This window comes from Actinomadura violacea, assembly GCF_017573465.1.
In the GTDB taxonomy this organism is placed as follows: Bacteria; Actinomycetota; Actinomycetes; order Streptosporangiales; family Streptosporangiaceae; genus Spirillospora; species Spirillospora violacea.
Map to the genome: position 1 here is coordinate 1 of NZ_JAGEPF010000035.1, position 111,198 is coordinate 111,198.

The 111,198-nt window shown below is 71.1% G+C and carries 109 protein-coding genes and 3 pseudogenes (1 of these 112 only partly in view); 69 read left to right on the top strand and 43 right to left on the bottom strand.

What is annotated here, in order from left to right; all coding sequences use genetic code 11:
• Positions 1–1,093 precede the first annotated feature (1,093 nt).
• Entirely contained in the window at positions 1,094–1,846 is a 753-nt protein-coding gene (locus tag J4709_RS43120; RefSeq protein WP_208250878.1) for a hypothetical protein, read from the top strand.
• On the opposite strand, the gene J4709_RS43125 is transcribed toward J4709_RS43120, so the two are convergent.
• The 6 genes from J4709_RS43125 to J4709_RS43150 all read right to left on the bottom strand — a co-directional run bounded on the left by J4709_RS43125 (position 1,847) and on the right by J4709_RS43150 (position 8,996).
• On the bottom strand, positions 1,847–2,725 hold the full coding sequence (locus tag J4709_RS43125; protein WP_208250879.1) for a hypothetical protein: 879 nt from the start codon (positions 2,723–2,725) through the stop codon (positions 1,847–1,849).
• A 168-nt stretch (positions 2,726–2,893) separates the two neighbouring features.
• Positions 2,894–4,909 (bottom strand): sporulation protein, encoded by a 2,016-nt coding sequence (locus J4709_RS55185; RefSeq protein WP_208250880.1) that lies wholly within the window; start codon positions 4,907–4,909, stop codon positions 2,894–2,896.
• A 135-nt stretch (positions 4,910–5,044) separates the two neighbouring features.
• Positions 5,045–6,439, bottom strand: a complete 1,395-nt coding sequence (locus tag J4709_RS43135; protein WP_307802049.1) for a M16 family metallopeptidase — start codon at positions 6,437–6,439, stop codon at positions 5,045–5,047.
• Entirely contained in the window at positions 6,436–7,695 is a 1,260-nt protein-coding gene (locus J4709_RS43140) for a M16 family metallopeptidase (protein WP_208250881.1), read from the bottom strand. Before J4709_RS43140 ends, J4709_RS43135 begins: the two co-directional genes overlap by 4 nt.
• Positions 7,696–7,947: 252 nt before the next feature.
• On the bottom strand, positions 7,948–8,301 hold the full coding sequence (locus J4709_RS43145) for an STAS domain-containing protein (RefSeq protein ID WP_208250882.1): 354 nt from the start codon (positions 8,299–8,301) through the stop codon (positions 7,948–7,950).
• Between the two features lie 77 nt (positions 8,302–8,378).
• Positions 8,379–8,996, bottom strand: coding sequence for an ATP-binding protein (locus J4709_RS43150; protein WP_232384929.1), 618 nt, complete (start codon positions 8,994–8,996; stop codon positions 8,379–8,381).
• Between the two features lie 224 nt (positions 8,997–9,220).
• On the opposite strand from J4709_RS43150, the gene J4709_RS43155 reads away from it, so the two are divergent.
• Both J4709_RS43155 and J4709_RS43160 read left to right on the top strand, forming a co-directional pair.
• Positions 9,221–10,087, top strand: coding sequence for a Sco1979 family transcriptional regulator (locus tag J4709_RS43155; protein WP_173096572.1), 867 nt, complete (start codon positions 9,221–9,223; stop codon positions 10,085–10,087).
• Positions 10,084–10,338, top strand: coding sequence for a DUF397 domain-containing protein (locus J4709_RS43160; protein WP_372442232.1), 255 nt, complete (start codon positions 10,084–10,086; stop codon positions 10,336–10,338). Before J4709_RS43155 ends, J4709_RS43160 begins: the two co-directional genes overlap by 4 nt.
• A 175-nt stretch (positions 10,339–10,513) precedes the next feature.
• Here J4709_RS43160 and J4709_RS43165 read toward each other — a convergent pair whose 3' ends face one another.
• Both J4709_RS43165 and J4709_RS43170 read right to left on the bottom strand, forming a co-directional pair.
• Positions 10,514–12,334 (bottom strand): serine/threonine protein kinase, encoded by a 1,821-nt coding sequence (locus J4709_RS43165; RefSeq protein WP_307802050.1) that lies wholly within the window; start codon positions 12,332–12,334, stop codon positions 10,514–10,516.
• A gap of 170 nt (positions 12,335–12,504) precedes the next feature.
• Positions 12,505–12,690: a hypothetical protein gene (locus J4709_RS43170; protein WP_208250883.1), complete on the bottom strand. Its 186-nt coding sequence runs from the start codon at positions 12,688–12,690 to the stop codon at positions 12,505–12,507.
• Between the two features lie 274 nt (positions 12,691–12,964).
• Between J4709_RS43170 and J4709_RS43175 the strand changes: the two genes are divergently transcribed.
• Both J4709_RS43175 and J4709_RS43180 read left to right on the top strand, forming a co-directional pair.
• Positions 12,965–13,363, top strand: a complete 399-nt coding sequence (locus tag J4709_RS43175; RefSeq protein ID WP_208250884.1) for an HAAS signaling domain-containing protein — start codon at positions 12,965–12,967, stop codon at positions 13,361–13,363.
• A gap of 116 nt (positions 13,364–13,479) precedes the next feature.
• Positions 13,480–14,883, top strand: a complete 1,404-nt coding sequence (locus tag J4709_RS43180) for a S8 family serine peptidase (RefSeq protein ID WP_208250885.1) — start codon at positions 13,480–13,482, stop codon at positions 14,881–14,883.
• Positions 14,884–14,892: 9 nt separating this feature from the next.
• On the opposite strand, the gene eccCa is transcribed toward J4709_RS43180, so the two are convergent.
• The gene (gene eccCa, locus J4709_RS43185) at positions 14,893–18,876 is read right to left on the bottom strand and encodes a type VII secretion protein EccCa (protein ID WP_208250886.1); all 3,984 of its coding nucleotides are present in this window, start codon (positions 18,874–18,876) and stop codon (positions 14,893–14,895) included.
• Positions 18,877–19,034: 158 nt separating this feature from the next.
• Here eccCa and eccD point away from each other — a divergent pair, with 158 nt between their 5' ends.
• From eccD to J4709_RS43210, 5 genes are all read left to right on the top strand, one after another.
• Entirely contained in the window at positions 19,035–20,426 is a 1,392-nt protein-coding gene (eccD, locus tag J4709_RS43190; RefSeq protein WP_208250887.1) for a type VII secretion integral membrane protein EccD, read from the top strand.
• Positions 20,426–21,787, top strand: a complete 1,362-nt coding sequence (eccB, locus tag J4709_RS43195) for a type VII secretion protein EccB (protein ID WP_208250888.1) — start codon at positions 20,426–20,428, stop codon at positions 21,785–21,787. The genes eccD and eccB overlap by 1 nt, the downstream gene beginning before the upstream one ends.
• A gap of 230 nt (positions 21,788–22,017) precedes the next feature.
• Complete coding sequence (locus tag J4709_RS43200; RefSeq protein ID WP_208250889.1) at positions 22,018–22,332, top strand: WXG100 family type VII secretion target; 315 nt, start codon at positions 22,018–22,020, stop codon at positions 22,330–22,332.
• A gap of 67 nt (positions 22,333–22,399) precedes the next feature.
• Positions 22,400–22,696 carry a WXG100 family type VII secretion target gene (locus J4709_RS43205; protein WP_208250890.1) on the top strand — a complete coding sequence of 99 codons (297 nt, stop codon included), beginning with the start codon at positions 22,400–22,402 and terminating at the stop codon, positions 22,694–22,696.
• Between the two features lie 324 nt (positions 22,697–23,020).
• Positions 23,021–23,500 carry a hypothetical protein gene (locus J4709_RS43210; RefSeq protein WP_208250891.1) on the top strand — a complete coding sequence of 160 codons (480 nt, stop codon included), beginning with the start codon at positions 23,021–23,023 and terminating at the stop codon, positions 23,498–23,500.
• A gap of 233 nt (positions 23,501–23,733) precedes the next feature.
• Here J4709_RS43210 and J4709_RS43215 read toward each other — a convergent pair whose 3' ends face one another.
• The 4 genes from J4709_RS43215 to J4709_RS43230 all read right to left on the bottom strand — a co-directional run bounded on the left by J4709_RS43215 (position 23,734) and on the right by J4709_RS43230 (position 31,764).
• Positions 23,734–24,684 (bottom strand): DUF6177 family protein, encoded by a 951-nt coding sequence (locus tag J4709_RS43215; protein ID WP_232384930.1) that lies wholly within the window; start codon positions 24,682–24,684, stop codon positions 23,734–23,736.
• On the bottom strand, positions 24,681–24,983 hold the full coding sequence (locus J4709_RS43220) for a hypothetical protein (protein ID WP_208250892.1): 303 nt from the start codon (positions 24,981–24,983) through the stop codon (positions 24,681–24,683). The genes J4709_RS43215 and J4709_RS43220 overlap by 4 nt, the downstream gene beginning before the upstream one ends.
• Positions 24,980–25,828: a MinD/ParA family ATP-binding protein gene (locus tag J4709_RS43225; protein ID WP_208250893.1), complete on the bottom strand. Its 849-nt coding sequence runs from the start codon at positions 25,826–25,828 to the stop codon at positions 24,980–24,982. The genes J4709_RS43220 and J4709_RS43225 overlap by 4 nt, the downstream gene beginning before the upstream one ends.
• A gap of 2,474 nt (positions 25,829–28,302) precedes the next feature.
• The gene (locus J4709_RS43230) at positions 28,303–31,764 is read right to left on the bottom strand and encodes an AAA family ATPase (protein ID WP_208250894.1); all 3,462 of its coding nucleotides are present in this window, start codon (positions 31,762–31,764) and stop codon (positions 28,303–28,305) included.
• A gap of 313 nt (positions 31,765–32,077) precedes the next feature.
• Between J4709_RS43230 and J4709_RS43235 the strand changes: the two genes are divergently transcribed.
• Positions 32,078–35,449 (top strand): pyruvate carboxylase, encoded by a 3,372-nt coding sequence (locus J4709_RS43235; RefSeq protein ID WP_208250895.1) that lies wholly within the window; start codon positions 32,078–32,080, stop codon positions 35,447–35,449.
• Between the two features lie 51 nt (positions 35,450–35,500).
• Here the strand turns inward: J4709_RS43235 and J4709_RS43240 are convergent, their stop codons facing one another.
• Positions 35,501–36,130 (bottom strand): TetR/AcrR family transcriptional regulator, encoded by a 630-nt coding sequence (locus tag J4709_RS43240; protein ID WP_232384931.1) that lies wholly within the window; start codon positions 36,128–36,130, stop codon positions 35,501–35,503.
• Between the two features lie 98 nt (positions 36,131–36,228).
• On the opposite strand from J4709_RS43240, the gene J4709_RS43245 reads away from it, so the two are divergent.
• Positions 36,229–37,290, top strand: a complete 1,062-nt coding sequence (locus tag J4709_RS43245; RefSeq protein WP_372442233.1) for an RNA polymerase sigma factor — start codon at positions 36,229–36,231, stop codon at positions 37,288–37,290.
• 3 nt (positions 37,291–37,293) lie between these two features.
• Here the strand turns inward: J4709_RS43245 and J4709_RS43250 are convergent, their stop codons facing one another.
• Positions 37,294–37,839 carry a MarR family winged helix-turn-helix transcriptional regulator gene (locus tag J4709_RS43250; RefSeq protein WP_208250897.1) on the bottom strand — a complete coding sequence of 182 codons (546 nt, stop codon included), beginning with the start codon at positions 37,837–37,839 and terminating at the stop codon, positions 37,294–37,296.
• Between the two features lie 47 nt (positions 37,840–37,886).
• On the opposite strand from J4709_RS43250, the gene J4709_RS43255 reads away from it, so the two are divergent.
• Complete coding sequence (locus J4709_RS43255; RefSeq protein ID WP_208250898.1) at positions 37,887–38,612, top strand: SDR family oxidoreductase; 726 nt, start codon at positions 37,887–37,889, stop codon at positions 38,610–38,612.
• A gap of 21 nt (positions 38,613–38,633) precedes the next feature.
• On the opposite strand, the gene J4709_RS43260 is transcribed toward J4709_RS43255, so the two are convergent.
• On the bottom strand, positions 38,634–39,578 hold the full coding sequence (locus J4709_RS43260) for a threonine/serine dehydratase (RefSeq protein ID WP_232384932.1): 945 nt from the start codon (positions 39,576–39,578) through the stop codon (positions 38,634–38,636).
• A 205-nt stretch (positions 39,579–39,783) separates the two neighbouring features.
• Between J4709_RS43260 and J4709_RS43265 the strand changes: the two genes are divergently transcribed.
• Positions 39,784–40,365 carry a TetR/AcrR family transcriptional regulator gene (locus J4709_RS43265; RefSeq protein ID WP_208250900.1) on the top strand — a complete coding sequence of 194 codons (582 nt, stop codon included), beginning with the start codon at positions 39,784–39,786 and terminating at the stop codon, positions 40,363–40,365.
• 142 nt (positions 40,366–40,507) lie between these two features.
• Positions 40,508–41,677 (top strand): FAD-dependent monooxygenase, encoded by a 1,170-nt coding sequence (locus J4709_RS43270; RefSeq protein ID WP_208250901.1) that lies wholly within the window; start codon positions 40,508–40,510, stop codon positions 41,675–41,677.
• On the opposite strand, the gene J4709_RS43275 is transcribed toward J4709_RS43270, so the two are convergent.
• Together J4709_RS43275 and J4709_RS43280 are read right to left on the bottom strand one after the other, a co-directional pair.
• A complete protein-coding gene (locus tag J4709_RS43275; protein WP_208251053.1) occupies positions 41,671–42,915 on the bottom strand; it encodes an RNA polymerase sigma factor in 1,245 nt (414 codons plus the stop codon). The genes J4709_RS43270 and J4709_RS43275 overlap by 7 nt on opposite strands.
• Positions 42,916–43,088: 173 nt before the next feature.
• Positions 43,089–43,439, bottom strand: coding sequence for a YciI family protein (locus J4709_RS43280; protein ID WP_208250902.1), 351 nt, complete (start codon positions 43,437–43,439; stop codon positions 43,089–43,091).
• A gap of 273 nt (positions 43,440–43,712) precedes the next feature.
• Here J4709_RS43280 and J4709_RS43285 point away from each other — a divergent pair, with 273 nt between their 5' ends.
• Positions 43,713–44,630: a Sco1979 family transcriptional regulator gene (locus J4709_RS43285; protein ID WP_307802051.1), complete on the top strand. Its 918-nt coding sequence runs from the start codon at positions 43,713–43,715 to the stop codon at positions 44,628–44,630.
• 21 nt (positions 44,631–44,651) lie between these two features.
• Here J4709_RS43285 and J4709_RS43290 read toward each other — a convergent pair whose 3' ends face one another.
• Positions 44,652–45,404, bottom strand: coding sequence for an ABC transporter permease (locus J4709_RS43290; protein WP_208250903.1), 753 nt, complete (start codon positions 45,402–45,404; stop codon positions 44,652–44,654).
• Between the two features lie 14 nt (positions 45,405–45,418).
• Entirely contained in the window at positions 45,419–46,204 is a 786-nt protein-coding gene (locus J4709_RS43295; RefSeq protein ID WP_208250904.1) for an ABC transporter ATP-binding protein, read from the bottom strand.
• 73 nt (positions 46,205–46,277) lie between these two features.
• On the opposite strand from J4709_RS43295, the gene J4709_RS43300 reads away from it, so the two are divergent.
• On the top strand, positions 46,278–46,907 hold the full coding sequence (locus J4709_RS43300) for a TetR/AcrR family transcriptional regulator (protein WP_208250905.1): 630 nt from the start codon (positions 46,278–46,280) through the stop codon (positions 46,905–46,907).
• Here J4709_RS43300 and J4709_RS43305 read toward each other — a convergent pair.
• Positions 46,901–47,083 carry a hypothetical protein gene (locus J4709_RS43305; RefSeq protein ID WP_208250906.1) on the bottom strand — a complete coding sequence of 61 codons (183 nt, stop codon included), beginning with the start codon at positions 47,081–47,083 and terminating at the stop codon, positions 46,901–46,903. The two genes, J4709_RS43300 and J4709_RS43305, sit on opposite strands and share 7 nt — an antisense overlap.
• A gap of 224 nt (positions 47,084–47,307) precedes the next feature.
• On the opposite strand from J4709_RS43305, the gene J4709_RS43310 reads away from it, so the two are divergent.
• The 8 genes from J4709_RS43310 (at position 47,308) to J4709_RS43345 (ending at position 59,021) form a co-directional block, all read left to right on the top strand.
• Positions 47,308–48,573, top strand: a complete 1,266-nt coding sequence (locus J4709_RS43310; protein ID WP_208250907.1) for an alpha/beta fold hydrolase — start codon at positions 47,308–47,310, stop codon at positions 48,571–48,573.
• A 217-nt stretch (positions 48,574–48,790) separates the two neighbouring features.
• A complete protein-coding gene (locus J4709_RS43315) occupies positions 48,791–52,126 on the top strand; it encodes an ABC transporter permease (protein ID WP_208250908.1) in 3,336 nt (1,111 codons plus the stop codon).
• The gene (locus J4709_RS43320; RefSeq protein ID WP_208250909.1) at positions 52,123–54,774 is read left to right on the top strand and encodes an FtsX-like permease family protein; all 2,652 of its coding nucleotides are present in this window, start codon (positions 52,123–52,125) and stop codon (positions 54,772–54,774) included. Before J4709_RS43315 ends, J4709_RS43320 begins: the two co-directional genes overlap by 4 nt.
• 58 nt (positions 54,775–54,832) lie before the next feature.
• Positions 54,833–55,768 carry an ABC transporter ATP-binding protein gene (locus J4709_RS43325; protein ID WP_307802052.1) on the top strand — a complete coding sequence of 312 codons (936 nt, stop codon included), beginning with the start codon at positions 54,833–54,835 and terminating at the stop codon, positions 55,766–55,768.
• A complete protein-coding gene (locus J4709_RS43330) occupies positions 55,765–56,487 on the top strand; it encodes an ABC transporter ATP-binding protein (protein ID WP_232384933.1) in 723 nt (240 codons plus the stop codon). The genes J4709_RS43325 and J4709_RS43330 overlap by 4 nt, the downstream gene beginning before the upstream one ends.
• 96 nt (positions 56,488–56,583) lie before the next feature.
• Positions 56,584–57,795: a Tm-1-like ATP-binding domain-containing protein gene (locus tag J4709_RS43335; protein WP_208250910.1), complete on the top strand. Its 1,212-nt coding sequence runs from the start codon at positions 56,584–56,586 to the stop codon at positions 57,793–57,795.
• Entirely contained in the window at positions 57,792–58,613 is an 822-nt protein-coding gene (locus J4709_RS43340; protein ID WP_208250911.1) for a phosphoenolpyruvate hydrolase family protein, read from the top strand. The genes J4709_RS43335 and J4709_RS43340 overlap by 4 nt, the downstream gene beginning before the upstream one ends.
• Positions 58,614–59,021: a cupin domain-containing protein gene (locus tag J4709_RS43345; RefSeq protein WP_208250912.1), complete on the top strand. Its 408-nt coding sequence runs from the start codon at positions 58,614–58,616 to the stop codon at positions 59,019–59,021. It abuts the gene before it with no gap.
• 15 nt (positions 59,022–59,036) lie between these two features.
• Here the strand turns inward: J4709_RS43345 and J4709_RS43350 are convergent, their stop codons facing one another.
• Both J4709_RS43350 and J4709_RS43355 read right to left on the bottom strand, forming a co-directional pair.
• Entirely contained in the window at positions 59,037–59,687 is a 651-nt protein-coding gene (locus J4709_RS43350; RefSeq protein WP_208250913.1) for a hypothetical protein, read from the bottom strand.
• A 133-nt stretch (positions 59,688–59,820) separates the two neighbouring features.
• On the bottom strand, positions 59,821–60,201 hold the full coding sequence (locus J4709_RS43355; RefSeq protein ID WP_208250914.1) for a YchJ family protein: 381 nt from the start codon (positions 60,199–60,201) through the stop codon (positions 59,821–59,823).
• Positions 60,202–60,276: 75 nt separating this feature from the next.
• On the opposite strand from J4709_RS43355, the gene J4709_RS43360 reads away from it, so the two are divergent.
• On the top strand, positions 60,277–60,492 hold the full coding sequence (locus tag J4709_RS43360) for a hypothetical protein (protein WP_232384934.1): 216 nt from the start codon (positions 60,277–60,279) through the stop codon (positions 60,490–60,492).
• A 67-nt stretch (positions 60,493–60,559) separates the two neighbouring features.
• Here J4709_RS43360 and J4709_RS43365 read toward each other — a convergent pair whose 3' ends face one another.
• Positions 60,560–62,080, bottom strand: a complete 1,521-nt coding sequence (locus J4709_RS43365; RefSeq protein WP_208250916.1) for an alpha/beta hydrolase domain-containing protein — start codon at positions 62,078–62,080, stop codon at positions 60,560–60,562.
• 193 nt (positions 62,081–62,273) lie between these two features.
• On the opposite strand from J4709_RS43365, the gene J4709_RS43370 reads away from it, so the two are divergent.
• Both J4709_RS43370 and J4709_RS43375 read left to right on the top strand, forming a co-directional pair.
• Positions 62,274–62,933 (top strand): cutinase family protein, encoded by a 660-nt coding sequence (locus tag J4709_RS43370; RefSeq protein ID WP_208250917.1) that lies wholly within the window; start codon positions 62,274–62,276, stop codon positions 62,931–62,933.
• Between the two features lie 87 nt (positions 62,934–63,020).
• On the top strand, positions 63,021–63,803 hold the full coding sequence (locus J4709_RS43375; RefSeq protein WP_208250918.1) for an OBAP family protein: 783 nt from the start codon (positions 63,021–63,023) through the stop codon (positions 63,801–63,803).
• A gap of 888 nt (positions 63,804–64,691) precedes the next feature.
• Here J4709_RS43375 and J4709_RS43380 read toward each other — a convergent pair.
• The 3 genes from J4709_RS43380 to J4709_RS43390 form a co-directional block, all read right to left on the bottom strand.
• Entirely contained in the window at positions 64,692–66,197 is a 1,506-nt protein-coding gene (locus J4709_RS43380) for a serine/threonine-protein kinase (protein ID WP_208250919.1), read from the bottom strand.
• Between the two features lie 147 nt (positions 66,198–66,344).
• Complete coding sequence (locus J4709_RS43385; protein ID WP_208250920.1) at positions 66,345–66,704, bottom strand: hypothetical protein; 360 nt, start codon at positions 66,702–66,704, stop codon at positions 66,345–66,347.
• 315 nt (positions 66,705–67,019) lie between these two features.
• Positions 67,020–68,624 (bottom strand): amidohydrolase family protein, encoded by a 1,605-nt coding sequence (locus J4709_RS43390; RefSeq protein ID WP_208250921.1) that lies wholly within the window; start codon positions 68,622–68,624, stop codon positions 67,020–67,022.
• An 83-nt stretch (positions 68,625–68,707) separates the two neighbouring features.
• On the opposite strand from J4709_RS43390, the gene J4709_RS43395 reads away from it, so the two are divergent.
• Entirely contained in the window at positions 68,708–69,169 is a 462-nt protein-coding gene (locus tag J4709_RS43395; RefSeq protein WP_208250922.1) for a MarR family winged helix-turn-helix transcriptional regulator, read from the top strand.
• 512 nt (positions 69,170–69,681) lie between these two features.
• Here J4709_RS43395 and J4709_RS43400 read toward each other — a convergent pair.
• From J4709_RS43400 to J4709_RS43430, 7 genes are all read right to left on the bottom strand, one after another.
• Positions 69,682–69,972, bottom strand: coding sequence for a hypothetical protein (locus tag J4709_RS43400; protein WP_208250923.1), 291 nt, complete (start codon positions 69,970–69,972; stop codon positions 69,682–69,684).
• The gene (locus J4709_RS56280; RefSeq protein WP_372442234.1) at positions 69,969–70,658 is read right to left on the bottom strand and encodes a Gfo/Idh/MocA family oxidoreductase; all 690 of its coding nucleotides are present in this window, start codon (positions 70,656–70,658) and stop codon (positions 69,969–69,971) included. Before J4709_RS56280 ends, J4709_RS43400 begins: the two co-directional genes overlap by 4 nt.
• Before the next feature lie 132 nt (positions 70,659–70,790).
• Positions 70,791–71,420: an NAD(P)H-dependent oxidoreductase gene (locus tag J4709_RS43410; RefSeq protein ID WP_208250925.1), complete on the bottom strand. Its 630-nt coding sequence runs from the start codon at positions 71,418–71,420 to the stop codon at positions 70,791–70,793.
• Complete coding sequence (locus J4709_RS43415; RefSeq protein WP_208250926.1) at positions 71,417–72,478, bottom strand: LLM class flavin-dependent oxidoreductase; 1,062 nt, start codon at positions 72,476–72,478, stop codon at positions 71,417–71,419. Before J4709_RS43415 ends, J4709_RS43410 begins: the two co-directional genes overlap by 4 nt.
• A 278-nt stretch (positions 72,479–72,756) precedes the next feature.
• The gene (locus J4709_RS43420) at positions 72,757–73,404 is read right to left on the bottom strand and encodes an FMN-dependent NADH-azoreductase (RefSeq protein WP_208250927.1); all 648 of its coding nucleotides are present in this window, start codon (positions 73,402–73,404) and stop codon (positions 72,757–72,759) included.
• A gap of 83 nt (positions 73,405–73,487) precedes the next feature.
• Entirely contained in the window at positions 73,488–73,802 is a 315-nt protein-coding gene (locus J4709_RS43425; protein WP_208250928.1) for an SDR family NAD(P)-dependent oxidoreductase, read from the bottom strand.
• Positions 73,803–74,205: 403 nt separating this feature from the next.
• Positions 74,206–74,904, bottom strand: coding sequence for an alpha/beta hydrolase (locus J4709_RS43430; protein WP_208250929.1), 699 nt, complete (start codon positions 74,902–74,904; stop codon positions 74,206–74,208).
• 77 nt (positions 74,905–74,981) lie between these two features.
• Between J4709_RS43430 and J4709_RS43435 the strand changes: the two genes are divergently transcribed.
• Positions 74,982–75,560, top strand: coding sequence for a TetR/AcrR family transcriptional regulator (locus tag J4709_RS43435; protein WP_208250930.1), 579 nt, complete (start codon positions 74,982–74,984; stop codon positions 75,558–75,560).
• Between the two features lie 174 nt (positions 75,561–75,734).
• Here J4709_RS43435 and J4709_RS43440 read toward each other — a convergent pair whose 3' ends face one another.
• A complete protein-coding gene (locus J4709_RS43440; protein ID WP_208250931.1) occupies positions 75,735–76,193 on the bottom strand; it encodes a MarR family winged helix-turn-helix transcriptional regulator in 459 nt (152 codons plus the stop codon).
• A 602-nt stretch (positions 76,194–76,795) separates the two neighbouring features.
• On the opposite strand from J4709_RS43440, the pseudogene J4709_RS43445 reads away from it, so the two are divergent.
• From J4709_RS43445 to J4709_RS43460, 5 genes and pseudogenes are all read left to right on the top strand, one after another.
• Positions 76,796–77,280: pseudogene (locus J4709_RS43445) on the top strand (ABC transporter ATP-binding protein); the annotation flags it as partial.
• A 62-nt stretch (positions 77,281–77,342) separates the two neighbouring features.
• Positions 77,343–77,777, top strand: a complete 435-nt coding sequence (locus J4709_RS56285; protein ID WP_372442235.1) for a recombinase family protein — start codon at positions 77,343–77,345, stop codon at positions 77,775–77,777.
• Positions 77,684–78,010 (top strand): annotated as a pseudogene (locus J4709_RS56290) (recombinase family protein); the annotation flags it as partial. The gene J4709_RS56285 and the pseudogene J4709_RS56290, both read left to right, overlap by 94 nt.
• Positions 78,011–78,131: 121 nt before the next feature.
• Complete coding sequence (locus J4709_RS43455; RefSeq protein ID WP_232384936.1) at positions 78,132–78,788, top strand: hypothetical protein; 657 nt, start codon at positions 78,132–78,134, stop codon at positions 78,786–78,788.
• 305 nt (positions 78,789–79,093) lie between these two features.
• Entirely contained in the window at positions 79,094–79,783 is a 690-nt protein-coding gene (locus J4709_RS43460) for a helix-turn-helix transcriptional regulator (protein WP_208250934.1), read from the top strand.
• 32 nt (positions 79,784–79,815) lie between these two features.
• On the opposite strand, the gene J4709_RS43465 is transcribed toward J4709_RS43460, so the two are convergent.
• The 4 genes from J4709_RS43465 to J4709_RS43480 form a co-directional block, all read right to left on the bottom strand.
• Complete coding sequence (locus J4709_RS43465; RefSeq protein ID WP_208250935.1) at positions 79,816–80,448, bottom strand: phosphatase PAP2 family protein; 633 nt, start codon at positions 80,446–80,448, stop codon at positions 79,816–79,818.
• The gene (locus tag J4709_RS43470; protein WP_208250936.1) at positions 80,445–81,581 is read right to left on the bottom strand and encodes an MAB_1171c family putative transporter; all 1,137 of its coding nucleotides are present in this window, start codon (positions 81,579–81,581) and stop codon (positions 80,445–80,447) included. The genes J4709_RS43465 and J4709_RS43470 overlap by 4 nt, the downstream gene beginning before the upstream one ends.
• Positions 81,578–82,159, bottom strand: a complete 582-nt coding sequence (locus J4709_RS43475; protein WP_208250937.1) for a hypothetical protein — start codon at positions 82,157–82,159, stop codon at positions 81,578–81,580. The genes J4709_RS43470 and J4709_RS43475 overlap by 4 nt, the downstream gene beginning before the upstream one ends.
• A gap of 119 nt (positions 82,160–82,278) precedes the next feature.
• Positions 82,279–82,698 (bottom strand): XRE family transcriptional regulator, encoded by a 420-nt coding sequence (locus tag J4709_RS43480; protein ID WP_208250938.1) that lies wholly within the window; start codon positions 82,696–82,698, stop codon positions 82,279–82,281.
• A 260-nt stretch (positions 82,699–82,958) separates the two neighbouring features.
• On the opposite strand from J4709_RS43480, the gene J4709_RS43485 reads away from it, so the two are divergent.
• The gene (locus tag J4709_RS43485; RefSeq protein ID WP_208250940.1) at positions 82,959–83,474 is read left to right on the top strand and encodes a hypothetical protein; all 516 of its coding nucleotides are present in this window, start codon (positions 82,959–82,961) and stop codon (positions 83,472–83,474) included.
• Between the two features lie 82 nt (positions 83,475–83,556).
• On the top strand, positions 83,557–84,201 hold the full coding sequence (locus J4709_RS43490) for a hypothetical protein (protein ID WP_208250942.1): 645 nt from the start codon (positions 83,557–83,559) through the stop codon (positions 84,199–84,201).
• Between the two features lies 1 nt (position 84,202).
• Here the strand turns inward: J4709_RS43490 and J4709_RS43495 are convergent, their stop codons facing one another.
• Positions 84,203–84,709: a helix-turn-helix domain-containing protein gene (locus J4709_RS43495; protein WP_208250950.1), complete on the bottom strand. Its 507-nt coding sequence runs from the start codon at positions 84,707–84,709 to the stop codon at positions 84,203–84,205.
• Positions 84,710–84,945: 236 nt separating this feature from the next.
• Here J4709_RS43495 and J4709_RS43500 point away from each other — a divergent pair, with 236 nt between their 5' ends.
• Positions 84,946–85,224: a helix-turn-helix domain-containing protein gene (locus J4709_RS43500; protein ID WP_208250951.1), complete on the top strand. Its 279-nt coding sequence runs from the start codon at positions 84,946–84,948 to the stop codon at positions 85,222–85,224.
• 26 nt (positions 85,225–85,250) lie between these two features.
• Here J4709_RS43500 and J4709_RS43505 read toward each other — a convergent pair whose 3' ends face one another.
• A complete protein-coding gene (locus tag J4709_RS43505) occupies positions 85,251–85,544 on the bottom strand; it encodes a helix-turn-helix domain-containing protein (RefSeq protein WP_208250952.1) in 294 nt (97 codons plus the stop codon).
• A 119-nt stretch (positions 85,545–85,663) separates the two neighbouring features.
• Here J4709_RS43505 and J4709_RS43510 point away from each other — a divergent pair, with 119 nt between their 5' ends.
• The 19 genes and pseudogenes from J4709_RS43510 to J4709_RS54125 all read left to right on the top strand — a co-directional run bounded on the left by J4709_RS43510 (position 85,664) and on the right by J4709_RS54125 (position 98,461).
• The gene (locus J4709_RS43510; RefSeq protein WP_208250953.1) at positions 85,664–86,140 is read left to right on the top strand and encodes a hypothetical protein; all 477 of its coding nucleotides are present in this window, start codon (positions 85,664–85,666) and stop codon (positions 86,138–86,140) included.
• A 71-nt stretch (positions 86,141–86,211) separates the two neighbouring features.
• The gene (locus J4709_RS43515) at positions 86,212–87,474 is read left to right on the top strand and encodes a hypothetical protein (RefSeq protein WP_208250955.1); all 1,263 of its coding nucleotides are present in this window, start codon (positions 86,212–86,214) and stop codon (positions 87,472–87,474) included.
• Positions 87,471–87,950, top strand: coding sequence for a hypothetical protein (locus J4709_RS43520; protein WP_208250957.1), 480 nt, complete (start codon positions 87,471–87,473; stop codon positions 87,948–87,950). The genes J4709_RS43515 and J4709_RS43520 overlap by 4 nt, the downstream gene beginning before the upstream one ends.
• 74 nt (positions 87,951–88,024) lie before the next feature.
• On the top strand, positions 88,025–88,432 hold the full coding sequence (locus J4709_RS43525) for a hypothetical protein (RefSeq protein ID WP_208250959.1): 408 nt from the start codon (positions 88,025–88,027) through the stop codon (positions 88,430–88,432).
• Positions 88,429–88,893, top strand: a complete 465-nt coding sequence (locus J4709_RS43530) for a hypothetical protein (RefSeq protein WP_208250961.1) — start codon at positions 88,429–88,431, stop codon at positions 88,891–88,893. Before J4709_RS43525 ends, J4709_RS43530 begins: the two co-directional genes overlap by 4 nt.
• Entirely contained in the window at positions 88,890–89,255 is a 366-nt protein-coding gene (locus J4709_RS43535; RefSeq protein ID WP_208250963.1) for a hypothetical protein, read from the top strand. The genes J4709_RS43530 and J4709_RS43535 overlap by 4 nt, the downstream gene beginning before the upstream one ends.
• A complete protein-coding gene (locus tag J4709_RS43540; RefSeq protein WP_208250965.1) occupies positions 89,252–89,512 on the top strand; it encodes a hypothetical protein in 261 nt (86 codons plus the stop codon). Before J4709_RS43535 ends, J4709_RS43540 begins: the two co-directional genes overlap by 4 nt.
• Positions 89,509–89,829, top strand: a complete 321-nt coding sequence (locus J4709_RS43545) for a WhiB family transcriptional regulator (protein ID WP_208250967.1) — start codon at positions 89,509–89,511, stop codon at positions 89,827–89,829. The genes J4709_RS43540 and J4709_RS43545 overlap by 4 nt, the downstream gene beginning before the upstream one ends.
• Entirely contained in the window at positions 89,829–90,932 is a 1,104-nt protein-coding gene (locus J4709_RS43550) for a hypothetical protein (RefSeq protein ID WP_208250969.1), read from the top strand. Before J4709_RS43545 ends, J4709_RS43550 begins: the two co-directional genes overlap by 1 nt.
• Before the next feature lie 110 nt (positions 90,933–91,042).
• Entirely contained in the window at positions 91,043–91,372 is a 330-nt protein-coding gene (locus tag J4709_RS43555; protein ID WP_208250971.1) for a hypothetical protein, read from the top strand.
• Positions 91,359–91,595: a hypothetical protein gene (locus tag J4709_RS43560; RefSeq protein WP_208250973.1), complete on the top strand. Its 237-nt coding sequence runs from the start codon at positions 91,359–91,361 to the stop codon at positions 91,593–91,595. The genes J4709_RS43555 and J4709_RS43560 overlap by 14 nt, the downstream gene beginning before the upstream one ends.
• Before the next feature lie 60 nt (positions 91,596–91,655).
• Positions 91,656–92,267: a hypothetical protein gene (locus J4709_RS43565; protein WP_208250974.1), complete on the top strand. Its 612-nt coding sequence runs from the start codon at positions 91,656–91,658 to the stop codon at positions 92,265–92,267.
• 53 nt (positions 92,268–92,320) lie between these two features.
• Complete coding sequence (locus tag J4709_RS43570; protein ID WP_208250976.1) at positions 92,321–93,001, top strand: hypothetical protein; 681 nt, start codon at positions 92,321–92,323, stop codon at positions 92,999–93,001.
• Between the two features lie 79 nt (positions 93,002–93,080).
• On the top strand, positions 93,081–93,821 hold the full coding sequence (locus J4709_RS43575) for a hypothetical protein (protein ID WP_208250978.1): 741 nt from the start codon (positions 93,081–93,083) through the stop codon (positions 93,819–93,821).
• Entirely contained in the window at positions 93,818–94,603 is a 786-nt protein-coding gene (locus tag J4709_RS43580; RefSeq protein ID WP_208250981.1) for a hypothetical protein, read from the top strand. Before J4709_RS43575 ends, J4709_RS43580 begins: the two co-directional genes overlap by 4 nt.
• Positions 94,604–95,619: 1,016 nt before the next feature.
• Positions 95,620–95,844, top strand: a complete 225-nt coding sequence (locus tag J4709_RS43585; RefSeq protein ID WP_208250982.1) for a hypothetical protein — start codon at positions 95,620–95,622, stop codon at positions 95,842–95,844.
• A gap of 482 nt (positions 95,845–96,326) precedes the next feature.
• Positions 96,327–96,509: pseudogene (locus tag J4709_RS56295) on the top strand (helix-turn-helix domain-containing protein); the annotation flags it as partial.
• A 30-nt stretch (positions 96,510–96,539) separates the two neighbouring features.
• A complete protein-coding gene (locus J4709_RS43590) occupies positions 96,540–97,598 on the top strand; it encodes a hypothetical protein (RefSeq protein ID WP_232384937.1) in 1,059 nt (352 codons plus the stop codon).
• Between the two features lie 116 nt (positions 97,599–97,714).
• Positions 97,715–98,461 carry a DUF6879 family protein gene (locus tag J4709_RS54125; RefSeq protein WP_232384938.1) on the top strand — a complete coding sequence of 249 codons (747 nt, stop codon included), beginning with the start codon at positions 97,715–97,717 and terminating at the stop codon, positions 98,459–98,461.
• A 25-nt stretch (positions 98,462–98,486) separates the two neighbouring features.
• Here J4709_RS54125 and J4709_RS43600 read toward each other — a convergent pair whose 3' ends face one another.
• On the bottom strand, positions 98,487–99,428 hold the full coding sequence (locus tag J4709_RS43600) for a helix-turn-helix domain-containing protein (RefSeq protein ID WP_307802053.1): 942 nt from the start codon (positions 99,426–99,428) through the stop codon (positions 98,487–98,489).
• Between the two features lie 186 nt (positions 99,429–99,614).
• Between J4709_RS43600 and J4709_RS43605 the strand changes: the two genes are divergently transcribed.
• From J4709_RS43605 to J4709_RS43645, 10 genes are all read left to right on the top strand, one after another.
• Entirely contained in the window at positions 99,615–99,995 is a 381-nt protein-coding gene (locus tag J4709_RS43605) for an ATP-binding protein (RefSeq protein ID WP_208250988.1), read from the top strand.
• Entirely contained in the window at positions 99,988–100,167 is a 180-nt protein-coding gene (locus J4709_RS43610) for a hypothetical protein (RefSeq protein ID WP_208250990.1), read from the top strand. The genes J4709_RS43605 and J4709_RS43610 overlap by 8 nt, the downstream gene beginning before the upstream one ends.
• 227 nt (positions 100,168–100,394) lie before the next feature.
• On the top strand, positions 100,395–101,510 hold the full coding sequence (locus J4709_RS43615; protein WP_208250999.1) for a radical SAM protein: 1,116 nt from the start codon (positions 100,395–100,397) through the stop codon (positions 101,508–101,510).
• Positions 101,507–101,641, top strand: a complete 135-nt coding sequence (locus J4709_RS55190) for a hypothetical protein (RefSeq protein ID WP_269757611.1) — start codon at positions 101,507–101,509, stop codon at positions 101,639–101,641. Before J4709_RS43615 ends, J4709_RS55190 begins: the two co-directional genes overlap by 4 nt.
• Positions 101,642–101,709: 68 nt before the next feature.
• Positions 101,710–102,468, top strand: coding sequence for a hypothetical protein (locus tag J4709_RS43620; protein ID WP_208251001.1), 759 nt, complete (start codon positions 101,710–101,712; stop codon positions 102,466–102,468).
• A gap of 46 nt (positions 102,469–102,514) precedes the next feature.
• Positions 102,515–102,970, top strand: a complete 456-nt coding sequence (locus tag J4709_RS43625) for a hypothetical protein (protein WP_208251003.1) — start codon at positions 102,515–102,517, stop codon at positions 102,968–102,970.
• 268 nt (positions 102,971–103,238) lie between these two features.
• A complete protein-coding gene (locus J4709_RS43630; RefSeq protein ID WP_208251010.1) occupies positions 103,239–104,813 on the top strand; it encodes a type I restriction-modification system subunit M in 1,575 nt (524 codons plus the stop codon).
• A 52-nt stretch (positions 104,814–104,865) separates the two neighbouring features.
• The gene (locus J4709_RS55960) at positions 104,866–106,005 is read left to right on the top strand and encodes a restriction endonuclease subunit S (RefSeq protein WP_307802054.1); all 1,140 of its coding nucleotides are present in this window, start codon (positions 104,866–104,868) and stop codon (positions 106,003–106,005) included.
• 3 nt (positions 106,006–106,008) lie between these two features.
• On the top strand, positions 106,009–109,083 hold the full coding sequence (locus tag J4709_RS43640; protein WP_208251011.1) for a type I restriction endonuclease subunit R: 3,075 nt from the start codon (positions 106,009–106,011) through the stop codon (positions 109,081–109,083).
• Positions 109,084–109,275: 192 nt separating this feature from the next.
• Positions 109,276–109,656 (top strand): NUDIX hydrolase, encoded by a 381-nt coding sequence (locus tag J4709_RS43645; RefSeq protein ID WP_208251012.1) that lies wholly within the window; start codon positions 109,276–109,278, stop codon positions 109,654–109,656.
• Positions 109,657–109,721: 65 nt separating this feature from the next.
• Here the strand turns inward: J4709_RS43645 and J4709_RS43650 are convergent, their stop codons facing one another.
• Positions 109,722–110,207, bottom strand: a complete 486-nt coding sequence (locus tag J4709_RS43650; protein ID WP_208251013.1) for a GNAT family N-acetyltransferase — start codon at positions 110,205–110,207, stop codon at positions 109,722–109,724.
• A gap of 198 nt (positions 110,208–110,405) precedes the next feature.
• Here J4709_RS43650 and J4709_RS43655 point away from each other — a divergent pair, with 198 nt between their 5' ends.
• Complete coding sequence (locus J4709_RS43655) at positions 110,406–110,681, top strand: hypothetical protein (protein WP_208251014.1); 276 nt, start codon at positions 110,406–110,408, stop codon at positions 110,679–110,681.
• Between the two features lie 330 nt (positions 110,682–111,011).
• A protein-coding gene (locus tag J4709_RS43660) for a hypothetical protein (RefSeq protein WP_208251016.1) crosses the window boundary here: on the top strand, positions 111,012–111,198 show its 5' portion. It continues 80 nt past the right edge of the window; the window shows 187 of its 267 coding nt (coding positions 1–187); its start codon is at positions 111,012–111,014; its stop codon lies beyond the right edge, outside the window.

Genomic DNA, 111,198 nt, shown 5'->3' on the forward strand with positions numbered 1-111,198 from the left:
CGCTTGGACGCCCCACCCCGCCGTCCCCCCACCCGGCCCTGCCCCCGCAGACCAGTCGCCGGCTGCTCCACCACCTCCGCCGGGTGCTGCACCGTGGACGCCCCACCCCCCGGTAGCCCCCTCCACCGACCACCCGGCCCCGCGCCCGGAGAGCGGGCCCGCAGGTCCACCGCCCGAGCCCCCGGCGGGTTCGACGCCGCCGTCATGGACGCGCCAAGACCCGATCGCCCGACCGGCCGCCACACCGTCAGGCCCAGCGAGCCGCCCACTCGGTGAGCCCGCAGGCCCCCCGGCGGAGCCGCCTGCCGAGCCCGCGACAGGACCGTCATCGCGCGAGCCCGCAGAGCCGCCCACCGGTCCCACACCATGGACACCTCACGACCCGATCCCGCGACCTGCGCCCGGCTCCTCCGCAACCCCGCCGCTCCCCGGCCCTGCGGGACGGACGTCCGGTGCCCCAGCAGAGCCGTCGACCGGCCCGGCACCCTGGACGCCCCACGACCCGCGCTCCCGAACAGCGCCCCCTTCTACCGACCAACCGACGGCACGTCCCGCGGGCAGCTCACCTCATGGGCCCCCTGCGACAGAATGGGCCGCGCACGCGCCGGGGGAGTCGTCCTCCGAGGCGGAGGGCTCCGGGGAGCCCTATCCGCCGTACAGGGCGACCGAGGTGCCTTCATCCGAGGGAACCCCAGGCTGGGTGCCGCATACTCCATCGGACGGGCCGTCTGGCGGCCGTCCGGAGACGCCGCAGTGGGCGCCGCACGGGACGGGCGTCCCGGTGCCGGAGGACGAAGTCCCCGGCGCGGCGACGGACGACGAACCCGAGCGATGGGTCGTCCGGAAACCGGGCGGTCTGCAGGCGGGAGCACCGGAAGGCCCCGCGGCGACGCGGGCTGCCGGCAGGCATGAACGCCCCGGCGGCGACACGGACGAACCCTTCCTGCCAGGGAAGGGGCTGTCCGCCGAACCACCGCCCTCCCTGACGAAACCGGACGCGACAAGGCCCGAACCCGCTCGCCGGCAGCCGCCTACCGCCGCGCTGGCGCCGCGGCCCGTGCCCGCAGCAGAGCCGATCCCGGAACCGGGGCCCATGACCGATCCCGGACGCCGCAGGGCGCTCGCCGACGCGTTCATGGTCGAGTTCGTCGGGAGCACCACATGGCGGGCGATGCTCGCCGTCCTGGAGGGCGCCTTCCCCGGGCTGGGCATGGCGGCGGCGCTGTCGGGGCGCGCCGACGAGATCCGCGGCATGACCGACGGCCTCGACCGCACCGCGTCATCGAAGCTGGGCCTGCCCACGTGGCTCGACGACGCGGGCATGGTCTTCGACCTCAGCGCCCATCTGAACGCGCGGAACGCCCCGCGGACGCCGATGCGGGCACGCCCCGCGCAGCCGCGGGCGTCCAGGCCGTACGCGGGGGCGTTCGTGATCGACACCCTCGACCCGCTGCGCTACCACCGCGCGGTCGGCGGCCCGAGGGCGCCCCGCGACCTGCCGGACGACGCGGCGCTGACGACCACGTCCGGCATGGGGGAGGACGATGACAGCGGCGTCGTCATCGTCGCGAACCTCACCTCGGCGGGCGTGCGGGTCCTCGATTCGCTGACCCTCTGGCGTTATGCGGGACGCGTCGTCACGAACACGCTGCACGAGCCGTCGCGGCCGCGGACGCGGGCCCGCGCCCGGCGCGCGCTGCGCGCGCTGCGGCGCGTCGTGGTCATCGACCCCGATCTCGGCGTCGGGCTGTGCCTGCAGACCGACCCCGGGCACGCGCCCCGCTGCCTGCTCGCGTTCGGCGTCGACCGGACGGACGACGCCCCGCCGCGGTTCGTCCGGCCCTGATCACTCGTCCGGCAGGAGCCGGGACAGGTCGGCCCGCCGATCCTCGGGGAGCTCGCGGAGAAGGCCTGCGAGCTCCCACGGCTCGGCGGGCGCCTGGTCCGGCAGGACGCCGCAGAGCAGCGTGCTCGGCGTCCGGACGACGGTGAACCGGCCGAACCGCGCGATACCGCCGCCCCGCAGGTGCGCCAGCTCGCTGACGAGGGCGCTCAACGCACTCGGGCCGTCCGCACCGGCCAGGCTTGTGACCTGCGCCAACAGGTCTTCGGCCACCGCGTCGGGCCGGCGCCCGGACAGGTGGTAGACCGTCCCGAGGTACGAGCCGTCGGCCGCCTGCGGGGACCGCTGGTCGCGGACGCGGACGCGCAGCCCCCACTCGGCGGCGCACCGCTCGTACGCGTCGGCGAGCAGCGCCTCCGCCTCCCCTTCCTCGCTGAGCAGGATCCCGGGGACGACGCCCTCCTCACGGTCGACGCGTTCGAGCATCTCCCGGTGCAGCTCCCGCACGTCCTGCTCCACCGTGTCGAGGGAGCGGGCGAGCGCGTGCTGCGCCTCCCGGTCGAGGCCGAGCCCGGCCAGCTCCCCGGCGAGGTCGGCGGTCTCCTTCTCCAGCCGGTCGACCCGCCCGGAGAAGGCCTCCAGCCGGTCGAAGACCTCCGCGGACGCACCGTCGGGCAGCGGCTGCGGGATCGGGATCCCGGACGGCTCCGCCGCCGCCGCGACCTCCGTCCTGAGCGCCTCGTGCCGTTTGACGAGCTCGGACAGTTGGGCGCGCAGTTCGCGCACGTCCGCCTGTGCTTGCGGGAGCCGCTTGTCGGAGGCCAGGTAGAGCTCGCGTCCGGCGATCGCAAGGCAGAGCAGGACCAGGATCACGGTGGTCATGTGACTCCTCGGGAGGCGGGCTGCCCTCTCGACCCTAACCATCCGGAACCCGATTGGCCGAGCCCGCACGACAACCAGTCCCAAACGCCCGCCATGTCCGGGTGCGGGCCGCGTGCGGCGGGCAGGGGCGGCGCGGCCGGGTGCGGCGGGTGGCAGGGGTGGGGGAGGTCAGCCGAAGAGGCCGCCCAGTAGGCCGCCCAGGACGTCCGCGGCGACGTCGCCTGCGATGTCACCGGCCACGTCGCCCATGGCATCCAGGGCCATGCCTCCGGCGACGCCCGCGACCACCGCGCCGCCGACCAGGCCGGCGGTGGCGATACCGGGCCCATAGTGGTGGTGACCGTGGTGCCCATGATGGCCGTGGTGAATGTGGACGGGGGGCGCATACGGCAGGGGGCCGGGTGGTGCGAGTGGTGGCTCGCCGGGGCCGTAGTGCATGGGACCGCCTGGCGCCGGCGGGGGCGGACCCGCCGGAGCGGGCGGCGGGCCTGGCGGGGCACCGTGTCCGGGTGCGGGGGTCGCATGCGGCGGGTAGGGGGCGGGGCCGCCGGGTGCGGCGGCGTGCTGGCCGGGGGCGCTCGGTGGCATTCCGGGGCTTGGCGCGTTGCCGGGTGGTGGGAAGCCGGGAGTGGCGCCGTGGGGTGCCGGGCCCGACGGGAAGCCGGGCGATTGGCCATGGTTCGCGGCTCCGGGGGGAGGCGGCGGGAACGGGCTGCCCTGGCCTGCCGGAGGTGCGCCTTGCGGCGGATGCCCAGGGCCGCCCGGCGGCGAATACGCGGGGCCGCCCGGCGGCGAATACGCGGGGCCGCCCGGCGGCGAATACGCGGGGCCGCCCGGCGGCGAATACGCGGGGCCGCCCGGCGGCGAATACGCGGGGCCGCCCGGCGGCGAATACGCGGGGCCGCCCGGCGGCGAATACGCGGGCGTCGCGCCGTGGCCTCCCATGCCGGAACCGGGTGGCGATGCGAAGCCCTGACCAGGAGGCGGAGGCGGGAACCCTTGCCCGGCCGGGGCGGGGCTCGGGGAGCCAGGTGGGTACGCGGGCGCTGCGCCATGGGCGCCCGGGGCCGGCGCGCCGGGTGGGTACGGATGCGCTCCGCCGTGGCCGCCTGGGGCCGGCGGGGCGCCGGGCGTGGGCCGTCCGAACTGGCCGGGCGGAGGTGGCGGGAAGCCGGGCCCTGACGGCCCTGGGGCGCCCGAGCCCGGGTAGCCCGCGCCGGGAGCGCCCGGCGGTGGGAAGGGCGAGGCGGCGGCCGCGTGGCCCGGGTTCTGTGGACTACCGGGAGCGGGCGCGGGGGGTGGGAACTGTGCGTTGCCGTAGGCGTTGCCCGGGGACGCCGGACCGGGCGCGGGCTGTCCGGGCGAGGGCGGCGGCGGTGGGAAGGCCGCCTGACCGCCGTAGCCGGCGCCACCGGGTGGCGGCGGGCTCGCGTGGGCGGCCCGCGGGAGCGCGGCGGCCTCCTCGAGCCACTTGCCGATCCTGGCGTTCCAGTCCGTCTCGGCGGCTTCGGCGTGCCCGACCTTGAACACGCCGAACGCCTCGTCGGACGGGGCGGTACGGTCCTCGGCGCGCAGGACGAAGGCCACCTCCCGCGGGCTGGCGACGAAGGTCAGCCCGACCTGCTCGAGCCGGCCGTGGAAGGCGGACGGCGGCGCGAGGTGGATCTCCTGGTGGAACGGCAGGTGCCGGGCGACGCCGCGCAGTTCGGATTCCTCGAACGTGACGTGCCTGATCTGGAAGCCGAGCTTCGCGATGGCGGCCAGCACCCACTGCTGGGATTCCAGCGGCTCCACCGAGATGGGGTCGATGTCGCCGGGGTCGGGCTGTCCGGCCACGTCCACCTCGGTGCACAGCCCGATGGTGAAGCCGGGCAGTTCCCGTCCGAGGACGGTGGTGAACGGCAGCTCGTACGGCAGCGGGATGGAGAACGACAGGTCGCGCTGCCGCGCGGGGTCCAGCGTGAAGCGGCGGGTCAGCGCGCCGCGATAGACCTCCGGCCCGGCCGTCTCACCATGGCCGTCGCGCATCCGCGGCATCAGCGCCAGCGTGACGTGCCGTACCTCGAGGGGACGGTCCCCGCCGCGCACGTGGACCTTGCCCGCCACCACGCCGCCCGGCTTGCAGTTCGGCTCGGCGAGGATCGTGTCGACGGACGGTCCGCCTGCCATCTGCCCGTAGGACACCGGCCGTTCCCTTCTCCCGACGCGCGGGGGGTGCACCCCCCGCGAATGTCAGACGGACTCCACCATGCCATCGGTTCGCCTACCCCCGCGGTCCGTGCCCGAGGGCCGCCGGACGGGGCGAGGGCGGGCAGGCGGTCACTCCTCCTTCGACGTGACGGTGACGGGGGCGTAGCCGAGCTTCTCCAGCGGTTCGCGGATCTGCGCGGCATCGCCCACGGCGATGATGGTGAGCGCCTCGGGGTCGATGTGCTTGTTGTAGGCGCGGGCCACACCGTCCGGGGTGGACGCCCGTACGGCCGCCAGGTAGTTGCTGGGGTAGTCGGCTCCGAGCCCGCTGGCGGACGCGTCGGCGAGTTCGGCGGCGACGGCGCGGGACGTCTCGTACTCGGCGGGCGCCCGGTCCGCCAGGGCGCGGACGGACGAACCGTGCTCCTCGGCGTCGATGCCCCGGGAGATGATGCTGCGCAGTTCGGTCAGGGCGTCCGCGACCGCGTCGGCGGTGACCTCGGTGTGCACGGCGCCCTGGGTGATGAACAGCCCGCAGTGCCGCATGCGCAGCAGTCCCGCGCGCACACCGTAGGTGTAGCCCTTCTCCTCGCGCAGTACCGCGTTGAGCCGGGACGTCAGGCCGCCGCCCAGCACGTGGGAGGCGACCACCAGGGACGGCCAGTCGTGGTGGGAGCGGTCCGGCACGCCGTGCCCGAGGGCGAGGTAGGTCTGGACGGAGCCGGGACGGTCCACGACGACGATCCTGGCGGCGGACTCGGGCATGATCCGGTCGGCGGTCGGGAGCGGCCCGCCGGTGCCGGCCCAGCCTTCCAGAGCGGCGGTGAGGGCCGCGTCGGCCTCGGTGCCCGACAGGTCGCCCGCCACGACGGCGGTGGCCTCTGCGGGCACCACCGAGCCGTAGAAGGCGCGGATGTCGGAGCCCTGGAGCGTGCCGACCGAGGTGCGGGTGCCTCCGGTCGGCCGGGACGCGCGGGCCTCGGCGGGGAACATCACCGCGCGCAGCTCGCGCATGGCGCGGGTGCCGGGGTCGGCGTCCTCCTGGGCGATCTCCTCGAGCCGCTCGCGGACGAGGCGGCGCACGTCGGCGTCGTCCAGCGCGGGACGGCGCACGACCGAGGAGAACAGTTCGAGGGCCGGGCCGAGCCGGGTCACCGGGACGTCCAGCGCGATCCGCAGCGCGGTCAGGTCGGCGGAGGCGTAGAGGCTGGCGCCGAGCCGCTCGAACGCGGCGGTGAGCGCGGTGCCGCCGCCGGGCTCGGTGCCCTCCAGCAGCGCGTGGGCGGTGAGCGTGGCGACGCCGTCCAGGCCGCCGGGCTCGCGGCCGGCGCCCGAGTGCAGGACGAGCCGGACCGCGGCGAGGCTGCGGCCGGGCAGGTCGACCCGCAGGGTGCCGGGCCCGGCGGGGACCCGGCCCGCGGTGCCGGCCGGGAACGCCCACGGCGGGACCGGCCCGGGCACCGGGCGGGGCTGGAGCGCGAGGCCCGCGGTACCGGGAGGCAGGTCGGGGCTGGGACCGGTCACGACGGCGTACCTCCGTAGGTCAGGGCGGTGCGGCCGCCCGGGGCGAGCCAGCGGCCCGCCATCTCCTTGATCGCGTCCGCGGTGACGGCCGCGGCCCGCCCGGGGGCGGTGAAGACCCGGGCGGGGTCGTCGAACTGGGTGGCGTTCTGGGAGAGCGCGTTGGCCAGCCCGGTGACCGTCTCGGTCTGCTCCAGGAAGCCGCGCTCGGCCTGCGCCGTGGCGCGGGCGGTCTCGTCGGCGTCGGGGCCGTCGGCGGCGAACCGGCTGAGCTCCTCGTCCAGCACGGCGGCGATCTTGTCCGGTTCCGGCCCGATGGCGTCCACGATCGCGAGCGACTGGCCGGAGGCCAGCCGGGTCACCCCGGCCCAGACCTCCGTGGCGATCTGGTCGCGGCGGACCATCCGGTCGTAGAGCCGCGAGCCGGAGCCGCCACCGAGGATCTCCACCGCGAGCTCGGCCGCCTCGATGTCGTCGCCGCCGTCGGAGGGCAGCGTGAACATGGCGAAGTACGCGGGGGAAGGGACGTCCTCGTCGAGGGTTTCGCCGCTCACGCCCGCGAGGGGTGCGAGGTCGCCGGGCCGCGGGAGCGGCTTCTGCGGGCCGGCGGGGATGCCGCCGAAGTATCGCTCGACCGCCGCGATGGTCTTCTCCGCGTCGACGTCCCCGACGACGGACAGGACGGCGTTGCCCGGCGCGTACCAGGTCCCGAAGAAGTCGGCGCAGTCTTCGAGGGTGGTGGCGTCCAGGTCCTCCATGGACCCGATCGGGGTGTGCGCGTAGGGGTGCCCTTGGGGGAAGGTGAGGGCGCACAGCCGCTCGAACGCGGTGCCGTAGGGCTGGTTGTCGTAGCGCTGGCGGCGCTCGTTCTTCACCACGTCGCGCTGGTTGTCGAGGTTGGCCTGCGTGAGCGCGGCGGGCAGCGTGCCCATCCGGTCGGCCTCCAGCCACAGGGCCAGTTCCAGGTGGCTGATGGGGACGGTCTCGTAGTAGTTGGTGCGTTCGAACGAGGTGCTGGCGTTGAACGCGGCGCCGGCGCTCTCCAGCAGCGCGGCGTGCTCGCCTTCGGCGACGTTGGCCGAGCCCTGGAACATCAGGTGCTCGAAGAGGTGGGCGAGCCCGGTGCGGCCGGCCCGCTCGTGCCGCGAGCCGACGCCGTACCAGATGTTCACGGCTGCCAGCGGTACGACATGGTCCTCGCAGACCACCACGCGCAGGCCATTGCCGAGCGTGTGCTCATGCAGCGGCTGTTCTGCCACGGAGCGCTCCCGTCCGTTCGATGATCGGCTGGCGGACAGCACCGCGCGCGTCGGTGGGCCGTGCCCAGGCGGCGGGCTTGATCTCTGACTCACCGTACCGGTTGAGCCCGGGCCCGGCGCCTTCGCGGCGAACTGTGGATAACTCCGCCGCGGAGCACCCCTGAAACCGGGAGGAAGACCCTCAAGCCGGTCGGGAAAAGCGGTGGTCAGCGCCCCCTGCGCGGTGAACCGGGAGCGGACGGGGTGCGGCGGTCAGGACGCGGGGGCCTCGTGGGCCGCGATGGCGTCCTCCAGCGACCGGTGCAGCACGAAGATCTTGGTGAGCTGCGTGACGTGGAAGACGCGCCGGACCCGGTCGTTCACCCCCATGAACGACATGGAGCCGTCGCGCGCGCGGAGCCGGTGATAGATGCCGACCAGGACGCCGAGGCCGGTGGAGTCCAGGAAGGTGACCTCGCCCAGGTCGATCACCAGGTGCAGTCCGCCGCTGTCGATGATGCCGAGCAGCTCCTCGCGCAGCCGGGGGCTGGTGAAGACGTCGATCTCACCACTGATCTTCACGACGGTGAGGCCTTGTTCGACGCGGTGCTCGACGGCGAAGTCCACCGGTGCTCCTTCTCTGCCGCTCGTCGGGGGACAGTCCCCTATACCCAGTGGGGCGGGGCGTTATCCCTCGGGCTCGCTCACGGGGAACGGAACAGCGCCCATACGACCTTCCCGTGGGAGAGCGTGCGCCACCCCCACCGGACGCTGAACGATTCGACCAGATGTAGCCCGCGGCCTGTCTCGGCTATGTAGTCGGGTTCCTTGCGGCGCGGTGCGGACTGGCTCGCGTCCATGATTCCGCAGAGCAGCCAGGGCTTCTTGTGCACGAGGCGCAGCCGGATCGCGGACGGGGCCGACCCCAGCGGGTCGGCCGGGTCGTCGTACACGCCCTCGCGGTGCACGTCGTCGCCCGGCCGTCCGCACACCGCCCTGCCGCTGTGCCGCAGCGCGTTGGTGACGAGTTCGGAGACCACCAGGCCCACGTCGTCGGACAGTTCCGCCAGGTCCCAGTCGGTAAGCCGGGAGAGAGCGAAGTGCCGGGCCTCGGTGACCGACTCCGGGTCGGGCCGGACCACGAAGGACACCGTCGGCCCCGCGAGCTCCGTAAGCGCGGTCACGGCCGCGTCCAGGCGCTCGGGAAGGTCGCACGACTCGGGTACAGGCGTCGAGTGCACGACCTGGTCCCGTGGGACCGCCGGCCCCACGAGGGGGCCGAGCTCCCACCGCGTGTCGTCGTGCGCATGGCGTGACGTCATTCCCCGGACCCCGCAGAGTGATCTCGTTGTGCAGCCGTGGCTCGGAAGTCTCGTGCGTTATCCTGCGCATCGTAGCGTGCGAATGCAAGGCCCAATGCACGTGCATCCGGGTTGTGGGGGTGCGGGGCGACCGGGTTGCACGCGGGTGATCGGAGGTAACCGCAGGACACGGAGGCCAGTGGCACACTAGGTTCGCTGTCCGCCGAATAGCCGGGAGGTTGGGCGTGACTCCAGAGACGCCGGGAAGCGGGTCGACGGTCCGTCGGATCCTGCTCGGGTCGCAACTGCGCCGTCTGCGCGAGCAGAAGGGCGTGACCCGTCAGGACGCCGGCTACGTCATCCGCGCGTCGGAGTCGAAGATCAGCCGCCTGGAGCTCGGGCGCGTCAGCTTCAAAGAACGCGACGTGGACGACCTGCTGACGCTGTACGGCGTCGGCGACAAGGCCGAGCGCGAGGCGCTGATACAGCTGGCGCGGGAGGCCAACACCCCCGGTTGGTGGCACCGGTACAACGACGTTCTGCCCGGCTGGTTCCAGACCTATGTGGGCCTGGAGGAGTCGGCGGCGTTGATCCGCACGTATGAGCTGCAGTTCGTCCCGGGACTGCTGCAGTCGGAGGGGTATGCGCGTGCGGTCATACGCCTGGGCAACGCCGGAGCCGCCGAACACGAGATCGACCAGCGCGTGGAACTGCGCCTGCAACGGCAGGAACGGCTCACCGGCCCGGACGCCCCGCGTCTGTGGGCGGTCATAGACGAGGGGGCGCTGCGGCGCCCCATCGGGGGCCCGGAGGTGATGCGGGGCCAGTTCGAGCACCTCATCGAGATGTCGAAGCTGCCCAACGTCACCATCCAGATCATGCCGTTCAGGTTCGGCGGCCACGCCGCCGAGGGAGGGGCGTTCACGATCCTGCGCTTTCCCGAGCAGGACCTGCCGGACGTGGTTTACGTCGAGAACCTCACCGGCGCCATGTACCTGGACAAGCGCGACGACGTCGACACCTATCTGCAGGCGATGGAACGCCTGTGCGTCGACAGTGCGACCCCGGAACGCACCGTCGAGCTTCTTGGTGATTTTCTCAGAGAGACATGATGCTCCAGACCGACTACGACAACGGGATGCCCGCGACCAAGCTCCACGGGGCACGGTGGCTGAAGTCCCGTCGAAGCAACTCCCAGGGGAACTGTGTAGAGATCGCCGAGCTGCCCGGTGGGCAGGTCGCGATGCGCAACTCCCGCCACCCCGAGGGCCCGGCCCTCATCTACACCCGCCCGGAGATCGAGGCACTCATCCTCGGTGCCAAGGACGGCGACTTCGACCATCTCATCGCCTCCCGCAACTGACACTCCTGGAAAACCGCCAAACAACGCCGCCCGGCGCTCAGCGACCGCGTGGCACGTCGAAACCGCGGCGGGTCGGCTACGGTGCACCGCACGTCGACCCGTCCGCCCAGGCGAAAAGCGAACGCATCAGAGGCCACCCCGGCGCGAGGGTGGCCTTTCGTCTGTGACGCCGGCGTCAGCCGCAGTTGCCGTAGGGGGCCGTGGCGCCGTTCCCTCCGAACCGGACGCACACGCCCGGAGCCTTCACGTACACAGGCCCCGCGTACCACGCGAACGAGCCGCTGTCGCCCGTGCGGCTGCCGCCCTTGGCCTGCAGCCACACCGACACCGCGGAGGCCTTGCCCACGTTCTTGGTCTTCATCGTGACGGCGCAGTTCTTCTTCGTGCTGTTGCTGTACAGCAGATAGGCGACGCCCCCAGAACCGGCAACGGAGCGCTGCACGTTGTAGCCACTGCCGCATGCCTGCTGCGGCGTGTACTTGTTGGGCGGCTCATTGACGGGCGTGGTTCCGCCGCCACCGCCGCCGGTGCCCTTGGTGGGCGATGTACCGCCGCCCGGTTGCTGCTGCTTGTCGCCCGGCTTCTTGTTAGGGCCGGCGGGGTCCTGGCCCTTCCCCTGCCCCTGCGGCTTGCCCTGGCCGGGCTGCTTCGGTTTCCCCGGGCCGTTGGCCGATCCGGTGTCGCCGCCTGCGCCGGCCGAGCCGTTCCCGGCGCCGGGGCCCTTGTCGGAGGCCTCCACACCCTTGTTGCTGTGGTCGCCCCCACTCGAACTCGTAGCGGCCCATACCGCGCCGCCGCCCACCACGACCGCGGCCACCGCGATCGCGGCCGCGATCGGCACGAGACGTCCGCGCTTCCCGCCGCCCGTCGGCTGCGTGTAGGACGGTCCAGGAGGGCCTGGAGGAGCCGGCGGGAGCCCGTACTGAGCGTCGCCCGACTGCAGCGTCATCTCGCCGTACGAGGGCGGCTGCGGCGCGGTCCTGTTCTGCGGCCCGGCCGGGTCGGTGACATGGTCGGGTGGCAGGAACGCCCCTGCCATCACCGAGGGCGGAGCGTTCGGGTCCGTCGATCCGGCATGGCCCGGCGTCGCGTTCTCCACGGGAAGGCCGGGGAACGCGGGCAGGGGCGGCACGGGAGCGCCCGCCTGGGACGTGCCACTGGCCGCCCCTACGAGAAGTTCCTGCGCCTCCCGGGCGGTGGGACGCTGCGAGGGCTCCTTGGCCAGGCACGCCAGCACCAGGTCGCGCATCGGCCCCGACAGGTCGCCGAGGTACGGCTCGCTGGTGAGGATCCGGTTCATGACGGTCGCCATCTCGTCATTGCCGAAAGCGGGGCGTCCGGTGGCGGCGAACACCATGGTCGTGCCCCAGGCGAACATGTCCGAGGCCGGTCCCACCTCGCCGCCGCTGAAATGCTCGGGCGCCATGTAGGCGGGCGTACCGACGTTCTGCGTCTCGCCGGCGGCGCCCAGCGCGCGCGCCACCCCGAAGTCGATGACACGGGGACCGTCCGGCCCCATCATCACGTTGTGCGGCTTGAAGTCGCGATGCACGATCCCGGCCTGGTGGATCGCCGTGAGCGCCGTCAGCGTGCTGATGGCGAGACGCTCGAGCGCGCCGCCGGTACGGGGGCCCTCCTCGCGCACCACATAGGCCAGGGACAAGCCCGGGACGTACTCGCTGACGATGTACGGCTGGTCGCCCGCCACATCGGCGTCCAGGACCTGCGCGGTACAGAACCGGGCCACGCGCTTGGCGACCTCCAGCTCCCGCACGAACCGCGCCCGCGCGGACTCGTCCCCCGTGAGCCCGCCGTGCAGTAGCTTGATCGCGACGTGCTCCGAGAGGCGGGCGGAGGCGTCCGCGCCAGCGCGCCGGCCCAGGAAGACCGCGCCCTGCCCGCCCTCTCCCAAGCGGCCCAGGATCTCGTATCCGCCCAGCTCGGTCGGGTCGCCCGACCGCAGCGGATGGGCGTCCGGCATCGTCCTGTCCGTCACACCACTCGCTCCCCGTTACTTCCGTTTCGTCCCGTAAGCCTATGGCCACACGAGGGTATGCGGTTCGCGAAACGGTTGATCTAGCTATTTCTCCTGGTATGCCGAAGCCCTCGCGGGGGAGCGCGAGGGCTTCGGATGCGGCGGCCGGATGTGGCCGCGCGGACCGTGGGTCAGGCCGGGTCCGGCGCGCGCCGCTCGGGCGGCGGCTGCTCGTCCCGGCCCGCGGAGCGGCCCGGCGGGCCCTCCGGGGCGTGGTGTCGTTCCAGGCGCGCCGCGACCGCGAGCGCGCGCAGCGACGTGGACTTGACCTGCTTGTGCCCGTGGTTCACACGGGGCCGAAGGATGCTGCTGGGCATGGCCCGCCTCCAAGGGGGTCGTCGTGGACGTGTGGCGTACGTGCTACCCCGCCGGCCGGGGTTCGCACGCTAGTTGCAACCGCAAGATCCTTCTGGCTATTCCGAGTGATCGTTCCGTTTAGCGACGGATGTCCCGGTGCACGGGGCCCTGAAGGCCGGTTCTCGCCCTGCCGATGTCGTCCTCGGGAGCGGCTAGTTTGTGTCCCCGTCCGCTGAGCTGCGGGGCTCTGGCGGACGCTCGCCCGTTCCGTCCGTGCTCGCAAGGAGGGACCCGATGACCACCCCCTATCTCGACGACCTCGCGGAACGGCTGCGCGACGGCGGCGTCCCTGAGGACGAGGTATCGGGGACGGTGGACGACCTTGCGGCGCACATAGCGGAGACAGGTGCGGCCCCCGAAGAGGAGTTCGGTCCCGTAGAGGAGTTCGCCGCCGGGTTGGTCGCCGAACGCCGCGCAGCGACCTATGCGCCCGCCAAGCGGTTCTTCAAGAGCAAGCGCTTCTACACCTTCGTCTCCTGCTACGCCGCCTTCGTCATCGTGGTCTGCGGCGGGTGGATCGCCTTCGGGCCGGCAGGCTCGCGCACCGGCTTCCTAGTGGGCTTCCTCCTGGGCGCGGTGATCGCGGCGGTCCTGATGACCGTCCGGCTGAGGCAAGAGCACCGGCGCGGCTGACGCAAGGGCGTCGTCGGCGTGCTTCTTGACAGGCTTCGTACAGGCGTGATGCCGACCGCGTAAGGATTCCTCTACAGTCGTTCGCCGAGCCACCCATGCCCCCGGGGGAGAAGGCGATGCGCGCGATCGGACTCGTTGCGGCCGGTGTCTTATTGGCGTCCTCGTACCCGGCCTTGCCGTCGGCCGCCGCCCCTGCCGCCGCGGCCGCACGTCCCATGGCGGAGCCTTCACCGAAGACCTCGCCGTCCAAGACCTCGCCGTCCAAGAAGCCGTCGTCGAAGCCCACGGCGAAGCCGTCCACCAAGCCTTCCGCCAAGACCTCCCCCAAGCCGTCGACTACCGCGCCGCCACCGCCGTCACAGGCGCCGGTGACATGCGACCTGCCCCGCGGCTACCGCGGCACGATCAAGGAGTCGTGGGCTCAGAAACGACTCGCCTTCCAGCGCGTGTGGGGCCTCACCCAAGGACAGGGCGTAAAGGTGGCCGTCGTTGACAGCGGTGTGGACACCGGCCATCCGATGCTGGACGGCCGCGTCGCCGACTACACCGACCTCACCGGGACGGGCAAGAAGGACTGCGCCGGCCACGGCACCGGCGTTGCAGCGCTGATAGCCGGACGCGACCTGAACTCCCAGGGTGTTCCGCTCGCCGGTGTGGCGCCCGCGGCCCGGCTCGTCATCGTCAAGCAGCAGAACGCCGACCGCGACGAGCACGGCGGCGAACGCCTTCCCACGGCGATCCGTTGGGCGGCGGACGCCGGCGTTCAAGTCATCAACGTGTCCATAGCGGCCGCTCCGTCCTCGGCCCTGGAGCAGGCGGTCCGCTACGCGCAGGACCACGATGCGGTGGTCGTCGCCGCCGCGGGCAATGCCACGAAGGACGATGGGGAGGACGGCCCCGCATACCCGGCGAGCTATCCGGGCGTCATCTCCGTCGCGTCGCTCGGCGAGGACGGTCACCGCATCGAGTCGTCAGGGCTGCAGTCCCGGGTGGACGTCGGCGCGCCCGGCAAGGACCTCACCATTCCCTGGCCCGGTGGCGGCTACAACCCGCAGGCCGAAGGGACCAGCTTCGCCGCCGCGTACGTATCAGGTGTCGTGGCGCTGGTGCGTGCGAGCCACCCCGGTCTGCATCAGGACCAGGTCGTCCGGCGCGTTCTGTCGACCGCCGATGGCAACGTCGGTGACGGAACAGGCCGCGGCATGGTGAACCCGACGCAGGCCGTCACCGCGATAGTGCCCGGAGAGGATGCGCCTGGAGCGGCGACCACACAGCCCTCACTGCGCCCGGCGAAACTGGCGGCGCCGGCGCACCCGGACGGCCATACCACCGACGTGGCGGTGGGCGTCGCGGCCGGCGCCGTAGGGCTCGCCGCACTGGCTGCACTGTGCGGCATCGTCGTTCCCATGGGAAAGCGCCGCGGATGGCGCCCGGGCAAGGTCGTCCTAGGCGGCCGGGAGGACGACGAGGAGCCGATCGTCACCGGCACCGAGGGCGGCACCATCGGCGCCCACCACTGAGCAGCCCCGTCAGTCGTCCAGCGCGGTCTGCACCAGTCGCGCACCCTTCCGCCTGTCGGTGAGGGTGCCGCGCCCCACCGGCAGCGGTGTCGGACGCACCTCGCCGAAGAGAGCGCCCTCCTCTTTACTGCCGGACATGATGAGCGCCGGTGCGGCCAAGTCCTTCAACTGCTGGATGACCGGGTCGTACAAGGCGCGGCCCATACCGCCCATGGTCCGGGACAGGACGAGGTGGAGGCCGATGTCGCGCGCCTGGGGGAGAAGGTCGAGCAGCGGTAGCAGCGGGTTGTTGCCCGTGGCGACGAGGTCGTAGTCGTCGACGACGACGAACACGTCGGACCCCTTCCACCAGGACCGCTTACGCAGCTGCTCGGGTGTGAGGTCGGCCGGCGGGAGGCGGTCGTTGAGGGCGTCCACCAGATCGGTCACCAGTTCCGTCGCGGCGGACGCCGACGCGGCATAGCCGACCCGGTGGTCGGTGTCGGCCGTGTCGAGGAGCGCGCGCCGGTAGTCGATGAAGATCAGCCTCGCCTCGTCCGGGCCGTGCCCCGCGACGATGCCCTCGGTGATCAGCTTCAGCAGGTTCGACTTGCCGCACTCGGTGTCGCCGACGACCACGAAATGCGGGTCGGCGGCGAAGTCCAGCAGGACGGGCGACAGGGCGTCCTCGTCGATCCCGATGGGGACCCGCCATTTCGGCGTCTCAGCGTCCCCGAGAGCCTCCCGCAGGGCCGGCGCCGGGAGCAGGTCGGGCAGGAGCCGCACGGGCGGCGCCTGGGGGCCCTGCCAGGCTCCCGCGACCACCTCGACCATCTTCGCCACGCCGTCTCCGAGGTCGGCGGCGTCACCGCTCCCGTCCAGCCGCGGCAGCGCGGCCAGGAAGTGCAGGCGGTCGCGGGTGAGACCGCGGCCAGGCCGCCCCTCGGGAACGTTCTCGGCGAGCCGCCGGTCGATCTCCGACTCGTAGGAGTCGCCCAGCCGCAGCTCCAGGCGCGTGCCGAACACGTCCCGGATCCCCATCCGGAACTCCGACCACTTGCCCGCCGTCGCCACCACGTGCACGCCGAAGCCGAGCCCCCGCGCGGCCATGTCGGTGATGACCTCCTCCAGGTGCTCGTACTCCTGTCGGAGGGTCATCCACCCGTCCACTACGAGGAAGACGTCTCCGAACCCGTCACCGGGGATCTGACCGGCCGCCCGTAGACGCCGGTACGTCGCGATGGTGTCGATGCCGCGTTCGGCGAACTCGCGCTCGCGCCGCTCAAGGAGCGTGGACACCTCCGCCACCGTCCTGCGGACGCGGTCGGCGTTGAGCCGGTTGCTCACACCGCCCACATGCGGCAGCCCTGAAAGCCCGCCGAGCGTGCCGCCACCGAAGTCCAGGCAGTAGAACTGCACCTCCTCCGGAGTGTGCAGCAGCGAAAGCGACGTGATGAGCGAACGCAGCATCGTCGACTTGCCCGTCTGCGGGGCGCCCGCGATGCCGACGTGCCCCGCCGCCGCCGACAGGTCCACCCAGAACGGGACGCGCTGCTGGTCGAAGGGCCGGTCGACGATCCCCACCACGGCGGCGAGACGGCCGCGCCCCTCCCATCCGGCCGCCGTGAGGCCGTGCTCGCGCGTGGGCGACAGCGGAGGAAGCAGCTCATCGACCGTAGGCGGAACGTCCAGCGGCGGCAGCCAGATGCGGTGCGCCTCAGGACCGTGCCCTGCGAGCTGGTCGATGACGGCCTTGAAAAGGGTCTCGCCCGTCTCCTGCCCGGCATCGGGCTCCTCGGGCGCGTGCCGCTGCGGCGTCTGCGACGGAACGTAGGCCGTGCTGTAGGGGATGATCTGCCGCGGCGTCCCGGTTCCGGCAGCGGCGGCCTGTGTCCGTTCCTCCTCCTCGACCGGGCCCGACACATATGCCGCCTTGAACCGGACCATGTCGCTGACGTCGACCTTGAGGAACCCGTTGCCGGGCTGGGACGGCAGCTCGTACGCGTCCGGAACGCCCAGGACCACCCGCGACTCCATCGCCGAGAACGTCCGGAGCCCGATCCGGTACGACAGGTGCGAATCGAGCCCGCGCAGCTTGCCCTCCTCCAGCCGCTGCGAAGCGAGAAGCAGGTGCACTCCCAGCGAACGCCCCAGGCGCCCGATCATCACGAACAGCTCCGCGAACTCCGGCTTGGCGGCCAGCAGCTCGGAGAACTCGTCCAGCACCACGAACAGCGTCGGCATGGGAGCCAGCTGGGCACCCTGCTCGCGCGCGCGCTCGTAGTCGCGTAGTGAGGCGTAGTTGCCCGCTGACCGCAGCAGCTCCTGACGCCGGATCATCTCGCCCTGGAGGGCGTCGTACATGCGGTCGACGAGCGGCAGCTCCTCCTCCAGGTTCGTGATGACCGCGGACACGTGCTGCAGGCGCTCCAGCCCCAGGAACGTCGCGCCGCCCTTGAAGTCGACGAGGACGAAGTTGAGCGTCTCCGAGGAGTGCGTGACAGCCAAGGCCAGGACCAGCGTCCGCAACAGCTCGGACTTGCCCGAACCGGTCGCGCCGATCAGCAGCCCGTGCGGACCCATGCCGCCCTGCGCGGACTCCTTGATGTCGAGCTCCACCGTACGGCCGTCGGAGTCCACGCCTATCGGCACGCGTAGCCGGTTGCGCTGCGCCCGAGGCTGCCAGGTGGACCGGACGTCGATGCCGTAGGGGCCCGCCAGACCGAGCAACGACGTCAACGTGAGGTTGCTCGCGAGCGCGTTCTGCTCCGGCTCGTCCGCGGCGCCCGCCCGCAACGGCGCGAGACGAAGCGCAAGACCCTCCGCCTGTACGGGCGTGAACGAGTCGGCCTTGCCCAGCGGACTGGACACGTCCTTGCCGGTGTGGTCGCGCTCCATCATCTGCATGCCGTCATCGGTGACGTGGAGACGCAGCATGGTCGCGTCCGACGTCGGTGCCACGGAACCGCTCAGGTCGATGACGCACACGCCCTTGATGCCGTCAGCACCCATCTGGGAGTCGGTCGGCACGATGCCGTCGTCCACCACCACCACGTGGAACGGAAGGTCCTGGGTGTCGACCCCGGGGGAGAAGCGAGGACGGTCCTTCAGGTCGTCCTCGAGCAGAGCCTCCAGGTCCGTCAGGGAGTGCCCCGTGAGGCGCACCGGTCCTGCAGCGTCGTGCTCGGTCGGATGAAGGCAGTGCGGCAGCCACTTCGCCCACTGCCACTGCCGCATACGGTCCGGCGACGCGCAGATGGTGAGCCGCACATCGTCCGGCGTATGGAAGGTGACGAGTTGCGCCACAAGAGCCCGTGCCATGGCCCGCGCCGCGATCGGGTCTCCCGTCACCATGATCCGAGCGAACGCCGGCAACGAGACCGCCACCGGCAGATCGGGGACCGTCGCATGGGCGCGCATGAAGCGCCGTAGCGCGCCGGCGCACATCGGCTCCAGATCCTCGATCGGCTTGGTCTCCGGCGTGACGAGCTCCAGCGCGAGCCTCTGCCGCCCCCGCCCGACACGTACCTGGCCGAAGTCCTCGTCCGACGGACGCCGCTCCCACAACCGGTGGCTCATCGCCAGGGACCACAGTGTCCGGGGGCTAGGGCCGCTCCACTCCAGAGCCTCCCGCTGCTGCTTCGCGGCCTTCCGCACGCGCGCGCGCATCTGGTCCAGGTAACGGTAGTAGTCGCGGCGCGCGCCGTTCAGCCGCTGCTTCCGCTCGCCCGCGCCCTGGCCCATGTGCCCGAAGCCCATGCCGACCATCGACAGGACGAACAGGCCGGACGCCACCCACATGATCGGGTTGCCGCCTCCGGCGCCGCCCGCGCCGCCCATGAACATCAGCCCCATGGCGCCGCCGCTGGCGGCCATGGGCAGGTACATCAGCGCGTTCGCGAACCCCTGGCTGATCGTCTCCGGGATCTCCGGGGGAGGTTCCAGCACGATCTCGCCCTCGGGCAGCCGCGGAGGCGGCCGCCTTTCCGGCCGCCGCACCACCACGATTCCCACGGCCGTTTCCCTTCGCGTCGCCATGACCCGGAGTCAATTTCGGGTCATCCTAGTGATCCCCCGGCGGTCCGCGCCCTGCCGCGAAGCCATTCTCCGGGTGGCGGAAAACGGTCCCGGCTGATAGTGAATGTGCGGTCATCGCTACGATCGGAGGTCGCGTGAATACCTCGACGGGCGCCGACCTGTGCCGCGTGGTCGTCGTCGCCCCGCACCGCAGGCTGGACCTCTCGCTGCCCGGAGACATTCCCCTTTCCCACATGCTTCCGACGTTGCTGCAGGTCGCGGGCCACAATTTGGCCGACGCGGGGCTCGCGCACTCCGGCTGGGTGCTGCAGCGGCTCGACGAGGCGCCGCTCGACGAGTCGCGCTCGCTGTCCGCCCTCGGCGTCAGCGACGGCGAGATCCTCTACTTCCGGCCCGAGCTGTCCCAGTTCCCCGAGGTCGCCTTCGACGACGTCGCCGACGTCGTCGCCACGGGCGTGAACGAGCACGCCGACCGGTGGCGCCCCGAGACCACGCGGCGCTTCGGCCTACTCGCAGGCGCGGCCACCCTCGGCTTGGGCGCCGTGGGCATCGCCCTTACGGGGCCGCCCTGGGGGCTGCTGACGGCCGCGTCCGCCGGCGTCGCCATCGTGCTCCTGCTGGCGGGAATCGTCCTGTCGCGCGCGCTCGGCGATTCTGGGGCCGGAGCCGTCCTCGGCTACAGCGCGCTCCCGTACGCGTTCCTGGGCGGCCTCCTGGCGCCGGCCAGGTCCGTGCCCCTCCTGCACCTCGGAACGCCGCACCTCGCGGCAGCCTTCGCCGCGGTCACCCTCGCCGCCGTCGTCTCCGCGTTCGCCATCCACGACGGTCTGCCGACGTTCCTGGGCGTCGCGTTCGTCGCCCTGCTCGGACTGGTGTCGGCCGCACTCGTCCAGGGCGTCGGGCTGTCCCCGTCCGGAACGGCCACCTTCGACGCCTCCCTGTGCCTCGCCGTCACGGCCCTCATCCCGTCCCTGGCGTTCCGCCTGGCGCGGCTGCCGCTGCCCCCCGTTCCAGAGAACGCCGAAGAACTCCGCAGCGCCCAGACCTTCGACGGGCCGACCCTCCTGCGCCGCACACGCGAGGCCGACCGTTTCGCGACCGGACTGGTCGCCGCCGTAGGACTGGCGGGGCTCGGCGCACAGCTGTCCCTGCTCACCACGCACGGATGGCTGCCCGTGACGATGAGCATCTGCCTCTCCCTGGTGCTCCTCCTGCGCGCGCGTGTCTTCCACGGCCGTTCACAACGCCTCTGGATGCTGCTCTCAGGCCTTGTAGGGCTCGCCATCCTCGCCGTGCACCAAGCCGTCACGGCCACCCCGGCCATGACGCTGCTGACCGTCGTCCTCCCCGCCGTACTGGCCGTAGCGGTCATGACCGCCATGGCCCTCAGGCTCCCCGCCCGTAAGCCCTCGCCCTTCTGGGGCCGGGCCGGCGACATCGTCGACATCATGCTCGTCATCAGCCTGCTGCCGCTCGCGTTCGGCCTGCTCAACCTGTACTCCTGGCTGCGAGGACTGGCCGGCTGATGCAGACCCGCAAGGACCTGTACCAGGCGCACCGCCTGATGACCCAGCGCGTCGCCCTGGCGCTCCTCCAGGGCAGTCCGAGCGCCGCGGAGTCCCCGCTGCGCCGCACCGGCGTCGGGACGATCTGCGGCGTCATGGTGGCCGTCCTGGTCGCGGCCGGCTTCGGCATCACCGGCCTCATCTTCAAGGGCGGCGCCCGCAACCTCGAACGCCCCGGCGTGCTCATCATCGAGAAGGAGACGGGCGCCACCTACGCCTACAGTCGGCAGGACCGCAAGCTGGTCCCGTTCCTCAACTACGCCTCCGCCCGGCTCGCCATGCCGACGTCGGAGATCCAGCGCAAGACGGTCTCGTCCAAGTCCCTGGCGAAGTACCCGCGGGACCCGCTCACCGGCATCCAGGGCGCGCCCGAATCGCTTCCCGAGACGGGGAAACCCAGCCACACGGCATGGTCCTTGTGCGCCCGCACCTCAGCGTCTTCGGGCGGTTCCACGGTCTCCCTAGTGGGCGGCCCCGACATAGGCGGGCGCCCCCTAGCCGACGCTCAAGGCGTGGTCGTCAGGGGAGGTACGCAGGACTGGCTCATCTGGCGCAACAGCCGCATGCGCATCACCCCGAAGGCCGCCCGCGGCCTCAGCGCCGAACAGCCCGTCGCAGTGGACGAACGCTGGCTGAACGGCCTGCCCCAAGGACCCGACTACGCCGCCCCCTCCATCCCCCAGCAAGGACACGAGTTCCCCGGGCCCGGCAACACCTCGGCACCCGCGGGACAGATCTTCCATGTCGCCGCCATAGCCGGGACCCCGGAACGCTGGTACGTGCAGCTCCCCGACGGGCTCGCCAGCATCTCCGCCACGCAGGCCCGCCTCCTGCTCGACTCCCTGGCGGCCGGACCACCGCGCGACATCACTCCCGCAGAGGCCACGTCGAAGCCGTCCCAGAGCAACCTCTACGACCACGCCCTACCGGACTCGCCGCCGCACATCGTCGCCTACGACTCCCACCAGCCCCTGTGCACCGTCTACCGCAAGGCGTCCCGGCTCTCGGCGGACGCCCGCTTCACCATCGGCGGCAACCTCCCCGCGCCGTCCGGGCAGACGTCCTCCGGCCTCGACCAGGTCGTCCTCCCCGGGGGCGGGACGTTCGCGGGCACCCTCTCCGGCCCAGGCCAGCCGGTGCAGACGTTCTCCCTTCTCACCGACCAGGGCCTGCGCTATCCGATCCCCACCGCCGACGACATCGCCAAACTCGGCTACAGCACGAAGGACGCCACCCCAATTCCGGCAAACCTATTGCAACTGTTCAAAGAGGGTCCCACGCTGACATCTTCGGCCGCCGGGCGGCCGGTTCCGGCCAAATAACGCCGGAACCGTTCGAGGGCTTGACTGCTTTGCCTGTTCAGCCCTGGATGCCACGCCGTTCATAGTTATCCACAGGTGTCATTCCTGATGGACAGGCGGTTTCGCTGCTCTCTACGCTTCGTCTTGCTCGTTGTCACGGGGTGTGTCGTCGAACGGTCCGGGATTCTCTGCCGGTACCCGCGGGCGCCCGTCTCGTGATGCCCGCGCAGTCGAGGTGAAGGAGAACGGCGATGAGCAACCGGTCATCGGTGAACCGGCAGCACATGCAGCAGGCGGCCGGGAACGTCCAGGACGCCCACGGCCAGATCGGCCAGATCAAGAACCAGCTCAACACCCACCACGCCGAACTGCAGAGCGCGTGGAAGGGCGAGTCGTCGGCGGCGTTCACCCAGGTCTACAACCTGTTCGAGACCGAGTTCGCCAAGGTCCTGAAGGACCTGGACCTCATCCAGGAAAAGCTCGTGCACACCAAGGCCAAGTACCAGACCGCCGAGCAGAACAAGACCGCCCGCGTCAACACCCTCAAGGGCCTGGTCAACGGCTGACCCCACCCCCCACACAACACCCACAACGGCACGGCACGGCAGCACACGGCACGGGAGGCCCTCCGAGATGAGCACCGACTTCACCTACGTCGACTTCGGCGGCATGCAGAACGCGCAGGGCAACTTCACCAGCGCGCTCAAGAGCTACCAGTCGGTCCTGGACACCCTGGACAGCCAGGTCCGCGCCCACCTGGCCGAATGGGACGGCGACGCCCGCAACGCCTACGAGCAGAAGTCCCGCGAGTGGAAACTCGCCGCCCAGCGCATGGCCACCGCCGTGTCCAGCATGAGCAAGGTCATCGGCGAATCCCACGACATCCACCTGGGCGCCGAACGCCAGAACACCGCCATGTGGGGCTCCTGAACCACACCTGACGACCATCGCCCTTGCCTCCCCAAGACCCCTCGCCTGACCTCCACCGGTTCCCGCACCTGGGCGCCACAGCCCCCGTCACACCGTCTCCAAGCGGGCTGGACCTGATCATCTGCGGTCTGCATACCGCCGCCGAGCCCAGGCCCGGTGGCGGCCACACCAGAGCCCAGTCGGTGGAAGTCCACCGCCGGCAGTTGCTACAGGTCGCCGCAGCGATGAACGGCGACCTTTCGGGCTGCAGCGCACTCTGACGGCCTGGAAGGTGGAGGTCAGCGAGGTCCACCATTGGGAGGCTGCGCAGCGGACGGGCCCGAGGTGGATGACGGGGGCGGACAGGCGTTCCACCAGGGAATCCGGCCCGGAACGCTGGGGCACGGGAACCTTGCGCAGTACGACTACGCCACGCTCGCCGGCTACATCGAGCAGGCCTGGCCGGACGGGCTCGGCGGCGTGGCGGAGGCCCACGCCATGGTTCAGAAGGCGTTCAGCGAGGCCGAAGGCAACCTCGGTAAGCACATCCAGCGCCTCAACATGATCTGGAAGGGCGGTGCCCAGGAACCCGGCAGCGCTGACATGCGCTTGCTCACGAAGGCGACCCGAAGCGGCGCCACGCCCAGCGGCCAGTTCTCCAGCTTGATACACAGCGGCTACACCGCGATGGTGGTCTCCCAGCAGAGGATGCCGTCCACGTCCGCCTCGCTCGGCACCGTCGCGGGCACGAACCCACCGAGGCCACCAAGCTGGCCGCCGACAAGGCGGCCCAAAAGCACCCGGCCAAAGCCAACACCGCCCTGACCGCCACCTTCGACCAGATCCCAGCCTCCTTCACCCTCGATGTCTCGCTTGGCGGTCGCCAAGAAGTCCCCTTCGGCGGCGGGCCTGCGACGGGCGGTCCGCCCGTCAATGCCTCACCGGTGGGTGACGCACGTCCACCAAGGGATCGGTGTCGTCGTGCAGTTGATCGGGCCACCGGATCAGAAGGCGATGCAGAGGCTCATCGACGAGAGCCGGGCTTGCACCTGAAGGGTTCAGGTGGTGCGGCGGAGGTGGGTTAGGAGGTCCTGGTGGCGTTGCCAGTATTCGGGTGAGTAGCCGTCGCCCAGCTGGTACCAGGTGACGGGGGCGTCCGGGGGGCCGAGGCGCTTGCGGGAGAAGCCCGGCGGGCCGGTGTAGGCGCCGGCGGAGGCAAGGCCGATGGGAGCCGACGAGCCCGTCCAGCGCGGTTCGGTCGTGAGGTCGGCGCGACCGGGGACGAGCTGGGCGAGAAGGGCGGTCAGCGGGTGGTCCGCTGACAGGAGGTCGATGAAGGAAGGGAGCTGGGGGATCGGAGGATCCTCGTCGTAGGTGTAGCCGATGGTGAGGGTCGTTTGCTCGGCTGTGCCGGAGCCCGGGGGTACGAGCGGCGAGAAGTGCGAGGTGGCTATTGCCGGGCGGGTGCCCGTGCCTATGGCGATGAGTTGCGTCGACGACGTGTTCGTTACGTGGGTTGTCAGTTTGTCGGTGTGCCAGGGGTGTTGCAGGGGTTCGGTGCGGCCCCAGCCCTTGGGGGGTTCGCCGGTCAGGAGGCGCATCAGTTTCTCTGCGTGTGCGCCAAGGACGGCTGAGGGGCCGTGGCGGGCCTGGAAGGTCAGGACGAGCTGGTTCCCGATCGGAGCGGTCGGAGGCGTTGTGTAGGTCGAGGCATAGTCGCGCGCCTCGGGGAGCGGGACGAAAGCGTTGCCGTTCCAGTGCATGGGACGTCCGGTAAGGCCCTCGTAGTAGCCGTTGTCCGCGTGGACCAGCCACTGCGCTTTGGATGCGCGGAGCGGAAGGGTCACGCGGCTTGTGGCAGACGTGACGAGCTGGAGCGTGCGGTTCGTCCCTTCGCATTCGGTGAGGGCTTCGGAGATGGCGGGAGAGAGGGGGACGACAGGGCGGTCGTTCAGCATGACCATGGCGTGGGCGGTGAGGACGTCGGCGCCGCCTGCGGTTTGCGTCATTGAGCCGTCCATATCGTGCCGTTGATGGTTTCGGCGCAGCGTTGGGCCAGGTGGTGGGCTTCGGGTGAGTCCGTGGCGATGTGGATCTCCGTCCACCACACGGGGGCGGCGGAATCGATTCCGAGAAGGCGTTCCGCTTCGCCGGGGACGGAAACGAGGACCGGTTCCCGGACGCGCAGGAGGAGGCGGTCCTCGGCGTCGAAGACGTAATCCCTCGCTGCGCGGAGCGGCGGGGATGCCAGGGCCTGGAGGTCCAAGGACGGCTTGTCGGTGGTGAGGACTATCAGTTCGCGGCTCATGATGCGCTCAGGGAACGGGTGAAGACGTCCGCCGCGATCCGGGTCGCGGCGGCGTGGGTGGGCATGCTGACGCGTTCGGGGGCGATGGCGATGCCGGCGGCGAGGTGCCGGTCGAAGGGGAGGAGGGTGACGGGGAGCGTGCCGCTGCTGAGGAGGCGAGCGGCCCGGTCCAGGTCGGCGTCCGGGTTCGGTGTGTGCGCGACCAGGACGATGACCGTGCGTTGGAGTAGCGGGCCGAGGCCGTTCCAGGCCATCCAGTTGAGGGCGGCGCGCGCGCTGAGGGCACCGTCGGGCGTGCCGGGCGTGACGAACACCTGCGCGTGGGCGCCATGCAGGATTCCGCGCTGCAGCTCGGAGACGAGCCCTCCGCCGCAGTCGATGACGGTGGTGGAGAAATAGCGTCCGAGGCGGCCGGTGCCGTACTGGAAGGTCGCGTGGTCGAGATCGTCCGCGACGGCGCCGCTGGGGGCGGCGGGCAGGACGAAGAGACCCTCGGGAGTACGGCCGAGGTGCGCGGCGGTCTCGTCCCAGGTGTTGGGGCGGGCGGCGGCGAGCTCTCGGAGCGAACTCGGGGCGTTGACGCCGATCCGCAGCGCCAGGGAACCGAGGCCAGGGTCGGCGTCGATCGCGAGGACGCGGTCCGGACGGTACTGCCGGAGGACCCCCGCGATGAGCGCGGCGATCGTCGACTTGCCGGCGCCGCCCCGGATGCTCGTCACCGCGATCCGGCGGCTGGACGGGACCGGGACGCCGATCTGCGCCGTGAGCTGCGCCAGTTCGCGGACCTGGCCGGCGGCGGACGCGCCCATCGCGCGGCGGACACCGCGTCCCAGCCGGCGGGACATCGGATCACCGTGCGGGTTGCGCCGGACGAGGTCCTGAGGAGCCGGCACGCCCCCGGGCGGCGTGGCGAGCCGGTTGGGCGAACCGGTTGCCGCGGGCGGACTGGCCGGTGGCGGCGCGGGGGCATTGTGCATCGGCGCGCCCGAGGCCGGGTCGGTCGGTGGAGGGCCGGCGGTCGTTGACGGCTGGTCGGATGGCGAAGCGATCGTCCAACCGGGCGTAGCGGGAGGTGTCGCATCCCCGGCGTCTGCGGGCATGACCGGTGCGCTCGGGGCTGCCGGGGGCGTAGCGGGGCCGGTGTGCGGAGAGGCGGTCGTCCAGTTCGGCGCTGTCGGCGGCACTGACGGACTGGCGTCTTGGGAGGTGCTTGTCTCCCCTTCGGCTGTGAGGGCTGCCGGAGGGTTCGCCTCTGCGGACGCGGTCGGCGAGGCTGGGGCTGCGGAGTCGGTATGTGCGGCGGGGACCGTCCAGCCTGGGGCTGCCGGGGGTGCCGGCGGTTCGGCGTCGGGCGAGGCGATCGTCCAGCCTGCGGACGCAGTGGTCGGCGGAGGGCCCGCGTCTGCGGGGGTGGGTGTCGAGGCTGGGAGTGCGGGGGGCGTTGATGGGCTCGTGTGTGCGGCGGGGATCGTCCGGTCTGGGGCTGCCGGGGGTGGTGACGGTTCGGCGTCTGGCGGGTTGATCGTCCATCCGGGCGTAGTGGGAGGTACCGGATCCCCGGCGTCCGCGGGCGTGATTGGTGCGCTCGGGGCTGCTGGGGGCGTCGCAGGGCCGGTGGGCGGAGAGGCGGTCGTCGAGCTTGGGGCTGGCAGCGGTACGGGCGGTTCGGCGTTTGGCGGGGTGATCGTCCGGCCTTCCGACGCAGAGGTTGACGGAGGGGGTGTCTCTGCGGGCTTGGGGGGCAAGGCAGGGGCCGCGGGGGGCGTTGATGGGCTCGTGTCTGCGGCGGGGATCGTCTGGCCTGGGGTTGCCGGGGGTGGTGACGGTTCGGCGTCTGGGGAGGCGATTGTCCAGCCTGCGGATGCAGTGGTCGGCGGAGGGGCTGCGTCTGCGGGGGTGGGTGTCGAGGCTGGGGCCGTAGGGGGTGTTGAAGGGCTTGTGTGTGTCGAGGGCGGTGTCGAGGCGGGGGGCTGCGCGGGCGTTGATGGTCCGGGATCGGGGGAGCTGATCGTCCGGCTTGCGGATGCAGTGGTCGGCGAAGGGCCTGCGTCCGCTTGCGTGGTTGCCGAGGGCGGGGGCGTTGAAGTGTTCTCGTGTGTGGAGGGGAGCGTTCGGCCGGGGAGGGCTGATGGTCCGGCTTCTGCGGAGGCGAGCGCCTGGCCTTCGGACGCGGAAGACGGCGAAGAAGCGGTGTCTGCGGGGCCGGTCGTCGAGGCTGGAGGCGCCGACGGCCCGGTTTCCGCGGTAGTGGCCGGTGCTTCCTCGGTTCCGTGGGGTGCCGGAGTGTGAGCGTCAGCGGGGAGCGTCGGAGCCTCTGGTGGTGCGGGGTGCTCAGCGGTCGGTGACGGCTCCGTTGGTGGAGTGATGTCGGCGGGGGCGCTGGCTGGTGACGTCTGTGTCGGGGGTGTGGCGGCCGTGGGTGATGCGGGGGTGGAGGGCTCTCCGGGGGGTGTAGGCAGCGTCGCCGGGGTGGCCGAGGTTGCGGCTTCTTGCGCGGGTGTGGTGGACGGTGCGGCCTCTTCAGGAGGTGTGGAGCTCGTCGTCTTGGAGGGCTCGGTTGAGGCTGACGGCTCGGTGTCGGCGGTCGTCGCGGTGTTGGGGGCTGCGGGTGGTGGGGCGTCTGCTGTTTCGGTGGGCGGGATCGTCCGACCCGTGGTGGAGATGGCGTCCGTTGACGGGATGGGGGAGGAGGCAGCGGGAGGCTCGTCCGTGGGGTCGAGGGACGCTGCGTCCGGCACCCTCGGTGCGTCTGGGTGTGTTGGCTTTGGCGGGGTGTGGCGTGACGGTTTTCCGTTGGGTGTTTCGGTGCCGGCGGGCTGGGGCTCGGCGAGTCCGTCGGGGTGGGGGTGCGGTGTTGGGGGTTCTGGCGTGGCGGACGGGAGGGTGGCCGTCCGGGTCGTCGCCTGGCCGGGGCGTGCGGGCAGCGGCTGGGCGAGTGTGGAGCGGGAGAAGGGCGCTGTGGGGGTGCGCGTGCCTGCGGGCGGGGTCGGGTGGCGGCTTGGGGGCGCGGAGCCGGACGCCGGAAGCGCGGGGGCCTCCCAAGACGGGTCGTGCGGCGCGGCGGTGCCTGGGGTGGTGTTCTCGCTGGGCTGCTTGCCCGCGGTGGGTGCCGATCTCGGGGCTTGCGCTGGGCGTGGGTCAGGGGGGACCAGGCCGGTTTCGAGTGCGCCGAGGTCGCGCAGCACCGTGTGCTGCCAGTCTCGATCGGACACCGAGCCCCTTCCAGCTCCGCATTGATTGGGCGAGACGAGTCTAGACAGGCACAGGCGGGAGATTCCGACCAATTGTGTGTTGCGGCGTCAGACGATATGTGGACGGGTCAGAGGTACAGACCTGTGGTGCGGTCCGGGGAGGCGGGGGCGGTGGTGCGGACGTCCTCGGCGCGCAGGGTGATGATTTCGGTGCCGGACGGTGCGCCGGCGGAGGTGAGGCGTTCGGACTGGGCGGCGACGGCGGCGTCCAGCAGGTTGCGCATGTAGCGGCCGTTGCCGAAGGACGGGCCGCGCGGGGTGTCGCGGAGGACGGCGCGCAGCCGGGACGGGACGTCGGGGGCGAGGGTGAGGCCTTCGGCGGCGGCGAGGTGCTCGAAGATGGCGGCGAGTTCGTCGTCGGTGTAGTCGGGGAACGCGATGCGCTTGGGGAAGCGGGACGCGAGGCCGGAGTTCGCGGTGAGGAAGGCGTCCATTTCGCGGGCGTAGCCGGCGGCGATGACGACGAGGTCGCCGCGGTACTCCTCCATGAGCTGGACGAGGGTGGCGACGGCCTCCTGCCCGTAGGCGTCGCCGGCGAGGGAGTAGGCCTCGTCGACGAACAGGACGCCGCCGAGGGCCTGTTCGACGGCGGCGCGGACGCGGGGTGCGGTCTGGCCGAGGTAGGGGCCGATGAGGTCGGCGCGGGACACCTCGACGAGGTGGCCGGACGACAGCAGCCCGAGGTGGCCGTAGACGGAGGCGATGAGGCGGGCGACGGTGGTCTTGGCGGTGCCGGGGTTGCCGGTGAAGACCATGTGCCGGGTGGGGACGGTGACCTGCTTGCCGGCGGCGCGGCGCAGTTCGGCGCCGCGGGCCTCGGCGGCGAGGCGGTGCACCTCCTCCTTCACCGCGGAGAGGCCGATGAGGGCGTCGAGGTCGGCGAGCGGGTCGGTGGCGGGGACGAGGCGTCCGGCGCCGCTGAGGCTGTCGGGGATGTCGCCGGGCAGCAGCGCGGCGAGGTCGTCGGGGCCGGGGCGGCGGAGCGCGGTGACGCGGCGGGCCTGCAGGGCGGTGGCGCGTTCGCACAGGTTGCGCATGACGCGGGCGTTGCCGAAGGAGCGGCCGCGCGGGGCCCGGCGGAGCAGTTCGGCGATCTTGTCGAGGGCGGCGGGGGCGGGCGCGAGGCCGGCGGCGGACGCCTGGCCGGTGAAGATCTCGACGAGTTCGGCGTCGGTGAAGTCGGGGAACCGGACGGTGGTGGGGAAGCGGGACGCGAGGCCGGGGTCGGAGGTGACGAAGCGCTGCATCTCGCGTTCGTAGCCGGCGACGATGACGACGAGGTCGTCGCGGTGGTCCTCCATCACCTTGATGAGTTCGGCGATGGCCTCCTGGCCGTAGTCGTCGGACATGCCGGTCTCGGTGAGGGCGTAGGCCTCGTCGATGAACAGGACGCCGCCGACGGCGCTCTGCGCGACGCCGCGGGTCTTGACGGCGGTCTCGCCGACGTAGCGTCCGACGAGGGTGGAGCGGGACGCCTCGACGAGGTGGCCGGACGTGAGCAGCCCGAGGTCCTTGAAGATGCGGGCGATGAGGCGGGCGACGACGGTCTTGCCGGTGCCGGGGTCGCCGGTGAAGACCATGTGCCGGGCGGGCGCGGCGGGCGAGGGGAGGCCGGCCTCGCGGCGCAGCTTGGCGGCCTTGGCGCCGGCGACGAGCAGTTCGATCTCCGCCTTGACGGTGCGGAGGCCGGTGAGGGCGGCGAGTTCGGCCATGGGGTCGGACGGGGTGCCGGCGGTGTCGAAGGTGGCGGGGACGTCGGCGCGCTTGACGACGAGCTCTTCGCCGGCGGGCGTGTTGGCACGGACGTTCTCGACGACGATGTCGGCGAGGCGCTGGGCGAGGCGGGCGTTGCGGAGGTTGCGGATGGGCGGGGTCCGGACGAGGAGCTGCCCGGCGGCGGTGAGGGCGCGCTTGTGGGCGCGGGCGCCGCGCTGCTGGAGGGCGCGGTTGAACAGCTCGGCGTAGCCGTCGGCGTCGAACGGGTGGGTGCGGACGACCTGGAACCGCAGGGAGAGGCCGGGGTTGACCTCGCGGATGCGTTCGTCGCCGCCGGGTTCGCAGAGGGCGACGACGTGCAGGTCGTCGTGGACGTCGAGGGCGCGGTGGAGTTCCTCGACGATGGCCTCGCCGCTGCGGCCGTCGCGGGACATGTCGTCGAGGCCGTCGATGACCATGAGGCGGTTGCCGGCGGCGTCGCGGGCCTCGGTGTAGAGCTGGGTGGTGGCGGAGGAGACCTCCTTGCCGGCGAAGAAGTCGTCGGCGAGCCAGAGCGGCGGGTCGACGATCCGGTGCTCGCGCAGGAGGCGGGCGATCTCCTGGGCGGCGTCGCGCTTGCCGGTGCCGTCGGGGCCGACGAGCATCAGCCGGACGGGCCCGCCGGTCTCGGCGATCGTCTCGAGGGCGGCGACGACGTCGGGCTGGCCGACGAGCCCGGAGCCGACCTCGGCGCGGCGGGTGCGGCGGGTGCGGGACGGGGCGGTGCCGACGCTGGCGGCGAGGGGGTTGGCGACGCGGCGGCGCGGGGTGAACAGCCGGCGGACGTCGGCGCCGAACTCGCCGACGGGGATCCATTCGGGGTCGGGGATGCGGGGCTCGTTGGGCAGGCCCTGGACGCAGCCGGTGAAGCGCATCGCCATGTCGAGCCAGCCGCGGCAGGCGTCGATGGCGCCGGCGCCGAGGGCGCGGCCGAGCCATCCCCATTCGCCGAGGTACCAGGGGTTGGGTTCGAACGTGCCGCGGTCGCGGGCGAAGCGTTCGAGGAGCTCGCCGTAGCGGTCCTCGGTGAGGACGACGGACAGTTCGGCGGGGACCTGCTTGAGCCCGCCCTGGAGGAGGAGGTGGACGAGCAGGTCGTCGGCGGTCTCGTCGTGCGGGGCGACCTCGCGCAGGTGCTCGTGGACGGGCAGCAGCCCGGCGCAGACCCATTCGAGGTAGCCGATGGGTCCGGCGAGTTCGGGCAGGACGGTGACGATGTCGTCGCTGGCGTGGGCGAGCCAGAGGGCGCGCTGTTCGGGGAGCGGCGTCTGGATCCGCAGGGCGGGCGGCGGGTCGTCGTACAGCTTGATGAGGGCCTGGCGGCGCCGCTCGATCGGTTCGAGCCCTTCGAGGACGTCGAGGGACTCGCGGGCGAGCGCGAGGGCGAGGTCCTGGTCGCCGCAGTCCTCGAGCCATTCGAGGGGCTGGAAGGAGCCGCGGCTGACGCCCCAGCCGCCGGCGTCGCGGGGCTCGTTGTGGTAGCGGTTGAAGAACTGGTACTGCAGCCGGGAGTGGGTGCCGGCGTTGACGGCTCCGGCGCCGAGCAGGAAGTCGAGGGTGAGGAGCAGTTCCGCGACGACGAGCGGGGCGGGCGCGGTGAGCAGGGAGTGGTCGTCGGTGGTGGCGTCCTTGCAGCGCGGATCGGCGGCGAGCTTGTCGATGCGGGCGCGGATCTCGTCGTAGAGGCCGTCGGGGACGCGCCAGGGCCCGTAGGCGTACACGTCGAGGACGGGCTCGTCGGAGACGAGAAGTTCGAGATGTTCCGGCAGCCGCACCGTGTTCCCCCTACAAGCACACGAAACCCGACCGAACAGCCTAGAGCGTCCCGCGCGCCCCCGGTCGCGAAAGACGCCAGGCGGAGCCATCGCCGAACGGAACAAACGGGCATTTTTCTCGCTGAACGCGATCTATCACTTTGTTCACAAGGGGACGGGGTATCCGGGACGGCGCCCGGCCGGTCAACTGGGTAGGTATCCGAAGATTCGGTTCGCCCGCCGGACCGGCCCTTGCTCCTGCGACGCTCAGCGCCGAGCCCGGGAGGCCGTCGGGTGCGGGCGGCCGCGCCCGAGCCGTCTCCTGGGAGAACACGTGATCACAAAGCTGCTCGTCGCGAACCGCGGCGAGATCGCCGTACGCGCGTTCCGCGCCGCCTACGAACTCGGCATCGCCAGCGTCGCCGTCTACGCGCACGAGGACCGGCTGTCGCTGCACCGGCAGAAGGCCGGCGAGGCGTACGAGATCGGCGAGCACGGCCACCCCGTCCGCGCCTACCTGGACGTGGACGGCATCGTCGAGACGGCGCTGCGGGTCGGCGCCGACGCCGTCTACCCCGGCTACGGGTTCCTGTCGGAGAGCCCGGAGCTGGCGGAGGCGTGCGAGCGCAACGGCATCACGTTCGTCGGCCCGCCGTCGCGGGTGCTGAGCCTGGCCGGCAACAAGATCGAGGCGGTCGCGGCGGCGCGCCGGGCGGGCCTGCCGGTGCTGCGGTCGGCGACGCCGGAGCCCGGCCGGGAGCTGGAGGCGGCCGACGAGGTCGGCTTCCCGCTGTTCGTGAAGGCCGCGGCGGGCGGCGGCGGGCGCGGGCTGCGCCGCGTCGACGCCCGCGCGGACCTGGAGGCCGCCGTGGACACGGCGCGCCGCGAGGCCGAGAGCGCGTTCGGCGACCCGACGGTCTTCCTGGAGCAGGCGGTGGACCGGCCGCGCCACATCGAGGTGCAGGTCCTCGCGGACGGCGCGGGCCACACCGTCCACCTGCGCGAACGCGACTGCTCGGTGCAGCGGCGGCACCAGAAGGTCGTGGAGATCGCGCCGGCGCCGCACCTGGACGCGGCCCTCGCGGAGCGGCTCTGCGAGGACGCGGTGAAGTTCGCCCGCGAGATCGGCTACGTGAACGCGGGGACCGTCGAGTTCCTCGTCAACGACCGCGGCGAGCACGTCTTCATCGAGATGAACCCGCGCATCCAGGTCGAGCACACCGTGACCGAGGAGGTCACGGGCGTCGACCTGGTGCAGAGCCAGCTGCGCATCGCGGGCGGCGAGACCCTCGACGACCTGGGCATCTCCCAGCAGGACGTGGTGGTCGGCGGGTTCGCGGTGCAGTGCCGGATCACGACCGAGGACCCGGCGAACGGGTTCCGCCCCGACACCGGCAAGATCTCGGCGTACCGGTCGCCGGGCGGCGCCGGGGTCCGCCTCGACACCGGCACGGCGCACGGCGGCGCGATCGTGTCCCCGCACTTCGACTCGCTGCTGGTGAAGCTCACCTGCCGGGGCCGGACGTTCGAGGAGGCCGTGCGGCGCGCGCGCAGGGCGGTCGCCGAGTTCCGCATCCGCGGCGTCGCGACGAACATCCCGTTCCTGCAGGCGCTGCTGGACGAGCCGGACTTCCGCGCAGGCGGCGTCAGCACGTCCTACATCGCCGACCACCCGCAGCTGTTGACGGCGCGGTCGAGCGGCGACCGCGCGACGCGGCTCGTCCGGTACCTGGCGGACGTCACCGTCAACAAGCCGCACGGTGACGCGCCGACGGACCTGGACCCGGCGACGAAGCTCCCGCCGCTCCAGCACGACGCCCCGTTCCCTGAGGGCTCACGTGACCGGCTACTGGCGCTCGGCGCGCGCGCGTTCGCCGAGCAGCTGCGTGCACAGAACGCGTTGGCCGTCACCGACACCACGTTCCGGGACGCGCACCAGTCGCTGCTGGCGACACGGGTACGCACGCACGACCTCGTCGCCGCGGCGCCCTACCTCGGACGCATGACCCCGCAGCTCCTCTCGATAGAGGCGTGGGGCGGCGCAACGTACGACGTCGCGCTGCGCTTCCTGGGCGAGTCCCCTTGGGACAGGCTCGCGGCCATCCGGGAGGCCGCACCGAACCTGTGCATCCAGATGCTTCTACGCGGACGCAACACCGTCGGCTACACGCCGTACCCGGACTCGGTCGCGCGCGCGTTCGTGAAGGAGGCCGCCAGTACGGGCGTCGACATCTTCCGCGTGTTCGACGCGCTGAACGATGTCGAGCGCATGCGTCCCGCGATCGACGCGGTGCTCCAGACGCACGCCCTTGTCGAAGGCACGCTCTGCTACACGGGCGACCTGTCGTCCCCGGACGAGCGCATCTACACGCTCGACTACTACCTGCGCCTCGCCGAGGAGCTGGTGGAGGCGGGTGTCCACATCCTGTGCATCAAGGACATGGCCGGTCTCCTCCGGGCTCCCGCCGCGCGCACACTGGTGACCGCTCTGCGCGAGCGTTTCGACCTGCCCGTCCACCTCCACACCCACGACACCGCAGGCGGGCAGCTCGGCACCTACATCGCGGCCATCGAAGCCGGTGTGGACGCCGTGGACGGCGCCGCCGCACCGCTCTCCGGCACGACCAGCCAGCCGCCCCTGCAGGCGATCGTCGCCGCGACCGACTTCACGGGACGCGCCACCGGGATCCACCTCGACGCGCTCACCGTGATGGAGCCCTACTGGGAGGCGGTGCGCAAGCTCTACGCGCCGTTCGAGATGGGCCTGCCGTCCCCGACCGGACGCGTGTACCAGCACGAGATCCCCGGCGGGCAGCTGTCGAACCTGCGGCAGCAGGCCGTCGCGCTCGGCCTCGGCGACCGGTTCGAGGAGATCGAGCGCTGCTATGCCGCCGCCGACCGCATCCTCGGCCGGCTCGTCAAGGTCACCCCGTCCAGCAAGGTCGTCGGCGACCTCGCCCTGCACCTCGTCGCCGCGGGCGCCGACCCCGACGACTTCGCCGAGAACCCCGACCGCTACGACATCCCGGACAGTGTCATCGGGTTCCTCAACGGCGAGCTCGGTGACCCGCCCGGCGGCTGGCCCGAGCCCTTCCGCACCAAGGCGCTGGAGGGACGCCAGTACACGCCCGCCCGTGCCGAACTGGACGGCGCCGAGGAGAAGGCACTCGCCGGAGCCGAGGTGCGCGAGACCTTGGACCGCCTTCTGTTCCCGGGCCCGGCGAAGGACTACCGCGAGGCCCGCGCCGCCTACGGGGACCTGTCCGTCCTGCCGACCGGCGCGTTCCTCTACGGGCTGCGCACCGGGCACGAGGTCGCGTTCGACCTCGAACCGGGCGTGCGCGTGCTCGCCGGCCTCGAAGCGGTCGGCGACATCGACGAGGCGGGCGTCCGGCAGGTCATCTGCACGGTGAACGGCCAGCTGCGGACGCTCTCGGTCCGCGACAAGTCCGTCGCGTCGGACGCGCCGCCGGTGGAGCGCGCCGACCCGGCCGAACCCGGCCACGTCGGCGCGCCGTTCGACGGCTCGGTCACGCTGCGCGTCGCGAAGGGCGACCGGGTCGCGGCGGGCGACACGGTCGCGACGATCGAGGCGATGAAGATGGAGGCCGCGATCACCGCCCCGGTGGCGGGCACCGTCGCGCGCCTCGCCGTCCCCGAGGCCACCCCCGTCCAGGCCGGCGACCTCCTCCTCGTCATCGGCTGACACCCTCCCAGCAGCGCCGCCGCCCCACCCGGGGCGGCGGCGCTGTTCGGTTCAGGGCCCTGGGCGGACGGCGTACGAGCCCAGGGACGGTTCGAGGAGGTCGAAGGCGTCCTTGGCGGAGGCGGCGAGGGCCGCGGCGATCTCGTCGCGGTCCTCACCGGCGATGGTGCGGCGCAGCGTCTCCTCGAACAGGACGCGGTGCGCGCCGATCAGCTGGGCCACGGCGACGCGGACGACGACGTCGTCCGGGCTCGTGCCGCTCTCCCCGGCGAGGACGGCGGCGAGCGCGTGCTCGCGCTCCTCGTGGAACTCGCGGAGCCGTGCGACGAGCGCCGGGCTCTCGCTGATCATGCGTGCGAAGTCCGGGCCGGAGAAGCCGATGACCGCGTCCTGCCGGTCGACGGCCTCAAGGAACGCGCGGCGCAGCGCGGCCAGCGCGGACTCGCCCGGCGCGCGCGCGGCGACCGTGCGCGCGGGCTGCGCGACGAACTCCTCGTGCAGGTCGAGGGCCAGGTCCTCCTTGCGCGGGAAGTAGTTGGTGACCGTCATCTTCGCGACCTGCGCCGCGGCGGCGACGTCGGCGATGGTCACGCGGTCGAAGCCGTGCCGCAGGAACAGGCGCGTCGCCTGGTGCGAGATGGCCTGCCGCGTCTGCTGTTTCTTCAGCTCCCGCAAACCCATGCGGCCCATCCTCTCATAGGTCGACCTAAATTTATAGTTGACACAGTTCTAGGTCCGACCTAAGTTTATGTCGCCGGGCTGCCGGGTACCGAGTCCGGGTGACCCGTTCCCTCCCGGCCGGACGAGCAAAGGACACCGCCCTGAACGCCAGCACCCCCCGCGCCGCGACCTCCGAGCCCGCCCGCGCCGCGTCCGCGCGCGCCGGCTCCGCCCGGGGCGCCTCCTTGCGCGGCGCGTCCACGACCCGCGACCTCGTCGACCCGATGAAGGACTACCTCTCCCGCATCGGCCGGACCCCGCTGCTCACCGCCGAGCAGGAGGTGGAGCTGGCCAAGCGCATCGAGGCCGGGCTGTTCGCGCGCGAACGCCTGGAGACCCTCGGCGCCGCCCTGTCCCCGCAGGACCGCGACGACCTGGCCTGGATCGCCGCCGACGGGCGCCGCGCGAAGGAGCACATGGTCGAGGCCAACCTGCGCCTGGTCGTGTCGCTGGCCAAGCGCTACATGGGCCACGGCCTGCCGCTCAACGACCTCGTCCAGGAGGGCAACCTCGGGCTGATCCGCGCCGTGGAGAAGTTCGAGTACCGGCGCGGCCTGAAGTTCTCCACCTACGCCGTCTGGTGGATCAAGCAGGCGATCAGCCGGGCGCTCGCCGACCAGTCCCGCACGATCCGCATCCCCGTGCACGTGGTCGAGGTGCTCAACCGGATGACCCGGCTCCGCCGCCGGATGATGCAGGACCTCGGCCGCGAGCCCACCTCGCAGGAGCTGGCCGTCGAGCTGGACGTCACGCCGGAGAAGGTCGAGTGGCTGCGCCGCCAGGCCCGCGAGCCGCTGTCCCTGCAGACCCCGCTCGGCGAGGACGGCGACGGCGAGCTCGGCGACGTCATCGAGGACCCGGACGGCGGCGACCCGGCGGACGTCGTCGCGTCCTCGATGCTGCGCGGCAAGCTCGACGCCGTGCTGGAGACGCTCACCGAGCGCGAGGCCGGTGTCATCTCGATGCGCTTCGGGCTCGCGGGGGGCGAGCCGAAGACGCTCGAGGAGGTCGGTAAGGTCTACGGGGTGACGCGCGAGCGCATCCGGCAGATCGAGTCCAAGGGCATGCACAAGCTGCGCCACCCGTCCCGCCGCGAGACCCTCGCGGACCTGCTCGGCTGACCCTCATCCGTCGCCCACCTGGCCGGGCTTGCCGTCGGCGTCGAGCCGCTCGGCGAGCCCGTCCAGGAGGTGGCGCAGCAGCTCGGTGAGCCGCCCGCGCTCGCCGGCGTCGAGGTGGCCGAGGAGCGAGTCCTCATAGGCGAGCAGCTCGCCGACGCTGTCCTCGATCAGCCGGTGCCCCGAGGCGCTCAGCCGCACCGACGACGTCCGGCCCCGCGGCCCGCGCTCGGTCTCCACCAGCCCCGCCTGCTCGGCCCGGGTCACCCGCTGCGTGATCGCCCCGGCCGTCAGCATGGACGCCGCGCGCAGCTCGGCGGGCGTCATCGCGTACGGCGCCCCGTGCCGCCGCAGCGTGGACAGCAGGTCGAGCGTCGCCATGTCGATGCCGAGCCGGGCCAGCGTGCGGCGCCGCTCGTCGCCGAGCAGCTTCGCCGCCCGCCAGATCCGCGTGATGATCCCGATGGACGCGACCGGCGTGCCCGGGCGCTCGCGCGCCCACGCCTCGGCGATCGCGTCGACCGGGTCCGGCTGTTTGCGTTCGTCCTCCACGGCGCCTAGCTTAGGACGAAGTTTAGACCTAAACAACGGAGGCTCCCATGACGCGCAACGCAGTGGTGACCGGCGGCGGGACCGGCATCGGCCGGGCCATCGCGGCGGCCCTCGCCGCGGACGGCCTGGACGTGGTGATCACCGGCCGACGGGCGGAGGTGCTCGCCGAGACCGCCGCCGCGCTCGGCCCCCGCGTCCGGCCGGTCGTCCTCGACGTGACCGACCCGGACCGGATCGAGGCCGCCCTCCCCGACCTGCCCGCGACCGTGGACGTGCTGGTCAACAACGCCGGCGGCAACACCGACACCGGACGTCCCGCGCCGGACGGCCTCGCCGCCGTCCGGGCCGCCTGGCTAGCCAACCTGGAGACCAACCTGGTCGGCGCCGTCCTGGTCACGACCGCGCTGGAGCCGCGGCTCGCCCGCGACGGCCGCGTGATCAGCATCGGCTCCATCGCCGGCGGGCGCGGCGGCGGGTCGTACGGGGCGGCGAAGGCCGGGATGCGGGTCTGGAACGCCGAGCTGGCCGTCCGGCTGGGGGAGCGCGGCATCACCGCGAACGTGATCGCGCCCGGCCTCATCGAGGACACCGAGTTCTTCGGCGACCAGCTGACCGACGAGCGGCGCGCCATGCTGGTCGGGCAGACCGCCACCAAGCGCGCCGGAACCCCCGAGGACGCGGCGGCGCTCGCGTCGTTCCTCGCCTCGCCGGGCGCCGGCCACCTCACCGGCCAGGTCGTCCATCTCAACGGCGGCGCCTACATCGGCGCCTGACCGGACCGCCGGCCGGCCGGTTCAGGTGACGAGGTCGGACGGGTCGGTGTTGGCGCCGCACAGCACGACGACGACGCGCTCGCCGGGCGCGGGACGGTACGCGCCGGTGCGGAGGGCCGCGAGGGCGGCGGCGGTGCCGTGCTCGACGACCTGCCGGTACTCCTCCCACGCGAACCGCCGCGCCTCGATGATCGCCTCGTCGGAGACCAGCGCCGGGACGACCCCGGTCCGGGCGGCGACGGCGTAGGCGATGTCACCGAGGCGGGTCGCGCCGAGGGAGTCGGCGGCGACGCCGGAGACCGGGACGTCGACCGGGCGGCCGGCGGCCAGCGCGCGTTCGAGGGTCGGGATGCCCTCCGGTTCGACGCCGACGACCCGGGCGCGGCCTTCGAGGGCGGCGGCGACGCCCGCCATCAGGCCGCCGCCGCCGACCGCGAGCAGGACGGTGTCGACCTCGCCGCCGGTCTGCTCCAGGATCTCCAGGCCGAGGGTGCCCTGGCCCGCGCAGACCTCGGGCTGGTCATAGGCGTGGCAGGGCAGGGCGCCGGTGTCGGCGGCGCGCTTGGCGGCGGCCTCCTGCGCCTCGGCGTAGCGGGTGCCGACCTGGACGACGGCAGCGCCGAGCGCGCGCAGCCGCTCGACCTTCACCGCGGGGGCGGTCTCGGGGACGAACACCTCGGCGGGCACGCCCACCTCGGTGGCGGCGTAGGCGAACGCGAGGCCCGCGTTGCCGCCGGACGCCGCGACGACGCCCGCGGCGGGGAGCCGCCCGGCGGCCCGCGCGGCGAGGATGTGGTTGAACGCGCCGCGCGCCTTGAACGACCCGGTGTGCTGGGCCTGCTCCAGCTTCAGCCACATCCGCCCGGCGGGGGCGAGGGGGCCGGGATCCACCGCGAGCAGCGGCGTCTCGCGGACGCGGCCGGCGACGCGTCCGGCGGCGGCCTGGACTTCCGGAAGCGCGATCAAGGGGGGCTCCTCTCGGCGGGCGCGGCGCCCGCATCCTTCATCAGTACCATCCCGGCCGGACGCTCCTGGCAGATGGCGCGTTCCCGGGGTGCGCGGTGCCGTGTCAGGCCGGGTCCGGTCACTAGCCGTGCTAACTAGCCGGGCGTCAAGTAAGTTGCCGCGATACGGTGGAGACCAGGCAGGACGGCCGGAGGAGAGGCACACCGTGGGCAAGCCGCAGACGCGTCGCAAGGACACCAGGGAGCGCATCCTGGACGTCGCGCTGGAGCTCTTCCTCGAACACGGCTACGACCAGACCTCGCTCCGCGAGATCGCCGAGCGGCTCGACGTGACCAAGGCCGCGCTCTACTACCACTTCCGCACCAAGGAGGACATCCTCGACGCCCTGGTGGGCAGCATCGGCGAACCGGTCGACGAGCTGATCGCCTGGGGGCGCGCGCAGCCGCCCACCCTGGACACCCGGCGCGAGCTGCTGCGCCGGCTGAACGAGGCGCTGGAGAAGGGCGCCCCCGTGTTCCAGTTCCTGCAGGAGAACCAGGCGGCGCTGCGCGGCCGGACGTCGCCGGAGACCTTCCGCAACCGCATGCGCGACCTCGCCGCCCTGATGACCGACCCGGAGGCGAGCGTTCTCGACCAGATCCGCTCCGTCAGCGCCCTCTTCACCGTCTACTTCGGCACCTTCGCGGTGGCGTCCATAGACGGGACGCTGGAGGAGAAGCGCGTCGCCCTGCTGCAGGTCGCCCGCGAGCAGATCGACGCCGCGCACGCCGCCTGCACGAGCCCGTGACCCGCTGACCGGGCCGCACCGCACACCGCACCGGCCGCGCCGTGACCGGCCCGTCAGCGAACCGTGCGGGCACGGTCAGCGGGCGAGGCCACTCTCCTGAGTGTCGCGGGAAACACCTCCCGCCCCGGCAGGGGAGTCACTCATGAAGAACACCAAGGTCCTCATCTCCGGCGCCAGCGTCGCCGGCCCCGCCCTCGCCTACTGGCTGGAGCGCTACGGGTTCGAGGTCACGATCGTCGAGGTCACCGACGGGCTGCGGGCCGGCGGGCAGGCGATCGACGTGCGCGGCCCCGCGCTGGAGGTCGCCGAGCGGATGGGCGTGCTGGAGCGGATCCGCGAGCAGCGCGTCCAGATGCGCGGGATGTCGATGGTCGACACCGAGGGCAACGAGCTGTACCGCAGCGAGGAGCGCACCATCACCGCGGGCGACTTCGACAGCCCCGACATCGAGATCCTTCGCGACGACCTGTCGCGCATCATCGCCGACGCGGCCGGCGACGGCGTCGAGTACCTGTTCGGCGACTCGATCGCCGCGCTGGAAGAGGACGGCGACGGCGTGCGGGTCACCTTCCGCAGCGGCACCGTCCGGACGTTCGACCTGGTCGTCGGCGCGGACGGCGCGCACTCCAACACGCGGCGGCTCGTGTTCGGGCCGGAGGAGCGGTTCATCTCGCACCTCGGCACCTACCTCGGCGTGTGGACCGCCCCGAACTTCCTCGGCCTGGACCGCTGGCAGGTCTTCCACCAGATGCCGGGCAGCGCGTGGGGCGGCGGCGTGATGAGCGTCCGCGACAACGAGGAGGTCCGCGTCTACCTGGGCTTCGAGGCCGCGGAGCCGCTCGCCTACGACTACCGCGACTCCGCCGCGCAGAAGAAGATCCTCGCGGACGCGCTGGCGGGCGGCGGCTGGGAGCTGCCGCGGCTGCTGGAGACGATGTGGGACGCGCCGGACTTCCACTTCGACTCGATGGCGCAGATCAAGATGGACTCCTGGTCGAAGGGCCGGGTCGTGCTGCTCGGCGACGCCGGGTACTGCGGGTCGCCGCTGTCGGGGCAGGGCACCAGCATGGCGATCGTCGGCGCGTACGTCCTCGCGGGCGAGCTGAAGAAGGCGGGCGGCGACCACCGCGAGGCGTTCGCGGGCTACGAGCGGGAGCTGCGCGGGTACGTCGCGGCGAACCAGGAGCTGGCGCTGACGAACAAGGCGCGGGTGGACGCCCAGCGCGACGCGGAGATGGGCAAGGAGACCGAGCTCGTCGACTTCCAGGACTTCGGCGAGATCGTCAACGCGTTCACCGTCCGGGACTACTGAGCGCCGCGCAGGGCGGCGGCCCGGTCGAGCAGGACGCGGCGTTCGGGCGCGTTGCGGGTGAGCCCCGCGGCGCGCTCGAACTCCTCGCCCGCCTCGGCGTTCCGGCCGAGCCGGGCGAGCAGGTCGCCGCGGACGGACGGCAGCAGGTGGTAGCCGCGCAGGGACGGCTCGCCGGCGAGGGCGTCGACGAGCCGCAGGCCCGCCTCGGGGCCGTCCGCCATCCCGACGGCGACGGCCCGGTTCAGCTCGACGACCGGGGACGGTGCGACCTGCGCGAGGTGTCCGTACAGCGCGGCGATCTGCGCCCAGTCGGTGTCCCCGGCGGTGGCGGCCTGCGCGTGCGAGGCGGCGATCGCGGCCTGCAGGACGTAGGGGCCGGGCGGTTCGCCGATCTCGCGGGCGCGCAGCAGCGCGGCGAACCCGCGGTGGACGAGCAGCCGGTCCCAGCGGCCGCGGTCCTGCTCGTGCAGCGGGACGGGCTCGCCGGACGGCCCGGTACGGGCGCGGGTGCGGGACGCCTGGATCTCCATCAGCGCGACGAGCCCGTGCACCTCCGGTTCGCCGGGCGCGAGGTGGGCGAGGATCCGGCCGAGGCGCAGCGCCTCCTGGCACAGGTCGGTGCGGACCCAGTCGTCGCCGCCGGTGGCCGCGTACCCCTCGTTGAAGATCAGGTAGACGACCTCCAGGACCGACGACAGCCGGGCGGTCCGGTCGGGGCCCTCCGGCACCTCGAACGGGACGCCGGCCTCCGACAGCGTCCGCTTGGCCCGGACGATCCGCTGCGCGACGGTCGGCTCGGAGGTGAGGAACGCGCGGGCGATCTCCTCGGTGGTGAGGCCGCCGAGCATCCGCAGCGTCAGCGCGACCCTGGCCTGCGTGGACAGCACCGGGTGGCAGGCGGTGAAGACGAGCCGCAGGACGTCGTCCTCGATGTGCTCGTCGTCGACGGCGAGGTCGAACTCGGGCGGCGCGTCCGACGCCTCGGGCTCCAGGCCGTGCCCGATCTCCTCGAGCTTGGTCTCCAGGCGCTGCTGCCGGCGGATCCGGTCGATGGCGCGGCGCTTGCCGACGGCCATGAGCCAGGCGCCCGGGTTGTCGGGGACGCCGGACTCCGGCCACTGTTCGAGCGCGGCGACCAGCGCGTCCTGCGCGAGCTCCTCGGCGAGGCCGACGTCGCGGACCAGCCGGGCGAGGCCGGCGATGATGCGGGCGGACTCCAGCCGCCAGACCGCGTCGATGCTCGCGTGCACGCCGGGTGCCCGGCCCGCGGCGGAGGCGGCCGGATCAGGGGCGCCGGGGGCGTCCGGGGCGGCGGAAGGCGTCACGGTGCCGATGACAGCACCCGCGCCGCCCGCCGCGCAACCCGGACGCCGCCGCCCCGCAGGTCACCGGCCGTTCCGGCGGGCCGGGATCACGCGCCGGGGGCGTCGTCCGGGCCGAACACCTGCTGGATGGTGCCCTCGCCGTCGCCGACGATCTGGAAGAAGCGCTTGGACAGCTCGATCGCCTCCTCCCGGCTCCGCACCTCGACCAGCGCGAAGCCGACGACGGCCTCCTTGGCCTCGGCGAACGGGCCGTCGGTGAGGGTGACCTTGCCGCCGGACGCCTTGATGCGGGTGCCGCCGGGCTCCAGGCCGCCGGTCGCCAGCAGCACGCCGGCCGCGGACATCTCCGCGATGAACGCGCCCATCTCCGCCATCATCGCCTCGTCCGGCGGGGTCTGCTGGTCGCCGTCGTCCGTGGTCATCATCATGAAGCGCATCGGTGTCTCCGTCCGTCCCGAGCGCCGGGTCCCTCCCGGCCCTCACTGACGCGTCGAGCGGGGGCGGGCCCGATCGACATCCGCCGCGACTTTTTTCGGGATTTTCTTTCCGGCTCGTATCCTGCCAGGTCAGCGCCGTTACGGCCGCGAGACGCCGGATGAATCGCCTGAGAATCCCACTAAACGGTTCGTCTCGGTGCATTGGGCAACGGGCCCGCGGACGGGTAGCTTCTCTGCCGAAGGCACGTCGCCGTGCGCCGGAGGAGGCGTCCCGTGGGAGACCCGAGACCCGGTCCGGACGCGCCCCCCGGACCGGTGGAGACCGGCGCGTCCGGCGCGGCCGCGTCCGGGCCGACCGTGCTGCGGATGGTCGTCGGCGCGCAGCTACGCCGGCTGCGCGAGGCCGCCGAGATCTCCACCGAGGCCGCCGGGTACGAGATCCGCGGCTCGCACTCCAAGATCAGCCGGCTGGAGCTCGGCCGCGTCGGGTTCAAGGAGCGCGACGTCGCCGACCTGCTCACCCTCTACGGCGTGGACGACCCGGTCCGCCGCGAGGCGCTGCTGGAGCTGGCCGAGCAGGCGAACAGGCCGGGCTGGTGGCAGCCGTACGCCGACGTGGTGCCGAGCTGGTTCGAGCCGTATCTCGGCCTTGAGCAGGGCGCGGTGCTGGTCCGCGTGTTCGAGGTGCAGAGCGTTCCGGACCTGCTGCAGACCGCGGACTACGCCCGCGCGCTGATCGCCGCGCGGCACCCCGGCGCGGGCGCCGAGGAGATCGACCGCCGCGTCGAGCTGCGGATGCGCCGCCGCCTCGTGCTGGAGCGGCCCGAGCCGGTGCGGCTGTGGGCCGTGCTGGACGAGGCCGCGCTGCGCCGCGTCGTCGGCGGCCCCGAGGTGATGCGCGGGCAGCTGCGGCACCTGATCGAGATCTCGCGGCTGCCGAACGTCACCGTCCAGGTGCTGCCGTTCGCCGCCGGCGGGCACGCCGCCGAGAGCGGCCCGGTGACCCTGCTCCGCTTCGCCGAGCCGGAACTGCCGGACGTCGTCTACCTGGAGCAGCTCACCGGCGCCCTGTACCCGGACCGGGCGTCCGACGTCACCCGGTACCGGGACGCGCTGAACCGGCTGGGCGTGCAGGCCGAGCCGCCCGCGCGCACCTCCGGCTTCATCGCGGACCTCCTCGCCGCCCTCTGACGCTCAGCCGCCCTCTGACGCTCAGCCGCCCCGCCGGAACAACCACGCCCCGCCCGTCAGCGACACCGCCGCGAACACGGCCGTCACGGCGGCGCCGATCGCGAACGTCCCGCTGGTGTAGTGGCCGAGGTACGCCTGCCGGACGGCGTCCACCGTGTACCGGAACGGGACGAACCGGGACGCGCCGTCCAGCCAGCCCGGCGCCAGCGTCATCGGCAGCAGCAGCCCGGACAGCAGCATCAGCGGCATCCCCGCGGTGTTCGCGATCGCGGCGAACTCCGGCGGCGTCCGCACGTTCATCGCCAGCCCGTACGACAGCGCCGACAGCGCGGCCGACAGCACCGCGACGAACACGAACCCGGCCAGCACGCCCGCGACCGGCGCCCGCAGCCCGAACGCCAGCCCGAGCAGCACCAGCAGCGCCGCCTGGACCGCGAGCTGCACCACGTCCCGCAGCGTCCGGCCGAGCAGCAGCGCCGCCGGCCGGACCGGCGTCACCCGCATCCGGTCGATGACCCCCTGGCCGCGCTCCACGATGATGCCGAGCCCGACGTAGGACCCGCCGAGGATCGCCAGCTGGACGATCACGCCCGGCACGAACGCCTGCCAGGACGAGCCGTCCACGCCCAGGCTCAGCCGGGTGAGCAGCGGCCCGAACAGGGCGAGGAAGAGCAGCGGCTGCAGCATGCCGAAGAACAGGTTCGTCTTGGACCGCGTCGTCGCCCGCATGCAGCGGCCGAAGATGACGCCGGTGTCGGCGAGGAGTTCGCGCATGAGGATCCTCCGGATCAGATGGCGACGGGCGCGTGCTCGTCCCGGGCGCCGTGGCCCGTGATGGCGAGGAACGCGTCCTGCAGCGGGGCGGCGGGGTCGCCCGCGTAGCGGGCCTTGAGGTCGGCGGGGGAGCCCTCGGCGGCGACCGTCCCCGCGTCCACGACGACGATGCGGTCGGCGAGCGCGTCGGCCTCGTCGAGGTAGTGGGTGGTGAGGAAGACGGTCGTGCCCTGCTCGTCGCGGATCCGGCGGACGAGGTCCCACAGCTCGGCGCGGCTGCCGGGGTCCAGGCCGGTCGTCGGCTCGTCCAGGAACAGCACCGCGGGCCGGTTGACGAGCCCGAGCGCGATCTCCAGCCGCCGCCGCTGCCCACCCGACAGCGCACCGGTCGGCCGCTCCATCAGCTCGACGAGCGCCAGTTCCCCGGCGAGCCGCTCCGCCCGCTCCCGGGACTCGGCGCGGCCCAGCCGGTGCAGCCGCCCCTGCGTGACCAGCTCCTCCCGCACCGAGCACGCCGGATCGAGCCCGCCCGCCTGCGCGACGTACCCGATCGCCCGCCGCACCCCGGCGGGATCACGCCGCAGATCGCAGCCCGCCACCTCGGCCGCACCGCCGGACGGCGGCAGCAGCGTCGTGAGCATCCGCAGCGTGGTCGTCTTCCCCGCGCCGTTCGGCCCGAGGAACCCCAGGATCTCGCCCGCCGCGACGGACAGGTCTATGCCGCGCACCGCGTGCACCGGCCCGGACTTCAGCTCGAACGTCCTGGCCAGGCCGCGAGCGCTGATGACGGTCGTGGACATGCCGCCGATGAAACCACAACGAACTCCAAATTTGCAATCGACTCCAAATTTGATGGCCGCTACAGTGTTCGCCATGGCGGAGGGACTCCGGGAGCGCAAGAAGCGGGAGACGCGGCGGCGGATCGCGGACGCGGCCGTCGCGCTGTTCGTCGAGCGCGGCTTCGACCACGTGACGATCGCCGAGGTCGCCGCCGCAGCGGACGTCTCGGTCAACACCGTCTACAACTACTTCGACACCAAGGAGGACCTCGTCCTCCCGCTGCACCACGGCGACCGGCTCGCCGGGATCGTCCGGGAACGCGACCCCGGCGAGTCCGCGGCGGGCGCCGTCCTGCGCCGCCTCCGCGAGGAGGTCGGCCGCCGCGACCCGTCACTCGGCCTCACCTCCGGCTTCGCCGGCTTCTACGCGATGATGCGCGCCGCCCCCACCCTCGTCGCCCGCCTCGACGAGATCGCCGTGCGGATGACCGCGTCCCTCACCGACCTGCTGGCCGCCGAGACCGGCGCCGCCCCCGGCGACCCCGTCCCCGCCCTGGTCGCCGGCCAGATCGGCTGGCTGCACGCGCACGTCCTGACCGAGGTCGGCAAGCGCACCGACGCCCGCGAGGATCCGGAGCGGACGGCGGAAGCCCTCCTCGGCCTGCTCGACGCCATAGAGGAGCTGCTAGGCCCCCGGATCCTCGACTATGCCCGCCGTCACTGAGAAGACCGACGGGGGCGGAAGTCCAGGAGGAGGGCCGGGCCTATAAGGGCGGCGACCTCCTCGTAGGCGTCGCCGTGGTCGGTGAGGATCCAGCCGGGCCAGAGGGCGGGGAGGCGGCGCGGATCGAGGGGGAGGTCGGTGGCCCACCAGTCGGCGCGGCGGGCGGGCGCGTCCACGTAGAGGCCGTTCCAGGGGACGCCCTCCAGGACGGCCGTGTCCGTTGCCTGGTCCTGTGGGACGAGAAGGGCGTCCGGGCCGGCGAGGAGGTCGGTCTAAAGGGTTCGCGCGCCGCGGTCGCGGGACCAGACGCGGTGTCCCGTGCGGTCGACGATGACGTAGTGGGCGTGGCCTCCGCTCATCGGCTCACCCTAGGGCGGTCGGTGTCGGGGATAGTGGGGGGATGGGGAACTCGTTCGTCCGGCCCGGATATGCGTGCGCCGATCACTTCCTGGACGTTCCGCTCGACCACGCCGAGCCGGACGGGCCGACGATCCGGATCTATGCGCGTGAGGTCGTCGCGCCAGGCAGGCAGGACGACGACCTGCCGTGGCTGCTCTACCTCCAGGGCGGACCGGGGAACAAGTCGCCGCGGCCCGGCGCGATGCCCGCGGCGTGGCTCGCGCGCGCGCTCAAGGAGTACCGGGTGCTGCTGCTCGACCAGCGCGGCACCGGACGCAGCACCCCGCTGAACCGGCAGACGCTCCCGGCCGATCCGAAGGCCGCCGCCGAGCATCTGCGGCACTTCCGCGCCGACTCGATCGTGCGGGACGCGGAGCTGCTGCGACGGCATCTGGTCGGCGACCGTCCGTGGAGCGTGCTGGGACAGAGCTTCGGCGGTTTCTGCACCGTGACCTACCTGTCGATCGCGCCGGAAGGGTTGAGCGAGGCGTTCATCACCGGCGGTCTGCCGAGCCTGACGGCGACGCCCGACGACTGGTACCGGGCCGCGTACCGGCGGATCGCCGCGGCCAACGAGCGCTACTTCGCCCGCTACCCCGGCGACCAGGACGTGGCGCGACGCATCGCCGCGCACCTGGACCGGGCCGACGAGCGCCTGCCGGGCGGCGAGCGGCTGACCGCGCGCAGGTTCCAGGGAATCGGGATCGGGCTGGGCCATTCCGCGCAGTTCGACAACCTGCACTACCTGCTGGAAGAGGCGTTCATCGGCGGCGACCGGCTCTCCGACACCTTCCTGCACGGGGTGAACGCGCTCGTGTCGTTCGCCGCGCAGCCGCTGTACGCGCTCATCCACGAGTCGTGCGTCAGCAACGGGACGGCGTCGAACTGGGCCGCCGCCCGGGTCGTCGAGGAGTTCCCCGAGTTCGCGCCGCAGGCCGACCCGTTCCGCTTCCTGGGGGAGACGATCCTCCCGTCCTTCTTCGAGGAGGACCCGGCGCTGGCCCCGCTGCGGGAGTGCGCCGACCTGGTCGCGGCGCATGAATGGCCCGCCCTGTACGACCCGGAGCGGCTGGCGTCCACGACCGTCCCGGTGGCGGCCGCGGTCTACTACGACGACATGTACGTGGACCGCGAGATGTCGATGGCGACGGCCGCGGCGATCCCGGGCATCCGGACGTGGGTGACCAGCGAGTACGCGCACAACGGGCTGTCGGCGGACGCGGCCGTCCTCGACCGACTCATCGCCCTGCGCCGCGGCGAGGCGTGAACCGGGGCCGGGCATCGCATTCCTTGATCCGAAGAACAATGCGTCCGGCGTGGCCGCCAGGCGGGGACGCGGGCCTTACGGGACATCGGCTTCGAGGTTTTCGGTCTGGTGGCCATTCTGTCCAGATCATGGGGAAGTACCGGAAATGTTGCGATAAGTAAAAGAAAGTACCTCAGCTCTTGTTGTCCAGGTCGCCGCGCACTGATCATGTGCGGCTATGGGGCAACGGGGGCTCGTCGTCAGGCGCATGGCCGCGGACCGCACACTGGTCCTCGCGGCCTGCGCCACCGCGCTGTTCGCCACCACCGTCCTCGCGGCCCTCGTCGGCTACGCGGGCTCGGTGACGCGGGAGGGACTGCAGAGCACGCTCGCCGAGGCGACGTTCGCCTCGGTCGGCACGACGCTCAGCACCAACGTCCCCGGCGGCGGCCTCACCACCGCGCAGCACCAGGTCGACGGCGCGCTCAAGCAGATCTACCGGGACGTCCCGCTGACGGTCTCGATGGGCGTCCGCAGCGACTCCTACACGCTGCCGGGCCAGGAGAAGATCAGCCACCCCCAGCTCACCGCGTTCGAGACCTACACCGGCATCGAGCGGCACACCCGGCTCACCCAGGGCCGCTGGCCCTCGCCCGGCGCCGGCGCCGGCAAGGACGCCGAGGTGGAGGCCGCGCTGCCGGCCGCCGCCGCCCGGTCCATGCACGCCGCCGTCGGCGACGTCCTCACCCTGCACGGCCGCGTCGACAAGAAGTCGGTCGTGCGCGCCAAGGTCGTCGGGTTATTCGAGGTCCCCCGGCCGGACGACTACTTCTGGCAGGGCGACCAGCTGGCCACCACCGGCGCCGAGCACGGCGACTACACCACCTACGGGCCGTTCGTGGTGCCGCAGGACGTGTTCGCCGCCCGCCTCACCGGCAGCGGCGTCGACGTCCGGTGGACCGTCATGCCCGACCTGCGGCACATCGGCACCGGCGACCTGCGCCCCCTCGGCGACCGCGCCGCCCGCAGCGGCGACATCCTCCAGAAGTCCTCCGGCGGCGCCCAGTACACCGTCGTGACCGCGCTGCCGAAGCTCGCCTCCCAGCTCGCCGACGCGGTCCGCGTCACCCGCTCCACCATGCTGATCCCGGTGCTCCAGCTGATCCTGCTGGCCGGCTGCGCCTGGATGCTCGTCGCCCGGCTGCTCGCCGACCACCGGCGCGGCGAGGTCGCGCTGCTGCGCACCCGCGGCCTCGGCATGCGCCAGCTCGCCCGGCTCGGCGTCGCCGAGGGCGCGCTGATCGTGCTGCCCGGCGCGGTCTTCGGGCCGCTGCTCGCCGGGCCGCTGCTGCACCTGGCCGGCTGGGCGCCCGCGATCCGCGCGTCCGGGCTGCGGCTGGACGCCGGGCCCCTCGTGCCGCTGTGGGGCGTGTCGATCGCCACCGCCGTCGCCGGCGCCGTCGTCCTCACCGTCCCGACGCTGCGCGGCGCCAACCGCACGTTCGTCGAGGCGCAGGCCGGGATGGGCCGCAGCCGCCGCGGCGCCCTCGTCGGATCGGGCGCCGACGTGGCGCTGCTGCTCGTCGCCGCGCTCGCGATCTGGCAGCTCACCCGGTACGGCGTGGACGGCACCGGCGCGTCCGGCGGCGCGTCCGGCGTGGACCCCGTCATCGTGTCCGGGCCCGCGCTCGGGCTGCTCGCCGGCGCCGTCCTGCTGCTGCGCCTCGTGCCCGTCGCGTCCGGCGCCGCCGAACGGGTCGCCGCCCGCGGCCGCGGCCTCGCCCCCGCGCTCGGCGCCCGCCAGGTCGGCCGCCGCTCGCTGCGCTACGCCGGGCCCGTCCTGCTGCTGGTCATGGCGATCGCCGTCGGGGTGCTGTCGGTCACCACGATGGCGACCTGGCGCCGCTCGCAGACCGACCAGGCCGACTTCCAGAGCGGCGCGGACCTGCGCGTCGGCGCCCCGATCGGGGTGGCGGCGCCGACCGCGCTCGGCGCCGGCGGCCGGGTCGCGGCGCTGCCCGGCGTCACCTCCGTGACCGGCGTGCTGCGCGTCGAGGGCACCATCGGCACCGCGTCCGCGACCATGCTCGCCGCCGACTCCGCGCGGCTCGGGCCGATGCTGCGGATCCGCTCGGACCTGCGGCACGGCCTGGCGCTCGGCGCGCTGACCGCGGCCCGCCCGAAGGCCCCCGAGCTCACCGTCCCCGGCAAGCCCGGGCGGCTGCTGTTCGACGTGCGGCTGAAGCGCACCGGCCCCGCGCCGCCGCTGCCGGACGGGAGCACCGCCCCGCCGCCCGACGCGTACAAGGCCGAGGCGACCGTCGCCGACGCGCACGGCGTGACCGCCCGCGTACAGCTCGGCGGCATCCGGCCGGACGGCCGCACGCACACCATCGCGGTCGACACCGCCGCCCTCGCCGGGCCCGGCGGCGTGCTCAGCTACCCGCTGTCCGTCCGCGCCCTGCACTACTCCTACGACGACAACGGCTACAGCGGGCCCCTCGACCTGACCCTGGAGCACGTCCGCGGCGACGGGACCGGCGAGGCCGCACCGCCCGCCGGAGCGAACTGGGACGTGTTCGCCGAGCCGGTCGACCCCGTCCAGCCCCTCCGGCCGAAGCTGGAGAAGGGGCAGGGGCTCACCGAGCTCGCGATCCCCGCGAGCCCCCCGGCCGAGCTCGTGTTCGGCAGCCTCCGGCTCGCCAGCGGGATGAACGTGCACGCGGTGCTCAGCAGCGGCGCCGCGCCGCCCCACGGCGACCAGAACGTGCACCTCCAGCCGGTCGTGCCGGGCATCATCACGAGCGCCGCCGCGTCCCGCGCCAAGGTCGGCGTCGGCGCCACCGTCACGCTGAGCACCATCGACGGCGACCAGCCCGTCAAGGTCATCGGGATCGTCGACGCGCTCCCGACGACCATGCCGGGCGACCCCGCCGTCCTCGTCGACCTGCCCACCCTCGTGCAGACCCGGCTCGCCTCCGGACGCGCCGGGCCCGACAGCACCCGCCCCGGCGAATGGTGGGCGTCGGTCCGCGGCGACCGCACCGGGCCCGCCGTCAAGGCCGCGAACGCGCACCGCGAGCAGGGCGAGGTCACCGGCGACCGCGACGCGCTGCGGTCCCGGCTGCGCGACGCCCCGCTCGGCGCCGCGCTGCAGGGCGCGCTCGTCCTCGGCTTCGGGTCCGCGCTCGCCTTCGCCGTCATCGCGTTCGTGGTGAACGCCGCCGTCACCGCCGGGCAGCGGTCCCGCGAGTTCGCGGTGCTGCGCGCCCTCGGCGTCCACCCCCGCCAGGTCGCCGGGATGCTCGCCGTCGAGCAGGCGTTCCTGGTCGTGCTCGGCCTCGCCGGCGGCACCGCGCTCGGCCTCGTCGTCGCGCGGCTGGTCGTCCCGCACCTGGTCGTCGGGGTGCAGGCCACCAAGCCGTACCCGCCGGCCGTCCTGATCGTCCAGTGGCCGCTGGTCGCGGCGATGCTCGCCGGGACGGCCGCCGTCCTCGGGCTCGTGCTGCCGCCGGTCATCCGGGTCCTGCGCCGCCGCAACGTCGGCGCCGGACTGCGCGCGGGGGAGGAATGATGCGCCGAGCCCTGCATGCCGGTCCGTGGCTCCGGCTGGCCCGGACGCAGTGGGCGCCGCTCGCGGCGCTCGCCGTGCTGACGCTGCTCACCGCGGTGCTGGCGGTCGCCGTCCCGGCGGCCACCGCCGCCGGCTACGACCGCGACGCCGCGGCCACCGTCGGCACCGACTCCGATCTGAAGGTCGTCGGGCAGGCCAAGGGCGCCGGCGCCACCAGCGCCGTCCCGAACGAGGGGGCGCTCACCGCCAACGCGTTCACCTGGCAGCAGCTCCTGCCGGGCGTGCTGCGCAACGTCACGGGACCGCCCGAGCCCTCCGTCACCACCTCCGGCGCGATGGGGGTGGCCGGGGAGTTCCCCGAGCCGCGGGAGATGAACTTCGACTGGGAGCCGGGCGCCGGGCAGCGCGTCGAGATCGTCTCCGGCCGCCCCGCGGTGAACCGGCCGTCCCTGAACCCCGGGAGCGCCGGCAAGGAGATCCAGGTGATCGTCGCCGAGCGGTTCGCGACCGCCATGGGCTACAAGGCCGGCACCCGGCTGACCCTCCTCGAGGACGGCGTCCCGGCCCCGCCGGTGCACGTCCGGATCAGCGGGCTGTACGCCCCGGTGAACCCCCGCGACGCGTACTGGCGGTCCCGCGTCACGCTGCTGCAGTCCACCGAGCGGGTCATCGACAGGGAGGGCACCAAGGCCGCCTTCGGCACCGCGCTGACCGACAACGGCGGCTACACCATGCTCGCCGGCGACGCCTCCCGGAGCTTCACCTTCACCTGGCGGTTCCCGGTGCGGACCGGCTCGGTCGACACCGGCCGGGCCCGCACCATCGCGGGCGACCTCGACTCCTACCGCGCCGCCGTGCAGGGGCACGCCGGGCTGTTCGCCTGCACCGTGGACACCCCGCTGGAAGGGCAGCTGAGCGCCTTCCTCGGCCGGCTGCGCACCGCCCAGTCCGTCCTCGGGATGGCGCTGGCCGGGCTCCTCGCCGTCGCCGCCGGGGTGCTGCTCCTCGCCTGCGGGCTGCTCGCCGAACGGCTCCGGCCCGTCCTCGGCACGATGCGCGCGCGCGGCGCGTCGCTCCGCCAGCTGGCGGGATACGCCGGCGGCCTCACCGCCCTCGCCGTCGTCCCCGCCGCGGCTGCGGGCTGCGGCGCAGGACTCCTCCTGGACACCGGGCCGCCCCAACGCACCTCGTTGATCGCGATGATCGCGCTGGTCGTGCTCCTCCTCCTGCTGTCCGGCGCCGCGGTGCTGCGCGAGCGCGGCGGCGGCCTCGGCTCCGCCGGCGGCGCCCGCGCCGACCTCACCGCCGCCCGCCCGTCCGCGCGCCGCCTCGTCCTCGACGTGCTGCTGGTCGTCGTCGCCGTCGCCGGCGTCCTGGTGCTGCGGCAGCGCGGCCAGGCGTCCGGCAACGACCCGCTCGTCGCCGCCGTCCCGGTGCTGCTCGGCGCCGCGCTCGGCATGCTCGTCCTGCGCGGCTACCCCTACCTGCTGCGCGCCGCGGGGCCGCTGCTGCGCCGCGGCCGCGGCGCCGTCTGGTTCGTCGGCCTCGCGCGCGCCTCCCGGCAGAGCGTGATCGGCGCGCTGCCGCTGGTCATCCTGCTGCTCGCCGCCGCCGTCGCCGGGTTCAGCGCCACCGTCGACGCGGCGCTGCGGCACGGGCAGGTCCGCGCCTCCTACAGCGTCGTCGGCGGCGACGTCCGCATCGCCTCCACCGGCCTGGACCCGAGCGTCGTCGCCAAGGCGCGCGCGGTGAAGGGCGTCACCGCGGTGGTGCCCGCCCGGGCCGTCCAGCAGGTCACCGGTCCGGGCGAGCCCGCGCCGATCATCGCCGTCGGCATCGATCTCGACGCCTACCGCAAGGCGTTCCCCGGGGTGCCCGACGTCCCGGACGCCTCCAACGGGCAGATCGTCTCGCCGGGCGCCGCCGGGATCCTCGAGTCGGGGAACAAGACGGTCACCCTGAGCAGCCACTTTGTCGACCCGTTCCCGTTCCGGCCGACAGGGAAGACCGACCGGTTCCCCGGCGTGGACCCCGGGGCCGCCTTCGTCGTCGTCCCGTACAAGACGTTCGGATCGTCCAACTTCCCGACGGAGCTGTTCGTCCGCGGCGACCACATCGACGTCACCGCGCTCCGCAAGGTGCTCGACGAGGCCGCGCCGAAGGGCGCCGCCAGGGACGTGCAGATACGCCGGGACGTCCTGCACGGCATGACCGAGGTCCCGATGGTCCACCTCGTGCACCGCACGTTCCGGAACGCGGCGCTGATCGGCGGCGTATTCGGGCTGCTCGCCGTGCTCCTCGTCCTGGTGGTCGGCGCCCGCGCGCGCGGGCGGACCGTCGCGCACCTGCGCGTCCTCGGTCTCAACCGGCGGCAGAGCCGCGTGCTCGCGCTCGTCGAGATCACGCCTGTGCTGCTGTGCGCGGTCGCGGCGGGCTGGGTCCTCGGGCTGCTGCTGCCCGAGATCACGGGCCCGGTCGTCGACCTGCGCTCCTACACCTCCGGCTTCACCGCGACCGGCCACACGCCCGGCCTCGCCGCGGTGCTGGGCCTGCTGGCCGCGCTGCTGCTCGCCGGCGCGGCGGCCCTCGCCGTCGACCGCGCCTTCGACCGCCCGGACCTGGGCGACGTCCTGAGAACGGGGGACTGAAAATGAGCGGAGCGAACCGGGCGGCGCGGGGGCCGTGCCCCCGCAGGGAGGCGGAGCCGTGGTAGACGCACCGGACCTGGCCGAACTCGAACGCCGCGCCGTCGAACGCGGCCCCGCCTACGGCGAGGGCGCGCACATCGTCTGCGACAACCTCGTGCGCATCTACAAGAGCGAGGGCATCGAGGTCGTCGCGCTGCAGGGCCTGGACCTGCTCGTCGACCCCGGCGAGCTGATCGCCATCGTCGGCGCGTCCGGCTCCGGCAAGTCCACGCTGCTGAACATCCTGTCCGGGCTGGACGTGCCGACCGCCGGCGTCGCCCGCGTCGCCGGGTCCGACCTGCTCACCATGTCGTCCAAGGAGCGGCTCGCGTTCCGCCGCGAGCAGGTCGGGTTCATCTGGCAGCAGACGTCCCGGAACCTGCTGCCGTACCTGACCGCCGTGCAGAACGTCGAGCTGCCGATGCGGTTCGCGGGCCGGTCGCGGCGCGAGCGCGCCACCCGCGCCGCCGACCTGCTCGGCATGCTCGGCGTCGGCGACTGCGCGGGCCGCCGCCCCGCCGAGCTGTCCGGCGGGCAGCAGCAGCGGATCGCGATCGCCGTCGCGGTCGCCAACGAGCCGCACGTCGTGCTCGCCGACGAGCCGACCGGCGAGCTCGACACCGGCACCGCCGCCGAGGTGTTCGCCGCGTTCCGCCGCGTCAACCAGGAGTTCGGCACCACCGCGGTGATCGTCACGCACGACGCCGGGGTGTCCGAGCGGGTCGACCGCACCGTCGGGATCCGCGACGGCCGCACCAGCAGCGAGGTCCGCCGCCGCGACGAGTCCGACGGCACCCGCACCGCCGAGGAGTACGCGGTGCTCGACCGGGTCGGCCGCGTCCAGCTGCCGCGCGGCTTCACTCAGGCGCTCGACATGCGCGACCGGGTACGGCTGGCGCTGGAGGACGACCACGTCGGCGTCTGGCCCGACCGGCCCCGCGAGGAGGGCGAATGACCGAGCCGATGACGGAGCCGACGACCGGGCCGATGGTCGTCGTCGACGACCTGGTCCGCACCTACCGCACCGGGAAGGTCGAGGTGCCCGCGCTGCGCGGCGCCTCGTTCTCCCTGGCGCCCGGCGAGCTCGTCGCGATCAAGGGCCGGTCCGGGTCCGGCAAGACGACGCTGCTGAACCTGATCGGCGGCCTGGACACCGCCGACGGCGGCACCGTCCGGGTGGACGGCCGGGAGATCGGCGCCCTGTCCGAGGACGAGCTGCTCGTGCTGCGCCGCGACGACATCGGGTTCGTGTTCCAGTCGCACGGCCTGATCCCGGTGCTGTCGGCCGCGGAGAACGTCGAGGTGCCGCTGCGGCTGACCCGGACCGCGCCGGCCGAGCGGGACGAGCGCGTCCGCGTGCTGCTCGCGCTCGTCGGGCTCGCCGAGCACGCCGCGCAGCGCCCCTACGAGCTGTCGGGCGGGCAGCGGCAGCGCGTCGCGATCGCCCGCGCGCTCGCGAACCGGCCGCGGCTGCTGCTCGCCGACGAGCCGACCGGGCAGCTCGACTCCGAGACAGCCGCCGCGATCATGCCGCTGCTGCGCGCGATCGTCGCGGGGGAGGGCGTCACCGTGCTGGTCGCGACGCACGACCAGGCGCTGCTGTCGGAGGCCGACCGGGTGCTGCACCTGGAGGACGGCAAGATCACCGAAGCGGCGGTGCCGGCGGCGGGCTGAGGAGAGCCGGAACCCGCGGCCGGGCGGCGTGTCCGGCCGGTTGCCGCGGACGGCGCCTGGGCATGATCCCGGGGGAGTCGGGACGGGAGGTGCGGCGTGGCGGCCGTGGTGCTGGTGGGGACGCTCGATACCAAGGGCGCGGAGTACGGATGGCTGCGCGACCGGATCCGGGAGCTGGGCTGCGACGTCGTCCTGGTGGACGCCGGGGTCGGCGAGTCCGCCGTCGCGGCGGACGTGCCCGCGGAGCGGGTCGCGGAGGCCGGCGGCGCTTCGCTCGCCGCGCTGCGCGACGCCGGCGACCGGGGCGCGGCCGTCGCCGCGATGGGGGAGGGCGCGGCGGTCGTCCTCGCCGAACTGGTCGCGCGGGGACGGGCCGACGCGGTCCTCGCCGTCGGCGGGAGCGGCGGGTCGTCGATCGCGGCGCGCGCCGTCCGGGACCTGCCGATCGGGCTGCCGAAGCTGATCGTGTCGACGATGGCCGCCGGGGACGTGGCGCCGTACGTCGGCGCGAAGGACGTCACGATGACCTACAGCGTCGTCGACATCGCGGGCGTGAACCGGGTGTCGCGGCTGATCCTCGGGAACGCGGCGGCAGCGGCGGCGGGGATGGCGCAGTCGCGCGCGCAGGAGCCGCAGGAGGCCGCCGACGAACGGCCGCTCGTGGCGGCGTCGATGTTCGGCGTGACGACCCCGGCGGTGGACGCGGCGCGCGAGCGGCTCGGCGAACTCGGCTACGAGGTGCTGGTCTTCCACGCGACCGGCGCGGGCGGGCGCGCGCTGGAGGGCCTCGTCGACAGCGGCCTCATCGCGGGCGTCCTCGACCTGACGACGACGGAACTGGCCGACGACCTCGTCGGCGGCGTCCTGTCGGCGGGCCCGGACCGGCTCACCGCGGCCGGACGGCACGGGATCCCGCAGGTCGTCGCGCCCGGCGCGCTCGACATGGTGAACTTCGGCCCGCGCGAGACCGTCCCGGAGAGGTTCGCGGACCGCAACCTGTACGTCCACAACCCGACCGTCACGCTGATGCGGACGACCCCGGACGAGATGGCGGAACTCGGGCGGCGCGTCGCGGCGAAGCTGTCCGCCGCGACCGGGCCGACCGTGCTGTTCCTGCCGCTCGGAGGGGTGTCGGCGCTCGACGCGCCCGGCATGCCGTTCCACGACCCGGACGCCGACGCCGCGTGCTTCGCCGCGATGGACGGCGCCGCCGAGACCGAGAGGCTGGACGTGAACATCAACGACCCGTCGTTCGGCCGCGCGATGGCCGACCGGCTGCACGAGCTGATCACAGGGGGAGCGCAGTGAACCGTTCGACCGTCCTGGAGCGCCTGCGCGCATCGGTCGCGCAGGGCAAGCCGGTGATCGGTGCCGGAGCGGGCACGGGCCTGTCCGCCAAGTGCGCGGAGGCCGGCGGCGTCGACCTGATCATCATCTACAACTCGGGCCGCTACCGGATGGCGGGCCGCGGCTCCCTCGCGGGCCTGCTGCCGTACGGGGACGCGAACCAGATCGTCGTCGAGATGGCGTCCGAAGTGCTGCCCGTCGTGAAGGACACCCCGGTCCTCGCGGGCGTGTGCGGCACCGACCCGTTCCGGGTCATGCCCGTCTTCCTCGACCAGCTGAAGGCGATGGGGTTCGCCGGCGTGCAGAACTTCCCGACCGTGGGCCTCTACGACGGGGTGTTCCGGCAGAACCTCGAAGAGACCGGCATGGGCTACGACCTCGAAGTGGAGATGGTCCGCCTCGCCCGCGAGCGCGACCTCGTCACCGCGCCCTACGTCTTCGACGAGGACTCGGCGCGCGCGATGGCGGAGGCCGGCGCCGACGTCCTCGTCCCGCACGTCGGGCTCACCACCAAGGGCAGCATCGGCGCCGGCACCGCCCTCACCCTGGACGAGGCGGTCGCGAAGGTGCAGGCCATGCGGGACGCGGCCGCCGCGGTCCGCGACGACGTGCTCGTCCTGTGCCACGGCGGCCCCATCGCCGAGCCGGACGACGCCGCCTACGTGCTGTCCCGCACCGACGGCGTCGTCGGCTTCTTCGGCGCCTCCTCGGTCGAACGGCTGCCGACCGAGCGGGCCATCACCGAGCAGGTGGCCGCCTTCAAGAACCTGGAGATCTGAATGCACGTGACTCCCGGCGACGTGACCACGATGACCTTCGACTGGGGCTCGATCAAGTGGTTCGTCACCCCCTCCAGCGTCCAGGGCGCGGGCAGCACCCTCGGCGAGGTGATCGTCAACCCGGGCAAGGGGCACGCGCGGCACAACCACCCGAACGCCGAGGAGGTCATCTACGTGATCTCCGGTGAGGCGGAGCAGATGGTGGACGACGGCGAGCCGTTCACAATCCGCGAGGGCGACGCCGTCCACATCCCGAAGGGCGCGTGGCACTCCACCTACAACGCGACGTGGCGGCCGCTGCGGCTGATCGTCACGTACACGCCGGGCGGTGAGGAGAAGGCCCTCGAAGGCGCCCCCGACTTCTGCCTCCACGAGGCCGGGGCCGTCCCGGAGTGGCGCCAGGCCTGAACCGTCCCTCTGCCGCTACTCGTCGCCGAAGGAGCAGTCCGGCGGGTTGTCCGGCGGCTGGAACTGGCCGGTGGGGATGTCCATCGGTGCCGCCTTGACGGTGTAGCCCTTCAGCCACCGTCCGTCCGGACCCGCACTGGCCGGGCTGAACGGTGCCGGGCCGCCGCCCATCTGCTGGCACTGCGGATACACCAGCCCCCACGAGAAGCCCATCCGGTCGTATCGGTGGCCGCGCGGCGACTGGTAGAAGGTCAGGTTCGCCCGCTTCTGGTTCGGCGGGATGCCGTGCTCGTCGTCCTGCCGGATGCCCGACACGACCGCCACCGGCCCCGACGCCATCAGGTAGTCGACCTTGATCGTCCCCCAGTGGTGCGTGGACGGCCCGCCCGGCGCGTCCGGAGCGAAATGGTCGAACCGGACCATCCCGCGGGCGTCGCCCATCACCATCTTGCCGTCGACGAACTTCCACGGCCCGCCGTGCGCGTCCACGATGAACCGCCGGTAGGGGGTCTGCGGATCGCCGGGGTACTTCAGCCAGGCGTCGCCGGTGACGTGCGACTCCTTGAGGGCCGGCCTGCCGCTCTCCTGCGCCATCGCCGTCCCGCCGCCGAGCGCGCCGCCCGCCACGAGGGCGGCGGCCGCGACCGCGATCTTCCGCTGCGACATGTGGGGTCTCCCTTCGCCGCGGGCGCCCGTCGCCCGCGTCCCCAACGTCGCAGCCGCCGTGGGCCCCGAGCCTCCCCCGCGTGGCCGAAGCCGCTGCCCCTCAGGGGCCGTCCCGCCTCCCCCGCGCGAGGGGTCAGTGGACCTTGCCGCGGACGTAGACCCAGGCGCCGTCATGCCGGACGAACCGGCTGACCTCGTGCAACACCCCGTCCTGCCCACCGGCTGTGTAGTGCGCGCGGAACTCCACGACGCCCTTGGCGTCGTCCGGCCCGCCGTCCTCGGTGCGGACGATCTCCAGCCGCGTCCACCGCATCGCGGGGTCGGGTTCGACGCGGTCCGGGCGGGTCGCGGGATGCCAGCTCCGCAGCAGGTAGTCCTCGTCCTGGACGGCGAACGCGCTGAACCGCGACCGCATCAGCTCCTCGGCCGTCCGCGCCTCCGCCTCGCCCCGGTGCAGCCGCCCGCAGCACTCCCCGTACGGGGTCCCGGTTCCGCACGGGCACTTCTTCGCCATGCCGCGATTCTCCCGCAGGGACGGCCCGCGCCTGACATGCGGCTATTCCCCCTTCTAGCGGGTAAAGGGACGAACATGCATGAACAGCATGAAGACGACCTCGTCGAGTCGCAGGGGGTGAACGCCGGCGGTCCCGTGGACGCCCCGCCGTCCGGCGCGAAGCCGGAAGGCCCCGCCCCCGAGCCGCCGGACGAGCCGCTCACCGCCGGGACGCTCGACGACGAGATGGTCGGGCTCCCGTACCAGAAGCCCGGCTACCCCGGCCAGCAGCGCTCCATCGACACCAGCTGAACCGGCCGCGGCCGGCGGGGCGCCCGATCGTGCCGGACGCCCGCGCCGGCCGGTGCCGCCACCCGGGTCAGCCGCCGATGCCCGAGTCCTGCGCGGTCTTCACGATGGTCGCCGCGTCCTCCGGCAGCAGGTACCCGCCGTCCACGGACCGCTGCGCCGCCGCCTGCACCTTGCCCACGTACCCGGCGTGCGTCGGGTACAGCCGGCTCAGCACCGGCTCGGCGGTCGGCGGGAACGACGGGTCGGACGGGTCGCCGGCGTCATGCCGGTCCCACGCGTCCTTGTCGCCGTTCCACGGGTCGCGGGCGCCGTAGAGGCCGCAGAAGACGCCGTCGCCGAGGCCGAGGTTCCGCAGCCCGGTGAGCGTGCGCGTCGGCACCGTCACGTCCGGCAACCGGACGCCGCCCGTCGCGAGCCCCGTCCGCGGATCGCGCAGCGCCGTGTCGAGGGGCGCGCCGCTCGGCGGCCGCGCCCCGCCCCGCGCCCACGACGCCAGATGGCGCAGCGCCGCGTTCATCGAGTAGTGCCCCGGACCGTCGTTGAACGGCGCCGTCCCAGCCCGGCAGTCCGGCGCCGGCGCCGCCGACCCCGCCGACTTCTTCAGCGTCGGATCACCGAGGTCGTAGGCCCACTGGTCGCCGTGCGACGTGCCCGCCAGCTCCCAGTGCACCACGCTGCCGGTGTCCGGCTGCCGCGCCGCCGACGCCAGCGGGACGTCGGTCTCGGTGAGCACCACGAACGTCGGCACCGGCAGGTCCGTGCGGATCCGCGACGGGTTCGGCATCGTCAGGGTGTCCGCCAGTTCGCCGCTGATCGGCGCGCCCACCGCGCTGTTGCTGTGGACCATGAGGCCGTCGTAGACCTTCGCGACCGGCTGCACCGCGTCGGCGTACGTCGTCATGAACCCGGCCGACTGCGACTCGCCGTCCGCCAGCAGCGTCCGCACCTTCAGCCCGCCGAGCGGGTCCGGGCCGTCCGGCGCCCGCAGCGCCCGTCCGGCCTGCGAGAAGATGTCGTAGGAGTACGCGTCGCCGGGGTGGACGAGCGTCCCGTACCGTTCGGGATCCCAGCCCTTCAGGCCGTGAATCTCGCCGAGCCCGCCGTTGACGCCGACCGCCTGCGCCGAGACGCCCACCCACGCGTAGCCCTCGCGCAGCAACTCGTCCCGCTCGAACCAGTAGTCCGGCGACAGCTCCAGCTGCCCGCTGACGTTCAGCCATTCGACGACGACCGTCCCGTTGAACTTCGCCGGGTCCGTAGGCCGCCGGACGAGCAGCCGGGTCTTGTACGCGGCTGTGCCGGACTCGCGCACGTTCCATCGTCCGTCCGAGCCCCACAGCCCCGCCTTCGCGTACGAGTGCGCGGTGCCGGAGATGAAGTACTCGTTCTCGGTGTAGCCGAACGAACCGAGATCCTCGGCCGCGGCGAGGAACGGGAAGCCGTGTTCGCCCGCAGGCGGGACGCTGACGACCGGGTCGTCCGCCTCCGCGCGGGCGGACGGCGCCGCGCCGATGAAGGCGCCGAAGAGCACCGCTCCCAAGGCCGCGGCGACGGCCCGCCGCTTCGGTGACCGCAGGGGTATTCGCACGGTTGCCTCCTTGAAGCACTGGTCGGGGGGAAGCACAGTGTCGGCTGCCGCCCCGCCCCCGGCATCGGGGAAATCGCCAGTCCGGCGCACGGGCCGGTGATTCCGCCGATGCCGGGACGGCCCGCCGGGCCCTACGTTCCTGCGCTGTCCGGCCCCGAACCCGTCGGGGCCCGGCGAGCAGAAAGAGGCCCGCATGTCCCTCTCCGCGTCCCTGCGGCGGCTCACCGCCGCCGCGTTCGCCGGCGCCGTCGGCGCCGCCGGACTGGCCACCCTGTCCACCGCCCCCGCGTCCGCCGCGAGCTGCTCGGACGTCGACGTCGTCTTCGCCCGCGGCAGCGGCGAGCTGCCCGGCCTCGGCATCGTCGGCACGCCGTTCGTCAGCGCCCTCAAGGGCGACCTGCCCGGCAAGTCGGTCAGTTCCTACGCGGTGAACTACGCCGCCGACTACGCGCAGACCAGCGCCGGCCCGGGCGCGACCGACATGAGCAACCACGTCAAGTCCGTCGCCGCGTCCTGCCCGGGCACCTCGTTCGTCCTCGGCGGCTACTCGCAGGGCGCCAGCGTCACCGACATCGCCATCGGCATCAAGACCCTGCTCGGCACCGGCGGCACGATCCCGACGGACCTCGCTCCCCGCGTGAAGGCCGTCGTCGTCTACGGCAACCCGCTGCGCCTGTACGGCCAGACCATCAACACCGCCAGTTCCCTCTACGGCCCGAAGGCGAAGGAGTTCTGCAACACCGGCGACCCCGTCTGCGCGAACGGCGCCGACATCGCCGCCCACCTCACCTACGCCACGAACGGCACCGTCCCCCAGGGCGCCCAGTTCGCCGCCGCCAGGATCAACTCCTGACCCCACGCCACGAGCCCCCGCCCACCCGCGCGGGCGGGGGCTCGCCGCCATGCGGTTCGGTGCCTGGCCTCGGGGTATCCGGCGCCTATGGGTCTTACCTTTGGCAAATCCCGCTCACCGGGCCCAAGCCGCGCGCTGGCCGGGACGATCGGTGCCGCCGCCGGCGCCGCGGCCGCCGCGAGCCTGATGCTCGGCCGCAAGGCGGTGACCGTCTCCAAAATCGGCAAGGGGCATCCGCTCAAGCACCGCGTGCTCGACCTCGCGGCCGGGACCGTGCAGACGAAATATCCGCTCATCGCGATGAGCACCTATCTCAACGGCTTCCACATGTACGCCGACGAGATGGGACGGCAGGTCGAGGCATCGCATTTCTGCGTCCACCTGCGCCACGATCTGCACCAGTGCGTGATCTTCGACCGCAACGCGCCCGACGCCCGCCTGATCGGCATCGAGTACATCATCAGCGGCGAACGTTTCCGCGCCCTTCCCGACGATGAGAAACGGCTCTGGCACAGCCACCACTACGAGGTCAAGTCCGGCATCCTGACGGCCCCCGGAATCCCCGACATGGCCGAACGGGCCTACTTCGAGGACCTCGTGACGACCTACGGAAAGACCTTCCACACCTGGCAGTACGACCGCGACGACTTCCCCTATGGGGTCCCGCAGCTGATGATGGGCCTGACGGAGGACGGCCAGGCCGACGAGGAACTGATCCACTCCCGGGACCGCAGGCTTGGCATCTCGACCCCCGACAAGCGCCGCGACCGAGCCGACATCCCAATGCCGGAAGTAGCCGCAGGTGCCAACTCCTGGGAAACCGGCCGCACCGTCCAAACCCGCCTCGAAGAAATGGACTTCAAACGCTGACCTTTCCCCGCGCCACTCCGAAAAGCGCTCCGCCGTCGCCAGGCCCCTCAGCGTGATCCTGCCCAAAATCCACGCACAGCGCACCGCGCCGCAGGACAAGCCCACCACCCGCCGAACCCCCGACGCCCCGGCCAGGCCGCGCCCGATCACCCACGCCTGGGACCACTCTGGGAACGCCCGATCCTGTCCATCACGGGCTCATTCACCGTCGCGCGCTACCAGTGACATTACGGTAACACGCGGGAGGCTGGCTTGCAGGTGATTTTCCTCGTCTCTGTCGATCAAAGCCCCGCCATCGAGTGCACGCGTGGCAGGGACGGCCCCCGGCCGACCCCCAGCAGATGAACGGCTACACCTACGCCAACAACAACCCCGTCACCCATGCCGACCCTGACGGCACCTGCCCACCCGACATCTGCGGCAACGGCATCACCAACGTCGGACAAAAAGGCCCTGGGCAAAACCGGCGGATGCGGACACGACTGCGGACCCGCACTCCGCGGCTTCGGACACGTACCTTCTGGCGGTGGCAGCGGAGGCGGCGGCTACTCCGTCGACAAACCCGTCAACATCCGCGATCATGCTGTGATCAGCCGTCCCCACGGATGCTGGTGAAAAACGTTCACTGCTCACTCGAATGGGGGCCACGAGCCCTGACGCAGAGAGCGGACCTGCGGTCGGCTGGGGTCACGAACTGCTGATCGGATTCTCAATCAGCTTGTCAACCGTGAGGCCACTTGCTGATAGACGCGGCAAGTTCGTAACAGCGGCGGTCACGGATGAGCGCCCGAAGAACATTGACGCGGCGTCGGGCGAGGGCGAGTGGGGAGTTTCGCGCCCCGGGCCGCCAGGTCCGCTCGCGTCGGGTGGCGCTGGAGCACCGCGGGCTCAGCAGACCCGAACCTGGCGGGTTATCTCCTGGTGGACGGGGCTCTGCAGCACCATCCGGTAAGTGTGTGTGCCCGATATATCCCACTGGCTGGTCGTGGAGAAGGTGTAGTCCGGATCGGCGACGGCGCGCTGCGGATATCCCTCGCCCAGCTGGCCGTCGAAGTAGACACTGAACTGGATCTTCGTGGGGTTCTTGGTGCTGACGATGCTGTACTCGAAAGGGAACTCGTCGTCCTTGGGGTAGCATCCGACCGCCCCGCCGACCTTGAAGTAGGCGATTTGGGTCGTGGCCCCGCCGGGCTCCGTCGGTTTCGGAGTGGATCCGTCGCCGGAACCGCCGCCGGGGCCCGGCTCACCGGAGGAGGTCTTGCTGGGGGGCCGGCCCGAGTCGGTGGACGGGGACGGGCTCCCGGAGCCCTGAGCCGCGGCCGCCGCGCCGGAGCCGGAGCCGGAGCCGGTCGAGCTTTTGGGGTGCTCTGGGGGCTTGGCTCCCGTGGGCTTGGCGCCGTCCGCGTGCGAGGCACCCGCGCCGTCCGGCCGGGCGAACCAGGCCACCGCGCCCACGAGGACGGCCAGGGCCGCCGCTGCCGCTCCTAGCAGGAGGGCGGGGCGCCGTCGCGCCGATGCCCGCGGCTCGACGGGACCGGCGGGTATGGGCGACGCCTGGGCCTGCGGGGGCGGCGGAGGTGGCGGCGCGGGGGCCGGTGAGCGGCCGCCGAGCAGGCTCAGCAGGATCGACTGCATGGACGGGCGCCGGGCCGGGTCCCGGACCAGGCACGCGGCCACGGTCGAGCGCAGCGGGTCGGCCAGATCACCGAGGTCGGCCTCGTCCTGCAGGATGCGGCGCATGATCGCGGGAAGCGTGTCGGCGCCGAACGGCGGCCGCCCGGTCGCGGCGAACACGATCACCGCGCCCCAGGCGAAGACGTCCGCCGCCGGGCCGGCCACCTCCCCGGCGAACTGCTCGGGCGCCATGTACGCGGGGGTGCCGATGATGCCGCTGGTGAGGGTGAGGGACGCCTCGCTGTCGCGGGCGATGCCGAAGTCGATGACCCGCGGGCCGTCCGGGCCGAGCATGACGTTGGAGGGCTTGAAGTCGCGGTGCACGACGCCCGCCTCGTGGATCGCCGCGAGGGCGGTGGCGGTCGCGACGGCGAGCCGCTGCAGCGCCGCGCCGTCCCGGCGTCCGGCCTGCTGGAGGGACGGTCCCTCGATGTACTCGGTGACGATGTAGGGGCGCGGGCCGTCCAGGGAGGCGTCCAGCACCTGGGCGATACAGAACGGGTCGACCCGGCGGGCGGCGGCGATCTCCTTGGTGAACCGCGCGCGGATGCGGGGGTCGGCGGCGGTCTCGGCGCGCAGCACCTTCACCGCGACGGGCGTCCCGCCTTCGTCGTACCCGAGGTAGACCACGCCCTGGCCGCCACTGCCGAGCCGGCCTGCCAGCCGGTAGGGACCCATGACCGTCGGGTCGTCTGGCACCAGCGGCTCGGCTTCCGGCATCGAAGATGGCTCCTGGTGCATGGGGGAAAGGTTGTTGGACAACCTTATTGGATTGCCGGTTGCTGATCGCGCCCCGGTCCGGGCAGGTGGAAACCCAAACCGGGAGACCGCTGGTCGGCGAGGCCGATCCGAATGCTCCGGTCGAACTCAGCGGTCTTGATCCGGCACGGACTCCGCATCGTCGGCCTCAACCCGGTCGGCGACTGCGGTGAAACCGTAGGTGATCAAAGCCGGGGCCATCGCCTCCGACAGTTCGGCGCGAGCCAACGCTTTTCGCAGGTCGCTCAACGCGGTCGGCAGGTCATCCGCTTCGATCTCGTAGATCGCAAGATAGCGATGCTCGGGCTCCTCACCATGCAGCCCGATGTTTGCGATGAACCGCTGGGCCGCGCGGTACCCGGCTACACCGAGCACATCGCCCAGGTGCACGTCGTCATACCATGTGTTGAACTCTTCCTCGCGACCCGGCTTCGGGTCGGTGAAGACGAGCAGCACGTGTTTGCTCATGTTCCGTCACCTCTGTATCTGAATTCTTTCCCGTGTCGTCGACCCGGTCCGATACCGGCGTCTCTGATAATGCCTCTCAGGCGAAGTCCAATACGATCCGGCCGCGGACGCCGCCTGCCTCGAGGCGTCGCCTATGCAGATAATCATGTGCTCTGCGGTCGTCACGGCCGCTGTGCGGCAGGCCACGCGGGGGATCGCCGAGCAGTTGGCCTGTCGGTCTCGGCCGTGGGCCGCGTGCTCTTCGACCCGGCCCCCGCTCTTCGCGGCCGGACTGGACGGCCTGCCGGCGCCCTGAGTAAGCCCGGATCGGCGGTGTCAGCCGAAGAGGTCCTGCTTGACGCCCGCCGCCGAAAAGAGGTGGTCGCGGGATGCCTCGAGTTCGCGGCGCAGCCCGTTCATGTCCACGTCGACCAGGCTGCCCTTCCACTTGCGTACCTTGCCGGCGACGATCACCGTCTCGACGTTGGTGCGGTCCATCAGCGAGACGACGGTCCCCGGGACGTTGTTGAGCGGGGTCACGTTGAGCGCGGTGGCGTCGAGGAGGACGATGTCGGCCTCCTTGCCGGGCGTGAGCGAGCCGGCCTTGCCGCCGAGCCGGAGGTGTTCGGCGCCGTTGAGGGTCGCGAAGCGCAGCACGTCGCGGACGGTGAGCAGTTCCGGCGTGCCCTTGGCTGGCGTCGGCCATTGGTTCGGCGGCGTGAAGTCGCCCTGCTCCAGGATCATCTCGTTGACGAGCATGCGCTGCATGGTCAGCGCGGAACGCATCAGCGTGAACGGATCGGGGGCCATCGTCGTCTCGACATCGGAGCTCAGCGAGGGCTGCATGCCGAGTTCCTGCATCTTCAGAATGGGCGGGGTGCCGTGCCGCATGGCCATTTCGATCGGGAAGGCCATCGAGACCTGCACGCCGGCGTCTCGGAAACGCTTCCACGCCGTGTCGGACACGCCCGTCATGTGAAAGAAGAGGGTGTCGCTTCCCACCCCGAGGTCCTTTCCGGACCCGGCGGTGCCCTTGGCGAACGCGTCGACGACGGGCCGGACGCCCGACCCGGAGACGACGTGCGCGGCGATCTGCAGGCCCAGCTCGCGGCCGGTCTTCCAGGCCTTGGAGTACAGCTCCTCGTCGGAGCTGTAGAACTCCCCGCCCATAGCCATGCTCACCAGCTGATCGTCGGAGGAGAACCACTGGTGCCTGATACGGCGGGCGTCCTCCGGATACCGCGATTCCGCGCGTAGATCGCCTTCGCAGTATTGGAGCACCGACCGCCGCCCGCTGTCGGTGAGCGCCTGGATCGACGCGTCGGAATGCTGCGGGGAATGGTGGATCTGCGAGGTGTCGAGCACCGTCGTGACACCGGCGTCGAGTTGCGCGAGGCCTGAGAACAACACGTTGATGTGGACGTCCTGCGGCCGGTAGACGGGCGCGAACCGCTTCAGGACGTAGTCGGCATAGTTGGGGACGGCGCTCGGCGAGCCCGAATGGTCGTCGAAGAGCACGGCGTTGGCGAGGGTTCCGCGCAGCGCCGTCTCGAACTGGTGGTGGTGCGTGTCGACGAAGCCGGGCATGACAATCCGCCCGCGCGCGTCGATCACGTCGGCGCCGGCGGCACGGATGCCGGGCCGTACGTCGACGATCTTCTTGCCCTCGACCAGGACGTCGGCCATCGCGAAGTCGCCGACGCGCGAGTCCATGGACATCACCGCGCCGCCGCGGATGATGTAGCGGCGCCCCGGGCGCCCGCTGTCCTTCGGCGGCCGCTCGCCGCCGCCGCGCTCCCCCGCGAGACCCGGCGCCGCGCCCGGACCGACCGTGAACAGGCCCGCTCCTGCGGCGACCGCCGCGGAGGTCTTCAGGAAGCCGCGCCGCCCGCCTGACGGAGCGACCTCCTCCTGCGATCCGTCTCCCCATTCTCCGATCACCGGATGCCTCCCTACTGAGTTGATGTGTCACCTCAACGTGGCGCTTCCGAGTTGACTTGTCAACTCATGGGTACGATGACCTCATGGAGCAGCAGGGACTGACCGAACGCGAGCGCCGTGCTTGGCGGACGTCCTTCGAGATGATCGAGCTGCTGCGTGCGCGCATCGAACAGCAACTCCAGGCCGACAGCGGCCTGTCGAACGCCGACTACACCCTGCTCGCACTGCTGTCCGAGGCGCCCGATGGACGGATGCGCCCCTACGAACTGGGCCGGGCGGCCAACTGGGAGAAGAGCCGGCTGCACCACCAGCTCACCCGGATGTGCCAACGAGGCCTGACCGGCCGCGAACGGTGCGGCAACCGCGGCGTCGACGTCGTCATCACCCAGAAGGGCCTCGCCGCGCTCGTGGACGCCGTGCCCGGGCATGCGCGGGAGGTCCGGCGCCTGTTCGTGGACCGCGTCACACCCGAAGAGCTCGACCTGTTCGCCGGCATCGCCGCCAAGATCCTCGACGGCCTGCGAACCGACCAGCCGCCCCGCTGACCCGCCGCCGCGGGCCGTGTGCACCTTTTTCCCAAAATGGCTGCTTGTGCAAGCAAAGTGATGATGCCCGCGTGGGCCTGCGGGAGCCACCGGAGCTCCTCATCCCGACGAACGATTGGGCAGCACAATGACGACTGCGATCATCGGAGTAGGCACCGGCGGGTCGGTACTGGCCGCGAACCTAGGCGGACCCCGGCGCGCGGTCGGCGTCCGGCCCCCGAGCGTGCACGGCGAGGGTGCCTCCCTCAGTTCCTGTCGATCGCTGCGCCGGCGGGGCGGTCGTCGTCCGCCTTGCCGGGCGAATGGCGGAAGACCGAGATGTCGGCGCCGAGTTCCACGGCCGGCGATGGTCGTGGTCATCGCCATGTCCGTGTCCTGGTCACCCGTCAGCGACGTCTACGCGGCGACCGCCCAGGAGCCTCCCGAAATACGTGAGCAAACGCCGCGCCCTGCTCCGCGAATGCGTGCGGCGCGCCGTGCGGGCGGACTAACAGCCGAGCGACGGCACCATGTCAGGACCCCGAGCGGAACTGGTCGAGCCGCCTGTGCTGGGCGACGGCCTCCTCGAACGTCGGTGCGGTGCTGGTTCCGTTCGCCAGGTCGTCGGCCACCTGCCGGTAGAGGGCGGCCGGGTTCCGGGCCGCGACCGGCAGTTCGCTCGCGGGTGGGGCCAGTTCCCGGGTACCGCCGGCGGTGACCAGGGTTCCCCGGAAGGGCGCCATCTGCGGCTGGCGTAGCGACGGTATGCCGGGGTCCTTCGTTCGCAGTTCGAGCCGTCCGTCCAGGCCCTGTAGGACGATCACCGTCGATCCCTCCGGATCACCGTCCCATGCCGTCGCTTCCGGCGACCGGGCAGGCGGTGCGGACCAACGAGGCCGTCCCGTCGATCCGGTGATGCTGCCGGTGCCCGAGCGTCCGATGCGCAGGGAGCCGGCGGCCGCCACCGCACCCGACGGATGTCCTCTCCGCGACCACCTGCTCGACCTGCTCGATCACCTCGTCCCCGGCCTGGAGGCGCCGGAAAGACTGTGCCCGGCGTCCGGGACGAGCGGACAGACAGCGCCTGCAGTTCACCCAGCGCACCGGACGCGACCAGGTTCCGGGCCTCGCTGATCACCGGATCGCACCGGCCCTGAAGCACGACGAATCCGCGCACCCCGGCGGAACGGGCGGCTTCGGTGATCTCCTCCGCCTCGGCCGTCGACGCGCCGAGGGGCCGCTCCGACAGGATCGGCTTGCCGGCAGGCAGTGCGGCCGTGATCAGCTCCCGGTGCCGCGGCACCCGCACCGCGATCACGACCAGATCGACCGATGCGCTTTCCGCCAGTGCGGCGGGATCGGTGAACCATTCGGCGTCGCCGAGGAGGTCCGCGGCCCGGCCGGGCCGACTCCTGCCGGGTGGTCGCCACCGCGGCGACCCGGAGCCCCGGGGTCGCCGCGATCGCCTGCACGTGCGCACCGGACGCCCAGCCGCTGTCAGGGCTGGCACCGATGATGCCAACGCCGAATTCGCCCATGTGTCCTCCGAGGATGGAAATCAAGAAAAGAGAGGCGGCCGGCGCCTGGAAACAGGCGCCGGCGCACCGGCTGCCCTTTCAGACTGGGATAGGAATCGGTCCGGTTATTCGCCGATGTCCGGCCCTGTGCTGCTTCTTGCGCCCGTCGCGCGGGCTCGGAGAAGGTCCGCGACGTCGGTGAGCCCGACTTCGATGCGTCCGTGGACGCGGGGGTTGAGCAGCGTCGTGCCGTCGAAGTCCCCGGCGGACGCGAAGAACGCGACCGGGATCGTCAACGCCTGGAAGAAGGCGAACAACGGCCGCATGGCGTGCTCCAGGACCAGCGCGTGGTGGTCGCCTCCGCCCGTCGCGGCCAGCAGGACGGGCTTGTTCGCGAGCGCGTACTGCTCGACGAGGTCGAAGAAGTGCTTGAACATGCCGGGGTACGATCCGCGGAACACTGGCGCGGCGGCGATGAGCAGATCCGCGTCCTCGGCGAGCCGGATCGCCTCCTCGACCTCCGGCGTGACGTCCTCGCGCTCGATCGCCCCGGTGAACCCCGCGCCCAGCCGGTACACGTCGACCCGGGACACCTCGATGGGGAGCATGTCCTTCAGGTTGTCGAGGACGACGTCGACCAGCCCCATGGTCTTGGACGGCCGGCTGGGGCTGCCGTTGACGACGACTACCCGCAGGCGCGAGGCCGGGATCCGCGTGATCGGGCCGGTGCCGTGGTCTTGCGCGACGATGGTCATGCCACGCTCCTCTGGCGCAGAGCGACCTCGCGGCGCACGACCGGCGCGACGTCGGTGGCGAGCAGTTCGATCGCCTCGAGGTGGTCCTTCTGCGGCACTCCGCCGAAGCCCATCTGGATGATGGCGCGGTCGAGCCCGTACAGCTCGTGGTAGCCGAGCAGCTTGTCGATGATCTCCTGGGGGCTGCCGACCAGCAGGCCGGCGCGCGGCGAGGACTGCGCGTCGAACGCGGCCCGCGGCATCCGGAAACCGCGGCCGCGCTGGTGGTTGTTGTCCATCATGCCTTTGGCGAAGTAGGGGTACATGGTGTCCCGGGCGCCCTGGCTGGTGCGTGCGACGAACCCGTGCGCGTTGATGCTGATCGGCAGCGCGCCCGCGTCGTGCCCGGCCTCCGCCGCCGCCGACCGGTACAGCTCGACGGTCTCCTGGTGCAAGGTCATCGGTCCGAGCAGCAGTGCCAGCGCCATGGGCAGGCCGAGGCGTCCGGTGCTGACAGCCGAGGCGGGCGATCCGCCGACGCCGACCCAGATCGGGATCGTGCCGCCGTCGGCGCGGGGCGCGATGTCGGCCTCGACCAGCGGGGCGCGGAACCGGCCCTGCCAGGTCAGCGGGTTCTGGCCGCGGATCTTCAGCAGCAGGTCGAGCTTCTCGCGGAACAGCTCGGCGTAGTCCTTCAGGTCGTACCCGAACAGCGGGAAGGACTCGGTGTAGGAGCCGCGGCCGGCGATGATCTCGGCGCGGCCGGCCGACAGCAGGTCGATCGTGGCGAACTGCTCCCAGACGCGCACGGGGTCCTCCGAGCCGAGGACGGTGACCGAGCTCGTCAGCCTGATCTTCTTCGTCTTCTCCGCCGCGGCGGCCAGCAGGATGGCCGGCGCGGATCCGACGAAGTCGGTGCGGTGGTGCTCGCCGACGCCGAAGACGTCCAGCCCCGCCTGGTCGGCGACCTGCGCCTGCTCGATCGTCTCGCGGACGCGCCGCCGCGGGGACGGCGGTGCCCCCGTGGCCTGGTCGTCGGTGAGCTCTCCGAACGTCATGATGCCGATCTCGAAAGGCATTCCCTCATCCCTTCTTCGGATCCGCGACTCCGCGCACGCCGTTCAACCTGTCTGCACAAGCAGGTTGCTGGAGACGGCACGCTTCCGGCGGGCGCGGACGTCGCGCACATGGGTATTGAGTTGGACTCTTGGGGACCTCAAGCGGCCCGGCAGTGATTCGTTGACCGCTCCGGCCAACCTCCACCGGCCCGCGGTGACGGTGGATGCCCCGGGGATCCACCGTCACCTCGCCTCAGGGCGCCGGTGTCGAAACCGGGCGTCGTTCCCCCTCGCTCCGGTCAGACGCCGGTCATCGCCGGAGGCCAGAGCTTGTCGATGGCGGCCTCGGCCTGGCGGCGGCTCTCTTCGGCCAGCGGGATGAGGCTCGACATCGCGGGGTTGTGTTGAGCGAGCGTGAGTTCGGTGGTGATGAACCGCGGCTCCAGTCCCGTCAGGGAGAGACCGTGCGGCAGCCAGGCGGTCGCGTGGTCCCAGCCCTGCTTCGGGGCGCCCTCGCCGTAGCCGCCGCCCCGCGAGGCGATCGCGATGAAGTCGCGGCCGCTCAGCAGGCCCTTCATGCTCTCCGGGCGGTAGGACAGGCCGGGCGCGATGAGATGGTCGACCCACGCCTTCACGGAACTGGGGACGCCGTAGTTGTACAGCGGCAGCCCCAGCAGGATCGTGTCGGCGGCGGCGACCTCGCCGACGAGTTCCTCGGTCAGGGCCCAGGACGCGGCCTGCGCCTCGGTGTGCTGCTCGCGCGGCACGAGCCTGCTGATTCCGCCGACACTGTCGAGATGGGGGACCGGGTCGGCGCCGAGGTCGCGGTAGACGACGGTGCCGTCCGGGTGGGCCGCGCGCCAGACGCCCGCGGCGCGGGCGGTGAGCCGCCGGCTGACCGAGCCGTCGCCTTGGACGCTGGAGTCGATGTGGAGTAGCCGTGCCATGGTCAGATCCCCTTAGGCGTGAATTTAATTGTCTGCACAGATAACTATCTGGACATGGTGATGGACAGGCCCTCAGTGCGGTGTCAGGCCGCGGTGATGCCGGCGTTGTTCACCGGGGCGTCGACCTCGCCGTTGCTCCACTCGAGCGTCCTGCCGGCGGCCGCCCGGACCTGCTCCGGATCGGTCAGGTCGGCGTGGACCACCAACCCCCGGTCGCCGGGCAGTTCGGCGGTCTCGTCCTTGGGGGCGCGGTCGAACACCGCAACGCGGGCGTCGGCGTCGGCCCGCGACTCGGCGAAGGTCTGCCCGAGTCGTGATGCACCACCGGCGACGACCATGGTCCGGCCATCGAGCCGGAACCGGTCGACGGGCTTGTCCGCCAATGATCTTGGCGTCATGAAGCACACTCCTCACTGGACGCCGAGGGCAGCCTTCCTCTGCTGCGCCTCCCCGCTCCTGAAATGACTGCTGTTCCTGCCCGGCTCTGCACGGATCGCGTGGATCTCCAGAACCGGCACCATGAATAGCAAGCTGCCTGCGCAGACAAATTCCTTCACGCGGCTGTGTGGTAGGTCACTTTGGCCCGCGGCACCTTGCGGATCTCGTCAGCCGTCCTGGTTGAGGGCCGAGTCAGATGGGCCCTCGATGATGCAGCCGCCTGGGAGGAGCTTGATCTGGTCGCCGTGCCGCGGCCGGACGGGTGCAGAGCGACCGGCCTTCGTGATTCTCTCCGGGCTCGCCGTCCAGTCCGGCGATCAGTTCGTCACAGAAACGGTCTGCAGACCAGGTCCGCCATAGCGGTCACAGCAGGCTCGAGATGATGTCGGCGACGGTCTTCGGCTGCGACAGGAACGGGTGGTGGCCCGCCTTCACCTCGATCGCCTTGTCCGCGCGGCGGGAGAGTTCACGTTGCGCCGCCGCGGGGGTGCCCCGGTCCTCGGTGCACACCAGGTACGTCGTGGGCAAGTCGTGCCACGCCGCCGACCGTACTGGCTGCTGGGTCACCGCCAGCGTCTGCCGGACCAGACGGGCGGCTGCGTCGCGGGCGATGTCGGGCGAGCAGTCCTGGACGAACGTCTCAGCGAACAGTTCGGGCCGGGCGCCGAACGTGCCGCCATCGGGGTCGAAGTCCAGGAACGGTGGCGGCGCGGCGGCGCCGAACGTCGACAGCGACTCACCGGGCTCGGGCAGGTAGCTCGACACCGGCACCAGGTGGCGCACGGCATCGGCCCCCGCCGCCGCCTCGGCGGCGACGATGCCGCCGTAGCTGTGCGCCACGACCACGGTCGGCTCGTCCGCCGCGGTCAGGGCGGCGCGTACCGCGGCGACGTCCTCGGGCAGCCCGGGACCCTGCGGTCCGGCCGGCCGGTCACCCTCGCCGCAGCTCGGCAGCGCCGGTGCGATGCTGCTGATGCCGCGCTCCCGCAGAGCCGCGGCGGCCAGATGCCACCACCAAGACCCGTCACGAACACAGGCCCCGTGCACGAACACGACACGCATCTCTTCCTCCTTGTCGGTGTGTTCCCAGGCTGGGACCAACGATAGACGTATCATTAGTTACGTGAAAAAATGCGCCAATGGGCCGACACAAGCAACCTGAGATCCGCGACCGGATTCTCGACGCCTGCGTCGACCACGCGCTCGCCCACGGGCTGCCCGACCACCTCGAACCGCTCGCGACGGCGTCCGGCACCTCGACCCGGATGCTGATCTACCACTTCGGGACCCGGGACGCGCTGCTGCGCGAGACGCTGGGACGGGCGCGGCGGCGTCAGCGCGACTTCTTCGGTGAGCTGGTGGCCCCACGACCGGACGAGCCCTACCTGAGCACTCTGCGACGGGCTTGGCGGGTCATGACCGGCCCGGCCGGCCGGCCGTACCTCAGCATGTTCGGCAGGCTCCGGGAAGACGCCCAGCAACGGTTGTGGCCGGGCTTTCGTCGCGAGTCCACCACGGACTGGCTCCAACCGCTCGAGGACGGCATGAGAAGCATCGGCCGTCCCGAACTCGGCACTCTCGTGCTCGCGGTCGTCCGGGGTCTCATCATGGACATCGAAGCAACAGGTGATGCGTCGCGAGCCGATCAGGCCTTCGACGATTTCCTGGCCGTACTCGCTCCCATCGCCACCCGGCGCTCTGCACCCCCGACGTCCTAGCCCGTCCACCAGTCGCGAAGCAAGCTAGGGGCCGTCGACAGCCAGAGCCGTCGGTGACACCCGTTCCACCGACGGCCTTGCCGCCCTCTTGCCGCGCTTTGCGGCGCATCGTGGCCTTCGGGGGCACGGTCGTGGCGGTACCCACGCTCCAAGCCAGGCGGCGTCGACGACCAACTAGGACGTGGCGCCGTCGTCCTCAGGGGCGAGCCGCGCCCAGACGGCGGCCAGGTTGCGCAGGTCGTCCTCGTCGAGCCGGTCGAAGAAGAGCTTGCGGAGGTCGCCGTGCTGCTGCTTCCACGCCTTGCGCAGGAGCGCACGCCCGTCCCCGGTCAGGACCGCCTCGAAGCCGCGGCCGTCGTCGGCCGACCGCCGCCGCTCGATCAGGCCGCGGCGCTCCAGGCGGTCGGCGAGCCGGGTGAACCCGCCCGTGGACATCACGCGGCGTTTGGCCAGCTCGGTCATGCGCATGCCGTCGCGGCCGGCCTCGCCGAGCAGGGCCAGGACGCTGTACTCGGCCATGCTGACGCCCAGCGGAGCCAGGCCGGCCTCGATCTCGCGCCAGATCCGGTCGTGGGCGTACAGGAACCCGCGCCAGGCCTCGTCCTCGAGCTCGCTCAACCGCACGGTCGCCATCTGGCGAACACTACCGTCCCGCCCACCCCCCGCAGTATCTGACTGCGCAGCCAAAGCCGAAAGCGAGGTACTTGCCTGCACAGCTAGACCGACGGATGCGCGACGCCGGACTGCGGCGACATCTGCCGAGTCTGCTGCCGCGATCGTCCGAGCATCCGAGTGGACGATCGCAGGAACGTTTTCGAAGCCCTGGCCAGCACGAACGTCAAGCGGCCGAAAAAGGTGGCCGGGAGGGCGAACTCGAGGTGTCGCCTGGGTGGCGGACGGAATCGTACGTCTCAGGTCGTACGCGGGCGGGTGGACTAGCCGGTGAAGATGATCTCAAGCGTGGACGCGGGGGCGATGGCGCGGAGCCCGCGGATTCCTAGCGTTGACCGCAGTTGTCCAGCCCTTGAAGGAGCCCGATGAATAGCCCCCACGCCGACCCGTCCAGCAGCTCCCGCGCCACTGTTCCGTTCTACGGTCAGGCCGCAAACGCGCCTCGGGGCGGGATGCCGCCCGCGGGCGCGCAGGACGGCGCCGCCCCGCAGAGTCCGCCGCGGCAGCACACGCCGGGGAACGCCCCGTATCCCGCTCCGCCGCCGAACGCGCCGCACCCCGCGATGCAGCAGCAACCGCAGCAGCAGGGCCCCGAAGCCCTGGCCGTCGTGGCCGAGGGGGTGTCCAAGGTGTACGGCTCCGGTGACGCGGCGGTGCCCGCGCTGCGCGGGGTGAGCGTGGGCTTCGCCCGCAGCGCGTTCACCGCGATCATGGGGCCGTCGGGTCGGGGAAGTCGACGCTGATGCACTGCCTGGCCGGGCTCGACACCGTCAGCGAGGGCCGGGTCAGGCTGGGCGACGCCGACATCACCGCGATGAGCGACAAGCAGTTGACGATGCTGCGCCGCGACCGGGTCGGGTTCGTCTTCCAGGCGTTCAACCTGCTGCCGACGCTCACCGCCGAGCAGAACATCCTGCTGCCGCTGGAGCTGGCGGGACGCAAGCCGGACCGGGCCTGGTTCGACCAGGTCGTGGACGTGGTGGGGCTGCGGGACCGGCTGGGGCACCGGCCGTCGGAGCTGTCGGGCGGCCAGCAGCAGCGCACTTCTACGATGTCGAGTCGGGCAGGAAGAAGTTGGCGGCGCGCGGCCGTGGTCACGGGCACGAGCGGATGGCGATTCCCGTGCCCCGAGACGGTGGAATTCAGGATCTTCTGGAGGAGGCTTCGCGGTCCGACCGCAGATTCGATGCCGTCATCTGCGAGTCGATCGATCGCATCTCTCGGCGCACCTATATCGGCACGCTGATCGAGAACACCCTTGAAGAAGCCGGAGTGCTCCTGTTCGCGGCCGATGAGCCGATCGTGCTCAACGGGAAACGCGCCTCGCAGGTGCTGACGAGGCGCGTGAAGCAGGGGGTCGCCGAGTGGTACGTCCTGGAGTTGTTGGAGAAATCATGGGGCGGCTTCGAAGCCCACACCGACCAGGGCTACACACCCTCGTCCCTGACCCTGTGCAGGCGGCGGTCGTCGTGCGGATCTATCACCTGCGGATCGGCGAGTGTATGGGGTACTCGGCGATCGCCGATCGCCTCAACAGGGACCTGACGGCCAACCCGGCTCCGATACCCGTGGACCCGTCCCGCGCGGCGGGCCGATGGACGGGGTCCTCGGTGCGTGATGTCCTGGTGAATCCCAAGAACACGGGCTACATGGTCTGGAACCGCCGGGCCAGCAAGACCGATGGTGGGCGCCACAACCCGCCGGAGGTATGGGTGTGGTCCAGTAATCCGACGCATGAGGCGCTGATCAGCGTCGAGACGTTCGTGGCCGCCCAGCAGATCGCGGCAGGTCGGGAACGCTCGCGCAGCACACCGGGCAAGAACGCCGCCGATCCGGCCGCGTGCCGTGCGTACTGCTCCCGCCGCCTACAGGCCCCAGGGCCATCCAAAAAGCCTGTGGGTGCAGGAAGAGAAGCTCCTCAAAGGTGTCGGCGACTTCTTCCCTTTCAACGTCTTCGCGAGAAGCCGCAAGGCGCGGCTAGAAAGCGGCCTGCTCAAGGCTCAAGACACGAGGACGCGAGAGTGGCGGTCGAAGGGCGAAGCATTGCGTCAGGCGATCGATGACATCGAGGCGCGAAGGAATCGCCTGGTCCGCAAACTCGAACTCCTCGAAGACGGCGACGGCGACCTGATGCGCGACATCTGTCAACGCTCGGTGGCGCTCTCGGCCGAGCGGAACGGGAAACTCGACGAACTGGCGGCGCATGAGAGGGAACGTCCGGTCCGCTCCTGCCCCGACCTGCTCGACCTGATCCCACTAGGCGAGGTGGACCTGACCCGCGCCCCCGAGCCGGTGCTCCGGCGGCTCTTCGAGGCGTTCCGGCTGGAGATCAGCTACGACAAGCGGAGCGGTATCGCCGATTGCAAGGTGACGCTCACCGGTGCTGCGATCGACCAGCAGGGCAGGATCGCTGCGGATGTCATGGCGGAAGCCCGGGCAGGGGGCGGCGGGGCCGCCCCTGTTTCCCGTCTGTTCGGCGCCCCCGGCAGGATTCGAACCTGCGACACCCGCTTTAGGAGTGTGCTCCGTATTATCGGGGGATCTGTGGCGCCGTGAGGCTGTGCATGTTTGCGCTGGTCAGGGCGTTGCTCATTGCCCCCTCGGTGTGGGGTGGTGAGGGTGCGCTGGGCCCCTTTGGGGCCGTTTGTGCGAGCAGGGTGCGAGCAGAGAGGGCCAGCGGGACACGTCCCTGTGGGGCTTTTGCAGGCTCCGCATGGCGACAGCGGTTCCGCGATGTTGCTGGGATCCTCCAGCGGATGACCGATACCGGCTCTGTGGTCCCGGTGTGCTGTTGGCGATGGGATGGCCGCGCCTGGCTGCTACCGTTGAGTTGTACTGACATGAATATTGATGGGGTTGTGATGGCCGCGAAGTGGAGAGTCAGAGACATCGCCGAGCACACGGGCGCGTCAGAGAGCAGCGTGTACCGCTGGTTGCGAAACAAGGAGCTGCCTGCGCCGATCGACTCCTCGACTCGCCCTTACGAGTGGGAGCCCAAGGCCATCCGCAAGTGGGCCGACGAGTGGTTCCGGGGGAGGCAGCCCGACCCGGACGTGACCGGGCAGGTGTGGTGGGACGCCGAGGACATCGCGCGGTACCTCGGTGTCGCACCCGTCTCGGTCCAGCGGTATCGCTCTCGCCGTGAGTTGCCGGAGCCTGCCCGTTACTTTGGCCGTTTCCCGGTCTGGGAGCCGCAGGTGATTATCGAGTGGGAGAAGCAGAGGCCTGGCCACAGCCACAAGGTCCGCAGCCTCCCGGCCGACGACCAGGACGGCAAGAAGCCCGCAGCGCCCAAGGCGGTGAAGGCTGTGCGGTCGAAGAGATCCTCGAAGGCAGGTGAGACGACGGCGCCGGCAGCCGCGGCTGGTTCCGGTGAGGTGGTGTGGTGGGGGTACGCCGAGATCGCCGCGTACCTGGGCAAGTCCGAGGATGCGATGCGGCATCAGAAGCACAAGATGCCCGAGCCGGGACGGCACATCGGCCGGTCGCCGGTGTGGCCTCGGGAAGTGCTGCTGGCGTGGGTGAAGCAGGAAGGGCTGGTCCGCGCGTAGCCGAGGCTGACTGGCCGCCTGGGTCGGGTGGATCAGGCGGCCAGCCAGAAGACCAGGGTCGCGGCACCGCCAGCGATGATCGCCCCGGCGAGGACCTGCGCGATGGTGTGGTCGCCGAGACGGACGCGGGACCATGCGATGACGGCGACCAGGAGCCAGCCGATGGAGACGGCGGGGCCGAACACCAGGGTGAGGATGCCGACGAGGGCGGCGGCGACTCCGGCGTGGAAGCTGATCTTCCAGCGCAGGGTGATGGGGACGGTCACGGCCAGGCCCGCGAGCATGGCGGCCATGACGGCGTAGACCTGGTTCGGGGCGTCGGCGAGTTTGCCGAGGGCCAGGCCCGCGACGACGAGGCCGACCGCGCCCAGCAGCGGCCGGGTGCGGTGGGAGCGTTCGGTCAGGTGGTGGTCGCTGTAGTCGCCTGAGCGGGTGCCTTTGGCGATGAGCGCCATGGGGCCGAGGGAGGCGAAGAACGCTCCGGCCAGCCCCCAGCCGAGTCCGGCCCATCCCGCGTCATGTGCGCCGACCGCCAGGAACAGGGCGATGATCAGCACCCATGGGGCGCCGATCTCGGTGACCAGCCGTGCGGCGGGCGCCTTGTTGCGGGGCGGGGTCTCGGCGGGCTCGGGGGTGTGGGGGGATGCGGTGGTGGGCGCGGTCATGCAGTCACGGTCACTTCGGGGAGTCGGGTGTCGGCGGGCAGGGAGGTGAAGGCGCGGCTGATGCCTGCCAGGTGGGTGGCTTCGCCTTCGAGGTTGGTCGGGATGGTAGAGGAGTTCAGCCAGTTGAAGTTCGGGTCGGCGGGTGGGATGCCGGCTGCGCGGGCTCGGAGGGCCGCGGTGACGATCATGGCTTGGACGACGGGCAGGTCATGGGCTTGGTGGAGGTTGGCGGCCTTGGCGGAGAGGGCGGCGCGGTCGCTCCAGGGGCGTAGCCGGACCAGGCCGTCGCCGATCTCGACGACGCGGCGGTCGAGGCGGTAGCGGCGGCTGTTGACTCGCACGTCGAGCTTGATCTCGGGGAACGCGTCGGCGAGTGCGGTGTGCAGGGGTGCGAGTTGGCGGTAGAGCACGCGGCGGCGGATGGCGGCGGCGGTGGCGGGGGCCAGGGAGCCGAGTGTGGAGCCGATCGTGATGAGCAGGGCCGCGGCGATGCCGAGGGCGGGGCCGATGATGCTTTCGGTGCCGAGCTGGTGGCCCTGGTGGCGGGCGGCGACGACGCCGAGTTTGTAGAGGCTGTAGGCGATGCCGAACGCGGCGCCGGTGGCGACGAAGGTCATGGCGGCGCGCATGAGGCCGTGGTTGTCGCGGGCGTAGCGGATCCCGCTGGTGAACGCGACGGTCATGACGGCGCCGATGCTGGCCAGGTAGATGAGCAGGTAGGCGGTGACGCTGGTGTCGGTGGCGTAGACATCGACGAAGTCGTTGCTGTCGGGGGTGCCGAGCACGCAGATGCCCATGGCGATGAAGGAGGCGGTGACGGCGAGTGCGTATCGGCGGGTCGGGGGCGGCGGGTCGGTGGGGCGGCGGGCGAAGTGGGAGAGCACGACGTTGAAGCAGGCTCCGGCCGCGATGGTGAGGGTGTTGCCGACCCAGCGCGCGAAGGGGTGCAGGTGCACGATGCCGTCGATGATGGGGCGGGTGGCGTTGGCCAGGACGATGAACGCTGCGGCGAGCAGGAACAGTGTCGCGGCGAATGCGCGCATGGCCGAGGTGGGGTTCTGCCGGTAGCGGCGGATGGTGTAGAGGCCGGCCGCGCTGATGCAGATCGCGGCGATGTAGTAGGCGACGCTCATCCGCGTCCCCAGGTGGCGTGCAGGGTGGATCCGTCGGTGGTGTCGGGACGTTCGCCTGCCCGGACGAGGGCCAGCCAGGAGAACATTTCCGCTTCTCGTTCTTCGATGGTGGCGAAGCCGGTTCGTGCGCCGAGCATGAGGCGCGCGAGGCCGGTGCCCACGTGGTTCAGTGAGTTGCCCAGCAGGCTGACCAGGGTTGCGGCGTCTACCTTGTAGCTGGGCTGGTGGTCGAAGACGATGTGGCCGACCTCGTGCATGACGATGTGGTCGCGGTGGACGGGGCTGGTGTCGACGTGCCAGAGGTAGTCGGTGTCGCCGGCGCTGAAGGTCAGGCCGGTCGGTACGCCTTCGCCGGCGCGGAGGGGGAGGAGCTTGGTGGTGCGGCCTCGCCGCTTGTCCCAGCGTTTGAGGAACTCGTGCAGGTCCCATGGTGTGGGTAGGTCGAGGTCCTGTACTGCTGGGGAGATGCGCTTGGTCGCGCGGTAGAAGCGGGAAGGGCTGCGGAGCAGGTCACGGGCCTTCGCCGCGGGGGTGAGGCGGGTTGTGGTGCAGCAGAAGCGGTCACGTCGATCGTGCATGCGAGCCTGCCCCCGGAGGTAGTGCTGTTGCAGGTGGGGAGCGAGCCCCTCAGAGGGTGAGTATCTACACGATTGAACGTTTTGTCACTTTGAGGCTGTCAAGTGAGTGTTAACGGTTGTCAGTTGCTTTGCGACGCTGCCTCGGCCGCTGTTGCGATGATCAGGCCCGCGATGAGTTCCTGGGTCTGTGGCGCCAGGGTGGCCATGGCGCGCAGGTGGCCCTGGTCGAGTTGGGAGTCGCGTAGTAGCGCCAAAGTGTCCAGTTCCTTGTCAACCTCGGCGGCGGCCTTGTCGTCGAAGAAGTACTTGACGGGCACCTGGAAGAACTCGGCGATCGCCGTGAGTGTGGCGATCTTGGGGTTGGTCTCCTTGCCGGTGCGCAGCCGCCAGAGCGCCGTGTGGGTGATCGCCTTGCCGGTCGCAGCTGTGATCGCATCGGCTGCCTCCTGGTAGGAGTAGGGGCCGCGCCCTGGTGGGTGCACGGTGGTGAACAGCTTGTCGAGTCGTTCGGCAAGGAGGGGCACTCGCAGACCTTTCACGGTGAGCAGCTTGGTGAGCCGGGGGAAGCGTCACGTGCAGGTGACGGTAACTGTTACCAGCGCATCCATGGTAGACGAGGTGTCTTGACGTCCGGTATCGGCCGCATGAGACGCTACTGTGGTCCATGATCCACAACGTCTGAAACCCCTCTGCCTCGGGCCAGCGAGAGCTGGGGACGGTTCGGATGATCTCGCCGCATCACCTAGGCTTTATGGCCCAGGGGATGCCGGGGGGTGCCCCCTCGCCAGATTGGAATCCCATGACCGAACCGCTCTCGTCGCGTCTTGGTGAGTCAGCGACGGTGACGTCCTGCCCGCGCACGGGGAACCCGTATATCAGGCGCGCGGAGTCGTCCCCCGTCCGGCAGATGTATGCCGCGCGTCTGCTGGCGCTCGCCGAGCAGACCCGTTCGCTGGCGGCGAGGGAACGGCAGGTCGAGAACCGGTTCCACGAGCTCAACGCCCGTGAGAGCCGGGTGGTGGAGGCCGAGGAGCGGATCGCCGAGTTGGCGCAGTTCATCGCGGCGGCCGCGTTCCGGGCTGGAGCGGCCGAGGCCGCGGCCCAGGAGGCAAGCCTCGGACAGGTGACGGAAGCGCTCGCTCAACCGTGGGGGCTTGGGCCTGTGGCCGTTGATCTTCGGGTGTGCGACCGCGACCTGACGGCTCGGATCATCCCCGGTTCCGGCTTCGATCCGGCCGAGGTGCTGGCGTCGATGATGAACGCGGTCTGGTCGCAGGACGGGACCGACGAGGTGGTCGAGAGCCACGGTGAATGACTCGGCGAAGGATCAGCCGTCCCAGGCGCCGCCCGACGCTGGGAGCGGCCCGATACCGCTTCCGCGACGCAGTGTCGCGGAGATGGACGGTGTCGCTTCGGTCGCCTTCGTCGACGACGACGGCGACCTTCACTTGGTGGTGGCGGAGAACCTCGACGAGGGCAGCAAGCGGCGCGAAGTCGTCGAGGTTCTGCGGGCGCAGCGGCGGGGCCGGCTGCGCGCCGGTGGGATGTCCAAAGGGATAGCCACGGCGATCCTGGCCGCCTCGCTGGTGCTCATCACGGCCTTGTCGTCGGGCGCTGTCGAGGGGCTGCGGGACCTGCTGTGCTCGTCGGTCTGCGGGAACGGGCATGCGGGACGCGGCGGCGGTTCCGATGACTTCGAGGAGCTTCCGGCGCCGGGATTGATGCCGCCCCCGGCGACCGGTGACGCGCGGCCGGGCGGTGAGGCGTCCTCCGGCCCACCGGAGGACGCAGGAGTAGAGGAGCCGCTGAAGCACCAGGACAGAGCACCAGCGGGGCGGATGCCGGACACGCGCGTCTCGGCGGGACCGACGCCGCCAGGTTCGGGCGGCGGCACTCCTGCGCCGGGCGTGCCGACGAGCAGCCCCTCCAGTGAGCCGTCGCCGGAGGTGCCGCCACCGGCGGCCGATGGGCCGTCCCCGACGGCGTCACTGTCTCCGTCCGGCGGGCTAGGGCAGCCGGTGGTGTCGCAGGCCGCTGAGTGAGTCAGGCGAGGCGGCGGGTGGAGGTCTTGTCCACTGTGCGTTCGGCGAGGATTCGGCGGGCCTCGGTGCGCGTGGCTTCGATCGCTGCCTGGCGGGCCTGCCACGGCAGAGCGGTGATGGCCCAGATGGCTTTTTCGCTGTCGTTGCGCAGCCCGCCGTCGAACAGGACGGCGGGGTCGGGTTCGGGGTCCTCGTTGGCGTCGGCGCTGCTGTCGGGCTCGGCGGGCGGTTCCGGACCGGAGCCGGCGCGTTCCTCGTCGCTGACGCCTGCGGCGTCCAGCATGACCGATCGGGGTATGTGGAGCTGGTCGGCGATGGCTCTGAGGGTGGCGGCCTTGGGGATGGCGCCGTCCTTGAGGATGCGGCTGATGGTGGCGCGGTGGACGCCGATCTGGCGTGCCAGGAGTGACGGTCCCCCTGCGCGGGGGCCGTCCACCGCGTAGCCCTTGGCTGCCATCTGTAGTCGGAGCCAGTCGGCGAAACTCTGGCCCTGTGTTGTTGCGTCCACGGGGGCTACCTTACTTGCCAGTTGTCATGCCAACGGCACGGGTGTTGCGCGGAGTGCGGGTTCATGCACGGTGCGGCGTTTCTCGAGGACGGCGGAATCCCTTGCGGCATAGGAGAACCCGAGCGGAGCTGCGGCGTTGCGGCGCAACGTTCGATGTTGCGCATCTCTCCTGCTTGATGCGATAACAGGGTGGCGTTTGTTGCGTGTACGCAACATGGCGGGCTATGTTCTTCGCCATGAGGGACACAGGCTGGGAAACCGCCCTGCGGCGTGACCGGTACAGGGACTACTGCGCTCGCGTGCAGCTCACCTCCGAAGAGGCGCAGGCGCGCGCCATCGGCGTCTCGGCTTCCTACCTCAACCGGCTCCTGGCCGGTGAGCGTCACCCCAACCGGTTCTTCATCGCCGGGGCACTGGTGGTGCTCGGCTGCGCGTTCGAGGAGCTGTTCGAGGTTCACGCCCGCCCGGCTCGGCGTCGGTCCGGGCGGCGCCGGGGCAAGGAGGCCGCGGCGTGAGGGTGTTCGAGGTCGGCGCCGGTCGGTCAATGGACGCCGAGGCGGCGGCCGAGTTCGTCCAGCAGTTCGGCCGAGGACAGGTCGGCGAGCGTCGCGGGGGCCTCGGTGATGCCGGCCTCGTCGGCGGTGAGGAAGCCGGCCGCGACGAACGCCTCCAGGACGGGGCGGTGGTAGCCGCGAGCGAACGCGGCGACGGTCTCGGGCTTAGGGGCCTTGGTCCGCCATCCGCTGATGCCACCCTGGGATAGGCCGATCCGGGCGGCGATGGCCGTCTGGGTGTCGCCCTTGGCGACTCGTTCCACGTACTCCCACCACGCCATGCGGTCAGTGTAGGCGATCGGTACCGCTGCGGTGATGGGTCCCATTACTGCCGATTTGATTCTTATAGCTGTAGTGATATTGTCATGGCTATGAGAATATCCCGAGAGGGGGAAGGTGTATGAGCACCGCAACCGAGCGGACCGTCGAGCGGTCTGTGCTGATCCACAGGCCTGGCTCCGCGCAGGACGAGACCCCCGAGACCCAGGCCGTGACCGATCCCGAGGACGCCGCCGAACTGGTGGAGTGCCTGGCGGACGAGGGCGTGAAGGCCCAAGCGGTCGTCCGCAACGTCACGCAGTGGGAGCCCGACGAGCAGGCGCAGCAGGCCCGCAAACGGCTGCAGCGCGCCCACGTGGTGGACACCGTCCGCGAGTACATGGAGGACCACCGCGACGCCGATGAAGTCGGCGAGCTACTGCGGCGCTTCACCCCGGACATGAGCGACCTGGTCCGCGGCTACTGGATCCGGGACCTGGGCAACCTGCTGGCCGTGCGTGACCGCTTCACCGACGAGCCCGACTGGCTCACCACGCGGATCGACCAGGCCATGAAGGTCCTGGCCGGGCATCTGCCCATGGCCTATCTCGCTACCTGATCGGTCGGCCCGCCCCGTGCAGGGGGCGGGACCGACCTCCTACTTCGTCCCTCGCGAAAAGGAACGCACGAATGGTACTGCGCACACGCCGACCCACGGGAGCGGTCCCGTGGCCGCTTATCCTGCTGGAAGGCGGCGAGAAGGTCGGCAAGAGCTGGGCGGCCGCCCAGCTCACCGCCTCGCCACGCATCGGCCGCACCTTCTGGATAGCGCTCGGTGAAGTGGACGCCGACGAGTACGGCTCCCTGCCGGGCGCCGACTTCGAGATCGTCGAGTACGACGGCACGTTCTCCTCCCTGTACTCCGCCGTCACCGACATCCACGCCCTGGCGGCCGAGGTGCCGCCCGGCGAACCGCCCGTCGCACTGGTCATCGACACCATGACCGCCGAGTGGGAGTGGCTCAAGGACTGGGCCGACGAACGGGCCCGCTCCAGCGAGAAGAACAAGAAGATCCTGGCTCGCGACCCCAACGCCGAGATCACCATCCCGCCGAACATCTGGACCGACACCAACACGCGGCACCGCCGGTTGATGCGGCTGCTGATGACCTTCAAGGGCGTGGTGGTCATGATCGCCCGTGGCCGGGAGACGATCGCGGTGGACGACAACGGCCGCCCCCTCAAGGACACCCGCGACTACCGGGTGGAGGCCCAGCGCGGCCTGCCGTTCGACGCCTCGATGTGGATCCGGATGGACCGCGACAAGCCCGCGTTCGTGGTCGGGTGCCGCAGTGTCCACTCCGGTGTCCGGCCCGGCCGGGACGAGCCCAAGGAACTCAAGCCGGACTGGACGCTGGACTGGGTCATCTTCGACGTCCTGCGATGCGACCCGTCCACCGCTCACGCCCCCTCCCTGGTGGACCGCAAGCCGGAGATGACGCCTGAGCAGATCCGCGACGAGGCCATGGACCCGCAGACCTCCTACGAGCGGCTGTGCGAGCTGGAGCAGATCGTCACCGACTTGGGCTTCGAGCACGTCATCGTCTCCGACCGGTGGGGCAACGAAGGTGAACTCAGCAGGCTGCTGACGATCAAGAAGTCCCAGCATCCGGGTCCCCGGCCCGCGCCGTCCCCCTCGTCATCCACCTCCGCGCCTCCTCCAGAGCCGCCGCCGGCCGCGCAGGTGCAGCGCGAGATGATCGCCGAGCTGTTCACCCGGCTGGGCGGGTTCGACACCCCGCAGTCCCGCGCCACCTACCTCGCCGAGGTCCTCGGCCGCCCGGTCACCGAGGACGAGTTGACGGTGCCCGACGCCGAACAGGTCGTCTCCCGGCTCCGCGAGGCGCTGCGCAAGGCTGAGAAGGCGCGCGCCAAGAGGGGAGCGGCGCAGTGACCACCCGGGCCAAGGAACTGATCTGGCGGTTCGGGGTGATCGCCGGGATCCGCAAGGCGCTGCGGCAGATGACCGACACTCACGAGCCCGAACTGCTGGAGACGCTGCCCGGCCGGGCACCCGCCGTCCTGCCGGGCGGCGCGCGGGTCGCGTCGGTCTTCATCGACTGGGACGTCAACCCGGTGATCGTGGACGAGACCAAGCTCCTTGAGTACGTCCGCGCCACCCGGCCCGACGAGGTCATCGAGGTCGTGCGGCCCTCCTACCTGCGGTACCTGCTCCAGGAGGCCGCGCGCAACGGCGAGGAACCGCCCGGCGTGCTGCTGCGCGACACCTACACCGTCACCACGTCCCTGGCCCGAGAGGCGTTGGAGAACATCACCCGCGCGCTGGAAGACGGCGAGGTCCGCTTCTCCGAGCTGTTGACGCCGCCTGACGACGACTCCACGCCGCCCGTCGCCGCCGCGACCTCCTGACTTCAGTCGACTGCTGGGGGCGGGCCGCGCATACCCGGCCTGCCCCCGGCGCCCCCTGCAAAGGAACGCCACGCATGATTTCCCCCATCGCCCGGTCCGACGATCCGGGCCCGGTCACGGCGGTGCGCATCACGGTGCTGCTGGCTGACCGCGACGCCAGCCGCTGCGCCGCCTGCGGCCAGAGCGCCGACGCCGCCGAGGTCGCTCCTGTTCCCCGGCAGTGTTCACGGCTGGGTCAGGTAGAACGCTCCAGTGCCGCCGGATGGCTGCTGCTGTGCGGGACCGCCACGACCGGGTGCCGCGGCCGCGTCGCCGACGAACCCGGCTGGGCCCGCCAGAACGGCCTGACCGTCGCGGCCGACCGTGACCCCGCCGAGGTGCCGGTCTGGCACGCCGTTCACGGGCTGGTGTGGCTGGACGCCGACGGCGGCGTCTACCCCGTTCCCGACTCCGCGGGCCCCGGCCGAAGGGACGCCCGGTGAAGCGCGCTGCCGCCGACGTGTGCGGCACCCCGTCGGGGTACAAGCGCGGCTGTCGCTGCACGCCGTGCCGGGAGGCGCACGCCGAGCACACCGCCGCACAGAAGCGGGATCGGGTGATCCGCGCGGCGGCCGACCCGTCGCTGGTCCCGCACGGCACCCAGTCCGGCTACGTGAACTGGTCGTGCCGCTGCACGCCGTGCTGCGAGGCCAACCGTGCCGCGCGGCACTCGGCCGACCGCGCCGTGAACGGCTACCGGCCTTGGACCGACGCCGAACGCGACATCGCGATGCAGGACCGGCCGATCCGTGAAATCGCCGCCGAACTCGGCCGGACGTACCACGCGGTGCTGACGATGCGCTACCAGCAGCGTCAGCAGCAGGAGCGTCAGCAGCTTCAGAACCAGCAGCGCATCCGCTCGGCTTCCGGGTCGGTCCTCACCGCTCATAAGGAGGCCAGTTGAGAACCCGTTTCCGCCGAACCGGCGCCCCCAAGCCGCAGATCCCCACCCTCCCCCTGTTCGAGCTGCCGGGCGCTGATGACGCCTCGCCTGGCGCCTGCGGAGAGGCTGGGGACGGCCATGAGGAGTGGTGGGCGACGGCGGTCGCCGGTGTTCACCGGCTTGCCGCGACCGGGATGGCTTTCCAGGCGTATGACCTGCGGATGGCGGGGGTGCCGGAGCCGCCCCGGTCCGCCGCGCAGTGGGGCGCGCTGTTCGCCTCGCTGGCGCGTGAGGGAGTGATCGTCCCGGTCGGGTACGGGCCGTCACCGAGGCCCACGACGCGATCCAGTGCGGCCCGGATCTGGCGGGGTGCGGCCCGATGAGCCTTCACCTCGTCCAGCCGATGGCGTGCGGGCTGCTGGGGCTGATCGTGGTGTACGCGGTGCGGGAGGGCCTGCGCGAGGTGATGCGCCGTTGGCGGCGCACCGGCGAATGGATCGACCAGTCCGCGCCCGGCCCGCAGGACCCGGCACCCAGCACGGACGCCGCCGCTGTTGCCGCGCGGGCGTGCGCCGTCCCCACCGCCGAGGAGACCGGCACGGCGGCGAGCGGCGGTCCTGCTGCGGGAGGCGGCCGATGACCGGCACCGCTGGAGCCGTCCGGGTACGCGCGCCGCAGTCGTGGGAGGACCGGGCGGTGTGCGCCGAGGTCGATCCCGAGCTGTTCTTTCCCGAGCACTCCGGATGGGCCGGCGCCCTTGAGGCGGAGGTGGCCAAGGCGATCTGCGCCGAGTGCCCGGTGTGCGGTGACTGCCTGGCGACCGCACTGGCCGACCCCGCCTTGTACGGCATCTGGGGCGGCACGACTCGCGCCGAGCGCAAGCAGCTGCGCCGCCGTCGACGCGCCGGGCAGCGCGGCTCCCGGCGAGCAGGACACGACGAAGGGGGCCGGTCCTGATGGGTTGGGGACGGCTAGACGACAACCTCGACGACCACCCCAAGTTCCTGGCACTGCTGGACCACGAGGAGAGCGGCTGGGCCGCGATCACGCTGTGGACGCTGGCGCTGGCATGGGCCAACCGCAACACCCGCAAGGGAGGGAAGACGCCGGGCCTGCTGCCCGCCGGTCTCCCGCGCCGCTACCTGGGAGGCGCCGGGCGCCAGGCCGCTGCGCTGCTGGTCGAGGTCGGCTTGTGGGAGACGGCTGAGAGCGGCTGGATGATCCACGACTTCATCGACTACCTGCCCTCGGAGAAGACCCGGAAAGCTCGCGCGGAGGCGGGCCGCAAGGGTGCGGAGGCGCGCTGGCGCGGTAAGAAGGCCGCCGAGTCGGCCGAGCCCGGTGACGACCTGGACGACGGCGTGGATGACCGCGCGGAGGGTCGCGCCGAGGGTCGCGCGGATGGCAACGAGCCATCGCCGCGCCATGCCGGGAGCGATGCCGGTAGTTATGACGTCGATGGCAACGAGCCATCAGGTAGCTATGGCGCTGCTGGCAAAACGGATGGCAAGCAGGTGGCATCCGATGGCTCACGCGCGCACGCGCGCCGGGGTCCCACCCCCGCCCCCGTTCCCGAGCCCGAACCCTCCCCCTCCCCAGCCCCTCCGCACGGGCAGGGCGTCCGGCAGCAGCCCGACGCCTCCCGTGCGTCCGGGGAGGGAGGGAGGAGGGGGCAGAACCCCAGGCAGGACCCCGCCGGGCCGCACGGGGACGCTCAGGTGATCCACATGGGCCTTGTCGCCGAGGTCCAGGGCATCCGGCCGGAATGGTCCGCCAGGTCCATCCGGCGTGCTCTGGAGCAACCGGAGGTGCGTGAGCGCCCCGCCGACCTGATTCGAGCCGCGTTCCTGCTCGTCGCCGCCGACCCCGAAACCCAGCATCCCGGCCGCCTGGCCCACGACGGGCCCTGGTGGAACCAGGCCGCACGGCAGGCCCGGCCGCGCCCCGCCGTTCCGGACTGGTGCGGCAGATGCGAGTCGGCCGCGCGGCGGATGGTCGAGCTGGGCGACGGGCGCGTGCAGCGCTGCCCGGACTGCCATCCCCTCGCCGGGACCGCATAGCCGCAGCTCAGACACTACGAACAAACTTTAATCATTGTGTTGACATTGTGGTGGGGCCTCTCCTAAGGTCCACATGTCAGCACAGTAAACCAACCGAAAGGAGTGGTCTGGTGGACACGCCCGACGCGCCGGACGTACCGCGCCCGGCCGCGAACGAACTGCGCGCGCTCACCGCTGCCGCCCGCCCCGACTGGAACCCCGACGCGGTAATGACCGCGATGGCCGACGCCCACATGTGCGGCATGTCCTGGGCCGACGTCGTCGAGCGCATGGGCGCGCTGATCGCCGACCCCGACGCCGCCCCCCGCGACCTCACCGCCCACATCTGGCGCAGCAAGCGCCGCGCCTCCAACGGCCCGCCCGACGCCTACCGCAAGGCCCGCGCCGCTGACCCGATCCTGGCCTCCCACACCCGCAAGGAGCCGCATGAACTCGCCTGATACGGCTCCGCGCGACATGACGCCGCGCGACGGCCGCTGCACCTGCACGGGCGTGGGCTGCTGGCACCGCGGCCGCTGCCGCGCCTGGTCCGGGCAGCCTCACCCGCTCACCCACGAACCCGTCGTGCTCGACAACGCCGCCGGATGGTGCGAGCCGTGCACCCCGACCGGCCGGACGACCAACCGCAAGACGCCCACCGAGCCCGAACCGCTGTTCTCCTGACCCGCCGCAGGGGCGGCGGGCCCGCTACGCCCGCCGCCCCCTGAACACCAAGGAGCCCGAATGGCCACCATCCCCGCCCCGGCGATGCCTCCGGTCGGCCTCGATGCGGCCGTCCCGGAACCCGAGATCGACCCCGCGTGGGACGGCGCGTGCGACGCCGAACCCGAGATGCCCTCCCCTGAAGTGCTGGCGGCTCAAACGGTGCCGCTGCTGGCCGCCCTGGTCTGCGCCCACCGTGACGGCGATCTGTCCCGCGTCACGCGGACCATCGCCGACCAGGACCCGCAGCACCTCCAGGCGCTGGTGATGACGCTGACGCGGATGGTGCCCCCCACCACCCCCCTGCCCAACCCCGCCCACCTGGCCGATCTCCTCGCCGACATCTACACCTACGCCCCCATCACCAAGGCCCGCGCCGTCCGCAACCGCGCCGACCTCGCCGACGCCATCGGTGTGCTGCCTCCCCCCGACGAAACCACCGCCGTGTGCTCCCGCTGCGAGCGGCGCAAGCCCCACAGCGAGTTCCACCGCGACGCCTCCACGCCCACCGGCTTCAGCTACCGATGCAAGCCCTGCTCGGCCAAGTTGCACCGCGCCACCCGCGCACGCACCGGCACGCACGCGGCCCAGCCCGCGCGCACCGGACGTGCGGCCGCGTCGGGTCCGCGGTGACCCACAGCGCCCTCAACCATCCCCGCCCCTTCCCTCACCGATTCGGAGCAGCAATGACCAGCACGACCACCGCCCCCGCCGCCGCGTCCGAGACGATCGACGGCCTTGCTGTCGTCGCCGACGAGGCGGCCCTGTCGCCGCTGTCCAAGCCGGGAAAGCCGATCATCTTCCACCGCATCCGCGAACTGCTGCTGGAGGACGGCACCGTCCGCTACCGCTGCATCGAGTGCGCGGAGACCTCGCGGCAGTTGGGGAAGATCCGCTACCACCTGCGCACCCACCTCCGCCCGGACACGGCCCGTCCCTCCCGCAAGACCAAGCCCCGCACCGGCCGAGCCGCAACGGACCAGGTGGGCGCCACGCGGACCCGCCACACCAGCGCCACGGCCGCTGCCTCGGCGGTGACCGCGCCGCAGGCCGCGCCAGCCAGCGCACCGTCCGCCGCGCATACTCCCGAGACCGGCGGCAGCACCACCGCATCCCGCGCCACGGTGCTGCCGGACCTGACGCTCGCCGAGCTGGCCAACCGCCTCTACGAACTGGCGGAGCTGGACAAGGTGCGCACCGAGAACGACGAGCTGCGCCGCGAGTGCGCGGAGCTGCGCGCCGGCCATGACGAGCTGCTGGCCGCCACCCGCGGGCTCGCCGACCTGCGTCGCCGAGCCGAGACCGCCGAGCAGCGCCTCGCCACGATCCAGCAGCTCCTTCGCGAAGCGGACGGCACCGGCGCCTGAACCTGCCGCCGGACCGGCGGCGTGCCCCGCGCCGCCGGTCCGGTCCGGCCGACGAACCAACAACCGGGAGAGCACCCAGGTGACCAACGAGCTGTACGACGACACCCGGCCCTGCGCCGCCGCAAGCCGCTGCGCCGCGCGCACCGACAAGGGACCGGCCCGCACCCCCCGCGTCTTCTGCGACGCCGACCGCACCCGCATCCACGACGCGCTCAAGGCACTACCCGGCCTGCACTACGACCTGCACCGCGCGCTCGGCGAACGCGCCACCACCACCAGCAACGGACGCCCCTCCGGCAAGCCGACACCGTCCCTGCCGATCCGGATCGACCTGGCCGACCTCGCCCACCAGATCCGCGAGACCCTCCTCGGCTGGGAAGAACGCGTCCGCGACGTCGCGGGCCTCCCCGAGACCCCCGCCCGCGGCGTGCGGCCCGGAGTCGCCCTGGACCGCGCCGTCCGCATCCTCACCCGCCACCTCGACGCGCTCCTGGCGCTCGCGCCCGCAGCCATGACCCGCCCGCGCGCCGACGGCGCGGACGGCTGGGAGTACCCCGACCTCGACGGCGCCGACGCCGGGCTTGAGGTCCTCGTGCTGGTCCACCGGTGCCGCTCCGCGCTCGGCCTCACCCGCGCCCCGCAACTCCTGTCCGCGCCCTGCGAGCACTGCGGCCTGGCGCTGATCGAGCGCCTCGACGGCGCCGCCGGCATGGACGACGCTGCCACCTGCACCGGGTGCGGCCACCACTACAGGCCCGCCGAGTACGCCGCGCTGGCCGCCCGAGTCCTGCACGCCTGCACCCAAGGAGCCGACCGGTGACCAGCACCGTCCCGACCGCAGCCCCCACCCCAGCGCCCGTTCCGGTGGCAGCCACAGCGCCCGTCCCGGTGAAGGGGCGAGGCAAGCGCGGCAAGCGCCGCCTCCCCCTCCGCCGTCAGCCGATCCTCACACCGATCGCGGTCTACGACTGCCACGACCCGATGTCGTGCGACCGGGACGCCCTCAACGCCTGGGCGCGCTCGCAAGGGCTACATCCGGAGCTGACCTACCGGTGGGAGGTGTACCGCACCGACCACCTGTGGGTCCGCGCCTACGAGTACGCCGCCGAGCAGGACGGCACTCTCATCTGGGACCCCGGCACCGAACACTTCCGCCTCGCCGCCCCCTACGACCAGTCCCTCACTGCGTTCCCGCCCGACCTCTGGATGGTTGAACTCCCCTGGGGCCTACCACTGCTGTCGGCCAACGGCCGCGACCACTACCGCGTCCGCGCCGAATACACCAAGACCTTGCGCAGCGCCGCCGCGACCGCCGCAGCCACCGCGCACCTCCCAGCAATGCCAGCCGCGCATGTCATTGGGGAGTACCGTCCCGGACACCGCACCCGCCGCCGCGACCCGGCGAACTGGGCCCCCAGCTTCAAGGCCGCCGCAGACGGGCTCGTGGACGCCGGAGTACTTCACGACGACGACGCCTCCCGCATGATCGGACCCGACCCGCGCCTCGGACCACCCGACCCAGACGCCGTTCTCGCCGAGATGCGCTGGGGCCGCGTGGTTCTCTATGTCCGAGCAAGACCAGACGCCGCTGACCTGGCCTGAGAGCCAGTCTTCCGACGAAACGCGTACACGTGCGGTCCCCGCCCCTCCCGCACGTGTGCTCTCTCCAGAGGAAGTGCGAGCGGAATTACAGGGACACCACCCCAGAGCAGCTACCGTCAGGGCCGGGGAGCCAGCTGTAGGGAGGTGACGAGGACGTGACGACAGACCTGGAGACCGAGACCCTGGAGGCATTGGCGCGGGTGGGGCACCCGGCCAACTCCCTGTTGTCTGGATCACTGTCCTTGTCGTCGTTGCTTGAAAACCGCAGTGCTAGCGGCATGTCGGCGCTCCTGGCGGCGCACAGAATGTTGAGGCAGGGCGAGTCCATGCGTGAGCTGCGCGGGCTCCCGGCTCAACTCGACCGCGCTAGGTCGGAAGCAGAACACCTCCTCAAAAGCGCCGTGCGCAATGGGGACGACACTCGCACGGTCTTGATCACACTCCGCCCCCAGCCTGAGTTCGCCTGGCAACGCGCGGCAGTCGAGCAGATGCATGCCGCTTGGCGCGAGCAGCCAACCGTAGCCTCCGCTCCTACCGGTGCGAGCAAGAGTCGCCTCTTGCTCGTCCTCGACGAAGCTCACACCTTCCGAGGCGAATCAGCGTTCGATCACGCCATGACATCCGTGCAGGCGTACCTGAAAGTCGCACGAGAACGGGCCTCGTCTCCATTCCGGAGCGTAACCTTGCGCATCCGCGTCAACGTGCTAGTGACGCGCTTGCGGAGCCTCGCGAACTACATCCGCGCCGTGTTGGAGATGGCGCGAATGCAGCACGTCCGCCAGCTCGCCTCCGCGGGCCGCGAATCGTCGGCCGCACCGCTGTACCTCCTGCTACTCGCGGTCTGCCACCGGTACGGACGCCGTGCCGAACCGTCCAGCTCTGCCCCCTCGCTCAACCGATTCCAACCATCGGCGGGGAGCGCCCTAGCGGGCTGCTAAGCGGACGCTCCCCGCGAAAGTGAGGGAGCGTCCCCCATGGAAGAACTCTTCCGCGTAGTCGCGGAGCCAGGACCCTCGATGGTCCTGATCGCCCTGATAATCCTGATCATCCTGGTCGCAGGGCTCATTGCGGCCGTGGTCGCCATGATTGTCCTCTACCTCGGGCTGGCCACGGTGGCTCTGCTTCGCGCCCGGCCCGCGAACATGGACGGCCGCTACGTGGCCTTCCGAGACCTGCTCGACCTGCTGCGCGACCTGCTGCGTGAGCTGCTCAGCTTGCTCCGCCCCTGGCGGCGGGGGTGATCATGAGCGACACACCGCAGGCCGACGCGTCCGGCCGCCGCCGTGGCCGTCCGCCCCGCGCGTCGCGCGAGTTGACGAGAGAGGTCATCACCCTCCGCCGGCAGGGGCTCAGCCTTCGAAGCATCGCTGCGAACCTGAACGCACGGTCTGTTCCGATGCCGGAAGGACAGGGGCCTTGGTGCTACAAGGCGGTCGATCGACTGTTGGCGACCCGGCACGCCAGGGACGTCGAAGCCGAGATGGACCGGGACTAGTAACCGCTGACGAGAGCTGGGCCGGACGGGGGCACCGGCCCAGCTCTTCGGCCATCGTCCTCCGGCATGTCGGCCTTCGCTATGGCGTACTACGCCCAGCAGCGGCCACCACCAGAGCTGGGGAGAGCCTGGGGTAGGTCGTCGACGCACGACAGTTCGCCCCTTGACCGAGGGGATGTGCCGGGTCAGGGTCGTGATGGATGCATGACCTTGGCGACGGAGGCTGGCATGACAGGTCGTGGTCATCTCGGCCCTGTCATCAGGGAGGCGAGGCGAACGCGCGGGTGGACGCAGATCGACCTGGCAACGCGGATGTATTGTTCGCCGGCCACGGTCTCGCGGTGGGAGACCGAGAAAGCCCCGCTGACCGACCTCGTAACTCTTTCTCGGCTCGCCGAAGTCCTCGAAATGCCCCCGGCAGTCTTAGGGGTCGCCGCTACCGTGTCCGACAACCCGACTGCGGAGGATGATCCAGTGCGGCGACGGCAACTCTTGCAGACGCTTGCGATCACGGCCGCCGCTACAGCGGTTCCCGGCGCGCAAGGTGCCCGCGCGGCTCAGGTGACGCCAGACGATCTCCTCGTCGCCAACCTGCGGGATGCTTTGCTGACTCCCCATCGCACGGCGACAGGGAGCCCCAGCGCCCTCACGGCAGCCTTCGCGCACGCCAAGCGCGCCTTCCAGGCATGCCGGTACGAGCAGCTTGCCAACGATCTGCCGCTGCTTATCGCCCGTGGGACCACGCTTGCAGAGTCCGGAAAGCCGACTGATTGCGCCCTTCTCGCGGAGATCTTGACGCTGACGGCGCGGATGCTGGTCAAAGTGGATCGCACCGATCTCGGGCTGCTCGCCGCTGACCGCGCGAGGCAAAGCGCGGAAGGCGCAGCAGACCCGATCGTGCCCGCCGAGGCCGCACGGAACCTATCGGTGCTGACTCGCAAGGCCGGTTGGCATGACCGCGCCGCCGAGATCGCTCTGTCAGCCGCCGACGACCCTCGGCTCCGCGGTGACGATCCCACCCTCAGAGCCCAGCGCGGCCTGCTGATCATGTCCGCCGCGTACACCGCCGCCAAAAGCAAGGACCGCAGCGGGATGGACGATCTCACCGCGCACGCGCAGTCGCTGGCCAGCGGCCTGGGTAAGGGCGTCCAGCTCAAGCACGGGACCGGATTCGGGACCTGGATGATCGAGTCACATCGGATCTCCGGGCACAACGCCTGCGGCGACCCGTACCAAGCCCTCCACGTCGCGCGCCACTTGGACCCTCGCGCTCTGCCGACGATCGAACGCCGCAGCAGGTACTACACCGACATCGCGACCTCTTGGGCGATGGCCGGGAATAGGACCAAATGCTTGAACGCCCTACTTGCCGCGGAACGGCAGGCGCCCGAGGAGACCCACGCGCGGCCGGCGATCCATCGGCTGGTCAGAGGGCTGCTCGCCTCAGGACCCGCAACGCGTGAGCTCCAGGAGCTGGCCGCACGCTGCGGCGTCACATGACCGTGCTCCTGTCAACGATGCGTGCACATCCTGAAAGTCGATCTTGAGGTCGTTGACCGACGGTTCGGCAGTAGGTGAGGGTCGATGCGGCAACTCCCCCTCTCCTGGAGGTCTCCATGCCGGAGGATGTGCGTTTCGTGGGCGGCGACAAGGGGTCCGAGGACGACCACTGCCCCGCGGTGTTCATCGACCCCACGACGGGTGACTTCCTGTTCCAGGGCAGGATCATCACCGACCCATCGGTCCTGACGATGGTCCGCGAGCACGGCGCCATCGCCGCTGACGAGGCCGTGGTGTGGCTTCCGGCCAGGATGCGTCAGGTCATCGAAGACGCGCTCACCGGCTTCGACGACGAGCGGCAGGGGCACGGTGAGCCGACCGTCAAGAGTCTTCTGGCCCGGGCGACCCGCTCCGCGGTGCACTTGGAGATGCGGGACCTCTATCTGCCATCACCCGGCTTCGACGATTGGAAGGCCGGAGGTGACGGGCGAACCGACCGCAGCCCCTGGATCACCGCGGTCCAAGACGCGGTCGGTCGCGGGGTGAAGGTCCGCCGGGCCCGTGTCGTGTCCGAGCCGGTCAGCGACTACACCCGGTGGCTGCACATGGTCACCGACGTCAACCTCAAGGCTGGCGAGGACGTGCGGTGGCTGCCCCGCCGCCGAGCGTTCGACCTGATGCTTCCTGGCGCCGACCTGTGGATGTTCGATCAGCGTGTGGTCCTCTACAACTTCAATGACGGAGACGGGCAGCACGTGCCCGGCTACGAGTACACCTCCGACCCGCGCCATGTCGCCCAGATTGTTGCCGCGTTCGAGCAGGTGTGGGAGCGCGCCACGCCACACGAGGACTTCGCAGTGTGACCAGCCTGCGCTTCGCCGACCGCGCTCAACCGAGTGCGTGCAGTGCCCGCTGGATCAGGGCTCTGGCCTGTTCGCCCTGCACCGCGACCGACAACAGGCGGTCCCACGCCTCGCCGTACATGCGGATCTCCTCCGGCATGGTCAGCCGCAGATAGCCGCTGATCAGCTCGACAGTGACGAGCCGGTCATCGTCCATGATGAACGCCTCACCAGGAATGACCCCTCGACGGTCGATGTCGCGCGGGATGATCCCGAGGAACACGTTCTTGCGGGCAGAGGCGCTCACCTCGAGGAGATGCCTGAGTTGCTCCCTGTGGGTCTCGTCAGGGCCCGGCCGGTACCACAGGACGTCCTCTTCGAGGATGAACCCCCACAGGGCATCCGGGCGGGTCAAGCACTGCTGCCGTTCCAAGCGGGCGGCGACGGCCTCGGCGATGTCGTCGCGTTGCAGGTGCTGATCTGCTCGTGCGCGTGACAGGTAGAAGGTCATCATCGCCTCGGTCTGCAACAGGCCGGGGATCACCTTGGTCTGGTACGTCCGCTGCCGTCTCACCCGCCAGTACCGGTCCCGCAACCGCTCCTGCCGCGCCTTGAGCCCCCCACCGGCGGACTTGGCCAGCTGAGCGTAGGTCTGCCACATCTGCGACACGGCCTTCTGCTCGGTCAGCAGCTCAGCCTCACGCTCGGGCGGCTCCCCGCACACCCGGCACCACAGGCGAACGTGTTCCGCCGTGATGGTCCGCTGCGCCTTCTCGATCTTGGTGACCGTGGTGGCGTCGGCCCAACCAACACGGCTCGCGAACTCACGGCCGGTCAAACGCGCGGCCGTGCGCATCTCGCGGAGACGCTCGCCCAGACGCCTACGGGCCGCCTGCGCGCTCGATGACGGTGAGGACGGCATGGGCTCGTATGTTCCCCCACAACGTGATCCGCGAGGCCCCGAGTTGGCAGACGTTGGCTCCCACATGTTCGCTGCTCATCGTCGTTGCTGCCAACCTCTGCCAATTCTGTAGCCCCCGCTGGCCCGCCCGCGTCAGTGTCAGGGTCACACAACGTTTCGTCCGTGCCCCCTTGCAGGAGCAGCAGGACGAACTCGGGTGCGACGCGGGAGCCACCGATGACCACAGCAGCACAAGAGGCTCAAAGAGTCGTGATGACCCACGAGCTGTTGTCGACACCGGCGGCGGTCGGCATCGCACGCCGCGCCACCGCTCGCGCCCTCATCAGCCGAGGGCTCACCGAGGCCCAGACCGACACGTTCGTCCTGGTCGTCTCCGAGCTGGCCACCAACGCGGTCAAGGCCCGGAGACACGACAAGTTCACCGTGCGGATCAGCGAAGAAGTCGCCGGCACACTCACGATCGAGGTCTGGGACTCCGTCCCAGAGCCGCCGCGCCGCGGGTCACCGGGCGTCGATGCCGAAGACGGCCGCGGCCTGCTCATCGTGGAGGCCTTGGCCGCCCACTACGGCTGGCGGCCAGCCGGCGAAGGCAAGTGCGTGTTCGCGGTTCTGGAGGTACCGCCCCATGGCTGACCACAGCGCCGTCATCGACGGCGAAATCCTGGTCCCGGTCTCGGCGGCGCTGGACATCGCACACGGCGCTTACGAGCAGGCGATGATCCAGCAGGGCCTCTTGCCGGACGCCGTCAAGGTCATCCGGGCGATGGCCGAACAGAACATCCAAGAGCTGAACAACGAGGAATAGCCCTGACGCCCCTCTGGACCACGGCAGGCACCCGACGCCCCGCCCTTGCTCATAGAACACTGCCGCGGCCCTCAGAGCTTCGACGCCCCACGCAGGCACCCGGCTGTATTTCCCGTGCTTGGTCCCAGCGATTCCGGGGCCCATCCAGGACGGCTCACGAAGGAGGTGCTTCGGACGGACAGCTGAACGTGACCGGATACCACCCAGAGGGTTCTAGGAGAGCCGACATGCACCAACTGATCTCGAGCCCCTTCCTGGGGGACTACATGGTGCTGAAACCGGGACACGCCCGTGGAATCAAGGTTTCACGGGCGGCCTACGCAGAACTCGCCGAAGCCAAGACATTTCCCGCCTGGCTCGCGAGCGCCGCCGCGAGGGCCTGGGGGATCGACCTTCACCAGGAGCCGACAGCGGGCCGCCTCCTCATCCGCCGCGAGTCCACCTACGCCTTCGGCAAAGCGACCTATGAGCTGAATCTCGGCTGCAACTACGACTGCGAGCACTGCTACCTCGGGCTCAAGACCTTCGAGGGGCTGGAGTGGCAGGCACGTGAACGGCTGCTCGAAACGATCCGCGACGCCGGAGTGCTCTGGCTCCAACTCACCGGCGGAGAGCCGATGGTGGACCGTCTGTTCGCCGCCGTCCACACCAAGGCTTACGAGCTGGGCATGATGATCGAGATCCTCACCAACGGCTCACGCCTGGCGAACAGCAAGATCCTCGACCTGCTGACCACCTACCGGCCGAGCAAGATGAGCCTCAGCGTCTACGGCGCGACCGCCGAAACCTACGACGGCCTCACCAGACGACCGGGCTCGTTCCGCAGGTTCATGCGCGGCCTGACAGCCGCGCACGAGGCGGGCCTCCAGCTCGACCTGAGCCTGATCATCACCGACCGGAACGCGCACGAGGTGGAAGCGATGCGCGGCCTCGCCGAGCGGTTCGGCCTGCGCTACCGCGAGTACGCCCAGATGTCCCCGACGATCCACGGCGGGGGAGAGACCTTGCCCTCGCAGTCGCCGCAGTTCCTGCGCAAGCGCGCCCCCTTCCGAGGGTGCGATGCCGGACACACCTCCTTCCACGTGGACCCGTTCGGCCGGGCGAGCATCTGCAAGATCGGCCGCGAACCCAACATCGACCTCACGCGCGAGGGGCCGCCCGGCCTGACCCGGCTGGCCGGCATCAGCGACAACCTGCTCCTGCGGCAGGGCGGCTGCACCGGCTGCACCCTCCAAGGAACCTGCGGCACCTGTATGCCGCTCGTGCAGCTCTACCGCAGCGCCAAGGCCCCGCTGGCCACCTACTGCCAGCACAAAGAACCCCGGAAGGAGGTAGCCCAGTGAGCACAATGACCCAGGTTCTGGAGAGCCCGGCGGCCGAGGACGCCGTAATGGTCGAGATCGTCGAGGACGTCAACGAGACGGCCGACGACGCGATCAGCCTCGGGTGCGGCAACGACAACCCCTACACCTGACCGATTCGAGACCGGGTCGTCCCCTCGTCGTCCCCGCCGACGAGGGGCGGCCCCACTAGGTTGCTGCCGTGACGGAACGAACCTCCTGGCGATCGGCGCAAGAGCTGATCGAGAAGCACACCGGGCAGATCACTTCAGCCCGTTCAGTCAACGAGGGGTACAACTCCGAGATCGCCGTCGTCATCAACGAGACGACCTTCGTCAAGGGCCTGCGGGCCGACCACCCTCGCGTCTGGACACAGGAACGTGAGCGGCAGATCAACCCGCACGTCTGCCACGTCTCGGCGGCTCTGCTGTGGTCGGAGACGTCGGCAGGATGGGACCTCAACGGGTTCGAGTTCCTCGACGGCCACCCAGCGACCTACCTGCCCGGCAGCCACGATCTCGAGCGGATCGTGGCCATGGTCGCGCGTTGGCCTTCCGCCCCCGCGGGTGTCGAGATGAAGCAGGCCCCCCTCAGATGGGCGTCCTACAGCGACCGAGCCGATTTGTTTGCCGGCGACTGCCTCTCCCACACCGACTGGTCCCCCAGCAACGTCCTGATCGTCCACGGGCAGGCACGGATGCTGGACTGGGCGTGGCCCACCAAGGGCGCCTGCTGGCTGGATCCGGCCTGCTGGATCGTCTGGCTCATCGCCAGCGGCCACACCCCCGAGCAGGCAGAAGCGCGCGCCTGTGAACTTCGCACGTTCGCCACAGCGCCCAAGGAAGCCGTGTCGGCTTTCGCCGCAGCGCAAGCAGCCATGTGGGAAGACATCGGCGAGCACGCACCACACCCAGGCCTCGCCGCCGCGGCAGCGAACTGGGCCAAGTACCGATCCGCCTAACACGGCCCGTCGTCACAAGGGGCCGTGAAGAACACCTAGGACGACGATGACCATGCAAACCCATCCCTCGACCGCCCTGACCCCTCCCCACCACGACGAACGGGTCCCGATCGACAACGCCATGGTGGACCTGGTCCGCGCGATCTGGGCACGGGGCTGGCAGACGGCAGCCTGCTGCCAGGACACCGGAGAGGCTGTCGAAGCCGAGCGCGCCGCAGGACGGCCCGCCGAACCGAGCGGCAACGCCGGATTCATCGACTACTACCGGGGCTGGGCCTGGCTCAAGATGCCCCAGGCTGATGCGTTCGCCTTCCTCGGCGAACTGGCCGCCGACGACCGGCTCCGCCACCTCGTCACCACACGCTGGGGCAGGGGCTGCTGGCGGATCCACTCGCCGGTCATCTGGTCTGACGACCGATTCCTCTCCTCACCGTTCGTCCAGATGCACTTCCCCAAGGCACAGATCACCGATGTGACGCGGATCTTGACCGGGGTCGCTTGACGACCGCCCCGGCCCAACACCCACCGACACTAGACGAACCGGGCCAGGCCACCTCTCAGGGGCCACCGGGCAGAACCTGCGCGAGCACCAAGTGAGTGTCCCCGCGGAGAGATATCGTTCACGGGTCGCGCACGGAGGAGCACCGACACCATGTTCGCCCGCCAGGAGCTACCGGCAGTACATGTCGGGCCGCCTGAAACGGGATGGACAGCAAGAACACCACGGCCTTCGGGCCACCGGCCTTTGATGAGCAAGGACATTCCGACTGATGGCAGTGACCCAGCAGGAGATCGAGAACCGGTTGTGGGACGCCGCCGACGAGCTGCGCGTGGCGATGCCCGAAGCACAGTATTCCTCGGTTATCTTCCCACTGATGTTCTGGAAGTACCTGTCGGACACCTGGGAGCACAACCATCAGGAGTTCCTAGCCGAGAACGAGGGCATAGAGAATCTGTCGGCTGAAGAAGCCCACGAGATCGAGTACCGCGACTACCAGTCGTTCGAAATCCCACACATCACTCTCGAAGGCGGGCAGAAACGCCGCGCCTCCTGGTCATCCATCCTCGCCACAATTACCCAGCCCGGCCTCGGTAAGCGTGTCCGCGCATCCCTGCAAGCCATCGAGACGGCCAACCCCAACAAATTTTCCCGGCTGTTCGGGTCGATGACCTGGGCGGCCGAAGAAGTGCTGCCGGGCGAGGTGCTAGCGGCAGTCATGCAGGCAATGAACCGTACTCCGGAGATGCACGAGGGCAATATGTCCCACGACGTGCTCGGCGGCGCGTATGAGTACCTTCTGAAGCGGTTCTCCGACGGATCCGGCACCCGAGCCGGCCAGTTCTTCACCCCGCGCGAGGTCGTCGAACTGATCGTCGAGGTCCTGGCTCCGCAGAGTTTCGAGTCGGTGTACGACCCGACCTGCGGGTCGGGTGGCATGCTCATCGCCTCCGCGAATCTCCTCAAAGCCAGTGGTGGACGCGGCTACACGCTCAAGTTGTATGGGCAGGAAGCTGTAATGGACACTGCAGGCGTAGCGCGCATGAACCTCTTCATGCACAACCTGACCCAGTTTCAGGTCGAGGTTGGTGACACTCTAAAGGACCCACGCTTCAAGAACCCTGACGGGTCGCTCGCGCAGTTCGACGTGATCGTCGCCAACCCGCCTTACAGCATGAAGTGGAAGCCCTGGACCAACGATCAGCGCGCTCTCGGCGGAGTGGCCCCACAGTCGTCGGCGGACTGGGCATTCGTGCAGCACATGATCGCGTCAATGGGCCCAAAGAAGGGGCGTGCCGCGGTAGTCCTGCCCCATGGCGTCCTCTTCCGAGGCGGCCAGGAAGCAGCCATCCGCCAGCGCGTTCTGGACGACGACCTGCTAGAAGCGGTCATTGGGTTGCCTGCCAACCTCTTCTACAACACCAGCATCCCCACAGCGATCCTGGTGTTCCGTTCACGCGGTACTAAGGCCACGGAGCGGAAGGACGGCGTACTGTTCATCGACGCCTCCAAGTGCTTCGCCAAGGCCAGGAATCGCAACATCCTCACGGACGCCGACATCGCCCACGTCGTGACTACTTACCACTCAAGCTTCGACGCCAACGGCAACGCGGCGGATGCCGATGGGCAGGAAGGCCTCACGGCGCGGTTCGTCCCGAAAACGGAGATCATGGCGAATGGGTACGACCTCAACATCGGCCGCTACATCAAGCAGGCCGCCGCCGCGCAAGAAGACCTCGGCACCCTCATCGATGCCTACAACATCGCCCGAGCTGAGCGCCAGAAGACTGAGCAGCGCATGCTGGAGGTCCTCGCCGCCGCCGGTGTGGTGGGCTTCGATGAGTAACGCCTGGCCGCATGTTGCGCTGAGCGAACTAGTCACCCAGCGTCGAGATGCGGTGAAGATCGAGAGCGGTGTCGAGTATCCCCTTCTAGGGGTCCGCTGGTATGGCCAGGGGGCATTCCATCGAGAAACCGTAACGCGTGAGTCGTCCAAGGCCACGACCGTTTACAGAGTTACGGCCGGGCAGTTTATCTATAACCGACTCTTTGCAGGAAAAGGGTCCTTTGGGCTGGTTCTTCCCGAGTTCGCTGGCGCATTTGTCTCCAATGAATTCCCGCTGTTCGACACGAAGAGTCGGCGACTTTCGGTCGACTACCTGAATCTCTACTTTCAGCAGGGGCGGGTCTGGGATTACGTGGAGGCTGCCTCGACCGGTACAACTGCCAGCCGGAACAGGTGGAAAGAAAGCCAGTTCCTCGCACATCACATCCCGCTCCCGCCGCTGCCGACACAGAAACGGATTGTCGAGGTAATCGGCGCGGTCGACGACCACATCGCCGCACTCGGTGCCGAGGTAGAAGCGCTGTCGGCGGTTTTGCGTCGCCGGCGGGCTGACCTCATCACCGACGACTCGGGTGAAGTCGTGAGGGCTGAACACGCGTTCCACTTCTCTACCGGCGTGCGCCGGACACCTGACAGGGCGGACGGCCCTTACATGACTCCCTACCTGCGATCCGCGAACGTCGGTTATGGGACGCTCGACCTATCCGACGTCCTGGAGATGAACTACGACCCGGCGGAACGCAAGAAATTCTGCCTCCAGTACGGCGACGTGGTCGTGTCCGAAGGTAGCGCAAGCGCGAATGCAGTCGGGATGCCCGCGATGTGGCGGGACGAACTCCCAGGGCCTGTCTGCACCCAGATGACCCTGCTTCGCCTCCGAGCGAGAGAAGGGATCTGCATTCCCGAGTTCGTCTTCCACTGGAGCATGTGGGCCTACGAGTCGGGGGCCTTCCTCGACGTCGCGGGCGGCACCAACATCAAGCACATCAGCGCCAAGCGAGCGAAAGGCATGGCAGTGCGCCTACCACCGCTCACCCGTCAGCGCGAGATAGCGGTGGAACTTGACGCGATGGGGTCTGTGTTGGAGGCGGCCCGCGCGGAGCGGGCCCGCCTCCGTGAAGTCCGCACAGGCCTGCTGGCAGGGCTCCTGAACCGCAGCATCGACATTGACGTGGCTGAGTTAGAGAATTGAGCCGTGGCGAAGGGCATCCAGGAGCGCGAGTTCCAGAACCTGATGATCCAGTGGTCCCTCCCGATGGGTTGGCGTTTCACAGAGGGCAGACGCCTGCCGCGGGAGACGACCCAGGCGGTGGTCTACGGCCAGCTGCGCGACGCCATCGTTCGGCTCAACCCCGGGGTGATCGACGGGTTTGATCCGGACGCGGTAGTCGAAGAGATCATCGCAACGGTCAACGCCGTCGAAGGCGGACTGGTACGGGCCAACGAGCAGGTGCTGCACCTGCTGCGGGGACGCAAGGAGTTCCGGGACGCCGACGGCGTTTGGCACCCCCTGATGGTCATCGACTTCGAGCACCCGGCCGTCAACACGCTGATCGTCTCTGACGAGGTGACCATCACCGTCCCCGGGAAGACTTCCCGCCGGTTCGACCTGGTGTACTGGGTCAACGGGCTGCCCTTGGTAGTAGTCGAGGTAAAATCTCCGACCTCGAAGTCCGGATGGGTCGACGCCGCACGCGAGATCAACGACGTGTACGCCACGGAGTACCCGTGGTTCTTCACCCCCAATGTCTTCGCCGTCGCCTCCGACGGGCTGAAACTGCGGTTCGGCGCCGCCGGCGCGCCTACGAACCTGTGGCAGCCGTTCCGATCCACCGCCGACGACGAGAACCTGTCCGGGCAGAACGACGTGCATCGCTCCGTCGAACTGCTACTGAACCCGGCGACCGTCCTGGACATGCTCGCCAACTTCGCTCTCTTCAACACCTCTGGGGGCGGGGCAGACAAGAAGTACCTGCCTCGCTATCCACAGATGGAGGCCGCGCACCTGATCCACGAGCGGGTCCTGGACGGCGGTGCGAAGGGGCTGATCTGGCACCACCAAGGGTCGGGCAAGACGCTGCTCATGGTGTTCGCCGCCTCACTGCTGCTGGCCGACACCCGCACCGAATCACCCACGATAATCCTGCTGTCGGACCGGACCCAGCTCGTCCGGCAGACCTCCGGGGTGTTCACCTCCGCGATGGGAGACGCCTACTTCCACCAGCCCACCACCAGCCAGGAGTTGCGTTCCCTGCTGGCCGATGATGTGCGCGGCGTCATTTCCACGACCGTCCACAAGTTCGCCAACGCCGGCAAGAACCTGTCGCGCCGAGACAACATCATCGTGATGGTCGACGAGGCTCACCGCACCCAGTCCTCCCGGTCAGACTCCCTAGCCGGGCAGATGCGGGCAGCGTTGCCGCGCGCGAAGTTCTTCGGCATGACCGGCACACCCGTCAGGAACCTCGCCACCGACACCTTCGCTCTGTTCGGTGCGGAGAGCGACCCGGGCCGGGTACTGCACCGGTACTCGGTGTCGCGGTCCCTGCTGGACGGGGCCACCGTCCCCGTCATGTTGGCTCCCCACCCGGTCTCCTTCATCGTCGACGACCAGGCGTTGCAGCAAGAGTTCGACCAGTTCGCCGACGAGTTCGACCTCGACGACCCCGATCGCGAGACCTTGTCCCGCAAGTTCGGGCGCCTCACCTCGGTGTTCTCCAACCCTGAGCGCATCCACGCGGTCTGCCAGGACATCGTTAATCACTACCTGGCTGGCGCCTACCGCAACGGCCTCAAGGCCCAAGTTGTCACCTACAACCGTGAGCTGGCAGTCGCCTACACCGACAAGCTCAACGAGCTTCTGACCGGGTTCGAGGCATCGCAGGTGCTCGCTGAGGTCGGCAAGCACGACCGCATCGCCGCCGAGGTGAACGTCTCCGTCTCGAACTCCAAGGGAGAAGACCCTGCCATGCGGCCGTTCCGGCTGTCGGAGGCCGAGGAGGAAGAGCAGAAGCGGCGGTTCCTCACCCCGGACGACCCACTGTGCTTCCTTGTGGTGACCGCGAAGCTGATGACCGGGTTCGACGCCCCCAACGAGGGCGTCCTCTACCTGGACAAGCCACTGAAAGCCCACAACCTGTTCCAGACGATCACCCGCACTAACCGCACCTGGATATCTCCGAGCGGGTTCGTGAAGACCTCCGGCGTAGTCGTGGACTACATCGGCCTAGCCGAGGAGGTCCAGCGGGCCGTTGTCGACCCCAGCTCGCCGGAAGCGGCCGGGAAGGGCGGCGGGTTCGTCACCAACCTGTCCGAACTTGTCGCCGAGTTCCGCGCCACCTTCGCCCGCATCGAAGACCTCTTCGCGGACGTGGACGACCTGGACCTCGCCGTCCACGGATACGAGTCAGTGCGCGCGATGAACGTCTTCCTGGACGCCAATCCCGAGGTCGCCGAGGTGTTCAGCAGGGACTACCGGCTCCTGGCGCGCCTGTACCCACTCGTCAGCACCGACAAGCGGGTCGCCAAGTATCAGGACGGCTTCGCGCTGTTCGGGTCGGTGTACACGACCCTGTTCAAGAGGTCCTCCGACGAAGAGCGCAAAGAACGGCTGGCCGAGTTGGGGCCGATGGTCCTGGAGATCATCAACGCCCACGTCCACTCCTTCTCCGCGGTCGCCGTCAAGGAGGAATCCCTCGTCCTGGATGCCCAGGGCATCGCCATCCTCAAGGAACTGATGGCCATCGTCCGCCCTGGCGGCAAGGACGACGGCGCGGACAAAACGCCACCATCCGCGGCGGAGATCCTGGACCGCATCAAGGCCGCACTCGACAAGGGCGTCGAACCGGAGTCGGTGAAGTACACCGCTCTCGCGGAACGGATCAAGCTGCTGCGGGACCGGATCATCCAGGACGCCCAGGACGCTTTGGACTTCCTGTCCGAAGCGCTCCGGATCGCTCGCGCCATCGTGGACGCCGGAAAGCGCCCCGACGAAGCCGTCGTGCTGGACGACGACCACGTGGGCGTCCTGTCGCGGATCATCCACGACCACGCACCGTCCGGGCTCACGGTCACCGAGAGGAACCTGGCCGAGGAGATCGACCAGGTGGTCACCAGCACCCTCGCCAGGTCGTGGGACAACGCCGACGCCCGCAACCGAGGCGTCCGCCGCGCCACCGCCGCGGTCTTCCGCCGGTACATGCTCAAGCCGGTAGGCGAACCATACGACTCCACTGTCGCCTACATCGAAGCTCACTACCTCGTGGACTGACGAACGTGCCGAGGCCCTGCAACCGGTGGCGGCTGCCAGGCCTCGGCACGCAACGCGCAGCACGATTTACTCCGTGCGCCAGCGGAACCGCTGATCCCGGCGTTAGCCTGACCGCCATATGAGCCCAGCCGCCGCCCCACCCCCGTACACCTCGATCGTGGACGCTCTGCTGGTCCTGGTCCGCGACGTAACGTGCTGCTCGCCCAGCGCTCAGGCACCGGTTACGCCGACGGGTGGTGGAACCTGCCCTCGGGCAAGCTGGAGGCCGACGAGACGGTCGCAGAAGCAGCGATCCGCGAGGGTTTCGAGGAGATCGGTGTCGAGCTCGCCGAGGGGGACCTGGAGTTCGTCCACCTGATCCACTACCGCAACCACCTCGGCGACGCCCGCCTGGGTGTGTTCTTCGCCGTGAAGCACTGGAAGGGCGAGCCCTACAACGCCGAGCCGCACAAGTGCTCCGCTGTTGAGTGGTTCCCGCTCGACGACTTCCCGGCCAACACCTATCCGTACACCGTCGAGGGACTGGCCGCCTACCGCCGCGGCGTGCCGTTCAACGCGGTCGGCTGGCGCTGACCCCCGTCCCCCGAGCTGGACGGCCCGGCCAGGACCGGTGCCGGGGTCGCGCCGGACGCCGATGCTCACTGCACCGGGTCCGCACGCTGGAGCAGCATCCCCATGTAGTACTCGTCGACGGGCTCGCCGTCCACGCGCAACGAGGAACGGCGCAGCCCCTCCACCTCGAACCCGCACGCTGCGTACAGCCGCAAGGCGACGTGGTTGTGGGTCATCGTCGATAGTTCCAGCCGCCACATACCGCGCCGCCGCGCCTCGGCGATCGCCGCGTCCAGCAGGCCACGGCCGATCCCTCGCCCATGGTGGGAGGCCCGGACTCCAAGCACGATGGCGCCTCGGCCTCGGGCACGCCGCCACGGCAACGCGCGGACGTCGATGACACCGACGAGTTGCCCGCCCTCATCCGCGACGAACCGGTACGAGGCGTCTTGGAGTTCGCGGTCGCGTTCACCTGGCTCAGCGAGCATGAACGCCGTGTCGCCGTCTAGGGCCCGGCGCAGCTCGGCGAGCGCGTCGGCTTCTACATCGCCGGACAACCGGATCGTCGCCATGCCCCCAGCATGCCGGGACGCGGCGGCGCCATGGCGGAAATCAGCTCGGCCGCAGGCGTTGATGTATGCCTGCGTCGTTCGACGGCCAACGCCAGTTCACGCGGTGACCTAGACAGGCCAGTTCCATGCCGCGAGGTGCGCGGACGCCTCGCCGACCAGTACAACTTCACTGCAACACACCGAACTCGCGGGGGCAGCATGCTCAAACGTCTCGTCATCACCACGGCCGCAGCCGGGCTTCTGGCCACCGGCCTCGCCGCAGCGCCGGCGGACGCCGCCACCGGCGCGCCGACCATGACCGCGGCTCGCTGCCACGCCCACAAGGCGTCGGGCCACTCCTACTGGACGTGCATCACGCCGGGCTCGTACTGCCCGGCCGCGGCCCACAAGCGGTACGGCTACGCCTACAAGACCGGCAAGCGTTACCGGTGCGTGAAGTACTCCAACGGCCGGTGGCGTTGGAAGCGCGCCTAACCCATGCGGACGACAGGGCCCCTCGCCTCTGAACTACGGAAGGAGGACGAGGGGCTCTGTGCTTTCTGGGCGCTGTTGGCCTGAGACCAGTCTCAGCAACAAAACGCGCACGCGTGAGGCACTCCACGGGCCGAGACGTTCGGCCGCGCTGGATCAGGGCCATGTCGAGTCGGCGGCGTTTCGGTCCGCGCTCGCGCCTGCTGCCGGTCCCTCCGGCCGGGGGGAACTGGAGGGGAGTAGCCGGATCCGGTCGCCTCGTGATCCGGTCGCCTCGTAACCCGATCGTTCGCACGTGGCGTCTTCATGTCCACCAGCGAGACGAGGAGACCGATGGCCCCGACAACGGACCTGCCCGACGATGTGCAAGCAGAGGCGCGGCGACGCCGTGCACGGTGGTTGGGGCTGCTGGCCGCGTTGCTGGTCACCGCGCTCGTCCTGAGCGGCGGCCAGCAGTATCCGCTGGCGCGTGTCCTGGCGGCCGCGGCCGTTCTGTGGGCGGTGGTCGGCCTGGCGTGGG

What these genes read in the sequence shown, in the direction of transcription:
- J4709_RS43475 (WP_208250937.1), bottom strand. Translation starts at nt 82,159, where the DNA reads ATGCACGATCGACGTGACCGCTTCTGCTGCACCACAACCCGCCTCACC.
- J4709_RS43290 (WP_208250903.1), bottom strand. Translation starts at nt 45,404, where the DNA reads ATGCGCGAACTCCTCGCCGACACCGGCGTCATCTTCGGCCGCTGCATG.
- J4709_RS43525 (WP_208250959.1), top strand. Translation starts at nt 88,025, where the DNA reads ATGATTTCCCCCATCGCCCGGTCCGACGATCCGGGCCCGGTCACGGCG.
- J4709_RS43630 (WP_208251010.1), top strand. Translation starts at nt 103,239, where the DNA reads ATGGCAGTGACCCAGCAGGAGATCGAGAACCGGTTGTGGGACGCCGCC.
- J4709_RS43220 (WP_208250892.1), bottom strand. Translation starts at nt 24,983, where the DNA reads ATGAGCCGCGAACTGATAGTCCTCACCACCGACAAGCCGTCCTTGGAC.
- J4709_RS43425 (WP_208250928.1), bottom strand. Translation starts at nt 73,802, where the DNA reads ATGACGCCAAGATCATTGGCGGACAAGCCCGTCGACCGGTTCCGGCTC.
- J4709_RS43465 (WP_208250935.1), bottom strand. Translation starts at nt 80,448, where the DNA reads ATGACCGCGCCCACCACCGCATCCCCCCACACCCCCGAGCCCGCCGAG.
- J4709_RS43270 (WP_208250901.1), top strand. Translation starts at nt 40,508, where the DNA reads ATGAAGAACACCAAGGTCCTCATCTCCGGCGCCAGCGTCGCCGGCCCC.
- J4709_RS43350 (WP_208250913.1), bottom strand. Translation starts at nt 59,687, where the DNA reads ATGTCGCAGCGGAAGATCGCGGTCGCGGCCGCCGCCCTCGTGGCGGGC.
- J4709_RS43375 (WP_208250918.1), top strand. Translation starts at nt 63,021, where the DNA reads ATGGGTCTTACCTTTGGCAAATCCCGCTCACCGGGCCCAAGCCGCGCG.
- J4709_RS43380 (WP_208250919.1), bottom strand. Translation starts at nt 66,197, where the DNA reads ATGCCGGAAGCCGAGCCGCTGGTGCCAGACGACCCGACGGTCATGGGT.
- J4709_RS43550 (WP_208250969.1), top strand. Translation starts at nt 89,829, where the DNA reads ATGGGTTGGGGACGGCTAGACGACAACCTCGACGACCACCCCAAGTTC.
- J4709_RS43410 (WP_208250925.1), bottom strand. Translation starts at nt 71,420, where the DNA reads ATGACCATCGTCGCGCAAGACCACGGCACCGGCCCGATCACGCGGATC.
- J4709_RS43215 (WP_232384930.1), bottom strand. Translation starts at nt 24,684, where the DNA reads ATGACGCAAACCGCAGGCGGCGCCGACGTCCTCACCGCCCACGCCATG.
- J4709_RS43490 (WP_208250942.1), top strand. Translation starts at nt 83,557, where the DNA reads ATGGACGGTGTCGCTTCGGTCGCCTTCGTCGACGACGACGGCGACCTT.
- J4709_RS43200 (WP_208250889.1), top strand. Translation starts at nt 22,018, where the DNA reads ATGAGCAACCGGTCATCGGTGAACCGGCAGCACATGCAGCAGGCGGCC.
- J4709_RS43345 (WP_208250912.1), top strand. Translation starts at nt 58,614, where the DNA reads ATGCACGTGACTCCCGGCGACGTGACCACGATGACCTTCGACTGGGGC.
- J4709_RS43430 (WP_208250929.1), bottom strand. Translation starts at nt 74,904, where the DNA reads ATGCGTGTCGTGTTCGTGCACGGGGCCTGTGTTCGTGACGGGTCTTGG.
- J4709_RS43360 (WP_232384934.1), top strand. Translation starts at nt 60,277, where the DNA reads ATGCATGAACAGCATGAAGACGACCTCGTCGAGTCGCAGGGGGTGAAC.
- J4709_RS43600 (WP_307802053.1), bottom strand. Translation starts at nt 99,428, where the DNA reads ATGTGGGAGCCAACGTCTGCCAACTCGGGGCCTCGCGGATCACGTTGT.
- J4709_RS43370 (WP_208250917.1), top strand. Translation starts at nt 62,274, where the DNA reads ATGTCCCTCTCCGCGTCCCTGCGGCGGCTCACCGCCGCCGCGTTCGCC.
- J4709_RS43510 (WP_208250953.1), top strand. Translation starts at nt 85,664, where the DNA reads ATGAGCACCGCAACCGAGCGGACCGTCGAGCGGTCTGTGCTGATCCAC.
- J4709_RS43655 (WP_208251014.1), top strand. Translation starts at nt 110,406, where the DNA reads ATGCTCAAACGTCTCGTCATCACCACGGCCGCAGCCGGGCTTCTGGCC.
- eccB (WP_208250888.1), top strand. Translation starts at nt 20,426, where the DNA reads ATGCAGACCCGCAAGGACCTGTACCAGGCGCACCGCCTGATGACCCAG.
- J4709_RS43125 (WP_208250879.1), bottom strand. Translation starts at nt 2,725, where the DNA reads ATGACCACCGTGATCCTGGTCCTGCTCTGCCTTGCGATCGCCGGACGC.
- J4709_RS43415 (WP_208250926.1), bottom strand. Translation starts at nt 72,478, where the DNA reads ATGCCTTTCGAGATCGGCATCATGACGTTCGGAGAGCTCACCGACGAC.
- J4709_RS43205 (WP_208250890.1), top strand. Translation starts at nt 22,400, where the DNA reads ATGAGCACCGACTTCACCTACGTCGACTTCGGCGGCATGCAGAACGCG.
- J4709_RS43225 (WP_208250893.1), bottom strand. Translation starts at nt 25,828, where the DNA reads ATGTCCCGCCGGCTGGGACGCGGTGTCCGCCGCGCGATGGGCGCGTCC.
- J4709_RS43320 (WP_208250909.1), top strand. Translation starts at nt 52,123, where the DNA reads ATGATGCGCCGAGCCCTGCATGCCGGTCCGTGGCTCCGGCTGGCCCGG.
- J4709_RS43175 (WP_208250884.1), top strand. Translation starts at nt 12,965, where the DNA reads ATGACCACCCCCTATCTCGACGACCTCGCGGAACGGCTGCGCGACGGC.
- J4709_RS43470 (WP_208250936.1), bottom strand. Translation starts at nt 81,581, where the DNA reads ATGAGCGTCGCCTACTACATCGCCGCGATCTGCATCAGCGCGGCCGGC.
- J4709_RS43625 (WP_208251003.1), top strand. Translation starts at nt 102,515, where the DNA reads ATGACCATGCAAACCCATCCCTCGACCGCCCTGACCCCTCCCCACCAC.
- J4709_RS43540 (WP_208250965.1), top strand. Translation starts at nt 89,252, where the DNA reads ATGAGCCTTCACCTCGTCCAGCCGATGGCGTGCGGGCTGCTGGGGCTG.
- J4709_RS43570 (WP_208250976.1), top strand. Translation starts at nt 92,321, where the DNA reads ATGACCAGCACGACCACCGCCCCCGCCGCCGCGTCCGAGACGATCGAC.
- J4709_RS43240 (WP_232384931.1), bottom strand. Translation starts at nt 36,130, where the DNA reads ATGGGTTTGCGGGAGCTGAAGAAACAGCAGACGCGGCAGGCCATCTCG.
- J4709_RS43310 (WP_208250907.1), top strand. Translation starts at nt 47,308, where the DNA reads ATGGGGAACTCGTTCGTCCGGCCCGGATATGCGTGCGCCGATCACTTC.
- J4709_RS43460 (WP_208250934.1), top strand. Translation starts at nt 79,094, where the DNA reads ATGGCCGCGAAGTGGAGAGTCAGAGACATCGCCGAGCACACGGGCGCG.
- J4709_RS43500 (WP_208250951.1), top strand. Translation starts at nt 84,946, where the DNA reads ATGAGGGACACAGGCTGGGAAACCGCCCTGCGGCGTGACCGGTACAGG.
- J4709_RS43605 (WP_208250988.1), top strand. Translation starts at nt 99,615, where the DNA reads ATGACCCACGAGCTGTTGTCGACACCGGCGGCGGTCGGCATCGCACGC.
- J4709_RS43120 (WP_208250878.1), top strand. Translation starts at nt 1,094, where the DNA reads ATGACCGATCCCGGACGCCGCAGGGCGCTCGCCGACGCGTTCATGGTC.
- J4709_RS43435 (WP_208250930.1), top strand. Translation starts at nt 74,982, where the DNA reads ATGGGCCGACACAAGCAACCTGAGATCCGCGACCGGATTCTCGACGCC.
- J4709_RS43180 (WP_208250885.1), top strand. Translation starts at nt 13,480, where the DNA reads ATGCGCGCGATCGGACTCGTTGCGGCCGGTGTCTTATTGGCGTCCTCG.
- J4709_RS54125 (WP_232384938.1), top strand. Translation starts at nt 97,715, where the DNA reads ATGCCGGAGGATGTGCGTTTCGTGGGCGGCGACAAGGGGTCCGAGGAC.
- J4709_RS43150 (WP_232384929.1), bottom strand. Translation starts at nt 8,996, where the DNA reads ATGACGTCACGCCATGCGCACGACGACACGCGGTGGGAGCTCGGCCCC.
- J4709_RS43255 (WP_208250898.1), top strand. Translation starts at nt 37,887, where the DNA reads ATGACGCGCAACGCAGTGGTGACCGGCGGCGGGACCGGCATCGGCCGG.
- J4709_RS43170 (WP_208250883.1), bottom strand. Translation starts at nt 12,690, where the DNA reads ATGCCCAGCAGCATCCTTCGGCCCCGTGTGAACCACGGGCACAAGCAG.
- J4709_RS43650 (WP_208251013.1), bottom strand. Translation starts at nt 110,207, where the DNA reads ATGGCGACGATCCGGTTGTCCGGCGATGTAGAAGCCGACGCGCTCGCC.
- J4709_RS43295 (WP_208250904.1), bottom strand. Translation starts at nt 46,204, where the DNA reads ATGTCCACGACCGTCATCAGCGCTCGCGGCCTGGCCAGGACGTTCGAG.
- J4709_RS43395 (WP_208250922.1), top strand. Translation starts at nt 68,708, where the DNA reads ATGGAGCAGCAGGGACTGACCGAACGCGAGCGCCGTGCTTGGCGGACG.
- J4709_RS43610 (WP_208250990.1), top strand. Translation starts at nt 99,988, where the DNA reads ATGGCTGACCACAGCGCCGTCATCGACGGCGAAATCCTGGTCCCGGTC.
- J4709_RS43505 (WP_208250952.1), bottom strand. Translation starts at nt 85,544, where the DNA reads ATGGCGTGGTGGGAGTACGTGGAACGAGTCGCCAAGGGCGACACCCAG.
- J4709_RS43330 (WP_232384933.1), top strand. Translation starts at nt 55,765, where the DNA reads ATGACCGAGCCGATGACGGAGCCGACGACCGGGCCGATGGTCGTCGTC.
- J4709_RS43315 (WP_208250908.1), top strand. Translation starts at nt 48,791, where the DNA reads ATGGGGCAACGGGGGCTCGTCGTCAGGCGCATGGCCGCGGACCGCACA.
- J4709_RS43515 (WP_208250955.1), top strand. Translation starts at nt 86,212, where the DNA reads ATGGTACTGCGCACACGCCGACCCACGGGAGCGGTCCCGTGGCCGCTT.
- J4709_RS43385 (WP_208250920.1), bottom strand. Translation starts at nt 66,704, where the DNA reads ATGAGCAAACACGTGCTGCTCGTCTTCACCGACCCGAAGCCGGGTCGC.
- J4709_RS43560 (WP_208250973.1), top strand. Translation starts at nt 91,359, where the DNA reads ATGAACTCGCCTGATACGGCTCCGCGCGACATGACGCCGCGCGACGGC.
- J4709_RS43565 (WP_208250974.1), top strand. Translation starts at nt 91,656, where the DNA reads ATGGCCACCATCCCCGCCCCGGCGATGCCTCCGGTCGGCCTCGATGCG.
- J4709_RS43420 (WP_208250927.1), bottom strand. Translation starts at nt 73,404, where the DNA reads ATGGCACGGCTACTCCACATCGACTCCAGCGTCCAAGGCGACGGCTCG.
- J4709_RS43615 (WP_208250999.1), top strand. Translation starts at nt 100,395, where the DNA reads ATGCACCAACTGATCTCGAGCCCCTTCCTGGGGGACTACATGGTGCTG.
- J4709_RS43440 (WP_208250931.1), bottom strand. Translation starts at nt 76,193, where the DNA reads ATGGCGACCGTGCGGTTGAGCGAGCTCGAGGACGAGGCCTGGCGCGGG.
- J4709_RS43280 (WP_208250902.1), bottom strand. Translation starts at nt 43,439, where the DNA reads ATGCGCTTCATGATGATGACCACGGACGACGGCGACCAGCAGACCCCG.
- J4709_RS43485 (WP_208250940.1), top strand. Translation starts at nt 82,959, where the DNA reads ATGACCGAACCGCTCTCGTCGCGTCTTGGTGAGTCAGCGACGGTGACG.
- J4709_RS43545 (WP_208250967.1), top strand. Translation starts at nt 89,509, where the DNA reads ATGACCGGCACCGCTGGAGCCGTCCGGGTACGCGCGCCGCAGTCGTGG.
- J4709_RS43300 (WP_208250905.1), top strand. Translation starts at nt 46,278, where the DNA reads ATGGCGGAGGGACTCCGGGAGCGCAAGAAGCGGGAGACGCGGCGGCGG.
- J4709_RS43585 (WP_208250982.1), top strand. Translation starts at nt 95,620, where the DNA reads ATGGTCCTGATCGCCCTGATAATCCTGATCATCCTGGTCGCAGGGCTC.
- J4709_RS43355 (WP_208250914.1), bottom strand. Translation starts at nt 60,201, where the DNA reads ATGGCGAAGAAGTGCCCGTGCGGAACCGGGACCCCGTACGGGGAGTGC.
- J4709_RS43160 (WP_372442232.1), top strand. Translation starts at nt 10,084, where the DNA reads ATGATGCTCCAGACCGACTACGACAACGGGATGCCCGCGACCAAGCTC.
- J4709_RS56285 (WP_372442235.1), top strand. Translation starts at nt 77,343, where the DNA reads ATGGCGATTCCCGTGCCCCGAGACGGTGGAATTCAGGATCTTCTGGAG.